This window comes from Kitasatospora sp. NPDC051705, assembly GCF_044453265.1.
In the GTDB taxonomy this organism is placed as follows: domain Bacteria; phylum Actinomycetota; class Actinomycetes; order Streptomycetales; family Streptomycetaceae; genus Kitasatospora.
Genome location: NZ_JBITCO010000002.1, coordinates 410884 through 526226 on the forward strand (window position 1 = coordinate 410884; position 115343 = coordinate 526226).

General features: G+C 73.4%; 93 protein-coding genes, 1 tRNA gene, 1 pseudogene and 3 riboswitches (1 of these 98 running past the window's edge). Of the genes and pseudogenes, 54 read left to right on the plus strand and 41 right to left on the minus strand.

Annotation, left to right across the window (positions count from 1 at the left end):
* Positions 1–56 precede the first annotated feature (56 nt).
* A complete protein-coding gene (gene ribA, locus ACIA8Q_RS04390) occupies positions 57–686 on the minus strand; it encodes a GTP cyclohydrolase II (RefSeq protein WP_396316739.1) in 630 nt (209 codons plus the stop codon).
* A gap of 386 nt (positions 687–1072) precedes the next feature.
* On the opposite strand from ribA, the gene gdhA reads away from it, so the two are divergent.
* The 4 genes from gdhA to ACIA8Q_RS04410 all read left to right on the plus strand — a co-directional run bounded on the left by gdhA (position 1073) and on the right by ACIA8Q_RS04410 (position 5470).
* The gene (gdhA, locus tag ACIA8Q_RS04395) at positions 1073–2461 is read left to right on the plus strand and encodes an NADP-specific glutamate dehydrogenase (protein WP_360210648.1); all 1389 of its coding nucleotides are present in this window, start codon (positions 1073–1075) and stop codon (positions 2459–2461) included.
* Positions 2462–2592: 131 nt separating this feature from the next.
* On the plus strand, positions 2593–3468 hold the full coding sequence (locus tag ACIA8Q_RS04400; protein WP_360210650.1) for an AraC family transcriptional regulator: 876 nt from the start codon (positions 2593–2595) through the stop codon (positions 3466–3468).
* 259 nt (positions 3469–3727) lie between these two features.
* A complete protein-coding gene (locus ACIA8Q_RS04405; RefSeq protein ID WP_360210652.1) occupies positions 3728–4636 on the plus strand; it encodes an NADP-dependent oxidoreductase in 909 nt (302 codons plus the stop codon).
* A 69-nt stretch (positions 4637–4705) separates the two neighbouring features.
* Positions 4706–5470: a VOC family protein gene (locus ACIA8Q_RS04410; RefSeq protein ID WP_360210654.1), complete on the plus strand. Its 765-nt coding sequence runs from the start codon at positions 4706–4708 to the stop codon at positions 5468–5470.
* Positions 5471–5643: 173 nt separating this feature from the next.
* Here ACIA8Q_RS04410 and lnt read toward each other — a convergent pair whose 3' ends face one another.
* Both lnt and cobN read right to left on the minus strand, forming a co-directional pair.
* The gene (lnt, locus tag ACIA8Q_RS04415) at positions 5644–7227 is read right to left on the minus strand and encodes an apolipoprotein N-acyltransferase (RefSeq protein WP_396316740.1); all 1584 of its coding nucleotides are present in this window, start codon (positions 7225–7227) and stop codon (positions 5644–5646) included.
* 247 nt (positions 7228–7474) lie between these two features.
* Positions 7475–11089, minus strand: coding sequence for a cobaltochelatase subunit CobN (cobN, locus tag ACIA8Q_RS04420; protein ID WP_396316741.1), 3615 nt, complete (start codon positions 11087–11089; stop codon positions 7475–7477).
* A 403-nt stretch (positions 11090–11492) separates the two neighbouring features.
* Positions 11493–11578, minus strand: a riboswitch (cobalamin riboswitch).
* Between the two features lie 167 nt (positions 11579–11745).
* On the opposite strand from cobN, the gene ACIA8Q_RS04425 reads away from it, so the two are divergent.
* The 3 genes from ACIA8Q_RS04425 to ACIA8Q_RS04435 are packed head-to-tail and all read left to right on the plus strand — an operon-like array spanning position 11746 to position 15289.
* Positions 11746–13086, plus strand: a complete 1341-nt coding sequence (locus ACIA8Q_RS04425; protein ID WP_396316742.1) for a hypothetical protein — start codon at positions 11746–11748, stop codon at positions 13084–13086.
* Entirely contained in the window at positions 13083–13709 is a 627-nt protein-coding gene (locus ACIA8Q_RS04430) for a precorrin-8X methylmutase (protein ID WP_360210664.1), read from the plus strand. Before ACIA8Q_RS04425 ends, ACIA8Q_RS04430 begins: the two co-directional genes overlap by 4 nt.
* Positions 13706–15289, plus strand: coding sequence for a precorrin-2 C(20)-methyltransferase (locus tag ACIA8Q_RS04435; RefSeq protein ID WP_396316743.1), 1584 nt, complete (start codon positions 13706–13708; stop codon positions 15287–15289). The genes ACIA8Q_RS04430 and ACIA8Q_RS04435 overlap by 4 nt, the downstream gene beginning before the upstream one ends.
* Before the next feature lie 151 nt (positions 15290–15440).
* On the opposite strand, the gene ACIA8Q_RS04440 is transcribed toward ACIA8Q_RS04435, so the two are convergent.
* A complete protein-coding gene (locus ACIA8Q_RS04440; protein ID WP_360210668.1) occupies positions 15441–17180 on the minus strand; it encodes a TIGR03767 family metallophosphoesterase in 1740 nt (579 codons plus the stop codon).
* 408 nt (positions 17181–17588) lie between these two features.
* On the opposite strand from ACIA8Q_RS04440, the gene ACIA8Q_RS04445 reads away from it, so the two are divergent.
* Positions 17589–18839, plus strand: a complete 1251-nt coding sequence (locus tag ACIA8Q_RS04445) for a cobalt-precorrin-5B (C(1))-methyltransferase (protein WP_396316744.1) — start codon at positions 17589–17591, stop codon at positions 18837–18839.
* 137 nt (positions 18840–18976) lie between these two features.
* Positions 18977–20506: a UDP-N-acetylglucosamine 1-carboxyvinyltransferase gene (locus ACIA8Q_RS04450; protein WP_360210670.1), complete on the plus strand. Its 1530-nt coding sequence runs from the start codon at positions 18977–18979 to the stop codon at positions 20504–20506.
* Between the two features lie 188 nt (positions 20507–20694).
* Here the strand turns inward: ACIA8Q_RS04450 and ACIA8Q_RS04455 are convergent, their stop codons facing one another.
* The 4 genes from ACIA8Q_RS04455 to ACIA8Q_RS04470 form a co-directional block, all read right to left on the minus strand.
* Entirely contained in the window at positions 20695–21435 is a 741-nt protein-coding gene (locus tag ACIA8Q_RS04455) for a cobalt-precorrin-6A reductase (protein ID WP_396316745.1), read from the minus strand.
* Entirely contained in the window at positions 21435–22196 is a 762-nt protein-coding gene (cobM, locus tag ACIA8Q_RS04460; RefSeq protein WP_387897357.1) for a precorrin-4 C(11)-methyltransferase, read from the minus strand. The genes ACIA8Q_RS04455 and cobM overlap by 1 nt, the downstream gene beginning before the upstream one ends.
* A complete protein-coding gene (gene cbiE, locus ACIA8Q_RS04465; protein WP_396316746.1) occupies positions 22193–23431 on the minus strand; it encodes a precorrin-6y C5,15-methyltransferase (decarboxylating) subunit CbiE in 1239 nt (412 codons plus the stop codon). The genes cobM and cbiE overlap by 4 nt, the downstream gene beginning before the upstream one ends.
* Before the next feature lie 249 nt (positions 23432–23680).
* Complete coding sequence (locus ACIA8Q_RS04470) at positions 23681–24202, minus strand: gamma-glutamylcyclotransferase family protein (RefSeq protein WP_396316747.1); 522 nt, start codon at positions 24200–24202, stop codon at positions 23681–23683.
* Positions 24203–24334: 132 nt separating this feature from the next.
* Between ACIA8Q_RS04470 and ACIA8Q_RS04475 the strand changes: the two genes are divergently transcribed.
* Complete coding sequence (locus tag ACIA8Q_RS04475) at positions 24335–25384, plus strand: EamA family transporter (RefSeq protein WP_396316748.1); 1050 nt, start codon at positions 24335–24337, stop codon at positions 25382–25384.
* Here ACIA8Q_RS04475 and ACIA8Q_RS04480 read toward each other — a convergent pair.
* Positions 25350–25943, minus strand: coding sequence for a dihydrofolate reductase family protein (locus tag ACIA8Q_RS04480; protein WP_360210682.1), 594 nt, complete (start codon positions 25941–25943; stop codon positions 25350–25352). The two genes, ACIA8Q_RS04475 and ACIA8Q_RS04480, sit on opposite strands and share 35 nt — an antisense overlap.
* 228 nt (positions 25944–26171) lie before the next feature.
* Here ACIA8Q_RS04480 and ACIA8Q_RS04485 point away from each other — a divergent pair, with 228 nt between their 5' ends.
* Positions 26172–26807, plus strand: a complete 636-nt coding sequence (locus tag ACIA8Q_RS04485) for a TetR family transcriptional regulator (protein ID WP_360210684.1) — start codon at positions 26172–26174, stop codon at positions 26805–26807.
* Positions 26808–26937: 130 nt separating this feature from the next.
* Here the strand turns inward: ACIA8Q_RS04485 and ACIA8Q_RS04490 are convergent, their stop codons facing one another.
* From ACIA8Q_RS04490 to ACIA8Q_RS04510, 5 genes are all read right to left on the minus strand, one after another.
* Positions 26938–27501, minus strand: a complete 564-nt coding sequence (locus tag ACIA8Q_RS04490; protein ID WP_360210686.1) for an EF-hand domain-containing protein — start codon at positions 27499–27501, stop codon at positions 26938–26940.
* 159 nt (positions 27502–27660) lie between these two features.
* Entirely contained in the window at positions 27661–29346 is a 1686-nt protein-coding gene (locus tag ACIA8Q_RS04495; protein ID WP_396316749.1) for a dipeptide ABC transporter ATP-binding protein, read from the minus strand.
* Between the two features lie 168 nt (positions 29347–29514).
* Positions 29515–30507, minus strand: coding sequence for an ABC transporter permease (locus tag ACIA8Q_RS04500; protein WP_396316750.1), 993 nt, complete (start codon positions 30505–30507; stop codon positions 29515–29517).
* 239 nt (positions 30508–30746) lie between these two features.
* On the minus strand, positions 30747–32498 hold the full coding sequence (locus ACIA8Q_RS04505; protein WP_396316751.1) for an ABC transporter substrate-binding protein: 1752 nt from the start codon (positions 32496–32498) through the stop codon (positions 30747–30749).
* A gap of 253 nt (positions 32499–32751) precedes the next feature.
* Entirely contained in the window at positions 32752–33717 is a 966-nt protein-coding gene (locus ACIA8Q_RS04510; protein WP_360210694.1) for an ABC transporter permease, read from the minus strand.
* 295 nt (positions 33718–34012) lie between these two features.
* Positions 34013–34109, plus strand: a riboswitch (ZMP/ZTP riboswitch).
* Positions 34110–34129: 20 nt separating this feature from the next.
* Here ACIA8Q_RS04510 and ACIA8Q_RS04515 point away from each other — a divergent pair.
* The gene (locus ACIA8Q_RS04515) at positions 34130–35599 is read left to right on the plus strand and encodes a glycine hydroxymethyltransferase (RefSeq protein WP_396316752.1); all 1470 of its coding nucleotides are present in this window, start codon (positions 34130–34132) and stop codon (positions 35597–35599) included.
* Between the two features lie 146 nt (positions 35600–35745).
* Here ACIA8Q_RS04515 and ACIA8Q_RS04520 read toward each other — a convergent pair whose 3' ends face one another.
* Positions 35746–37191, minus strand: coding sequence for an aldehyde dehydrogenase family protein (locus tag ACIA8Q_RS04520; protein ID WP_360210698.1), 1446 nt, complete (start codon positions 37189–37191; stop codon positions 35746–35748).
* Between the two features lie 610 nt (positions 37192–37801).
* Between ACIA8Q_RS04520 and ACIA8Q_RS04525 the strand changes: the two genes are divergently transcribed.
* A complete protein-coding gene (locus ACIA8Q_RS04525; RefSeq protein ID WP_360210700.1) occupies positions 37802–38791 on the plus strand; it encodes a class I SAM-dependent methyltransferase in 990 nt (329 codons plus the stop codon).
* Between the two features lie 291 nt (positions 38792–39082).
* Here ACIA8Q_RS04525 and ACIA8Q_RS04530 read toward each other — a convergent pair whose 3' ends face one another.
* A complete protein-coding gene (locus tag ACIA8Q_RS04530) occupies positions 39083–40771 on the minus strand; it encodes an APC family permease (RefSeq protein ID WP_360210702.1) in 1689 nt (562 codons plus the stop codon).
* 343 nt (positions 40772–41114) lie between these two features.
* Positions 41115–41199: transfer RNA gene (locus tag ACIA8Q_RS04535), tRNA-Leu, on the minus strand.
* Between the two features lie 394 nt (positions 41200–41593).
* On the opposite strand from ACIA8Q_RS04535, the gene ACIA8Q_RS04540 reads away from it, so the two are divergent.
* Positions 41594–42088 (plus strand): ATP-binding protein, encoded by a 495-nt coding sequence (locus ACIA8Q_RS04540; RefSeq protein ID WP_360210778.1) that lies wholly within the window; start codon positions 41594–41596, stop codon positions 42086–42088.
* Between the two features lie 128 nt (positions 42089–42216).
* On the opposite strand, the gene idi is transcribed toward ACIA8Q_RS04540, so the two are convergent.
* Positions 42217–42885, minus strand: a complete 669-nt coding sequence (gene idi, locus ACIA8Q_RS04545; protein WP_387897388.1) for an isopentenyl-diphosphate Delta-isomerase — start codon at positions 42883–42885, stop codon at positions 42217–42219.
* 529 nt (positions 42886–43414) lie between these two features.
* Between idi and ACIA8Q_RS04550 the strand changes: the two genes are divergently transcribed.
* From ACIA8Q_RS04550 to ACIA8Q_RS04620, 15 genes are all read left to right on the plus strand, one after another.
* On the plus strand, positions 43415–44170 hold the full coding sequence (locus ACIA8Q_RS04550) for a phosphocholine cytidylyltransferase family protein (RefSeq protein ID WP_360210706.1): 756 nt from the start codon (positions 43415–43417) through the stop codon (positions 44168–44170).
* On the plus strand, positions 44158–45219 hold the full coding sequence (locus ACIA8Q_RS04555; protein ID WP_360210708.1) for an iron-containing alcohol dehydrogenase family protein: 1062 nt from the start codon (positions 44158–44160) through the stop codon (positions 45217–45219). The genes ACIA8Q_RS04550 and ACIA8Q_RS04555 overlap by 13 nt, the downstream gene beginning before the upstream one ends.
* A gap of 91 nt (positions 45220–45310) precedes the next feature.
* Positions 45311–46048, plus strand: a complete 738-nt coding sequence (locus ACIA8Q_RS04560; RefSeq protein ID WP_360210780.1) for a CDP-alcohol phosphatidyltransferase family protein — start codon at positions 45311–45313, stop codon at positions 46046–46048.
* Positions 46049–46161: 113 nt separating this feature from the next.
* Positions 46162–47007, plus strand: a complete 846-nt coding sequence (locus tag ACIA8Q_RS04565; protein ID WP_360210782.1) for a glycosyltransferase — start codon at positions 46162–46164, stop codon at positions 47005–47007.
* A 137-nt stretch (positions 47008–47144) separates the two neighbouring features.
* Complete coding sequence (locus tag ACIA8Q_RS04570; RefSeq protein ID WP_360210710.1) at positions 47145–48086, plus strand: ABC transporter permease; 942 nt, start codon at positions 47145–47147, stop codon at positions 48084–48086.
* A complete protein-coding gene (locus tag ACIA8Q_RS04575; RefSeq protein ID WP_360210712.1) occupies positions 48079–48888 on the plus strand; it encodes an ABC transporter ATP-binding protein in 810 nt (269 codons plus the stop codon). The genes ACIA8Q_RS04570 and ACIA8Q_RS04575 overlap by 8 nt, the downstream gene beginning before the upstream one ends.
* 258 nt (positions 48889–49146) lie before the next feature.
* A complete protein-coding gene (hpnC, locus tag ACIA8Q_RS04580; RefSeq protein WP_396316767.1) occupies positions 49147–50127 on the plus strand; it encodes a squalene synthase HpnC in 981 nt (326 codons plus the stop codon).
* A gap of 41 nt (positions 50128–50168) precedes the next feature.
* Positions 50169–51026 (plus strand): presqualene diphosphate synthase HpnD, encoded by an 858-nt coding sequence (hpnD, locus tag ACIA8Q_RS04585; protein WP_360210784.1) that lies wholly within the window; start codon positions 50169–50171, stop codon positions 51024–51026.
* A 127-nt stretch (positions 51027–51153) separates the two neighbouring features.
* Entirely contained in the window at positions 51154–52587 is a 1434-nt protein-coding gene (gene hpnE, locus ACIA8Q_RS04590; protein WP_396316753.1) for a hydroxysqualene dehydroxylase HpnE, read from the plus strand.
* Between the two features lie 197 nt (positions 52588–52784).
* Positions 52785–53873 carry a polyprenyl synthetase family protein gene (locus ACIA8Q_RS04595; RefSeq protein WP_387897395.1) on the plus strand — a complete coding sequence of 363 codons (1089 nt, stop codon included), beginning with the start codon at positions 52785–52787 and terminating at the stop codon, positions 53871–53873.
* Between the two features lie 7 nt (positions 53874–53880).
* Complete coding sequence (gene shc / locus ACIA8Q_RS04600; protein ID WP_360210718.1) at positions 53881–55965, plus strand: squalene--hopene cyclase; 2085 nt, start codon at positions 53881–53883, stop codon at positions 55963–55965.
* Positions 55962–56642, plus strand: a complete 681-nt coding sequence (locus ACIA8Q_RS04605; protein WP_360210720.1) for a 1-hydroxy-2-methyl-2-butenyl 4-diphosphate reductase — start codon at positions 55962–55964, stop codon at positions 56640–56642. Before shc ends, ACIA8Q_RS04605 begins: the two co-directional genes overlap by 4 nt.
* Before the next feature lie 2 nt (positions 56643–56644).
* Positions 56645–57673, plus strand: a complete 1029-nt coding sequence (gene hpnH, locus ACIA8Q_RS04610) for an adenosyl-hopene transferase HpnH (RefSeq protein WP_360210722.1) — start codon at positions 56645–56647, stop codon at positions 57671–57673.
* Between the two features lie 116 nt (positions 57674–57789).
* On the plus strand, positions 57790–59700 hold the full coding sequence (gene dxs, locus ACIA8Q_RS04615) for a 1-deoxy-D-xylulose-5-phosphate synthase (RefSeq protein ID WP_387897399.1): 1911 nt from the start codon (positions 57790–57792) through the stop codon (positions 59698–59700).
* On the plus strand, positions 59690–61090 hold the full coding sequence (locus ACIA8Q_RS04620; protein ID WP_396316754.1) for an aspartate aminotransferase family protein: 1401 nt from the start codon (positions 59690–59692) through the stop codon (positions 61088–61090). Before dxs ends, ACIA8Q_RS04620 begins: the two co-directional genes overlap by 11 nt.
* Before the next feature lie 152 nt (positions 61091–61242).
* Here the strand turns inward: ACIA8Q_RS04620 and ACIA8Q_RS04625 are convergent, their stop codons facing one another.
* Positions 61243–61524, minus strand: coding sequence for a DUF6343 family protein (locus ACIA8Q_RS04625; protein WP_360210728.1), 282 nt, complete (start codon positions 61522–61524; stop codon positions 61243–61245).
* A 75-nt stretch (positions 61525–61599) separates the two neighbouring features.
* Between ACIA8Q_RS04625 and ACIA8Q_RS04630 the strand changes: the two genes are divergently transcribed.
* A complete protein-coding gene (locus tag ACIA8Q_RS04630) occupies positions 61600–61803 on the plus strand; it encodes an I78 family peptidase inhibitor (RefSeq protein ID WP_360210730.1) in 204 nt (67 codons plus the stop codon).
* On the opposite strand, the gene ACIA8Q_RS04635 is transcribed toward ACIA8Q_RS04630, so the two are convergent.
* Entirely contained in the window at positions 61754–62575 is an 822-nt protein-coding gene (locus ACIA8Q_RS04635; protein WP_387897405.1) for a phosphatase PAP2 family protein, read from the minus strand. The genes ACIA8Q_RS04630 and ACIA8Q_RS04635 overlap by 50 nt on opposite strands.
* Before the next feature lie 233 nt (positions 62576–62808).
* Positions 62809–63576 (minus strand): 3-oxoacyl-ACP reductase FabG, encoded by a 768-nt coding sequence (gene fabG / locus ACIA8Q_RS04640; RefSeq protein ID WP_360210732.1) that lies wholly within the window; start codon positions 63574–63576, stop codon positions 62809–62811.
* Between the two features lie 404 nt (positions 63577–63980).
* Here fabG and ACIA8Q_RS04645 point away from each other — a divergent pair, with 404 nt between their 5' ends.
* Positions 63981–64847, plus strand: a complete 867-nt coding sequence (locus ACIA8Q_RS04645; RefSeq protein ID WP_360210734.1) for a MarR family winged helix-turn-helix transcriptional regulator — start codon at positions 63981–63983, stop codon at positions 64845–64847.
* Positions 64848–65224: 377 nt separating this feature from the next.
* On the opposite strand, the gene ACIA8Q_RS04650 is transcribed toward ACIA8Q_RS04645, so the two are convergent.
* Positions 65225–66088 (minus strand): aldo/keto reductase, encoded by an 864-nt coding sequence (locus tag ACIA8Q_RS04650; RefSeq protein WP_360210736.1) that lies wholly within the window; start codon positions 66086–66088, stop codon positions 65225–65227.
* Positions 66089–66573: 485 nt separating this feature from the next.
* Here ACIA8Q_RS04650 and ACIA8Q_RS04655 point away from each other — a divergent pair, with 485 nt between their 5' ends.
* The 11 genes from ACIA8Q_RS04655 to ACIA8Q_RS04705 all read left to right on the plus strand — a co-directional run bounded on the left by ACIA8Q_RS04655 (position 66574) and on the right by ACIA8Q_RS04705 (position 77590).
* Positions 66574–68463, plus strand: a complete 1890-nt coding sequence (locus tag ACIA8Q_RS04655; protein WP_396316755.1) for an ABC transporter transmembrane domain-containing protein — start codon at positions 66574–66576, stop codon at positions 68461–68463.
* Positions 68464–68626: 163 nt separating this feature from the next.
* On the plus strand, positions 68627–70399 hold the full coding sequence (locus ACIA8Q_RS04660) for an ABC transporter ATP-binding protein (RefSeq protein ID WP_360210740.1): 1773 nt from the start codon (positions 68627–68629) through the stop codon (positions 70397–70399).
* Positions 70400–70509: 110 nt separating this feature from the next.
* Positions 70510–70752, plus strand: a complete 243-nt coding sequence (locus ACIA8Q_RS04665) for a LapA family protein (protein ID WP_360210742.1) — start codon at positions 70510–70512, stop codon at positions 70750–70752.
* Between the two features lie 47 nt (positions 70753–70799).
* Positions 70800–71528 carry an amino acid ABC transporter ATP-binding protein gene (locus ACIA8Q_RS04670; protein WP_360210788.1) on the plus strand — a complete coding sequence of 243 codons (729 nt, stop codon included), beginning with the start codon at positions 70800–70802 and terminating at the stop codon, positions 71526–71528.
* A gap of 9 nt (positions 71529–71537) precedes the next feature.
* Positions 71538–72443 (plus strand): glutamate ABC transporter substrate-binding protein, encoded by a 906-nt coding sequence (locus ACIA8Q_RS04675; RefSeq protein WP_360210744.1) that lies wholly within the window; start codon positions 71538–71540, stop codon positions 72441–72443.
* A gap of 12 nt (positions 72444–72455) precedes the next feature.
* Positions 72456–73100 (plus strand): amino acid ABC transporter permease, encoded by a 645-nt coding sequence (locus ACIA8Q_RS04680; protein ID WP_360210746.1) that lies wholly within the window; start codon positions 72456–72458, stop codon positions 73098–73100.
* Positions 73097–73966: an amino acid ABC transporter permease gene (locus ACIA8Q_RS04685; protein ID WP_360210748.1), complete on the plus strand. Its 870-nt coding sequence runs from the start codon at positions 73097–73099 to the stop codon at positions 73964–73966. The genes ACIA8Q_RS04680 and ACIA8Q_RS04685 overlap by 4 nt, the downstream gene beginning before the upstream one ends.
* 115 nt (positions 73967–74081) lie before the next feature.
* Positions 74082–74987: a LysR family transcriptional regulator gene (locus ACIA8Q_RS04690; RefSeq protein ID WP_360210790.1), complete on the plus strand. Its 906-nt coding sequence runs from the start codon at positions 74082–74084 to the stop codon at positions 74985–74987.
* A gap of 87 nt (positions 74988–75074) precedes the next feature.
* Complete coding sequence (locus ACIA8Q_RS04695; protein ID WP_360210750.1) at positions 75075–75656, plus strand: cysteine dioxygenase family protein; 582 nt, start codon at positions 75075–75077, stop codon at positions 75654–75656.
* A 13-nt stretch (positions 75657–75669) separates the two neighbouring features.
* Positions 75670–76788, plus strand: coding sequence for a YeiH family protein (locus ACIA8Q_RS04700; protein WP_387897520.1), 1119 nt, complete (start codon positions 75670–75672; stop codon positions 76786–76788).
* A gap of 85 nt (positions 76789–76873) precedes the next feature.
* Entirely contained in the window at positions 76874–77590 is a 717-nt protein-coding gene (locus tag ACIA8Q_RS04705; RefSeq protein ID WP_360210752.1) for a spermidine synthase, read from the plus strand.
* A gap of 24 nt (positions 77591–77614) precedes the next feature.
* Here ACIA8Q_RS04705 and ACIA8Q_RS04710 read toward each other — a convergent pair whose 3' ends face one another.
* Entirely contained in the window at positions 77615–79885 is a 2271-nt protein-coding gene (locus ACIA8Q_RS04710) for a glycoside hydrolase family 18 chitinase (protein WP_360210754.1), read from the minus strand.
* Positions 79886–80215: 330 nt separating this feature from the next.
* On the opposite strand from ACIA8Q_RS04710, the gene ACIA8Q_RS04715 reads away from it, so the two are divergent.
* Positions 80216–81262, plus strand: coding sequence for a TetR/AcrR family transcriptional regulator C-terminal domain-containing protein (locus ACIA8Q_RS04715; RefSeq protein ID WP_396316756.1), 1047 nt, complete (start codon positions 80216–80218; stop codon positions 81260–81262).
* A 139-nt stretch (positions 81263–81401) separates the two neighbouring features.
* Here ACIA8Q_RS04715 and ACIA8Q_RS04720 read toward each other — a convergent pair whose 3' ends face one another.
* From ACIA8Q_RS04720 to ACIA8Q_RS04730, 3 genes are all read right to left on the minus strand, one after another.
* A complete protein-coding gene (locus tag ACIA8Q_RS04720; RefSeq protein ID WP_396316757.1) occupies positions 81402–83165 on the minus strand; it encodes a hypothetical protein in 1764 nt (587 codons plus the stop codon).
* 129 nt (positions 83166–83294) lie between these two features.
* A complete protein-coding gene (locus ACIA8Q_RS04725; protein WP_387897428.1) occupies positions 83295–84188 on the minus strand; it encodes a TetR/AcrR family transcriptional regulator in 894 nt (297 codons plus the stop codon).
* Between the two features lie 123 nt (positions 84189–84311).
* Positions 84312–84830, minus strand: a complete 519-nt coding sequence (locus ACIA8Q_RS04730) for an NUDIX domain-containing protein (protein WP_360210758.1) — start codon at positions 84828–84830, stop codon at positions 84312–84314.
* Between the two features lie 101 nt (positions 84831–84931).
* Between ACIA8Q_RS04730 and ACIA8Q_RS04735 the strand changes: the two genes are divergently transcribed.
* Positions 84932–86152 (plus strand): serine hydrolase, encoded by a 1221-nt coding sequence (locus ACIA8Q_RS04735; protein ID WP_360210760.1) that lies wholly within the window; start codon positions 84932–84934, stop codon positions 86150–86152.
* Positions 86153–86291: 139 nt separating this feature from the next.
* Here the strand turns inward: ACIA8Q_RS04735 and ACIA8Q_RS04740 are convergent, their stop codons facing one another.
* The 3 genes from ACIA8Q_RS04740 to ACIA8Q_RS04750 all read right to left on the minus strand — a co-directional run bounded on the left by ACIA8Q_RS04740 (position 86292) and on the right by ACIA8Q_RS04750 (position 89796).
* Positions 86292–86615, minus strand: coding sequence for a nuclear transport factor 2 family protein (locus ACIA8Q_RS04740; protein ID WP_360210762.1), 324 nt, complete (start codon positions 86613–86615; stop codon positions 86292–86294).
* A gap of 328 nt (positions 86616–86943) precedes the next feature.
* Positions 86944–88467: an aldehyde dehydrogenase family protein gene (locus ACIA8Q_RS04745; protein ID WP_396316758.1), complete on the minus strand. Its 1524-nt coding sequence runs from the start codon at positions 88465–88467 to the stop codon at positions 86944–86946.
* Between the two features lie 381 nt (positions 88468–88848).
* Positions 88849–89796: a terpene cyclase gene (locus ACIA8Q_RS04750; RefSeq protein ID WP_360210766.1), complete on the minus strand. Its 948-nt coding sequence runs from the start codon at positions 89794–89796 to the stop codon at positions 88849–88851.
* Positions 89797–90128: 332 nt separating this feature from the next.
* Between ACIA8Q_RS04750 and ACIA8Q_RS04755 the strand changes: the two genes are divergently transcribed.
* Positions 90129–93164, plus strand: a complete 3036-nt coding sequence (locus ACIA8Q_RS04755) for an ATP-binding protein (RefSeq protein WP_396316759.1) — start codon at positions 90129–90131, stop codon at positions 93162–93164.
* A gap of 383 nt (positions 93165–93547) precedes the next feature.
* Positions 93548–94612 carry an aldose epimerase family protein gene (locus ACIA8Q_RS04760; protein WP_396316760.1) on the plus strand — a complete coding sequence of 355 codons (1065 nt, stop codon included), beginning with the start codon at positions 93548–93550 and terminating at the stop codon, positions 94610–94612.
* Positions 94613–94679: 67 nt separating this feature from the next.
* Here the strand turns inward: ACIA8Q_RS04760 and ACIA8Q_RS04765 are convergent, their stop codons facing one another.
* The gene (locus ACIA8Q_RS04765) at positions 94680–95198 is read right to left on the minus strand and encodes a GNAT family N-acetyltransferase (RefSeq protein WP_360210772.1); all 519 of its coding nucleotides are present in this window, start codon (positions 95196–95198) and stop codon (positions 94680–94682) included.
* Positions 95199–95508: 310 nt separating this feature from the next.
* Here ACIA8Q_RS04765 and ACIA8Q_RS04770 point away from each other — a divergent pair, with 310 nt between their 5' ends.
* The 5 genes from ACIA8Q_RS04770 (at position 95509) to ACIA8Q_RS04790 (ending at position 101630) form a co-directional block, all read left to right on the plus strand.
* Entirely contained in the window at positions 95509–96786 is a 1278-nt protein-coding gene (locus ACIA8Q_RS04770; RefSeq protein ID WP_360210774.1) for an extracellular solute-binding protein, read from the plus strand.
* 92 nt (positions 96787–96878) lie between these two features.
* Entirely contained in the window at positions 96879–97883 is a 1005-nt protein-coding gene (locus ACIA8Q_RS04775) for a sugar ABC transporter permease (RefSeq protein WP_363365159.1), read from the plus strand.
* A gap of 40 nt (positions 97884–97923) precedes the next feature.
* The gene (locus tag ACIA8Q_RS04780; protein WP_387897444.1) at positions 97924–98829 is read left to right on the plus strand and encodes a sugar ABC transporter permease; all 906 of its coding nucleotides are present in this window, start codon (positions 97924–97926) and stop codon (positions 98827–98829) included.
* A gap of 37 nt (positions 98830–98866) precedes the next feature.
* Positions 98867–100585: a glycoside hydrolase family 13 protein gene (locus ACIA8Q_RS04785; protein WP_360221943.1), complete on the plus strand. Its 1719-nt coding sequence runs from the start codon at positions 98867–98869 to the stop codon at positions 100583–100585.
* A gap of 25 nt (positions 100586–100610) precedes the next feature.
* On the plus strand, positions 100611–101630 hold the full coding sequence (locus tag ACIA8Q_RS04790; RefSeq protein WP_360221940.1) for a LacI family DNA-binding transcriptional regulator: 1020 nt from the start codon (positions 100611–100613) through the stop codon (positions 101628–101630).
* Between the two features lie 124 nt (positions 101631–101754).
* Here ACIA8Q_RS04790 and ACIA8Q_RS04795 read toward each other — a convergent pair whose 3' ends face one another.
* From ACIA8Q_RS04795 to ACIA8Q_RS04805, 3 genes are all read right to left on the minus strand, one after another.
* On the minus strand, positions 101755–101955 hold the full coding sequence (locus ACIA8Q_RS04795) for a hypothetical protein (protein WP_360221937.1): 201 nt from the start codon (positions 101953–101955) through the stop codon (positions 101755–101757).
* A gap of 303 nt (positions 101956–102258) precedes the next feature.
* Positions 102259–103545 carry a transglycosylase family protein gene (locus tag ACIA8Q_RS04800; RefSeq protein ID WP_360221934.1) on the minus strand — a complete coding sequence of 429 codons (1287 nt, stop codon included), beginning with the start codon at positions 103543–103545 and terminating at the stop codon, positions 102259–102261.
* A riboswitch (cyclic di-AMP (ydaO/yuaA leader) is annotated at positions 103532–103733 on the minus strand. Its footprint overlaps the gene before it by 14 nt.
* Positions 103734–104127: 394 nt before the next feature.
* Complete coding sequence (locus tag ACIA8Q_RS04805) at positions 104128–105069, minus strand: hypothetical protein (RefSeq protein ID WP_360221931.1); 942 nt, start codon at positions 105067–105069, stop codon at positions 104128–104130.
* Between the two features lie 570 nt (positions 105070–105639).
* Between ACIA8Q_RS04805 and ACIA8Q_RS04810 the strand changes: the two genes are divergently transcribed.
* A complete protein-coding gene (locus ACIA8Q_RS04810; protein WP_280679710.1) occupies positions 105640–105903 on the plus strand; it encodes a DUF397 domain-containing protein in 264 nt (87 codons plus the stop codon).
* A gap of 343 nt (positions 105904–106246) precedes the next feature.
* Here the strand turns inward: ACIA8Q_RS04810 and ACIA8Q_RS04815 are convergent, their stop codons facing one another.
* On the minus strand, positions 106247–106768 hold the full coding sequence (locus ACIA8Q_RS04815) for an ATP-binding protein (protein WP_360221927.1): 522 nt from the start codon (positions 106766–106768) through the stop codon (positions 106247–106249).
* 417 nt (positions 106769–107185) lie between these two features.
* Here ACIA8Q_RS04815 and ACIA8Q_RS04820 point away from each other — a divergent pair, with 417 nt between their 5' ends.
* Entirely contained in the window at positions 107186–108052 is an 867-nt protein-coding gene (locus ACIA8Q_RS04820) for a helix-turn-helix transcriptional regulator (protein ID WP_360221925.1), read from the plus strand.
* 115 nt (positions 108053–108167) lie between these two features.
* Here the strand turns inward: ACIA8Q_RS04820 and ACIA8Q_RS04825 are convergent, their stop codons facing one another.
* A complete protein-coding gene (locus tag ACIA8Q_RS04825) occupies positions 108168–108773 on the minus strand; it encodes a TetR/AcrR family transcriptional regulator (RefSeq protein WP_360221922.1) in 606 nt (201 codons plus the stop codon).
* 240 nt (positions 108774–109013) lie between these two features.
* Positions 109014–110529 (minus strand): annotated as a pseudogene (locus ACIA8Q_RS04830) (MFS transporter).
* A gap of 87 nt (positions 110530–110616) precedes the next feature.
* Here ACIA8Q_RS04830 and ACIA8Q_RS04835 point away from each other — a divergent pair.
* Positions 110617–111129, plus strand: coding sequence for a MarR family winged helix-turn-helix transcriptional regulator (locus ACIA8Q_RS04835; protein ID WP_396316761.1), 513 nt, complete (start codon positions 110617–110619; stop codon positions 111127–111129).
* A gap of 96 nt (positions 111130–111225) precedes the next feature.
* On the opposite strand, the gene ACIA8Q_RS04840 is transcribed toward ACIA8Q_RS04835, so the two are convergent.
* From ACIA8Q_RS04840 to ACIA8Q_RS04860, 5 genes are all read right to left on the minus strand, one after another.
* A complete protein-coding gene (locus tag ACIA8Q_RS04840) occupies positions 111226–112173 on the minus strand; it encodes a M56 family metallopeptidase (RefSeq protein ID WP_360221913.1) in 948 nt (315 codons plus the stop codon).
* 244 nt (positions 112174–112417) lie between these two features.
* On the minus strand, positions 112418–112981 hold the full coding sequence (locus ACIA8Q_RS04845) for a DUF5134 domain-containing protein (protein WP_396316762.1): 564 nt from the start codon (positions 112979–112981) through the stop codon (positions 112418–112420).
* Between the two features lie 155 nt (positions 112982–113136).
* The gene (locus tag ACIA8Q_RS04850) at positions 113137–113895 is read right to left on the minus strand and encodes an amino acid ABC transporter ATP-binding protein (RefSeq protein ID WP_360221907.1); all 759 of its coding nucleotides are present in this window, start codon (positions 113893–113895) and stop codon (positions 113137–113139) included.
* A gap of 118 nt (positions 113896–114013) precedes the next feature.
* A complete protein-coding gene (locus tag ACIA8Q_RS04855; RefSeq protein WP_387897522.1) occupies positions 114014–114916 on the minus strand; it encodes an amino acid ABC transporter permease in 903 nt (300 codons plus the stop codon).
* On the minus strand, positions 114913–115343 hold the 3' end of the coding sequence (locus ACIA8Q_RS04860) for an ABC transporter substrate-binding protein (RefSeq protein ID WP_360221904.1). 463 nt of this gene lie beyond the right edge of the window; only the last 431 of its 894 coding nucleotides appear in the window; its start codon lies off the right edge, out of view; its stop codon occupies positions 114913–114915. The genes ACIA8Q_RS04855 and ACIA8Q_RS04860 overlap by 4 nt, the downstream gene beginning before the upstream one ends.

Genomic DNA, 115343 nt, shown 5'->3' on the forward strand with positions numbered 1-115343 from the left:
CCCCGCCCCCCCCGGGGGCGCCGCGGGGGGGGGGGGGCCCGGGCGGGGCCGCGGGCTCAGCCGACCAGCAGGGAGAGCTCGATCGAGTGCCCGGTCCGCTCCGCCTTGGCCCGCAGGTAGCGGACGTTGCTGGCGTTCTGGTGCACGCCGGTCGGCACCCGGTGCCGGACGGTGACGCCGAGGTCGGCCAGCTGGGCGGCCTTGTCCGGGTTGTTGCTCAGCAGGTCGACGGTGGCGGCGCCGAGCGCGGTGAGCATCTGGGCCGCCGCGGTGTAGTCACGGCCGTCCTCGGGCAGGCCGAGCGCGGTGTTGGCGTCGTAGGTGTCCAGGCCGGAGTCCTGCAGGGCGTAGGCGTCGAGCTTGTTGTAGAGGCCGATGCCCCGGCCCTCCTGCCGCAGGTACAGCAGGAACCCGCCCGCCTCGGCGATCCGCTCGACGGACTCGCGCAGCTGCGGGCCGCAGTCGCAGCGGTCGGAGCCGAAGACGTCCCCGGTCAGGCACTCCGAGTGCAGGCGCACCAGCGGGGTGCCGCCTTCCGGCACCTCGCCGAACGCGAGCGCCAGGTGCTCGGCGCCGTCGGCGAGGCCGTGGAAGGTGAAGACCTCCGCCTCGGCGCGGTAGCCGTCGGGGAAGGAGAGCGGGATGCGCACGCGCGAGCGCACCGTGGCGGGGCCGGGCTGCGGCATGGGTGGGCCTCCGTCGATGAGGGGTGGACCGGGCGGCTCCGGGTGAGCCGGGTGTCGACCGTACTCGGTCGTTCCAATTTGAACAACTGGGTGCCGTCCGTGCCCACCGGGTGCACGCAGGCGCACAACAGCGCCCGCGCCCCACCTGTTCCCGACCTGTTCGCGACCCGTTCCCGTCGGCGTGAGCCCTTCCCGGACGCGGGGGTTCAGCCGGGCTCCATGCGGACCCGAGGGCGCTGCCGGATCGTACGGTCCTCGAGGTGAGGGGGTTTCAGCATGTGGATGTCCCGGGAGCCGGGTCCTGGACACTGCGAGACTTCCCCCGTTTCCTGGGCACGGGAACGCCTCGCGCACGACCACCGACGACCACGGAAGGTCCTGATCTGATGCCCACCAACCCTCACGCCGCCGCCTCCCCGCACCCCTTCGACGCCGAACAGCGCGTCATCGAGGCGCTCTACGCGGAGGTCGTCCGCCGGAACAGGGGCGAAGCGGAGTTCCACCAGGCCGTCCACGAGGTCCTGGAGACCCTCGGCCCGGTCCTCGCCCAGCGCCCCGAGCTCGTCGACGCCCGGATCATCGAGCGGATCTGCGAACCCGAGCGGCAGCTCATGTTCCGGGTGCCGTGGACGGACGACTCCGGCGCCGTCCACGTCAACCGCGGCTTCCGGGTCGAGTTCAGCAGCGCCCTCGGCCCCTACAAGGGCGGGCTGCGCTTCCACGCCTCCGTGAACCTCGGCATCGTCAAGTTCCTGGGCTTCGAGCAGATCTTCAAGAACGCGCTCACCGGGCTCGCCATCGGCGGCGGCAAGGGCGGCTCCGACTTCGACCCCAAGGGCCGCTCGGACGCCGAGATCATGCGGTTCTGCCAGTCCTTCATGACCGAGCTGCACCGCCACCTGGGCGAGCACACCGACGTCCCGGCGGGGGACATCGGCGTCGGCGGCCGGGAGATCGGCTACCTCTTCGGCCAGTACAAGCGGATCACCAACCGTTACGAGAGCGGCGTCCTCACCGGCAAGGGCCTCGGCTGGGGCGGCGCACAGGTCCGGACCGAGGCGACCGGCTACGGCTGCGTGATGTTCACCGCCGAGATGCTGCGCAGCCGCGGCGAGGGCCTGGACGGGCGGCGGGTCGCCGTCTCCGGCTCCGGCAACGTGGCCGTCTACGCCATCGAGAAGGCCCAGCAGCTCGGCGCGACGGTGCTCACCTGCTCCGATTCCTCCGGCTACGTGGTGGACGAGAAGGGCATCGACCTCGACCTGCTCAAGGAGGTCAAGGAGGTCCGGCGCGGCCGTGTCGCCGACTACGCCCGGCTGCGCGGCGGGCACGTCCGGTTCGTCGAGGGCCCGGGCGTGTGGAGCGTGCCCTGCGACGTCGCGCTGCCCTGCGCCACCCAGAACGAGCTGACCGAGGCGGACGCGCTGGCCCTGGTCCGCAACGGCGTGCAGGCGGTCGCCGAGGGCGCCAACATGCCCACCACGCCGGAGGCGGTGCGGGTGTTCCAGGCGGCCGGAGTGGCCTTCGGCCCCGGCAAGGCGGCCAACGCGGGCGGCGTGGCGACCAGCGCGCTGGAGATGCAGCAGAACGCGTCGCGCGACTCCTGGACCTTCGCCGCCACGGAGGAGCGGCTCGCCGGGATCATGAAGCACATCCACGACTCCTGCTTCACCACCGCCGAGCGCTACGGCCACCCGGGCGACTACGTGGTGGGCGCCAACATCGCCGGCTTCGAGCTGGTCGCGGACGCGATGCTGGCCCAGGGCCTGGTCTGAGCCACCCCGCCGCACTGCTGCCGCTCCGGTCGGGTCCTGCCGTACCCGACCGGAGCGGGCACCGATCGTCGGGTACGGCAGGGTGGGTCCTTCCTACGGTGGAGATCAGCAAGGGAAGGACGGGGGCAGGAGTGCTCGAACACCTCAACCGGGCGATGGACGAGATCGACCGGAACCTGGACCGCGAGATCGACGTGGCCGCCCTGGCGCGGATCGCGATGACGTCGGAGTACCACTTCCGGCGGCTGTTCTCGATGCTCGCCGGGATGCCGCTGTCGGAGTACGTCCGCCGTCGGCGACTCACCGTCGCCGGGGCGGAAGTCCTCGACGGCGAAAGGACGTTGCTCGACATCGCGGTCAGGTACGGCTACACCTCGGGCGAGGCGTTCGCCCGGGCCTTCCGGGCGATGCACGGGGTCGGCCCCGGCGAGGCCCGGCGCAGCGGTGCGGTGCTCACCTCCCAGCCCCGGATGTCCTTCCGACTCGTCGTGGAGGGAAGCAGCAGCATGGAATACCGGATCGTCGAGAAGCCGGACTTCCGGATCGTCGGCAGGAAGGCCCGGGTCACCCTGATCTACCAGGGCGTCAACCCGGGGATCGCCGAGTTCATCAGGGGGCTCGGCAAGGACACCGTCGAGCGGATCGCGGAGCTCACCGGCCGGGATCCGGTCGGCATCGTGTCGGTGAGCGACGACTTCTCCGCCAACCGGGAGGAGGGCTCCGAACTCGACTACTGGCACGCGGTGGTGGCGCGCGAGGACGCCGTCGTCCCGGACGACCTGGACGTCCTGCACGTCCCGGCCGGGATGTGGGCCGTGTTCACCAACAGCGGGCCGTTCCCGCAGGCCCTGCAGGAGATGTGGGGGGACGTGGCCGCGCAGTGGTTCCCGTCCAACCCGTACGAGGCCCGGCCGGGCCCGGAGATCCTGCAGACCCGTTTCGTCCCGGGGTCGCCCGACGCCGAGGCGGAGCTGTGGATCCCCGTGGCCCGGGCCGTACGGAGCTGACGGCCGGCGGGTGCGGGTGCGGGTCGGCCGACAGCCGACGGATAACAGGTAACAGATGACAGCAGACAGCGGACAGATGACAGATTTCGAAATCTGTTATCTGTCCGCTGTCATCTGTTCGCCCTCTCGGCCCCTGCCCCCGGCTCGCACCCGCGGCCCCCGTTCGGCCCACCAGCGCCCGCCCCCGCCCCGCCCGTCCCCGCATGCTGGCCTGGGGCCCCGGGGGAGCAGGAGCCGCGACCGAGGAAGGGGATCAGCGATGGCCAAGGCGTTCGGCTTCGTCGACTACGGCGGGCCGGAGACACAGGAGTTCATGGAGCGCCCGGTCCTGGAGGCCGGCCCCGGACAGCTGGCGATCGCGGTCCGCGCCGCGGGCGTGAACCCGGTGGACTGGAAGATCCGCCGCGGCCTGCTCGGCCGGGAGCGGACCCTTCCGGCCGTCATGGGCCAGGAGGCCTCCGGGGTGGTGCAACAGGTCGGCCCGGGCGTCACCGGGTTCACCCCCGGCGACGAGGTGTTCGGCCTCGCGGCCGCCGGCGCGTTCGCCGAGCAGACGCTGCTGCGCGCCGACGCGAGCGCGCTCAAACCCGGCGGCGTCGGCTTCGACCGGGCCGCCGTACTGTCCGTCTCGGTGGCCACGGCGGACGACGCCGTGCGCGACCTCGGCCTCGGGGCGGGCCGGACTGTGCTCATCCTCGGCATCGCCGGTGGCGTCGGCAGCGCGGCCGCCCAGATCGCCCGCAGTCGCGGCCTGACCGTCATCGGCACGGCGAGCGACGCCAACCGGCAGCACGTGGAGTCCCTCGGTGCGGTCCAGGTGCGCTACGGCGAGGGTGTCGCCGAGCGGATCGCCGCTGCCGCGCCCGACGGCGTCGACGGCGTCCTGGACCTGGTCGGCGGTGTCGCCCTCCGGGAGGCCGCCGGCCCGCTCAAGGGCCGGGTGGAGCTGGTCAGTACGGCCGACCCGGTCACCGTCGCGGAGCTCGGCGGCCGTTACGTCACCCGCTCGACCACCCCGGAGACCCTCGCCGATCTGGCCGCCCTGGTCGCCGCCGGCGAGCTGGACCCGCACGTCACCGGCCGCTATCCGCTGGACCGGGCGGTCGAGGCGGTCTCCGCCGTCGAATCCGGGCACGCCCGGGGCAAGGTCGTTCTTGAAATCGCTTGAAACACAAGATTCGTGACGATTCATCAGATCCCGTCGAAGAACGTTCAGAGAGAGTCGAGAGTAGAGGCCATGAAGCAGAATTCAGTGACCATGGACGGCCCCTGCTGGGTCGAGCTGGGCACCTCGGACCCGGCCGCCGCCAAGGCCTTCTACCGCGAGCTGTTCGGCTGGCGTGCCGAGACCGACCCCCGGCCCGAGGCCGGCGGCTACACCCAGATGTTCCTCGGCGACGCCCCGGCCGCCGGACTCACCCCGCTGTTCACGCCGGACCAGCCCACCGCCTGGACGGTGTCCTTCGCCGTGCCCGACACCGACGTCGTCGTCGCCCTGGTCAAGGACGCGGGCGGCCGGGTCCTGATGGAGCCGGCCGAGGTGTTCGACCTGGGCCGGTTCGCGGTGGCAGCGGACCCGTCCGGGGCGGTCTTCTCGCTCTGGCAGGCCCGCGCCTTCCAGGGCGCCGGGGTGCTCAACGAGCCCGGTGCGCTCGGCTGGGTGGAGCTGCTCACCCGCGATCCGGTGACCTCCGCGGCGTTCTACCCGGAGGTGTTCGGCTGGTCCGTGAGCCGCTCCGACCAGTACACCCAATGGGGCGTGCACGGTGGGGACTTCGGCGGCATGCTGGTGATGGACGACCGCTTCCCGCCGGAGGTGCCGCCGCACTGGCTGCCGTACTTCTCGGTCGCGGACGTCGACAACACCGTCACCCGGGCGAGCGGCCTCGGCGCGGACGTGCTGATGCCCGCCACCGACGTACCGGAGGGCCCGCGGATCGCGGTGCTGCGCGATCCGCAGGGCGCGGCGTTCGGGGTCTACCTGGCCGGCACCGAGGGCTAAGCCGGCCCCGAGGGCCGATTCGGCTCCTAGGGTCGATTCGGCTCCTAGGCCCGGACGGGCGCGCGGGGCGGCCGTACCGCGCACCGCCCCGCGCGCCGGGCGCCCAGGCGGCGCCGGGCTCGCCGGAGGCCCGGCGCCCACCGGGGCGGCCCGGTTCACCGGCGGCTCAGGGCCTACCGGCGCCGCCGGGGAGAGGAGCGCCACACGCCCACCGCGGCCGCCGCCGTGACCAGCAGCGCTGCCGCCGGCACCACGTCGCCGACCCGGTCGTACCAGGTCAGCGTCCCGGGCTCGGTGAGCGGCACCCGGACGGTCAGCGCACCGGTGCCGTCGGTGCCGAGCCGGGCGAGTTCCCGCCCCTGGGCGTCGAAGGCCGCCGACACGCCGGTCAGCGAGGCCTGCACGGCCGGCCGGCCGGTCTCGGCGGCCCGGATCGCCGCGAGGGAGACGTGCTGCTCGGGTGCCCAGGTGTCCTGGAAGGTCGAGGTCGAGGACTGGTAGACGAGCATCCGGGCGCCGTCCCGCGCGGCCGTGCGGGCCATGTCGGGGAAGGCGGACTCGAAGCAGATCAGCGCGCCGACCGGCAGTGGGGCGCCCGTCCGGTCGGTGGCGGGCAGCAGGTGGAAGGCGGTGCCGGGGGCCCGATTCTCGCCGGCCGCGCGACTGACCCCGGCGATCCAGCCGAGCAGCGGCCGCAGCGGGATGTACTCGCCGAACGGCACCAGCCGGATCTTGCGGTAGCGGTCCACCACACCCGCCGGGGAGACCAGCACCGCGTCCTTGGAGATCCGCCCGTCCGCCTTGCGGGCGTCCTCCCCGGCGATGACCGGGGCGCCGGTGGCGGCGGCGAGGCCGCGCAGCCGGTCGAGGGCGGCCGGGTCGCGGTCGAGGTCGGCGGTGGTGCTGCTCTCGCCCCAGACGACGAGGTCCACCGGGTGGCCGCCGAGGGCCGCGGTGTCCCGGGCGCCGGCCTCGAAGCGGGCCTGCGGATCCTCTACGACGCCGGGCTGGATCAGTGCCACGGTGACGGCCCCGGTCCGGGCGGGGGCGTCGCGCAGCGCGAACAGCAGCGGTCCGGCGGCCAGCACCAGGACGGTGGCCAGCGCCGCCAGCGCGCGCGGGCGCCACTGCGCGGCGGTCAGCACGATCAGCACCCCGGTGTTGACGGCCGCCACCGCGGCGCTGACCAGCCAGATCCCGCCGGCCGAGGCCAGTCCGAGGATCGCCGGGTGCTGCCACTGGGTCGCGCCGAGCAGCGCCCACGGCCCGCCGAGGGCGTGCCAGGACCGCGCGTACTCGGTGGCCACCCACACCGCGGGGACGACGACGAGGGCGAGCAGCGCCCGACGGGCGGTCAACGGCGGGTGCAGCAGCCGGTGCACGGCGTAGCCGACGGCGCCCTGCAGCGCCCCGACCAGCACGGCCAGCACCGGCAGTCCCGGCCCGATGGAGGGGATCAGCCAGTACATGGCCGTCAGGATGAACCCGGCCCCGAACCACCAGCCGCGCACCGCCGCCTCCCGTCCGTCGGGGGCCCGTTGCATCAGCAGCAGCCCGGGGACGAGCGCGATCCACGCCAGCCACGCCTGCCCGGGCGCGGGGAACGCCAGGACCGGCACCGCCCCGGCGGCCAGTGCGCCGAACCGGGCGCGGTAGCGGTGTGGTCTGCGAGGCCGCTCCGGGGCGTGCCGGTGGACGCTGTGCCCGGGGTGCGGCGTGCGCGGGGCGGGGCTGGGGGGCGCGGGGCGGCGGGACATGCCCCGTATTGTCCGCTCGGACGGAGCGCGCCACCAGTATTCCTGTCACCCGAACGGGCTAATGGGACACCGGTGGCGCGGACTCCTGCCGTGCGAAGTCCGGTGGCGGGGAAGCCCGGTGGCGCGACGCCGGTCGGAAGTCCGCCAACCGTCCGCCAACCGTCCGCAGGCCGGCCGCCCTGCGGACGGTCGCCGAAGGACGCCGGAGGTCCGCCGCCCGGTGGCCGCCCGCCCCGCCCCGGCCGACTCAGCCCTCGTCGCCCTCCAGGTCCCCCTCCGTCTCCAGGAACGCGGCCTGCAGCTGCTCGATCAGCTCCGGGTCCGGCTGCTCCCACAGCCCGCGGCTCGCCGCCTCCAGCAGCCGCTCGCTGATCCCGTGCAGCGCCCACGGGTTGGCGCCGGCCAGGAACTCCCGGTTGACCGGGTCGAGCACGTACTCCTGGGTGAGCTTCTCGTACATCCAGTCCGCGACCACGCCGGTGGTGGCGTCGTAGCCGAACAGGTAGTCCACGGTCGCGGCCATCTCGAACGCGCCCTTGTACCCGTGGCGGCGCATCGCCTCGATCCAGCGCGGGTTGACCACGCGGGCGCGGAAGACGCGGGCGGCCTCCTCGGTCAGCGTCCGGGTGCGGACCGTCTCCGGGCGGGTCGAGTCGCCGATGTAGGCGGTCGGCGCCTTGCCGGTGAGCGCCCGGACGGTGGCCACCATGCCGCCGTGGTACTGGAAGTAGTCGTCCGAGTCGGCGATGTCGTGCTCGCGGGTGTCGGTGTTCTTGGCGGCGACGGTGATCCGCTTGTAGGCGGTCTCCATCTCCTCGCGGGCGGGCCGGCCGTCCAGGCCGCGCCCGTACGCGTAGCCGCCCCAGACCGTGTACACCTCGGCGAGGTCGGCGTCGGTGCGCCAGTCCCGGCTGTCGATCAGCTGGAGCAGGCCGGCGCCGTAGGTGCCGGGGCGGGAGCCGAACACGCGGACGGTGGCCTTGCGCTCGTCGCCGTGCACGGCCACGTCCGCCTGGACGTGGGCGCGCACGAAGTTCTGCTCCGCGGGCTCCTCCTGGGCGGCGGCCAGGCGCACGGCGTCGTCCAGCAGGGCGACGACGTGCGGGAAGGCGTCGCGGAAGAAGCCGGAGATGCGCAGCGTCACGTCGATGCGCGGGCGGCCCAGCTCCTCCGGGGAGATCGGCTCCAGACCGGTGACCCGGCGCGAGGCGTCGTCCCAGACCGGCCGGACGCCGAGCAGGGCGAAGGCCTCGGCGATGTCGTCGCCGGCGGTGCGCATCGCGCTGGTACCCCAGAGCGAGAGGCCGACGGAGGGCGGGTAGGCGCCGTCGTTGTCGGCGGTGTACCGCTCGACCAGCGAGGCGGCGAGCGCCTGCCCGGTCTCCCAGGCGAGCTTGCTGGGGACGGCCTTGGGGTCGACGGAGTAGAAGTTGCGGCCGGTCGGCAGCACGTTGACCAGGCCGCGCAGCGGGGAGCCGGACGGACCGGCGGGGACGAAGCCGCCCTGCAGCGCGTGCAGCACGGCGTCCAGTTCGTCGGTGGTGGCGGCCAGGCGCGGCACCACCTGGGTGGCGGCGAAGGTCAGCACCTCGCCGACGGCCTCCGGCAGCCCGGCGGCGACCTTCTCCACCGCCTCGACCGCCCAGTCCTGCTCCTCCATCGCCTCGACCAGCGCGCGGGCCTTGGCCTCGGCCGCGTCGGTGGCGCCGAGGGTCAGCGCGGCCTCGTCCAGGCCCAGCGCCTCGCGCAGACCGGGCAGCGCGCTGACACCGCCCCAGATCTGGCGGGCGCGGAGGATGGCGAGCACGATGTTGACCCGGTCGGTGCCGGCCGGCGCCTGGCCGAGGACGTGCAGGCCGTCGCGGATCTGGGCGTCCTTGATCTCGCAGAGCCAGCCGTCGACGTGCAGCAGGAAGTCGTCGAAGCCGTCGTCCTCGGGGCGCTCGTCCAGGCCGAGGTCGTGGTCCAGCTTGGCGGCCTGGATGAGCGTCCAGATCTGGGCGCGGATCGCGGGCAGCTTGGCCGGGTCCATGGCGGCGATGTTGGAGTGCTCGTCGAGCAGCTGCTCCAGCCGGGCGATGTCGCCGTAGGAGTCGGCGCGGGCCATCGGCGGCACCAGGTGGTCGACGAGGGTGGCGTGGGCCCGGCGCTTGGCCTGGGTGCCCTCGCCCGGGTCGTTGACCAGGAACGGGTAGATCAGCGGCAGGTCGCCGAGGACGGCGTCCGGGCCGCACTCGGCGGACAGCGCGGCGGTCTTGCCGGGCAGCCACTCCAGGTTGCCGTGCTTGCCGAGGTGGATGACGGCGTGCGCGCCGAAGCCGCCGTCGGCCTGGGCGGCCTCGATCCAGCGGTAGGCGGCCAGGTAGTGGTGGCTCGGCGGCAGGTCCGGGTCGTGGTAGATGGCGACCGGGTTCTCGCCGAAGCCGCGCGGCGGCTGGATGAGCACCAGCAGGTTCCCGGAGCGGATCGCGGCCAGCACGATGTCGCCGTCCGGGTTCTGCGAGCGGTCGACGTACAGCTCGCCGGGGGCGGGGCCCCAGTGCTCCTCGACCTGCTCGCGCAGCGCCTGCGGCAGCGTGGCGTACCAGCGGCGGTAGTCGGCGGCCGGGATGCGCACCGGGTTGCGGGCCAGCTGGTCCTCGGTGAGCCAGTCCTGGTCGTAGCCGCCGGCCGCGATCAGGGCGTGGATGATCGCGTCGCCCTCGTGCCCCTCCTCGGCGCCGTCGTCCAGGCCGGGCAGCTCGTTCCCGAGGTCCATGCCCTCCTCGCGCAGCCGGTGCAGCAGTCGCACGGCGCTGGCCGGGGTGTCCAGGCCGACGGCGTTGCCGACCCGGGCGTGCTTGGTCGGGTACGCGGACAGCACCAGCGCCAGGCGGCGCTCGGCCGCCGGGACGTGCCGCAGCGCGGCGTGCCGGACGGCGGTGCCGGCCACCCGGGCGGCGCGCTCCGGGTCGGCGGCGTAGACGGTCAGGCCGTCCTCGTCCAGCTCCTTGAAGGAGAAGGGGACGCTGATCAGGCGGCCGTCGAACTCCGGCACCGCGATCTGGGTGGCGGTGTCCAGCGGGGAGAGGCCGTCGTCGCTGGCCTCCCACTGGGCGCGCGACCAGGTCAGGCAGAGCGCCTGCAGGATCGGGCGGTCCAGCGCGGCGAGCGCTCCGGCGTCCCAGGCCTCCTCGTCGCCGCCGGCCTGGGCGTCGGCCGGGCGGGTGCCGCCGGCGGCGAGCACGGTGGTGACGATCGCGTCGGCCTCGCCGAGCGCGGCCAGCAGCTCGGGCTCGGCGCCGCGCAGCGAGGCGCAGTAGTAGGCGCGCGCCCGGGCGCCGCGGTCCTCGATCGCCCGGCAGAGCGTCTCGACGAAGGCGGTGTTGCCGCTCATGTGGTGGGCCCGGTAGTAGAGCACGGCGACGGTCGGGCCGTCGCCGTCGCGGGCCTCGCGCTCCAGCGGGCCCCAGGCGGGCGCGGAGGCGGGCGGGGCGAAGCCGTGGCCGGTGAGCAGCACGGTGTCGGAGAGGAAGGCGCCGAGCTCGGCCAGGTTGCCGGCGCCGCCGTGGGCGAGGTAGGCGTGCGCCTCGGCGGCGATGCCGGCCGGGACGGTGGACAGCTCCATCAGCTGGGCGTCGGGCGCCTGTTCGCCGGTCAGCACGATGACCGGGCGGGGGCCGGCGAGCAGCGAGTCCAGGCCCTCCTGCCAGGCGCGGCGGCCGCCGAGCAGACGGACCACCACGAGGTCGGTGCCCTCCAGCAGGGCGGGCAGCTCCTCGGGGGTGAGCCGGGCCGGGTTGCCGAGCCGGAACGGAACGGGGCCCTCGCTGGCGCGGGCGCTGAGCAGGTCGGTGTCGGAGGTCGACAGCAGCAGGATCATGCGAAGGCCCTCCCGGCCTCGGAGCCGCCCCGAGCCGAAGGGCGCGCCGGCGTTGAAAGTGACGAGTGACAGGCGTGGCTGACGTGACGGGCGCGGCCGTCACGGAGGGTGCGGTGGGCCGGGCCGGCCCGGTGGGCGCGCCCGGGGTGACGGGCGGCGGGTGCCGTGGCGGGTACCGGAGTGCGGGGGCACCGCCCGGCGGGCGGGTCGGCGGCGGGCGTCGACCGCGGGTGCGGGTGCGGGTGCGGGTGCCCGGGGGCCGGCCGCGGGCCGGGTCGACGGAGGCCGCCCGGGGACGCGTGCGGGCGTGGACCGCCTGCCGACGCGTGCGCGGGCATGCGACAGCGCTGGTGCATTTCTGCCTTCCTCGGGGTCCGCGCCCCGGGCCGGTGGAGGACGGCAGGAGTTCCTGGCTCCCGCGGCCGCCCGGTGTCCCGGTGAACCGCGGTCACAGTGGCGGGACCGCACCGGGCTTGCACCGGTTTCCTCCCCTGCGCCGTCGCTGGCGTTCGGACGGCCCGCTGGGACCGCCCGCGAGCATCGTACGGGGTGCGGCTGACCTGGGGGAGGGGCGATCGGCGGCGGCCGTCCGGAGCGGCCGGGGTGTGATGCAACGGACGGAGGCAAGCGATCGGATCATCTGTATGCTCGCGGCCATGCCACCGACACCCGACGCCACCGCGCCGGGCGCCGCGGTGCCCGACCGGGGGCGCGCGGACGCCTGCCCAGGGGCCCTTCGTCTGCACCAGGCCGACGACGGCGCCCTGGCCCGGGTCCGTCTGCCCGGGGGCCTGCTGACGGATCGTCAGGTGCTGGCGCTGGCCGAGGCGGCCGAGGCGCTCGGTGACGGCGAACTGGAGACCACCTCCCGCGGCAACGTCCAACTCCGCGGCCTCGCTTCGCACTGCGGGGCGGAGCTCGCCGACCGGCTGCGCGCGGTCGGACTGCTGCCCTCGGACACCCACGAGCGGGTGCGCAACATCGTCGCCTCGCCGCTTGCCGGGCTCACCGGCCCCGCCGCGGACGGCACCGGCACCGGCACCGGCGTCGGCACCGCCCCGGGCACCGCCCCCGGCGCCGACGTGCAGGCCTGGGTGCGGGAGCTGGACGCGCGGCTGTGCGCGAGCGACTGGGCGGCCGGGCTCTCCGGCAAGTTCCTCTTCGCGCTGGACGACGGGCGGGGCGACGTCGCCGCGCTCGACGCCGATGTGACATTGATCGCAGGCGGGCCCGGCACCGCCGGCGGCGCGGGCCCGGCCTCGGCTGCGCCGGCACTGCTGCGCCTCGGACGCGCCGACCACGGACACCCGGTACCGCGGGGGCAGGAGGTGGCGGCCGTGCTGGACGCGGCCCGCGCCTTCCTGGACGCGCTGCGGGCGAACGGGCGCCGGGCCTGGCACCTGCGCGAGGCGCCCGACCTGCTCCCGGCCGGCACGGTTCCGCTGCCCGCCCTCCCCGGGACTCCGCCCGCCGTGGGCGCGCTGCCCGGCGGGCTGTCCGTGGGGATGCGCTTCGGCCGGGCGGGCGCCGCCCAGTGGCGCGCGCTCGCCGCCGCCTGCGCCGGGGAGGTCCGGCTGACCCCCTGGCGCGGCGCGGTGCTGCCGGGTGCGTCCGCCGACCGGCTGTCCGCCCTGGCCTCGGTCGGGTTCAGGACCGCGCCCGGCTCGGCCTGGGAGCGGGCCACCGCCTGCACCGGGCTGCCGGGCTGCGCCAGGTCGCTCGCCGACGTCCGGGCCGAGGCGGCCCGGGCGCTGGACGCGGCCGACGGTGCCGACGGCGCCGAGGGTGCCGGCGCAGGACTTCCGGTGCTTCCGGTGCACTGGTCGGGGTGTGCACGGCGCTGCGGCCATCCGGCCGGGCGGTGGGTGGACATGCTCGCCACGGGGCAGGGCTACCGGGTGACGGTGAACGGTCCGGCAGCCGCCGGGGCGGCCGTGGACGTGACGAACGAGGAGATGGCCGAGGCGGTCGCCGAGGCCAGGAGGACCACGAAGTGATCGAGTACGAGAAGGACGGCGCGTCCATCTACCGCCAGTCCTTTGCCACCATCCGCGCGGAGGCCGATCTGGCCGCCCTCCCGGCGGACGTCTCCCGGGTCGCGGTGCGGATGATCCACGCCTGCGGCATGGTCGACCTGGTCGAGGACCTGGTGTACTCGCCCGGCGTGGTCGCCTCCGCGCGCGCCGCGCTGAACGCCGGGGCGCCGATCCTGTGCGACGTCAACATGGTCGCCAGCGGCGTCACGCGCAAGCGCCTGCCCGCCGACAACGAGGTGGTCTGCACCCTCACCGACCCCTCGGTGCCCGAACTCGCCCGGAAGACGGGCAACACCCGCAGCGCCGCCGCCATGGAGCTGTGGCTGCCCCGGCTGGAGGGCGCGGTGGTGGCCGTCGGCAACGCGCCGACCTCGCTCTTCCGGCTGCTGGAGATGATCGAGGCGGGCGCCCCCCGCCCGGCCGCGGTGATCGGCGTCCCGGTCGGCTTCATCGGCGCCGCCGAGTCCAAGCAGGCCCTGGCCGAGCACCCGTCCGGGCTGGAGCACCTGGTGGTGCGCGGCCGGCGCGGCGGCAGCGCGATGGCCGCCGCCGCCATCAACGCGATTGCGAGCGAAGAAGAGTGACGGATCGTCAGACCACCGGCAGCGGGCGGCTCTACGGCGTCGGGCTCGGCCCGGGGGACCCGTCGCTGGTCACCGTCCGCGCCGCCGAACTCATCGGCAAGGCCGACGTGGTGGCCTACCACAGCGCTCGGCACGGCCGCTCCATCGCCCGCTCCATCGCCGAGCGGTACCTGACGGGTGGTCAGATCGAGGAGAAGCTGGTCTACCCGATCACGGTCGAGACCACCGACCACCCCGGCGGCTACCGGGGCGCGCTGGACGACTTCTACGAGGAGGCCGCCGCGCGGCTGGCCGCCCACCTCGACGCCGGACGCGACGTCGTCGTCCTCGCCGAGGGCGACCCGCTGTTCTACGGCTCCTACCAGCACATGCACAAGCGCCTCGCGCACCGCTACCCGACCGAGGTGGTGCCCGGGGTCACCTCCGTCAGCGCCGCGGCCGCCCGCCTCGGGCAGCCCCTCACCGAGGCCGAGGAGACGCTCACCGTCATCCCCGGGACCCTGCCCGAGGAGGAGCTGACGGCCCGGATCGCCGCCGCCGACTCCGCAGTGATCATGAAGCTGGGCCGCACCTTCCCCGCCGTCCGCCGTGCGCTGGAGCGGGCCGGGCGACTGGCGGACGCCCAGTACGTCGAGCGCGCCTTCATGGAGGGGGAGCGCATCGCGCCGCTGGCCGAGGTCGAGGGCGAGACCGTCCCGTACTTCTCGGTGGCCGTGCTGCCCAGCAAGGTCGCGCCGCTCGGGACGTCCGCGGCGCCCGAGCCGCTCGAGCCGGAGGCCCGGCGGGCGGACGGCCCGGGCGCGGTGACCGTCATCGGCACCGGGCCGGCCGGACCGCTCTGGCTCACCCCCGAGGCGCGCGGCGCCCTCGCCGAGGCCACCGACCTGGTCGGCTACACCACCTACCTGGACCGGGTGCCCGAGCGCCCGGGGCAGCGGCGGCACGGCTCGGACAACAAGGTGGAGTCCGAGCGCGCCGAGTACGCCCTCGAACTGGCCCGGCGCGGGCACCGGGTCGCGGTGGTCTCCTCGGGCGACCCGGGGGTGTTCGCGATGGCCACCGCCGTGCTCGAGGTCGCCTGCGAGGAGGCCTACCGGGACGTCCCGGTGCGCATCGTCCCCGGTATGACCGCGGCCCACGCGGCGGCCTCCCGGGCGGGCGCCCCGCTCGGGCACGACTACGCGGTCGTCTCGCTGTCGGACCGGCTCAAGCCCTGGGGGGTGGTGGCCGACCGGCTGCGCGCCGCCGCGGCGGCGGACCTGGTGCTCGCGCTCTACAACCCGGGCTCGAAGTCGCGGACCACGCAGGTCGGCCTCGCCCGGGACCTGCTGCTGGAGTACCGCGAGCCGGGGACGCCGGTGGTGATGGCGCGCGACGTCGGCGGCCCGACGGAGCGGGTCCGGATCGTCCGGCTCGGCGAGCTGGACCCGGCCCTGGTCGACATGCGGACCATCCTGCTGATCGGCTCCTCGCAGACCCGGGCGGTCGAGCGGGGCGGCGGTGTGGAGGTCGTCTGGACGCCCCGGCGCTATCCGGAGGTCTCGGAGGGTGCGGACGCCGCGGACGCCGCGGAGGGGTGACGGCGAACGAATGACAGATGACAGCTGACAGATGATGAAATCTGTCAGCTGTCATCTGTTCGCCGTCTTCCGTCACCGGTCACCGGACCGGTCAGACGTCGGCAGTCGGCGGGCGGCCTCGGCTGTTCGGCCGGCCGCCCGCCGACGGTCGTCACCGGGTCGGCTTGGTGATCAGCAGCTCGGTGTTGTGGTCCTCGCCCGAGCCCAGCAGCGAGGTGACCCGCCCGTTCGGGTCGTTGTAGGACAGCTCGCGGTACAGGGCGGCGAGGTTGCCGTCCGAGGTGCTGCCGAAGTCCGTCCCGTACGGTGCGGACGACTCGATCAGCGTCGTGAACAGCGAGAGCGTGCCGTCCCCGTTGTCCGCGATCTCGATGATGCGGCCGTGCTGCGGGTAGTCGATGTGCGAGGCGGTGTTGATCTCCCAGAACGCCCGCTCCGGCACGGCGTGGCCGTGCGGAGTGATCTTGTTCATGTGGGTGTGCCCGTTCACCCACGCGACCACGTTCGGGTAGCGCTGGATCAGCGCCACCAGCTCGTTGCCGTCGTGCCGCCGCTCGAAGATGTTGCGCGGGTCGGGCAGCAGGTTGCCCATGGTGGTGCTGGTGTGGTGGCTGAAGAGCAGGATCACGTCGTCCGTGCTGCCGCCCGCCACCCGGCGGCCGTCGGCGTCGTACCAGTGACCGCTGTGCGCCTTCAACTGCTGCTCCAGCCAGCGCAGTTGCGCAGTGCCGAGGGAGCCGTCGGCGAACCCGGCCTGGTTGGTGGTGTCCAGGCTGATGCCGACCACCTTCTCGGAGATCCGGAAGGTGTAGTAGAGCTTGCCGCTGCCCACCATGTCCGAGGTGAAGCCGTGGCCGTACGGGCCGGCGCCGGTGCGCGCCGGGTCCAGGTGGGCCTTGGCGAACTCCTTGAGCGTGAACGGCCGCCGGCGCTCGTCCGGGGTGATCCGGCGCACGGCGTCGCCGCTCGCGATCAGCTTGGCGAGCAGCAGCGCGGCACCCGCCGGGTCGCGCCGCAGCGAGTCCATCAGCTGGGCGGCGTCGGCGTCGTTGCAGCCCTCCAGCTTGTACTGGCCGGTGTAGACGTCGTTCAGCAGTCCGAGGTCGGGCAGCGTGCCCTCGAGGCTGTCGTCGTGGTTGCCCACCGTCGTGTACCAGGGCGTCCGCAGGCCCGGCGCGTCGAAGGGGCGTCCGGCGGCGTCGAGGAAGCCGGGTATCTGCGGGAACCCCTTCGCCTTGTAGCCGTCGCTGTAGGCGAGTTCGGGGTTCCAGTAGGCCGCGTTGCCGGAGTTCTGCACGCCCTCGTAGCGGTTGGGGTCACCGGTGCTCTGGGCCATCCGGCCGCCGCCCATGACGGTGAGGTACCAGTCGAGTTCGGCGTGCTCGTGGTTGTCGGTGTTGTCGCCGGTGGCCATCACCATGCTGAACGGCATCCCGGTGTAGGGGCCGCCGTCGAGCGCGTTGACCCGCTCGACGAGCGCGGAGACGCCGCGGGCGTTGAGGGTCTCCTGGGGCCGGTACGCGCTGCCGTTCCAGCGGGCCAGGTACTCGAAGCGGAACGGGGACTCGGTGTCCACCAGGTGCAGGTCGCTGAACTGGACGAAGCTGGCCAGGCCGGTCCGGCGGTCGTCGCGCCCGCCGCCCGGCGCCGCCAGGTCGCCGCGCACCATCAGGGGCCAGCCCGGGCCCGCCGTCAGTCTCTTGTACGCGCCGGTGCCGCTCGGCGTGGCCACCTGGTCGAGCGTGGTCCCGGTGACCTTGACGGCCCGCGCGGCGGTGGTCGCCAGTGCGCGCTCCCGCTCAGCCGCCGAGGCGAACTGTGCGCCGCCCAGCGACAAGGCCGTCCAGGCGGCGGCCACCGACGTACCGGTGAGGAACGTACGCCGATTCATCCCTGCCACAAAAACCCCCACATTCTGATGGCCCGGCCGGACTTCCGGCCGTCGGCCCCCGTGTCATGAACCCGCCTCTGGCGGACCGCCAGATTACTCACTGGTAGGGGCGGGGGGCGAGGGCCGTGCGGCGAACTCTTCGGGAACGCGCGGCGGTGCTCCTCCCCGGCGCCCCCGCAACCCGCCCGGACCCGCCCCGGCCCTCCCGTCGCCGGGCGCCCGCGACCCACCGTCCGGCGCCCCGCGACCCGCCTGCCGCCTCCCGGTGCCCGCCCGCCCCGCGGGCCGGGCGGAGGCGCCGCGAACACCGCCCCCGGCCCCGGTCGGGGCGTGACCAGGCGAATGGGGGAAAATCGGCACCGACGGCCGGTGCGGCCGCACGTCGACCCAGCCGGAAGCGAGACGCAGGTGGCCACAACGGGAGCCGGTACCGGGTCCGGACCGGGAAACGGAGCCGGATCGGGGGCCGGATCCGGCGCCGGGGCGGGCGGACGGGCCGGCCAGCTGAAGAGCAGCGGCCTGCGCCACGGCTGGACGACGGGGGCCTGCGCCACCGCCGCGACCAAGGCCGCCTACACCGCGCTGCTCACCGGCGAGTTCCCCGACCCGGTCGTCATCACCCTCCCCAAGGGCCAGCAGCCCGCCTTCGCCCTGGCGGCCGAGTCGCTGCTGACCGAGCCGGCGACGGGCTCCCGGGCGGTCGGCGCGCCGCCCCGGCCCCCGGCGGCGGCTCGCTCGACCGTCGGCGCCATGGCCGGGGTGGTCAAGGACGCCGGGGACGATCCCGACGTCACCCACGGCGCGCTGATCCGTTCGACGGTCCGCCCCGGCGAGCCCGGTGCCGGAGTGGTGTTCCGGGCTGGCCCCGGCGTCGGCACCGTCACCAAGGCCGGTCTGCCGCTGCCCGTCGGCGAGCCCGCGATCAACCCGGTGCCCCGGCAGATGATCCGCGACGCCGTGGCGGAGGTGGCCGCCGAGCACGGCGGCAGCGGGGACGTCGTGGTGGAGATCTCGGTGGACCACGGCGAGGAGATCGCCCGCTCCACCTGGAACCCCCGGCTCGGCATCCTCGGCGGCCTGTCCATCCTCGGCACCACCGGCATCGTCGTCCCCTACTCCTGCTCCGCGTGGATCGACTCGATCCGCCGTGGCGTGGACGTCGCCCGGGCGGCGGGGCGCACCCACGTGGCCGGGTGCACCGGCTCGACCTCCGAGAAGGTCGCGGTCGCCGTGCACGGGCTGCCGGAGGACGCCCTGCTCGACATGGGCGACTTCGCCGGCGCCGTCCTCAAGTACCTCAAGCGCCACCCGGTGCCCAGGCTGACCATCGCGGGGGGCTTCGCCAAGCTGTCCAAGCTGGCGGCGGGCCACCTCGACCTGCACTCGGCGCGCTCCCAGGTCGACAAGGGCTACCTGGCCGACCTGGCCCGGCGCGGTGGGGCGGACGAGGAGCTGGCCGGGGCGGTGGCGGCGGCCAACACGGGCCTGGAGGCGGTGCAGTTGTGCCGGGCGGCGGGCGTGCCGCTCGGCGACCTCGTCGCCGAGGCGGCGCGGGCGACGGCGCTCGGCGTGCTGGTCGGCTCGCCGGTGGCGGTGGACGTCATCTGCATCGACCGGGCCGGCACCATCGTCGGCCGGGCGGAGCCGCTCGGCCCGTGACACTGTCACAGAGATGCGACAACATCACCTGGTGATGTGAAGATCTGACGTCCATGCGAGGAAAGAAATGGACAAAAGGAGCGTCGCGCCCTGCCCTGGCGCTGGTGCCATCTCAACCATGAGATATGGTCTGGCGAGTGACAGGCGACTACCTCACCCGCATCGGCACCCTCATCCGCACCGCGCGTCAGCACCGCGGCTGGTCCCAGGCGCAGCTCGGCGAAGCCCTCGGCACCAGCCAGAGCGCCGTCAACCGCATCGAGCAGGGCAAGCAGAACGTCAGCCTTGAGATGATCGCCCGCATCGGCGAAGCCCTCGACAGCGAGATCGTCTCCCTCGGCTACTCCGGCCCGATGCACCTGCGGGTCGCCGGCGGCACCCGCCTCTCCGGCGCCATCGACGTCCGCAGCAGCAAGAACGCCTGCGTCGCGATCCTGTGCGCCTCGCTGCTGACGACCGGCCGCACCACCCTGCGCAGCGTCGCCCGGATCGAAGAGGTCTACCGCATCCTCGAGGTGCTCACCAGCATCGGCGTCAAGAGCCGCTGGATCAACGAGGGCCGCGACCTCGAGCTCACCCCGCCCGCCGAGCTCGACCTCGCCGCGATGGACGTCGAGGCGGCCCGCCGCACCCGCAGCGTGCTGATGTTCCTCGGCCCGCTGATGCACCGCGCCAGCCGCTTCGCCATCCCCTACGCGGGCGGCTGCGACCTCGGCACCCGCACCGTCGAGCCGCACCTGACCGCGCTGCGCCGCTTCGGCCTGGAGGTCGCCACCACCGGCGGCGCCTACCACGCCTCGGTCGAGCCCGGCGTCCCGCTGGACCGCCCGATCGTGCTGACCGAGCGCGGGGACACCGTCACCGAGAACGCCCTGCTGGCCGCCGCCCGGCACGACGGCGTCAGCGTCATCCGCAACGCCTCGCCCAACTACATGGTCCAGGACCTCTGCTTCTTCCTGGAGAAGCTGGGCGTGCGGATCGAGGGCGTCGGCACCACCACGCTCACCGTCCACGGCGTCCCGGAGATCACCTGCGACGTCGACTACACCCCGGCCGAGGACCCGGTGGAGGCGATGAGCCTGCTCGCCGCCGCCGTCGTCACCTCCTCCGAGCTGACGATCCGCCGGGTGCCGATCGAGTTCCTGGAGATCGAACTCGCGGTGCTGGAGGGCATGGGCCTCGACTACGACCGCACCGCCGAGTACCGGGCCCACAACGGTCACACCCGTCTGGTCGACCTCACCGTGCGCCCGTCCAAGCTGACCGCGCCGATCGACACCATCCACCCGATGCCGTTCCCCGGCATCAACATCGACAACGTGCCGTTCTTCGCCGCCATCGCCGCGGCCGCCCACGGCACCACGATGATCCACGACTGGGTGTACGACAACCGCGCGATCTACCTGACCGAGCTGACCCGCCTCGGCGCGGACGTCAAGCTCCTCGACCCGCACCGGGTCCTGGTCCAGGGCCCCACCCGCTGGCGCGCCGCCGAGATGATGTGCCCGCCGGCCCTGCGCCCGGCCGTGGTCATCCTCCTCGCCATGCTCGCCGCCCAGGGCACCTCCGTCCTGCGCAACGTGTACGTCATCAACCGCGGCTACGAGGACCTCGCCGAGCGCCTCAACTCCATCGGCGCCCAGATCGAGACCTTCCGCGACATCTGACGGATCGTCACATCACCGCTGCCGGTCGGCCTCACCCCTCGAGGCCGGCCAGCAGCATCGCCACGTCCAGCCCGGTGCCCAGGTACTCGACGAACACCGCGTTGTTCAGCGCCCACCCCGACCGCCGCCCCCGAACCGCCCCACGGCGCCCGGCGTCCGCGGTGGGTGCCGGGTGCGGTGGGGCCAGCCTAGGGGAGCTGCTGCAGCCAGTGCGTCGCGGTCGGGACGTCCGGGGCGACGGGGACGCCGGCGGGCAGCGGTGGGCGTTCCACCACGACCACCGGCAGGCCGAGTTCGCGGGCCGCGGTGAGCTTGGGGGCGGTGGCGGCGCCACCGCTGTCCTTGGTGACCAGGACGTCGATCCGGTGCCCGCGCAGCAGCGCCCGTTCGCCGTCGAGGGTGAACGGGCCCCGGTCCAGGAGGACTTCGAGCGCGGTCGGCAGCGGCGGCTCGGGCGGGTCGACCGAGCGGGCCAGGAAGTGCAGGCCGTCGAGGTGGGCGAAGGTGCCGATGCCCTGCCGCCCGGTGGTGAGGAAGACCCGCCGCCCGAGCGCCGGCAGCAGCTCGGCCGCCGCGGCCAGCGACGGGACGCGGTGCCAGCGGTCCCCGTCGACGGTGGCCCAGCCGGGCCGCCGCAGGACCAGCAGCGGTACGCCGGTGGCGGCGGCCGCGAGGGCCGCGTTGCGGGACATCCCGGCGGCGAAGGGGTGGGTGGCGTCGACGACCGCGGCGACCCGCTCGGCGCGCAGCCAGGCGGCCAGGCCGTCCGGACCGCCGAAGCCGCCGATCCTCACCTCCCCGGCGGGCAGCCGGGGTTCGGCGACGCGGCCGGCCAGCGAACTGGTCACCCGCAGGGACGGCAGCTCGGCCAGCGCGGCCGCCAGGGCCCGGCCCTCCGTGGTGCCGCCGAGGACCAGGACGTGTCGCATCAGGCCCCGCAGGGCTCGTGCGGGCGCTCGCGGTCCGCCGAGTAGAGGTGGCTGTCGCGGAACTGCTCGGCGGCCAGGGTCCGTCCGACGATGATCACCGCGGTGCGGACCACACCCGCGGCCTTGACCTGCTCCGCGATGTCGGCGAGGGTGCCGCGCAGCACCAGCTCGTCCGGCCGGCTGGCCATCGCGACGACGGCGGTCGGGCAGTCGGCGCCGTAGTGCGGGAGCAGCTGCTCGACGACGTCGTCCACGTAGCCGGCTGCCAGGTGCAGCACCAGCAGGGCGCCGCTGCGGCCGAGGGTGGCCAGGTCCTCGCCCTCGGGCATCGGGGTGGCCCGCTTGGAGATCCGGGTGAGGATGACGGTCTGGCCGACGGTGGGCACGGTGAGTTCCCGCTTCAGCGCGGCGGCCGCGGCGGCGAACGCCGGCACCCCGGGGACCACCTCGTACGGCACGCCCTCCGCGTCGAGGCGCCGCATCTGTTCGGCGACGGCGGAGAAGACGGACGGGTCGCCGGAGTGGAGGCGGGCCACGTCCTGTCCGGCCCGGTGCGCGCGGACCAGCTCGGCGACGATCTGGTCCAGGTTGAGCTGTGCGGTGTCGATCAGGCGGGCGCCCGGCGGGCACTCGTCGAGCAGCTCGCGCGGGACCAGGCTGCCGGCGTAGAGGCAGACCTCGGCGCGGGCCAGCAGGCGCTGCCCGCGCAGGGTGATCAGGTCGGCGGCGCCCGGGCCGGCTCCGATGAAGTAGACGGTCACGAGGCTTCCTCCTGGGGGGTGTTGGGCTTGACGGCGGACCACTGGGTGACCGGCATGGCCTGCCGCCACCCGGTGAAGCCACCCACCGGGACGGCGTGCGCGACGGCGAGCCGCAGCAGTTCGCCGCCGTGGCGCCGGTACCGGTCGGTGAGCAGCGCCTCGGACTCCAGGGTCACGGTGTTGGCGACCAGTCGGCCGCCCGGGCGCAGCGCCGCCCAGCAACTGTCCAGCAGGCCGGGGGCGGTGAGCCCGCCGCCGATGAACACGGCGTCGGGGGTGGGGAGTCCGGCGAGGGCGGCCGGGGCCGGGCCGGTCACCACGCGCAGTCGGGGGACGCCCAGCGTGCCGGCGTTGCGGCTGATCCGCTCAGCCCGCACCGGGTCGCGCTCGATGCTGATCGCCTGGCAGTCGCGGTGGGCGCGCAGCCACTCGACGGCGATCGAGCCGGAGCCGCCGCCGACGTCCCACAGCAGTTCACCGGGGGTGGGGGCGAGCGTGGCGAGGGTGGCCGCGCGGACGTGCCGCTTGGTGAGCTGGCCGTCGCTCTCGTACACCGCGTCGGGCAGTCCGGGGACGAGCGAGCCGCGGGGTCCGTCGCCGAGCTCGACCGCGATGACGTTCAGCGGATCGCCGGGCGGGTGCGGCCAGCCGTCCGCGGGGCCGTCGAGGCGGCGCTCGGCTGCGCCGCCCAGCTGTTCGAGGACGTGGAGCCGGGCGCTGCCGTGGCCGCGGGCGGTGAGCAGGGCGGCGACGGCGGCCGGGGTCGCGGCGTCGGCGCTGAGCACCAGCAGGCGGCGTCCCGGGTGCAGGGCGAGGGAGAGGGTTTCCAGGGGGCGCCCGACCAGGCTGACCACCTCGGTGGACTCCAGCGGCCAGCCGAGCCGGGCGCAGGCGTAGGAGACGGAGGAGGGGTGCGGCAGGATGCGCAGCCGGTCGGCGCCGACCGTCTCGGCGAGGGTGCGGCCGATGCCGTAGAACATCGGGTCGCCGCTGGCCAGGACGGCCACCCGGCGGTCGGCGTGGTCCGCGAGCAGGCCGGGTACGGCGGGGCGCAGCGGGGTCGGCCAGGGGACGCGCCGGGCGGTGACCTCGCCCGGGGGGAGGAGGTCGAGCTGGCGGGGGCCGCCGACGACCACCTCGGCCGCCGCGAGTGCGGCCCGGGAGGCGGTGGCGAGGCCGGGCCAGCCGTCGGCCCCGATCCCGACGACGGTGATCGGGGGTGGCAGCTCGGGCACCGGGGGCTCCTCGTCGTTCGGCGGGGGCGGACGTCTGGTCGTGTGCGCGCCGACGGGCCGGAAAGCACGCGGCCGGGGCAGCCTACCTGGCGGTATCCGGCCGTCCGACGGCCGGAGGACCGCTGCGGGCCACGGCTGGCGGCCGGCAGTCGTGGCCCGCCGGCAGGTGACAGGCGACCGCCGACAGAGAACAGATGACAGAGGACAGATAACAGACTCTGAAATCTGAAAGTTGTCAGCTGTCACCCGTCAGCCGCCCGCCCCGTCCCCCCGCTCCGTCCAGTCGCCCGAGTCGATCAGCGCCGGCCGTGTCCGCAGCCTGGCCGCGACGGCCGGTCCGGCGAGGTACACCCAGGCCTCCCGCAGCTCACCCGGGCCCGCCCCCACCCTGCCGACTGCGCCCGCCCCGCCGACTTCTCCCACCGCGCTGGCCGTCGCCGCCCCTGCCCCGGCCTCCGTCCGCACCGTGAGCCGTCGCCGCACGTAGAGGCCCGTCCCGTCCGCCCGGCACCCCTCCAGCAGGTCGAGGGCGGTGAGCGCACCGGCGTACGCGCCCGGGCGGATCGTGACCAGCTCACCCACGATGCGGCGGCCGGGCGTCGCGTCCGGCACCGCGTACGGGTAGCCGGGTCCGTCGTGCAGCGCGGCTCCGTCCAGGACCGCCGGCCGGATGTCGGCGCAGCGGCCCGCGAGGTGGGCGGCGTGGTTGCAGCCGCCGCTGCGCAGGGTGCCGTAGACGAAGAACGGCAGGGCCTCGTCGGACGCGGACACGGGTTCGACCTCCTGGCTGCGGGGAGCGCCCACCGTACGTCCTCGCGCCCACTTCGTGATACCCACTGGCGGGCTGGCCGCTGATGCGCTCTCATGGCAAGGTTCGGCCAGTACCGTCCTAGGGGGAGACACATGACAGCACCCACCGAGCCCAGGCCGGCCGAGGCCTCCGGGATCGAGGCTTCCGGGGTCGAGGCCTCCGGGTCCGGGACCTCGCTCTCCAAGAGCCCGGCGGGCGGCGCGGTCGCCCCCGTCGAGGACGCCCGTCCGTTCTCCCGGCCGAGCAGCGGTGCGGTCTGGCTGGCGCTCGCCGTGGTGTACGTCGTGTGGGGTTCGACCTACCTGGCGATCAGGATCACCGTCGAGACGATGCCCTCCTTCCTCTCCGCGTCCGCACGCTTCCTCACCGCGGGTCTCCTGCTGGCGGGCTACCTGCTGGTGCGCCAGGGCCCGGCCGCGCTGCGGGTGAGCCCGCGCGAGTTCGGCTCCGCCGCCCTGGTGGGCGTGCTGCTGCTGACCGGGGGCAACGGGCTGGTGGTGCTGGGGGAGACCTCCGTCCCGTCCGGCCTGGCCGCCCTGCTGGTGGCGGCGGTCCCGCTGTGGATGGTCCTCCTGACGGCGGCCGGCGGCGAGCGCCCCCGGCGCGCCGAGCTCGCCGGGGTGCTGCTCGGCCTGGTCGGCCTGGGGGTGCTCTCCGCCCCCGCGATCGGCGGGGACATCGCGCCCGCCGGCGTGGTCCTGATCGTCTGCGCCACGCTGTGCTGGGCGTCCGGCTCGTTCGCCAGCAAGCGGATCACCATGCCGCGCAACGTGCTCGCGGCGAGCGCCTACCAGATGCTCGCGGGCGGGCTCGCCGACCTGCTGATCGGACTGGTGCGCGGGGAGCACCAGGGGCTGGACCTCGGGGCCGTCTCGGGCCGGTCCTGGCTGTCCCTCGCCTACCTGGTGCTGTTCGGTTCGCTGCTCGCCTTCACCGCGTACGCGTGGCTGTTGCGCTCCGCGCCGCTGACCCTGGTCGCCACCTACGCGTACGTGAACCCGGTGGTGGCGGTGCTGCTGGGCTGGATGATCCTGGCCGAGCCGCTGACCGGGTCGACGCTCGCGGGTGGGGCGATCGTGGTGGCGGGGGTCTGCCTGGTGGTGAGCGTCAGTCGGAGCCCGGGGCGGTCCGGGCGTAGGTGAGGATGACGTTGCCGCGTTCGAAGACGCGGCAGTCGGCGAGCGTGAAGGCGTGCGGGGCGAAGTCCGCGCCGAACAGCGGGACGCCGGATCCGGCCACCACCGGGTACTGCTTGACGATCAGCTCGTCGATCTCGGGTAGCAGCCGGCCGGCCAGTTCGCCGCCGCCGCAGAGCCAGATGCCGAGACCGTCCTCCTGCTTGAGGCGGCGGACGAGGGTCAGCGGGTCCTCCGCGGTGACCTCGACGGCCGGGTCCGGGCTGGTGTCGAGGGTGCGGGAGAAGACGATCTGCCGCAGGTGGGCGTAGGGGTCGGTGAGGCCGATGTCCGCCCCCAGGCCGTAGGTGCTGCGGCCCATGAGCACGGTGTCGAAGCGCTTGTTGGGCGCGTCGGCGATGCCGTTCCCGGCGCGGCCGGGGGTGGGGATGGTCTCCGGGTACTCGGAGAAGAGCGTCGGTGCGAAGTCCTCGGTGACGTGCGCCATGAGGAAGTCGAAGCCGCCGTCCGGGTCGGCGATGAAGCCGTCGATGCTGGCGCCGACGAAGTAGCTGAGCTTGCGCATTCAGGTCCTCGGGGTAGGGGGATCGGCGGGTCGGGTGGCCCGTCCGGGTTAACCACTGCGGATATAGTACTCCGACCGTAGTGGTTGGCAAGGGGTATGGTGCCGCCCCTCCCCGGCGCCCGGGCCTGCTCGCCTGTTTGCCGGCCTCGTCGCCCGCCCGCCGACCAGCCGACCCGCCCGCCCGCACCCGCCCGGCGCCGCGCAGCGCCCGAGGGGCACAATCGCCGCATGGTCCAGAATCCCGCCCGCCGTACCGCCCTCGCCGACGCCGCCATCGAGGTCCTCGCCCGGGAGGGCGCCCGCGGCCTCACCTTCCGTGCGGTCGACGTGCAGGCCGGCGTCCCGAACGGCACGGCCTCCAACTACTTCGCCAACCGCGACCACCTGCTCCACCAGACCGCCCGGCACATCCACCACCGGCTCACCCCCGACCCGGAGGTCGTCGCCGACCTGCTGCGCGCCCCGCGTGACCGCGCTCTGGTGACGGCCCTGATGCACGACCTGATCCGCCGCATCTCCGCCGACCGCGCGGGCTACCTCGCCATGCTCGAACTGCGCCTGGAGGCCACCCGCCGGCCCGAGTTGCGCGCCCAGCTCACCGGCACCGTCCGGGAGGAGCTGGAGGCCAACATCGCCTACCATCTCGACGGCGGGTTCCCCGGGGACCGCGAGACGGTGCTGGTCCTCTACCTGGCGATGACCGGGCTGATCGTCGAACACCTCACCCTTCCGGGGGTGTTGAGCGCCAAGGTGGCGGACTCGGAGACGGCGGACTCGGAGACGACGGACTTGGGAACGGCGGGCGCCGACGCGCTCGCCGCGCTGATCGACACCATCGTCGAGCGCATCGTCCCGGCGGGGTGACCGGGCCGACCGGGGCTGGCCGGGCCGCCGCCGCACGACCGACCCCTGGCGGGACGGGCCGTGCCGGGCGGCCGCCGCCCTCGCGGTTCCGGCGCGTGAGGGGTGCGGCCGCCCGGGCCGGGCCGGTGCCTCAGAAGGCGTGCGGCGGCTTGCCCGTCCACCAGTTGCCCGGGGCGTCCGGGTCGCGGCTGGTCCAGAACTCGATGATCGCGCTGGTGAACTCGGCCGCGGACAGCGTGCCGTCGCCGTCCCGGTCGAGGTGGCGGAAGGCCTCGTCGGAGTCGTCGCGGGAGAGGCCGACGAAGTGGCCGCGCTGGAAGACGAAGAACTCGCCGGCGTCGACGGTCCCGCTGCGGTCGGCGTCAGCGACGGCGAGGAAGGCCTCGGCGAGCGCGCCGATGCTGGCCCGCGCGGCCTCCGGGTCGTCGGCGAGCGAGCCGGTGGAGGCGACGAACTGGGCCCGGGTGATCGCCTCGGTGCCGGTGGGCAGCCTGGCGAGGTGCAGGTCGTGCCAGATCGTCAGATAGGCGCGGACGATGACGGCCTCCGCCTCCGAGCCCTCCTGGTGTCCGAGCGACCGCGCCACCGAGTGGCCCATGAGGACGTGGTCCCGCTCGGTGAGGAGGCCGTCGCCGTCGGCGTCGAGGTGGTCGAATCCGTGGTTGATCTTTGCGATGAGCAGGTCGTCCGACAATGTGCCCCCTTGATTGGCGAGGTCGGTGGCCGGCGATCCCCACCACGCGACGCCAGCACGCTAACCCCTTGAGTCGCGCTCGCGCAGCCGAACGACCGGCGAACGGCCGGACGCCGGCCGCAGGTCGACCGCACGCCCCGTCCTCCCTGGTCGCACCCGCTAGCACCGGTACCCGGGCGGCCCCTGGTGCACCGCGGCCAGCAGCTCCCTGGTGTAGTCCGTGTGCGGGGCGTCGAACAGCCGGTCGCTGTCGGTGGACTCGACCAGCCGGCCGCGGTGCATCACGGCCACCCGGTCGCAGAAGTGCCGCACGACCGCGAGGTCGTGGGAGACGAACAGGAAGGCCACGCCCAGGCGTTCGCGCAGCTCCATGAGCAGGTTGAGCACCTGGGCCTGCACCGAGACGTCGAGTGCCGACACCGGCTCGTCGGCGATGATCAGGCGCGGCCGCGGGGCGAGGGCCCGGGCGATGCCGATCCGCTGGCGCTGGCCGCCGGAGAACTCGTGCGGGTAGCGGTCCAGGTGCGCGGCGGACAGTCCGACCTGCTCCAGCAGTTCGGCCGAGCGCTCCCGCCGCTGCGCCGCGTCGAGCTCGGTGTGCAGGCGCAGCGGGGTGTCCAGGGTCCGGGCGACGGTGCGGCGCGGGTTGAGCGAGGCGTAAGGGTCCTGGAAGACGAGCTGGACCTCCCGGCTGAGCCTGCGCCGCAGCTCCCGGTCCGGGCGGGTGGCGTCCTGGCCGTCGTAGCGGACCCGGCCCCTGGTGGGCCGCTGGAGGCCGGCCAGGACCCGTGCGGTCGTGGACTTGCCGGATCCGGACTCGCCCACCAGTCCGAGCGTCTCACCGGGGGCGATGCGCAGACCGACGCCCTCGACGGCCCGGACGGGCTCGGCGCGCAGCGAGCCGAGGCGGCGCCGGCCGGGGAAGCGGACGGCGAGGTCCGTCACCTCGATCAGCGGGTGCGCGGTTTGTGCGGGGTGCTCGACCGTGCGGGGGGCGAAGCGCCGTGCTTTCGGTGACGGATCGTCAACTGTCGGGAGAGGAGCGCCTGGTACGGAGTCCAGGGTCAGCGCGGCGCCCACCAGGGCGCGGGTGTACGGTTCGCGCGGCGCGGCCAGCAGTGCGGCGGTCGGCGCGGACTCGACCTCGGCGCCGCCGCGCATCACCAGGGTGCGGTCCGTGGTGCCCGCGACGACACCGAGGTCGTGGCTGACCAGCAGCACCGCCGTCCCGTGCTCGCGCTGCAACTCGCCGAGCAGGTCGAGGACCTGCCGCTGGACGCGGGCGTCGAGGGCGGTGGTCGGCTCGTCGGCGATCAGCACCTGCGGATCGTTCATCAGGGCCATGGCGATCATCACGCGCTGGCGCATCCCGCCGGAGAACTGGTGCGGGTAGTCGCGCACCCGGGCGGCCGGGATGCCGACCCGGTCGAGCATCTCGGCGGCCCGGCGGCGGGCCCCGGCACGGCCCGCGCCCGGGTGGTGCAGCCGGTACATCTCGGCGAGTTGGGCGCCCACGCCGTGGAAGGGGCTGAGCGAGGTGAGCGCGTCCTGGAAGACCAGCGCGGCCCGGCCGCCCCGGACGCCGCGCAGCACGGACTCCGGCGCGCCCACCAGTTCCGCTCCGCCCAGCCGGATCGAGCCGGTGACGGCGGTGGTGCGCGGGTCGTGCAGGCCGAGCACGGCCAGTCCGGTGGCGGACTTGCCGGAGCCCGACTCCCCGACCAGGCCGAGGACTTCACCGGGGGCGAGGTCGAAGGACAGCCCCCGAACGGCGGCCACCGGGGCACCGCCGCGCGGATCGGCGAAGGTGACGGTCAGGTCGCGGACGCTCAGCACCGGCTCCACCGCGGGCGGCGTACCGGGCCCGGCGGACCCACGGGACGGGACGGCCCCGGGCGGCCGTACGGCTGCAAGGCGCCGGCCAGCCTCAAGGGAGCGGACGGGCTCAAGGGGCTGAACAGGCCCAAGGGGTTCAAGGGGTTCAAGGGCGGACGTCATCGGAATCGGCTCCAGTCAGCTCAGGCGGATACGCGGGTCGAGCCAGGCGACCACCAGGTCGGCCAGGGCGACGAACAGCACCACGAAGCAGGCGGCCAGCAGCACCGCCCCGACCACGGCGGGCAGGTCCTGACCCGAGACCGCCTCGGCGGCGAACCGCCCGACGCCGTTCAGTCCGAAGACCGTCTCGGTGATCACCGCCCCGCCGAGCAGCACTCCGGCCTCCAGGCCGATCAGCTGCACCAGCGGTCCGGCGGCGCCGCGCGCGGTGTACTTGAGGTGGGCGCGCAGCCGGCCGAGGCCCTTGCCGCGGGCCGTGCGGACGTACTCCTCGTTCATCGTCTCCAGCAGCTGGGAGCGCGAGAGCCGGGCGAGCACCGCGGAGTTGACGAAGCCGAGGACGAGCCAGGGCAGCAGCATGCCGCCCGCCCAGGCGGCCGGGTCCTCGGCCGGCGGGGTGTAGGAGGGCAACGGCAGCAGCCCGGTGGAGTAGACCAGCGCCCACTGTGCGACGTACCCGAGGAAGTAGATCTGCACGCTGGCGCCGACGAGGGTGAACCCTGAGAGCAGCCGGTCCGTGCGGCCGCCGTGGCGCAGCGCGGAGACGAACCCGGTGCCCAGGCCGAGCACCAGCAGGACGGCGAGCGCGCCCGCGGTGAGCGAGAAGGTGACCGGCAGGTGGTCGAGCAGCGCCTCGGTGACGGGCTGGTGCAGCCGGTAGGAGTAGCCGAGGCAGGGCGCGGTGCAGTGGATGACCGAGCCGTCCACGTCGCTGATGTCCCGCCCGGCGACGATCCCGGACAGGTAGTCGCCGTACTGGGTGAGCAGGGGCTGGTCGAGGCCCATGCTCTGGCGGACCGCCGTGACCTGGCCGCTGTCGCAGCGCGGTCCGCAGGCCGCGCGGGCCGGGTCGGCGGGGGCGGCGTAGAAGAGGGCGAAGGCGGCGGCGGAGACCGCGACCAGGACGGCGAGCGCCTGGAGGGCCCGTCGCAGGGCGAAGGAGAGCATGACCGGTCCGGGGTCGTCGGGAACAGCGGGCGTCGGGAACAGCGGGCGTCGGGAACAGCGGCCGTCGGGAACAGCGGCCGTCGGAGAGAGCGGCGGTCGGAAACGGGGCCGTCGGGAACGGCGGCCAGGCAGGCGGCCGGGCAGGAGGGAACGGCGGGGGACCGCCGGGAAGAGGTGCGGCCCGCCGGCCCGTCCCCGCCACCTCTCGCGACGGCAGCGGGGACGGGCCGGCGGTCGGCTCAGGACTTCAGGTACAGCCAGGCCAGGCTGACCGTGCCGTAGATCGGGTGGATGAACGCCCCGCCGACGTTGGAGCCGTGCAGCTGGTTGACCGTCGGGTAGGCGAACGGCAGCACCGGCACGTCCTTCATGACGGTCCGCTCCAGCGCGTACAGCTCCTTGGCCTTGGCGCGAGGCTCGCCGATCTGGTTGATCCGGTCGATCTCCTGGTCGACGGCCGGGTTGCGGTAGCGCGCGGAGTTGAGGTCGCTGCCGGCGCGCCCGTCGAAGGAGAACGGGATCAGCGTGGACGGGGTCGGCCAGTCGACGGAGCTGGTCTCCTCGAACAGGTCGTAGGGGGAGTCGGCGCGGTGCACCTCGTCCAGCAGCGCCTTGGGGTCGATCGGCTTGGGCACGACGGTGATGCCGGCCTTGGCGAAGCCGTCCACCAGCACCTGGGCGACGCGCTGCCCGACGGGCGTGTTGGCGTAGCCGTAGGTGAGCGGCGCGGGCGGCTGCTTGGCCGCGGCGAGGGCGGACTTGGCGGCCTCCGGGTCGCCCTCGGGCTTCACGGGGTCGAGGTCGTACTTCTCCCAGTCGAGGAGGGCGGGCGAGCTCAGGGTGGTGGCGAGCTCGCCGACCCGGGAGCCGCCCTGGACCTGCCGCGCCTGCTGGCGCGGGTAGGCGAGGTGCAGGGCCCTGCGGACGGCGACGTCCGGCACCCGCTCGTTGTTGATCACCAGCTGGGTGACGAAGGCGCCCTGGCGGCCGGAGACGACCAGCTCCCTGGCCTTCGGGTCGGTGTCGGCGGTCTGGTACAGCTCGGGGGAGAGGGCGGTGGAGACGGTGGTGGCGTCGGCGCCGCCGTCCCGGCCGGAGAGGATCTCCTGGTTGATGTTGAGCGCCTCCTTGCCGAAGGTGAAGACGAACTTCTCCGGGTACTGGCTGCGGATCGGGTCGGTCTCGGCCTTCCAGTACGGGTTGCGCTCCAGCACCAGCCGGGTGTTCTGGACGTGCTCGACGATCCGGTACGGGCCGCTGGCGAAGGGCTGGCGGTCGTAGTCGGTCCCCGTGTCCTTGTCCTTGCGGACCGGGGAGGAGGAGGACTGCGCGGCCATGTAGGGCACGTCGGCCTGCGGCTGCGGGAAGTGGAAGACGAGGGTGCGGTCGTCGGGGGTCTCGACGGCGGCGAGGTCGCCGTCCTGCGGCCCGGCGTACTTCTTGCGGGCGTCCTCGTAGCTGGCCTCGCCGGTGAGCCACTGCGGCCAGTAGGGCGGGCCGACCTCGTAGCCCTTGCCGAAGCTGCGCTCGATGCCGTACTTGACCTGCTGGGAGGTGATCGGCTGACCGTCCTCCCAGGCCACGCCCGGCTTGAGCCGGTACGTCCAGGTGCGGCCTCCGTCGGTGGAGATGCCGGTGTCGGTGGCCAGGTCGCCGACCAGCTTGGCCTTTCCGTCGACGACCTGGTACTGCGTCAGCTGCCGGCCCCAGAGCAGCGAGGCGTTGTAGGCGGCGCCCGCGTAGACCTTCTGCGGGTCGAGGTGGCGGAAGTCGGTGGCGTTGTAGACGTTGACGGTGCCGCCGGCCCGGGCGCCGGAGACGGCGGGGGCCGGGCCCGCGCTGTCCTTCTCGCTGCCGAGGGCGGCGGTCAGCGGGGCGGTCTCCTTGGCGGCCGCGCCGGCGGGGGCCGGGCCGGTGCCCGCACCGGCCGAGCAGGCGCTCGCCAGCAGGGCGGTGGCGACGACGGCGAGGGACGGTTTGGTCCAGCGCATGGCGAATCTCTCCTTGCCCCCTGACCGGGGGTGGACGCGGGGTGGACGTCGGACACGGGTGTCCGACGGGGGATGACGGGATGGCGGGAAGGCGGGCTGAGGGGAAGGCGGGCTGAGGGGCTGAGGGAATGACGGCAGGACGGTGGCCTGGTGATGTGTTGACCTGCCCGGCCTGGCAGACCTGCCCGGTCAGGCGGACCCGGCGGACCCGGCGGCCTCGTGGCCTCGCGGCCCCGCCGTGGGCCGTCCGGACTCAGCGCCCGGAGCGCGGGTCCAGCGCGTCGCGGACGGCGTCGCCGAGCAGGTTGAAGGCGAGCACGAAGACCAGCAGCGCCACACCGGGGAAGACCATGTAGGTCGGGTCGGCCTGGAAGACCTCGGAGCCGCGCGAGATCATCCGCCCCCAGTCGGGGACGGGTTCGGTGATGCCGACGCCGAGGAAGGACAGCACCGCCTCGGAGGCGACGAAGGCCGGCACCGCCATGGTGGCGTGCACCAGGAGTTGCGAGCGGACGTTCGGCAGCAGTTCGTGGACGACGACGTGGAAGCGGCTCGCGCCCTGGGCCCGTGCGGACTGCACGAAATCCCTTTCCCGGAGCGAACGGACGGTGGCCCGGAGGGAAAGTGCCAGCGGAATCCAGCCGAACGCGGAGAATACCAGGATCAGGACCAGGAACTGCATCCACTCCGGTTCCGCGGCGCCCGGGTCGACCAGTCGGGACTGAATGACCGGGCTGAGCGCGAGCAGCAGGAGCAGGGTCGGGAAAGCGAGCAGCACATTGGCCAGGAAACCGAACATCCGGTCGGCGGCCCCGCCCAGGTAGCCGATCGCGACCCCGGCCAGGACGCCGAGCGCGGTGGTCACGGCGGCGGAGGCGAAGGCGATCAGGAGCGAGGTGCGGATGCCGTAGAGCAGCTGGGTCAGCACGTCCCGGCCCAGGCCGGGCTCCAGACCGAACCAGAAGTCGCCGGAGATGCCGCCGTTCGGCAGTACCGGCAGGCCGCCGTCGCTGAGCAGGCCGGGAGTGTTCTGGCCGTAGTGCTCGACCGGGTTCCTCCCGTAGAGGGCGGCGATCAGCGGGGCGGCGAGCGCGAGCAGCAGGAACAGCAGGACGACGGCGAGCGCGGCGGCGCCGACCCGGTCCCGGCGGAGGCGGCCGAGCAGCCCCGGCGCGGCGGGTGCGGGGCGGGGCCCCGCGGGTGTTTCGACCACGGCCATGAGAGGCGTACTCCCCGAATTCTCCGCCGCCCTGTGGGTGAGGGTGCGCTGGTGTGCATTTCCTAAGGGGCCTCCGGGGGTTTCCCGTCGGCCTTCGAAAAGACATCAGATCGGATGCCGCGGGCGCTCCGCAAATCACCCGGACGGAAATTCCTGGGCACTGTTACGGGAAATGTGGCGGCTTCATTTCGCCGCAACACGGGCGTTGCACGAGAAAGGACATAGCCCGCCAAAACGGGCGGCCCGTTCCGCATTCTGAGACCTCCGCCACAGTCCGTCCGATGTTGATACGATCCCGGTGGGCTGCGACTGGCGCGTAGGGATGGAATCAACCATCGGGAAGCGGCTCCGTGGAGTGTCACGTCAAGTTGCCGAGCGCCTGGGCCGTCCGCATCCCCTTGAGGAGACAGCCTTGGCCACTCCGCACGCAGCCCGCCCCCACACCACCGCCGACGCCGCGGCCGACACCGCCTTCCGCAGCGCCCTCGACGTCGTCGCCGGCGTCGAGCCCCGGATCGCCGCCGCGATCGGGCAGGAGCTCGAGGACCAGCGCGCCTCGCTCAAGCTGATCGCCAGCGAGAACTACGCCTCCCCGGCCGTCCTGCTCGCCATGGGCAACTGGCTCAGCGACAAGTACGCCGAGGGCACCGCCGGCCGCCGCTTCTACGCGGGCTGCCGCAACGTCGACACCGTCGAGACCATCGCCGCCGAGCACGCGCGCGCCCTGTTCGGCGCCGACCACGCCTACGTCCAGCCGCACTCCGGCATCGACGCCAACCTCACCGCCTTCTGGGCGGTCCTCTCCCAGCGCGTCGAGAGCCCGGCGCTGGAACGGGCGAAGGTCCGCAACGTCAACGACCTCACCGAGCAGGACTGGGCCGAACTGCGCCAGGCGCTCGGCAACCAGCGGATGCTCGGCATGTCCCTGGACACCGGCGGCCACCTCACCCACGGCTTCCGCCCCAACATCTCGGGCAAGATGTTCGACCAGCGCAGCTACGGCACCGACCCGGTGACCGGCCTGATCGACTACGACGCGCTGCGCGAGACCGCCCGCGAGTTCCGCCCGCTGATCCTGGTGGCCGGCTACTCCGCGTACCCGCGGCTGGTCGACTTCCGCCGGATGCGCGAGATCGCGGACGAGGTCGGCGCGACCCTCATGGTCGACATGGCGCACTTCGCCGGCCTGGTCGCGGGCAAGGTGCTGACCGGCGACCACGACCCCGTCCGGCACGCCCACATCGTCACCACCACCACCCACAAGTCGCTGCGCGGCCCGCGCGGTGGCATGGTGCTCTCCACCGCCGAGCTGGCCGAGCACGTCGACCGCGGCTGCCCGCTGGTGCTCGGCGGCCCGCTCTCGCACGTCATGGCCGCCAAGGCCGTCGCCTTCGCCGAGGCCCGCCGCCCGGAGTTCCAGGCCTACGCCCGGGCCGTCGTCGACAACGCCAGGGCGCTCGCCGAGGGCCTGCTGCGCCGCGGCGGCAAGCTGGTCACCGGCGGCACCGACAACCACCTCGTGCTCGCCGACGTGACGGGCTACGGCCTGACCGGCCGCCAGGCCGAGGCGGCGCTGCTGGACTCGGGCGTCGTCACCAACCGCAACTCCGTCCCGCAGGACCCGAACGGTGCCTGGTACACCTCCGGCGTGCGCCTGGGCACCCCGGCGCTGACCACCCGCGGCCTCGGCACCGCCGAGATGGACGAGATCGCCGCGCTGATCGACACCGTCCTGCGTGCCACCACCCCGGCCACCGGCGCCGGCGGCGCCGCCTCCAAGGCCCAGTACCGGCTCGACGACACGGTGCGCGACGGGATCGCCAAGCGCGCCGCGGACCTCCTCGCCCCCTTCCCCCTCTACCCGGGCGTCGACCTGGTCTGACCGGGCCGCGAGCGGGCCCGGGACCAGGCCCGGACCCAGGCCTGATCCCGGGCCCGCCAGTCCGTCCGTGCAGCTGCAGCCGCTCCCGGGCCCGCCCGCGCAACCGCGTGCGGGCCCGGGAGGATCCCCGCGGGGGCCTGTTCGGCCTAGAACTGAAGCGACTTGTACTGCAGGAACTCCTCCAGGCCGTGGCGGCCGAGCTCGCGGCCGAGCCCCGAGCTCTTGTAACCGCCGAACGGGGCGAGCGGGTTGAACCGGCCGCCGTTGAGGTCGACCTGGCCGGTGTCGAGGCGGCGGGCGAACGCGGCGGCGGTAGCGGTGTCCGCTGCCCAGACACCCCCGGCCAGGCCGTACTCGGTACCGTTGGCGAGTTCGACCGCGTGGTCCTCGTCCCGGTAGGGCAGGATCGCCAGGACGGGCCCGAAGACCTCCTCCTGAGCGATCGTCATGTCCGGTGTGACGTCTGCGAGTACGGTCGGCAGGACGTAGAAGCCGGTGGGAAGTCCGGGGACGGGCTCCGCGCCGCCGACGACCAGCCGGGCGCCCTCGGCGAGCGCCCCCTCGACGTGGCGGCGCACCCGGGCGAGCTGGGCGGCGCTGACCAGCGGGCCGATCCGGGTCCGCGGGTCGGCCGGATCGCCCGGGAGGTACTTGGCGGCGGCCTTGGCGGCCGTCGCGACCGCCTCCTCGTAGTGGTCCCGGTGCACCAGCAGACGGGTCCACGCGCTGCACGTCTGGCCGGAGTTGGCGAAGACGTTGGCGATGTTCACGTTGACCGCCCGGGCGAGGTCCGCCCCGGGCAGCACCACGTTGGCGGACTTGCCGCCGAGCTCCAGGGCGACCCTCTTGAGCCCCCGGCCGGCCGTCTCGGCGACCTGCCGGCCGACGGCGGTGGAACCGGTGAACGAGACCACGTCCACTCCGGGGTGGGCGGCGAGCGCCGCGCCGGCCACCGCTCCGGTACCGGTCACCAGGTTGAACACGCCTGCGGGCAGGCCCGCTTCGTGCACCAGGCGGGCGAACAGTCGGGCCACCAGCGGGGTGTCCTCGGCCGGCTTGAGGACGACCGGACAGCCGGCCGCGAGCGCCGGGACGACCTTGGCGACGATCTGGTGCAGCGGGTAGTTCCACGGCGTGATCGCGGCGACCACTCCGGCGGGTTCGGCGAGCACCAGCGAGTTGCCGATCCGCTCCTCGAAGGGGTGCTCGGCGAGCAGTGCCAGGTACGAGGTCGCGACGGTCAGGGGCAGCCCGGCGTGCACGGCGGCGGCGAAGCCGACCGGGGCGCCGAGCTCGGCGACCACCGTCGCGGTGATCTCCTCCTGGGCGGCGGCGATCCCGTCCCGCAGCGCGGTGAGCAGGGCGAGCCGGTCCTCGCGGGTGGTCGCCGCCCAGGCGGGGGCGGCCCGGCGGGCCGCGGTGACCGCGGCGTCGACGTCGGCGGTGCCGCCGGCCGGGACGGTGGCGAGCACCTGCTCGGTCGCCGGGTTCAGCACCGTGATCGTCCCGGCGTCGTCCCCGCAGGGCCGCCAGGCGCCGTCGATGTACTGGTCGCGGTACTCCGCGTACTGCTGCACCGAGTGTCCTCTCATCCGATCAGCCGATTAACTAACAGTGCTAGTAGGTAGGCCAGTCAAGGCGGCCGGAGCGGCCGCGCGCAAGAGTCAATCCGGTCCGGTGGACCAGCCGGTTACCTCGGTGCGAACCCCGTGCTGCACTCCCCGGACGGCTCGCCCCGCGCCCGGGCGCGCCATCGCGGGACCACCCCGGTCACCTGCGGCCAGACCCTCCGCCGCCGGGCCCACCGCCCCTCGCCCGGAACGGAGTTGACGGACGGGCTGCTGCACCGCCGGCCGATCGGACCGGGGCCCGGCGCCCGCGCCGACCGGCCGGGACCGCGCCGCGCGGACGAGGCCGGAGGGGCCGCCGCGGCGCGGTGGCCGAAGCCTCCCGAAGGCTCCGTGCTCACCCTCCGGAAGCGAACCGACCGATCACGAAACTCATCGCGCGAAAAGCTCCTCACGGTGGCGGGCGTCACTGTAGATTGCAGCGAACTCAGCCACGGGGCACTACTGTTGCCAGTGGTTCGTAGTGGTGTGCATGGCCGGGACACGCGTGTCCGGAGGAGCCGCCGGGATGCTGCCACCGGGCTGAGGTCTGGCTCAAATCCGCAGGTCATCCGTACCGCATAAGGAGCATCCCGTGACCGATGCCGCGTTGAAGGACGAGTCTCAGCGGCCTGTCGAGCCGGCTGTTCTGGACGACGTCCCGGGCTGGTTCTGGGACCACGACCGGCACTCGTTCGACTGGTTCATGGCGCGGCAGGAGAAGGCCGGGGTCACCGGCGACCTGCTGGAGATGGGTGCGTACCTGGGCCGCAGTGCGATCGTGATCGGCGAGCACCTCCAGCCCGGTGAGACGTTCACCGTCTGTGACCTCTTCGACTCGGACGCGCCGGACGACGAGAACGCCGCCGAGATGGACATCTCCTACCGCAAGTCGCTGACCCGCTCCGCCTTCGAGTCCAACTACCTCTCCTTCCACGAGCGGCTCCCGGAGATCATCCAGGCCCCGACCTCGGTCCTGGCCGGCGGGCGGATCCCCGCGGGCGCGTTCCGGTTCATCCACATCGACGCCTCGCACCTGTACGAGCACGTCGTCGGCGACCTCCAGGTCGCGCGCGTCGCGCTGCAGGACCAGGGCGTCGTGGTGCTGGACGACTACCGATCGCAGCACACCCCGGGCGTGGCCGCGGCCACCTGGGGAGCGGTCTTCAACCACGGGCTGAAGCCGATCATGCTCACCGAGTGCAAGTTCTACGGCACCTGGGGGGACCCGGAGCCGTTCCAGCGGGACCTGCTCGACCGGGTGGACCTGGCCGCGGGCTGCTACCTGAGCACCGAGACCCTGAACGGGCAGCAGGTGCTCCGGATGACCGGCAGCTCGGAGGGCATCGAGTCCTTCCGTCCGTCGCGGCACCAGCACCGGCTGGCCGCGGAGGCCGCCCGCCGCGAGGCCGAGGAGTCCCGCCGCGCTGTCCAGGAGGCGCAGGAGGAGGCGGCCCGCGACCTCGCCGCCCGCCGCGCCCGTGCCGCCGACCAGCGCCGCCCCGCCAACGTCGCCAAGCGCGCCGCCCGGGACCTGCTGCCCCCGGTCCTCACCTCGGCCATCCGCCGCGCCCGCCGGGGCTGACCGCGTCGGTCAGGACGAGCGGAGCAGCCGGAACGCCCGGAGCGCCGATGGCGACCGATGGTGGACGGCCGACAGCCGGCAGCTGACAGAATTCAACTGACAGATGTCAGCGAACAGAATATGAAATCTGTCATCTGAAATCTGTTCGCTGAAACCTGTCATCTGTTACTCGCCGCCTCCCCGCCTCCCTACCCCCACCCCCCAAGGCCCGCCCCGAGCCCGGGCCCCGCCAACGCCGAAGGGCCGGTCGGACAATCCGACCGGCCCCTCGACTCCTACAGGGATCAGGGATCAGACCTTCGACGGCTCCCGGCCGCTTCCGGCGCCCTCCACGGCGCCGGCGCCGGCCGCGCCCTCCGCGGTGGCCGCGGTCGCGGCCTCGGCGTCCAGCTCCCGCCGGACGGCGGCCAGCGACGGGTTGGCCCAGGCGCTGGCGACGCCCCAGTAGTAGAAGGCGAGGCCGATGGCGGCGACGACCAGGAGGTCCCAGCCCTCGGGCAGGTAGCCCTGGCCGCCGAAGTCGGTGCTGCCGGCCCAGGAGATACCCGCCATCACGAACAGGTAGGCGACCATCCAGGCGCCCGCCTTCAGGTTCGGCCGCAGCTCGGCCCACGGCTTGCGCAGCTCGTACCAGGCCCAGATCGGCAGGCCGGCGGCCATCAGCAGGATGACCTTGCCGGTGAGCGGCCAGCGGGCCCAGTAGAGGACCAGCGAGCCGAAGACCATCGCGACCGGGGCGATGACGGGCATGGCCCGCAGCCGGACCGGCCGGGGCAGGTCGGGGGCGAGGCGGCGCAGTGCCATCACGGCGACCGGGCCGGTGATGTAGGAGATCACGGTGGCCACCGAGACGATCTCGGCCAGCGAGCCCCAGCCGCGGAAGACGGCGAGGAAGAGGAACGCGACCACCAGGTTGAGGACCAGCGCGGGGCGCGGGATGCCGGTGCGCGCGTCGACCTTGCCGAAGACCTTCGGCAGGTGGCCGTTCTCCTGCACGCCGTGGATCATGCGCGAGGTGGTGGCGGCGTAGATCATGCCGGTGCCGCTGGGGGAGATGAACGCGTCCGCGTACAGCAGCAGGGCGAGCCAGTTGAGGCCCCAGGCGATCGAGAGGTCGGCCAGCGGCGAGGTGTAGCCGAGGCCGCTCCAGCCGTTCGAGAGGTCGGCGGCCGGGATGGCGCCGAGGAAGGCGACCTGCAGCGCGACGTAGATCACCAGCGCGATCAGGATCGAGCCGATGACGGCCTTCGGCAGCGACTTGCCGGGGTCGCGGGCCTCGCCGGCGAGGTTGAGCGGCGACTGGAAGCCGTTGAAGGCCCAGACGATGCCGGACACCGCGACGGCGGTGAACACCGCGCTCCAGCCGTTCGGCGCGAACCCGCCGTGGTCGGTGAAGTGGGCGGTGTCGAAGTGGGCGAACAGCAGGGCGCCGGCGGTCAGCGTCGGCACGACGACCTTGAAGACGGTGATCGCGGTGTTGGTCTTGGCGAACAGCGTGATCGCGAACCAGTTCAGGACGAAGTAGCCCACCAGCAGCACGCTGGCCAGCGCCACCCCGCTGAGGGTGAGCTCCTTGCCGTCGTACAGCCCCTTCGCCCAGTCGAAGTGCCAGGAGCTCATGTACTGGACGGAGGCGGTGGCCTCGCCGGGGATGACCGAGACGATGGCGATCCAGTTGGCCCAGGCGGCGAGGTACCCGGCGAGCGAGCCGTGCGAGTACTGGCCGTACCGGACCATGCCACCGGCCTTGGGGAACATCGAGCCCAGCTCGCTGTAGGTCAGGGCGATGGTCAGCGCGACCGCGGCCCCGATCACCCAGGCCAGGATCGACGCCGGGCCCGCCAGCCGGGCGGCGCGCTCGGCGCCGAACAGCCAGCCGGATCCGATGATCGACCCGAGCCCGACGGCGGTCAGGCTGATGGTGCCGAGCGATCGGCGGTAGTTGTGGTGTGATGCCGTCGGCGACTCTGGCTCACTCAACGTATCGGTCCTCTCGCTCGGGGTTCATCGGGTGGTGTCGGCGTATGTGCGGCTTTGCCTCGGTATTCCGGACAAACGGAAAGCAGCCTATGGGCCGAAATCGGGCGAATACCTCAGGGGAAGCTCAAACCGTCCGATCGTTGCCATCTCGTGTCCGGCTTTCGGTTGTGCCGGACACCTCGGAGGCTCTGCGAACCGGCCCGCCCAGCCCCCACCGGCCGACGCGGCCCGAGCGGCCCGCCCAGGCCTCACCGGCCCACGCAGCCCGAACAGCCCTGAAGATCCCCGGGGAAAACAAAAATTCCCTGTGGGTTCCTTTCGGATCCCACAGGGAATTCGGCTGTGTCCGAGGGGGGACTTGAACCCCCACGCCCGATAAAGGGCACTAGCACCTCAAGCTAGCGCGTCTGCCATTCCGCCACCCGGACAGGGTGTGTGCTTCGGGGTTTTTCTCGCCCCCTCGGCGACAGAGAGAACATTACCAGGGTTCTGGAGTGCTTCTCACCTGCGTTTCCCCGGTGCCGGTCGCGCTCCCGGGGCGCCCGGGCCGGTCGGGAGGTCCGACTGGCTGGGACGGGTCGCCAGGGCGCGCGAACCGCGGCCGAAGCGGTGCCGAGCGCGAAGGAAACGGTCGGCCCCGGTGGCGGGCGCGGTCGGATCCGGCCGGAAGCGGTCCGACACGGGCAAGTTGTCGACGGTGCCGTGGTGCCGCCGACGCCTCTCCTAGCCTCTGTGGACCGAGGGCGCCATGAGCGGAACGCCTGATTCCCGGGTCGCGGACATCCCCGGGTAGCGGACGAAGGGCGGCTGGACGTGGAGCAGATGAGCGGGGCGGCGAAGGCAGGTCCGAGACGCGGCGCCCCGGGCCGCGCTCCGGTGGCCCCCGTGGAGGGCGTGTGGCGCTTCCCGGTGCCGGCGGCCGAGTCCTCGGTGCCGCTCACCCGGCACGCGGTGCGCGACCGCCTGCTGGCGCAGGGGATGGCCGGGGTGCGCTACCAGGAGCTGGTGGACGACCTGCTGCTGATCGTCTCGGAGCTGGTGGGCAACGCGGTGACGCACGCCGCCGAGCTGTCCCCGGAGGTGACCACGGAGCTCTCGGTCCGCCGGGGCTGGGTGCGGGTGTCGGTCGAGGACGGCGACCCGTACCGACCGAAGGCCCTGGAGAGCGACACCGGCCGCACCGGGGGCCGGGGTCTGCTGTTGGTGAAGAGCGTGACGCTGCAGGCCGGCGGGGTGTGCGACGTGGAACGGACCGGGGAGGGCGGCAAGGTCATCTGGGCCTCGCTGCCCATCCCCCCGGAGCTCGACGAGGACTGAGGCGGCGGCCCGCCCCCGGACCCGCCCCGCAACCGACCGGACCCGCGCCACAACGGACCGGGGCCCCGCCCCACAGCGGACCGGGGCCCCGACGAGCGGGTCCCGGCCGGCCACCAGTCCCCGACCGGCTACCAGTCCCGACCGGCGATCTCCCGGATCCCCGGCAGCGCCCCCTCGAGGACGGTGTCGAACCAGACCGAGAAGGGCCGCTCGGCCCGCAGCTCCCGCAGCTCCTGCGCGGTCACGAAGGCGAAGTCCTCGACCTCGTCCGGGTTGGGCGTGACCGGAGCGGTGACGAGCCCCACGAACAGGTGGTTCCACTCCCGCTCGATCAGCCCGGAGGCCTCGTCCGGGAGGTCGTAGCGGACGGTCCCGGCCTCGCAGAGCAGCGCCGGTGCGACGCCGAGCTCCTCCGCGGTGCGGCGGGCGGCGGCGACGAACGGCGGTTCGTCGGGGTAGGGGTGGCCGCAGCAGGTGTTCGACCAGACACCGGGGGAGTGGTACTTGCCGAGTGCCCGCCGCTGGAGCAGCAGCCGCCCCTGGCGGTCGAAGAGGAAGACGGAGAAGGCGCGGTGCAGCCGGCCCGGCTGCTGGTGCGCCCAGTGCTTCTCGGCGGTGCCGATGGTGTTGCCCTCGTCGTCCACGAGCTCCAGCAGGATCTCGGTGCCGGTGGCGTCGCCGGTCCCGGCCGAGATCCCCCGGGCGACCGCCACGTCGGTCTCGACGTCCAGACCGGTGTCGATCTCGGAGTCGAAGTGGGTCGGGTTGGTCGGGTCGGTCGGCAGACTCTGGGGCATGAGGCCTCTTTCGGGAGCGGGAGCAACGGGGGCATCGGGTGCGTCCGGTACACCGGTTGCATCGGACGCAGCGGGGGCACCGGCGCCGGCGTCGGGCTCCAGTCTGCCGTATGGGTGGCGGTCGGTAGGGGTCCCACGCACAACCGGGCGGATCATGACCGCAGGGAGGCCGAATCCGGGCGGAGACGGGCACGGGCCGGCCCCGGAAGGGGCCCTGGAATAGCAGGACTGTTCGGTAGGCGTTCGAATTGCGTTCGATCGACGCTCCGCCATCCTCCCGTCACCTCCCGGCCCCCCGGCCGCGTTCGGGCTGGTCGCCCCGGTCGCCTACCATCACTTACGACACGGTGCCCGCATCTGCGACGGCACCGGCGCGCCGACTCGCGGCCCGGCCGGACGGGGGAGACCCGGACGGGGACGGGCCCGGGAGCCGGACGGGACCGGCGCGCCGGGCCCGGCCGGAGGGCCCCGGACGCAAGCCGGTGCCCCGGCACGCCCGCGCACCGCACGACGGATCAGGAGACCCCGCATGATCGGCCTCGTTCTGGCAGCCGGCGCCGGCCGGCGGCTGCGCCCGTACACCGACACCCTCCCCAAGGCGCTGGTGCCGGTCGACGGGGAGCGGACCGTGCTGGACCTCACCCTCGCGAACTTCGCCGAGGTCGGGCTGCGCGACGCGGCGATCGTCGTCGGCTACCGCAAGGAGGCGGTGTACGACCGCAAGGACGCCCTGGAGTCCCGTTACGGCGTCAAGCTCCACCTGGTCGAGAACGACAAGGCCGAGGAGTGGAACAACGCCTACTCGCTCTGGTGCGCCCGCGAGCTCTTCACCGAGGGCCTGCTGCTGGCCAACGGCGACACCGTGCACCCGGCCTCGGTCCAGCGCACGATGCTGGAGGGCAACGCCCGCCTCGTCGAGGCGGGCCGGGAGCCCGGCATCCTGCTCGCCCTCGACACGGTGAAGAAGCTCGCCGACGAGGAGATGAAGGTGGTCGTCGACCCGGCCGCCGGGATGCGCCGCATCACCAAGCTGATGGACCCGGCCGAGGCCACCGGCGAGTACATCGGCGTGACCGTGATCAACCCGGCCGCCGCCGCCGACCTCACCGACGCGCTGCGCGCCACCTACGAGCGCGACCCGCAGCTGTACTACGAGGACGGCTACCAGGAGATGGTCGACCGGGGCCTGCGGATCGACGTGCAGCCGATCGGCGAGGTGTCCTGGGTCGAGGTCGACAACCACGAGGACCTGGCGAAGGCGCGGGAGATCGCGTGCCAGTACTGACCCGGCTGGTCCCGTCGCCGCTGTTCGTCGAGGTCCGCCCGGGCGCGCTGGACGCGCTCGGCGGCATCCTCGCCGACCAGCGGCTGTCGGCCTCGGGCCGGATCGCCGTGGCGATCAGCAACGGCTCGGGCGCGGCGATGCGCCGCCGCCTGGAGCCGGCCCTGCCCGGCGCCGACTGGTACAACGTGGACGACGGCAGCCTGGACAGCGCGGTGCGGCTGGCCGAGGCGATGCGCGGCGGGCACTACGACGCGATGGTCGGGCTCGGCGGCGGCAAGATCATCGACGCCGCCAAGTACGCGGCCGCCCGGGTCGGGCTGCCGCTGGTCGCGGTCGCCACCAACCTGGCCCACGACGGCATCTGCTCGCCGGTGTCCACGCTCGACAACGACGCCGGGCGCGGCTCCTACGGGGTGCCCAGCCCGATCGGCATCGTCGTCGACCTGGACGTGATCCGGCAGGCGCCGCCGCGCTTCGTGGCGGCCGGGATCGGCGACGTGGTCTCCAACATCTCGGCCTGCGCGGACTGGGAGCTGTCCCACGCGGTCACCGGCGAGCCGGTGGACGGACTGGCGGTGGCGATGGCCCGTTCGGCGGGCGAGAACCTGCTGCGGCACCCAGGAAACATTCAGGATCAGGACCTGCTGACAGCCCTCGCGGAAGCCCTGGTACTGTCCGGCATCGCGATGAACATCGCTGGCAGCACCCGGCCCTCCTCGGGCGCCTGCCACGAGATCTCGCATGCCCTGGACGTGCTGTACCCCAAGCGTTCCGCCCAGCACGGCGAACAGGTCGGCCTCGGCGCCGCGTTCGCCAGCTTCCTGCGGGGCGAGCGCGAGCTGACCGGTCTGATCGTGGAGCGCCTGGCGCGGCACGGACTGCCGGTGACCGCGGCTCAGATCGGCTTCACCGAGGCGGAGTTCACCGATGCGGTGCACTACGCTCCGAACACCCGCCCGGGGCGCTTCACCATCCTTGAGCACCTCGACCTCTCCCCTTCCGCAATCAGGGACGCGTACGCCGACTATGTCCAAGCCCTCAACAGCTGACCCCTCCACCGCGGGCGCCGAGCGGCCCCCGGTGGACCTGAGCCGCCGGCCCTCGATCGAGGAGCTGCGCGCGGTGATCCACCCGGAGGGCATGCTCCAGCGCCGCAGCGCCGAGCACTGGGCCGGGCGCCTGTACATGCGGAAGATCTCGCTGCGGATCACCCGCGTGCTGTCCACGGTGACGGCGATCACGCCCAACGGCCTGACCTACCTGATGATGTTCACCGGCATCCTGGCCGGTGCCGCGCTGGTGGTCCCGGGCATCGTGGGCGCCGTCCTGGGCGCCCTGCTGATCCAGGTCTACCTGCTGCTGGACTGCGTGGACGGCGAGGTGGCCCGCTGGCGCCGGCAGACCTCGCTCACCGGCGTCTACCTGGACCGGGTCGGCCACTACATGTCCGAGGCGGCCCTGCTGACCGGTCTGGGCCTGCGCGCCACCGACCTGCTGCACCGCGAGGGCGGCGGCTCGCACTGGGAGTGGGCGTTCCTCGGCACGCTGGCCGCGCTCGGCGCGATCCTGATCAAGTCCGAGACGGACCTGGTGGACGTGGCCCGGGCCCGCAGCGGTCTGACGGCGGTCGAGGACAGCGCCTCGGTGCCGCGCTCGTCCTCGGTGGCCAGGGCCCGCCGGGCGGCCTCCTTCCTGAAGTTCCACCGCCTGGTCGGCGCGGTCGAGGCCTCGCTGTTCATCCTCGCGGCCGGGGTCGCCGACGCCGTCCACGGGGGGCTGTTCTTCACCCGGGTCGCGGTGGTCGTGCTGGCCGCGATCGCCATGCTGCAGACCGTGCTGCACCTGCTGAGCATCGTCCTGTCCAGCAGGCTGCGATGAGCGGGCCCGGCGAGTCCGTCCTGGAGGGGGCGCATGAGCGAGCAGAACGAGGTGACCGGGTGAACGCCGGGACGGGTGCCCAGGGGTTCCGCCTCGGCGCCGTGATCATCACCATGGGCAACCGCCCCGCGGAGCTGGCCGCCCTGATCGAGTCGGTCCGCGCCCAGGAGGGCCCGGCCGTCGAGCTGGCGGTGGTGGGCCAGGGCGCCAAGCTGCCGCCGCTGCCCGAGGGCGTGCGCAGCGTGGAGCTGCCGGAGAACCTGGGCATCCCGGGCGGGCGCAACGTCGGCATCGAGCTGTTCGGCCGGGACGGGAAGGACGTCGACGCCGTCCTCTTCCTGGACGACGACGGGCACCTGCCGCGCACCGACTCCGCCCGGCTGCTGCGGGAGGCCTTCACGGCCGATCCGGGGCTGGGCATCGTGTCCTTCCGGATCGCCGACCCCGACACCGGCGTCACCCAGCGCCGTCACGTCCCCCGGCTGCGCGCGCGCGACCCGCTGCGCTCCTCCCCGGTGACGACCTTCCTGGGCGGCGCGAGCGCCGTGCGCTGCACGGTGTTCGAGCAGGCCGGGCAGCTGCCCGCGGAGTTCTTCTACGCCCACGAGGAGACCGACCTCGCGTGGCGTGCGGCGGACGCGGGCTGGGGCATCGACTACCGGGCCGACGTGGTGCTGCACCACCCCGCGACGTCGCCCGCCCGGCACGCCGCCTACTTCCACAACATCGCCCGGAACAGGGTCTGGCTCGCGAGGCGGAACCTTCCGGGCCTGTTGGTGCCTCTCTATCTGGGAACCTGGTTCCTGCTCACCCTGGCCCGCCGCCCCTCCTCGGAGGCGCTGAAGGCCTGGTGGGGCGGGTTCCGGGCAGGCTGGCGCGAACCCTGCGGTCCGCGGCGGCCGATGCGATGGCGTACCGTTTGGCGACTGACCAGGCTGGGCCGGCCACCGGTCATCTGATCGAATGATCGATCGCTGCGGTCGGTGGTCACACACCGGCCGGACTTCCCCCGTGATCCCAGTGGATCCCCATCGGCGCAAGGCCGGCGGACCCCCGTCGACCGGCCGCCCCGACCGATCCCGCGTGAAGGACGAATGTGTCGACAGTGAGTGAACCCGTCAGCCTCTCAGCCCCCAGGGGGGCGGACGCGGGCCTGACCCCCAAGCAGCTTGCGGACAAGTACGGCCTGTCGGTCAGCGGCAGACGGCCCGGCCTGATCGCCTACACCAAGCAGCTCTGGGCCCGGCGCCACTTCATCTGGGCCTTCGCCACCGCCCGCCTGGTGGCGCAGTACACCGACGCCAAGCTGGGCCAGCTGTGGCAGGTCGTGACCCCGCTGCTGAACTGCGCGGTCTTCTACCTGGTGTTCGGTGTCATCCTGGCGAGCAAGGACAACTTCCCGCCGGACACCTACATCGCCTGGCTCTGCATCGGCGTCTTCGTCTTCCAGTTCACCCAGAACGCCGTGCAGTCCGGCACCCGGGCGATCTCGGACAACCTCGGGCTGATCCGGGCGCTGCACTTCCCGCGCGCCTCGCTGCCGATCGCCTTCACGGTGATCCAGCTCCAGCAGCTGCTGATCTCGATGGTGGTGCTGGTCGCCACCGTGCTGATCAGCGGCATCGAGCCGGGCCGGACCTGGCTGCTGATCGTCCCGGCGCTGCTGCTGCAGATGATGTTCAACACCGGCATCGCCCTGGTGATGGCCCGGATCGGCGCCAAGACCAGTGACATCTCCCAGCTCATCCCGTTCGTGATGCGGGCCTGGATGTTCCTGTCCGGCGTGATGTTCAGCATCCAGGACAAGATCAGCACCTGGCCGCACTCCATCCAGGTGCTGATGCAGGTGAACCCGGCGTCGGTCTACATGGACCTGCTCCGGCACGCCTTCGCGCCGATCATCTACAACAAGCACCAGCCCCAGCACCAGGACCTCCCGCCGCACCAGTGGGCCTACGGCATCGGCTGGGCGGTCGTGATGTTCGTGATCGGATACGTCTTCTTCTGGAAGGCCGAGGAGGAGTACGGCCGTGGCTGACATCGACCTGAGCAAGACGGCGACCGTCCGCGACACCGACGTCGCCCGCGAGCCCACCGTCGTCGTCGACGACGTGCACATCGTCTACCGGGTGCACGGCGCCGGTTCCGGCAAGGGCAGCGCCACCTCGGCGCTCAGCCGCATCGTCAGCCGCAAGCGCGGCTCGGGCGTGCGCGAGGTGCACGCGGTGCGCGGCATCAGCTTCACCGCCTACAAGGGCGAGGCGGTCGGCCTGATCGGGTCCAACGGGTCCGGCAAGTCGACGATGCTCGCGGCCATCGCCGGCCTGCTGCCGACCGAGAAGGGCGGCATCTACACCAACGGCCAGCCCTCGCTGCTGGGCGTGAACGCGGCGCTGATGAACGAGCTCACGGGTGAGCGCAACGTCATCCTCGGCTGCCTGGCGATGGGCATGCCGCCGGCCGAGGTCCGGCGTCGCTACCAGGACATCGTCGACTTCTCGGGCATCAACGAGAAGGGCGACTTCATCTCGCTGCCGATGCGCACGTACTCCTCCGGCATGGGCGCCCGGCTGCGGTTCTCCATCGCCGCCGCGAAGACCCACGACGTGCTGCTGATCGACGAGGCGCTGGCCACCGGCGACCAGGCGTTCCAGCAGCGCAGCAAGAAGCGGATCGAGGAGCTGCGCCAGTCGGCCGGTACGGTCTTCCTGGTCAGCCACGACAACAGCTCGATCCGCGAGGTCTGCGAGCGGACGATCTGGATCGAGCACGGCGAGCTGGTGATGGACGGCCCGACCGAGGAGGTCGTGGGCCGCTACGAGCGCGGCGAGCGCCCGTAGCACCGAACGGTCCGGGGGGCCGGTTCCGGGGGTTCCCGGGGCCGGCCCCCCGCGTCGTGCCCGCCGCCGGTAACCCGGGTGGCCCGCCGCCGGCGGGGTGAGCGCCCCGTGCGCCGGGCGGGGCGCCCTTCTCCGGCGCGGCCCGTGGTGTCAGGCTGTAGGCGCGGGGGCGGTGTGCCGGACGTGACGCCCCTGCTCGGACGCGTGTCCGAGTCGGGCCGGTGGTGCCGAGCGGTGTAGAACGGGGGAGTGACAGCAGTGTCGGCTTCGGCCCAGCCCAGAGATACGTCGGTGAACCGGTCCGCGGGCCGGACCCTGGACAAGGCGGCCGCGGAGAACTTCCCGGTCGCGCCGTTCTTCCTGCCCGCGGCGTGGCGGGGCGACCTGATGGCCGTCTACGGCTTCGCCCGGCTGGTCGACGACGCCGGCGACGGCGACCTGGCCGGTCCGGCGGCCACCGCGGCCCTGCTCGGGGTCGACGGCGGGCCCGGCACCACCCCTTCGGCCCAGTCCGGCCCGCCGACCGCGCAGGAGACCGCCTTCCGCCTCGCCCTGCTGGACGGGCTGGAGCGCGACCTCGACCGGGTGTTCGAGACGGCCCTCCACCCGGGGACGGCCGACGGGCCCCGCCACCCGCTGATGCGCGGCCTCGTCCCGCTGGTCGACCGGCACGGGCTCACCCCGGAGCCGTTCCGCCGTCTGATCGAGGCCAACCGGGTGGACCAGACCACCACCCGCTACGCGAGCTACGACGACCTGATCGGCTACTGCACGCTGTCCGCCGACCCGGTCGGCCGCCTGGTGCTGGCCATCGCCGGCGTCTCCACCCCCGAGCGGATCGAGCTCTCCGACGCGGTCTGCAGCGCCCTCCAGGTGGTCGAGCACCTGCAGGACGTCGCCGAGGACCTCGCCCGCGGCCGGATCTACCTCCCGACCGAGGACCTCGACCGCTTCGGCGTCACCGAGGCCGACCTCGCCGCCCCCACCGCCTCCGGCCCGGTGCGCGAGCTGATCGCCTTCGAGGTGCACCGGGCCCGCACCCTGCTCGACCGCGGCGCGCCGTTGGTGGGTACGGTTCGGGGGAGGCTTCGACTGCTCCTGGCGGGATTCACCGCCGGCGGTTACGCGGCCCTGGCGGCCGTCGAGGACGCCGGGTACGACGTGCTCGCGCGACAGGCGAAGCCGGACAAGCGCCGCCTCGCAGCGAAGGCGGCGGCCATCTTCGCGAAGGGAAGGTGAACGCCCGCGTGGCGGCATCACCACTGGCGTCGGCCCAGGTCATGGCGGCGTACCGGTACTGCGAGGCAGTCACCGGACTGCAGGCGCGCAACTTCAGCTACGGCATCCGGCTGCTGCCGGAGTCCAAGCGGCTGGCCATGTCGGCCCTGTACGCCCTGGCCCGCCGGGTGGACGACATCGGCGACGGGGAGCTGCCGGCCGACCGCAAGGCGGAGGCGCTGCTGCGCACCCGGGAACTGGTGGACGAGGTCCGCGCCGGGGTGGTGGCCGACGACGACACCGACCCGATCAAGGTCGCCCTGGCCGACGCGGCCCGGCGCTTCCCGATCCCGCTGGGCGGCTTCGACGAGCTGATCGACGGCGTCGAGATGGACCTCAAGGGCGCCGAGTACCAGACGTACGAGGAGCTGAAGGTCTACTGCCGCTGCGTGGCCGGCGCGATCGGCCGGCTCTCCCTCGGCGTCTACGGCTGCGAGGACCCCGAGCGCGGGGCGCAGTACGCGGACACCCTGGGCCTGGCCCTGCAGCTCACCAACATCCTGCGCGACCTGCGCGAGGACGCCCTGAACGGCCGCACCTACCTGCCGAGCGAGGACCTCGCCCGGTACGGCTGCGAGGACGGCTTCGCGCTGCCCAGGCCGGCCGCGGGCGCCGACTTCGCCGGCCTGGTGGCCTTCGAGGCCGCCCGCGCCCAGGCCGCCTTCGAGGAGGGCCTGCGGCTGCTGCCCCTGCTCGACCGCCGCAGCCGGGCCTGCACCGCCGCGATGGCCGGGATCTACCACCGGCTGCTCGGCCGGATCGCCGCCGACCCCGAGTCGGTGCTGCGCGGCCGGGTCTCGCTGCCGGGCTGGGAGAAGGCGTACGTGGCGCTTTCCGGGCTCGCCGGGGGGCGTTCTTGATTCTCGTCCCAGTTCTGTCACGCTGTGTCAGCGGGGAATCACATGCGGGCCGAGCCGTGTCGACCGCGACCTGGCCGGCCGCGGTGACCGCCGCGGTGCGGTCCAGCGACGTCGAGGGGGAGGGCCGATGACCGGGCGAGCCGATGCCGCGCGCCCGGCCGCCGTCGTGGTCGGCGGCGGCCTGGCCGGGATCACCGCCGCGCTGCGGCTGGCCGAGGCCGGTCACCGGGTCACCCTCGCGGAGGGCCGCCCCCGGCTCGGCGGCCTCGCCTTCTCCTTCCAGCGCGGGGAGCTGGCCGTCGACAACGGCCAGCACGTGTACCTGCGCTGCTGCACCGCCTACCGCGGCCTGCTGGACCGGCTCGGCGCGACCCGGTTGGTCCACCTGCAGGAGCGGCTGGACGTCCCGGTGCTCTCCGTCTCCGGGTCCGAATCGGCCCCGGTGCGCACCCTCGGCCGGCTGCGCCGCTCCGGCCTGCCCGTGCCGCTGCACCTGGCCGGCAGCCTCGCCCGATACCCGCACCTCGGGCCGGCCGACCGCGCCCGGGTCGTCCGCGGCGCGCTCGCCCTGCAGGGCCTGGACCTCGCCGACCCCGCGCTGGACCGGATCTCCTTCGGCGAGTGGCTGCGCGGGAACGGGCAGAACACCGCCACCCTCGCCGCGCTCTGGGACCTCGTCGGGGTGGCCACCCTGAACGCCCGCGCCGACCAGGTTTCGCTGGCGCTGGCGGCGATGGTGTTCAAGACCGGCCTGCTCTCCAACCCCGGCGCCTCCGACATCGGCATGGCCGCCGTCCCGCTCGGCGTGATCCACCACGACCGGGCGCTCGCCGAACTGGAACGCGCCGGCGTGAAGGTGCTGCTGCGCACCCGTGTCGCCGGGCTCAAGCCGGCCGCGCCCCAGCACGCCGTCCTCCTGGAGGACGGCGAGCCGCTGGCCGCCGAGACGGTGGTGCTGGCCGGCGCCCAGGACACCGCGGCGGCCCTGCTGCCGCCGAACGCGATCCCCGGCCAGGACCGGCTGGACGGGTTCGGCACCGCGCCGATCCTCAACGTGCACGTGGTCTACGACCGCAAGGTGCTGCGCCGGCCGTTCTTCGCCGCGCTCGGCTCCCCGGTGCAGTGGGTCTTCGACCGCACCACCCACTCCGGCCTGGCCGGCACGGAGCTGGGGCGCAGCCACCCCGGAGCCCAGTACCTGGCGCTCTCGCAGTCCGCCGTCCAGGACGAGATCGACCTGCCGGTGGCCGAACTGCGCCGCCGCTACCTGCCGGAACTGGGCCGGCTGCTCCCGGCCGCCGCGGGCGCCGGGGTGCTGGACTTCTTCGTCACCCGCGAGCGCACCGCCACCTTCGACCCGGCACCCGGGAGCGCGGCGCTGCGCCCGTCGGCGGCGACGGGCGTCCCCGGCGTGCTGCTGGCCGGTGCGTGGACCGCCACCGGGTGGCCCGCGACCATGGAGGGCGCCGTGCGCAGCGGCCACGCCGCCGCCGACGCCGCCCTCGCCGCGGCCGGCGGCCGGATCCCGGCCGACCGGGGCGACGGGAGGTGGCCCCGGTGACGGCGGGCCCCGCCGCCGGAGAGCCCGCCAGAGCCGTTCGCTCCACCGTCGGCGGTACCGGCCGCCCCGGCCGTGGCGACAACGGCGACACTGGGACCAGCCCCACCGACACCGGCCCCACCGACACCACCCGCACCGACAGCGCACAGACCCGGCCGCCCCGTGCGGTCCGGCACCACGAGGGAGAGGGAACGCACGTGGAGTCACGCACCGGCATCGCCGTCGGAGGCACGGCGCACGCCGAACCGGTCTCGGTGCCGGAGCTGCTCGCCCGCAGCCGTACGCTCTGCACCCCGCCGCTGCGGGCCGCCGTCGCCCGTTTGGCCGCACCGATGGACACCGTCGCGGCCTACCACTTCGGCTGGATCGACCGCGACGGCACCGCCGTCAAGGGGGACGGCGGCAAGGCCGTGCGCCCGGCCCTGGCCCTGCTGTCCGCCCAGGCCACCGGAGCCCCGGCCGAGGCCGGCGTGCCGGGGGGCGTGGCCGTTGAACTGGTGCACAACTTCTCGCTGCTCCATGATGATCTGATGGACGGTGACGAGACCCGGCGGCACCGGGCCACCGCGTGGACGGTCTTCGGCCCGTCCCAGGCGATCCTGGTCGGCGACGCCCTGGCGACGCTCGGCACGGAGGTGCTGCTCGACGCCGCGGTGACCGGTGGCGCGAGCCCCGCCGACGCCGCGCGCGCCGTCCGGCTGCTCACCACGGCGACCCGCCGGCTGATCGACGGCCAGGCCATGGACGTCGCCTTCGAACAGCGCGACAGCGTGACCGTCGCCGAGTGCCTGGAGATGGAGGGCGGCAAGACCGCGGCCCTGCTGGCCGCCGCCTCGGCGATCGGCGCCGTCCTCGCCGGCGCCGACGACAAGGTCGCCGACGCCCTCCAGCGCTACGGCCACCACCTGGGCCTGGCCTTCCAGGCGGTGGACGACCTGCTCGGCATCTGGGGCGCCACCGAGGTCACCGGCAAGCCGCACTGGGGGGACCTGCGCCAGCGCAAGAAGTCCCTGCCGGTCGCCGCCGCGCTGGCCGAGGGCGGGGCCGCCTCGCGCCGGCTCGCCGGGCAACTGGCCGATCCGAAGGGCCGCGGCGAGGAGAGCGAGCCCGAGCTCGCCGCCCGGGCTGCCCTGATCGAGGAGGCCGGCGGCCGGGCCTGGACCCAGGAGGAGGCCCGCCGCCAGCACACGACTGCCCTCGCCGCCCTGGACGAGGTGCCCATGTCCGACGAGGTGCGCGAGCACTTCGTCGCACTCGCCGAATTCGTGGTGGTACGAGAGAGGTGACGTTACGTTGACAGCAACCGCGGACGGCCGGCTCGACCCTGAGTACGATCCCGAGCCGGTCGCGGTGGGCGACCGCCCCCCGGCGCTGTCGGGCGCCGGGCGGTGGCGGCCCGAGGACGGCGAGCAATCCGGGCCGGCCGACGGGGCGGGCCCCGTACCGGCCGACGCGCGGGAGGCCCTGGCCCGCGCCACCACCCACCTGCTCTCGCTGCAGAGCTCCGAGGGCTGGTGGAAGGGGGACCTGGAGACCAACGTCACCATGGACGCCGAGGACTTACTGCTCCGGCAGTTCCTCGGGATCCGGACCGAGGACCAGACCAAGGCCACCGCCGAGTGGATCCGTTCCCAGCAGCGGGAGGACGGCACCTGGGCCACCTTCCACGGCGGGCCGCCCGAACTGTCCACCACCGTCGAGGCGTACGTCGCCCTCAAACTGGCCGGCGACGACCCGGGCGCCCCGCACATGCAGGCCGCCGCGCGGTACGTGCGCTCCGCCGGCGGCATCGCGGCCGCCCGGGTCTTCACCCGGATCTGGCTCGCGCTCTTCGGCTGGTGGCCGTGGGAACGGCTGCCCGAGATGCCGCCCGAGATCATCTTCCTGCCCAGGTGGCTGCCGCTGAACATCTACGCCTTCGGCTGCTGGGCCCGCCAGACCATCGTCCCGCTCACCATCGTCTCGGCCCACCGCCCCGTCCGACCGGCGCCCTTCCCGCTGACCGAGCTGCACACCGACCCGGACGACCCCTACCCCCACCGGCCGCTCGCCCCCGCCACCAGCTGGGACGGCCTCTTCGAACGCCTCGACAAGGTCCTGCACGCCTACCACCGGCGGGCCGTGCGCCCGCTGCGCCGGCTCGCCGTCTCCCAGGCCTGCCGCTGGATCATCGAACGGCAGGAGGCCGACGGCTGCTGGGGCGGGATCCAGCCGCCCGCCGTCTACTCGCTGATCGCCCTGCACCTCGAGGGCTATGAGCTGGAACACCCGGTGATGCAGGCCGGACTCTCCTCCTTCGACCGCTTCACCGTGCACACCGAGGACGGCCGGCGCTGGCTGGAGGCCTGCCAGTCCCCGGTCTGGGACACCTGCCTGGCCACCATCGCCCTGGTCGACGCCGGACTGCCGGCCGACCACCCGGCGCTGGTCTCGGCCGTCGACTGGATGCTCCAGGAGGAGATCCGCAAGAACGGCGACTGGTCCGTCCAGCGGCCCTCGCTGGCCCCCGGCGGCTGGGCCTTCGAGTTCGAGAACGACACCTACCCCGACATCGACGACACCGCCGAGGTGGTCCTCGCGCTGCGCCGGGTCGCCCACCCCGACCCGGCCAAGGTCGAGGCCGCGGCGGAGCGCGGCGTGCTGTGGAACCTCGGGATGCAGTCCAAGAACGGCGCCTGGGGCGCCTTCGACGTCGACAACACCAGCACGCTGCCCAACAAGCTGCCGTTCTGCGACTTCGGCGAGGTGGTCGACCCGCCCTCGGCCGACGTCACCGCCCACGTGGTGGAGATGCTCGCCGAGACCGGCCGGGCCCGCGACCCCCGCACCCGGCGCGGCGTCGAGTGGCTGCTGCGCAACCAGGAGGCGGACGGCTCCTGGTTCGGCCGCTGGGGCACCAACTACATCTACGGCACCGGCTCGGTGCTGCCCGCGCTGGCCTCGGCCGGCGTCCCGGACGAGCACCCCGCCGTCCGCCGGGCCGTCCGCTGGCTGGAGGACCGGCAGAACACCGACGGCGGCTGGGGCGAGGACATGCGCTCCTACGAGGACCCGGCCCGCTGGGCCGGGCGCGGCGACTCCACCGCCTCGCAGACCGCGTGGGCGCTGATGGCGCTGCTCGCGGCCGGCGAGGGGCCGGACGGCCGGGCCAACCCGGCGGTGGAGCGCGGCGTGGACTGGCTCGTGCGCACCCAGCTGCCCGAGGGCACCTGGGACGAACCGCAGTTCACCGGCACCGGCTTCCCCTGGGACTTCTCCATCAACTACCACCTCTACCGGCTGGTCTTCCCGGTCACCGCACTCGGCCGCTACCTGCACGGCAACCCGGTGATCGGCCGGGGCGACGGCGGGGCCCCGGCGATCGGGGCGACGCGGTGACCACCGCACCCCTGCTGGTCCTCTGCGCGCTGGGCCCCGAGGTCTGGGCCCTGCGTGGCGGGGACTGGCGCGGAGCGGCGGGCGGGCCACCGGTGCTGGTGCGCACCGGCATGGGCCGGCGCCGCGCCGCGCTCGCCGTGCGCGGGCTGCTCGACTCCGCCCCGGGCGGGTACGGCGCGCTCGTGGTGGCCGGCTTCGGCGCCGCGGTCGGCCCCGGCGTGCTGCCGGGGGACGTCGTGGTCGCCGACGGCGTGCGCGACGCGGAGGGGCACCTGTACCCGGTCGACTCCGGTCCGGAGCTCGCCCGGGCCCTCAAGGAGCAGGGCCTGGCCGTGCACACCGGGGTGCACCACACCGCCGACCACGTGGTCCGCGGCCTGGAACGCCGGGCCCTGCACCTGCAGGGCGCGCTCGCCGTCGACATGGAGGCGGCCGCGGTGCTCGCCGCGCTGCGTGAGCGGCGGCCGGCCCTGCCCGCCGCCGTCCTGCGGGTCGTGGTGGACACCCCCGAGCGCGAGCTGCTGCGGCCCGGCACCCTCCCGGCCGGGGCGCGCGCCTGGCGGACCCTGCGGGCGACCGTCCCCGCCCTCGTCGACTGGTACCGGCAGGAGGCCCGGCCGGCCCCCGCCGAACCGAACCACCCCACATCCTCGACGCTCCCCCAGGAGGCGAGCTAGCCATGGCCATGCCGTTGCGCCAGACCGTGCGGGTCGGCACCTACCTCATGCAGCAGAGGCTGCTCAAACGGCGGGAGAAGTTCCCGCTGATCGTCGAGCTGGAGCCGCTGTTCGCCTGCAACCTCGCCTGCGAGGGCTGCGGCAAGATCCAGCACCCGGCGGGCGTCCTGAAGCAGCGGATGCCGGTCGCCCAGGCCGTCGGCGCGGTCCTCGAGTCGGGCGCGCCGATGGTCTCGATCGCCGGCGGCGAGCCGCTGATGCACCCGCAGATCGACGAGATCGTCCGACAGCTGGTGGAGCGCCGCAAGTACGTCTTCCTCTGCACCAACGCGCTGCTGCTGCGCAAGAAGATCGACAAGTTCCGGCCCTCGCCGTACTTCACCTGGGCCGTGCACATCGACGGCCTGCGCGAGCGGCACGACGAGTCGGTCGCCAAGGAGGGCACCTTCGACGAGGCGGTGGCGGCCATCAAGGAGGCCAAGCGGCGCGGCTTCCGGGTCACCACCAACAGCACCTTCTTCAACACCGACACCCCGCAGACCATCATCGAGGTGCTGGACTTCCTCAACGACGAGCTCAAGGTCGACGAGATGATGATCTCCCCGGCCTACGCCTACGAGAAGGCCCCCGACCAGGAGCACTTCCTCGGCGTCGACCAGACCAGGGACCTCTTCCGCAAGGCCTTCGCCGGCGGCAACCGGCGCCGCTGGCGGCTCAACCACAGCCCGCTCTTCCTCGACTTCCTGGAGGGCAAGGCCGACTTCGAGTGCACTCCCTGGGGCATCCCCAACTACTCGTTGTTCGGCTGGCAGCGGCCCTGCTACCTGATGGCCGACGGCTACGTGCCCACCTACCGCGAACTCGTCGAGAAGACCGACTGGACCAAGTACGGCCGCGGCAAGGACCCGCGCTGCGCCAACTGCATGGCGCACTGCGGCTACGAGCCGACCGCCGTCCTCGCCACCATGGGCTCGCTCAAGGAGTCGCTGCGCGCCATCACCGAGACCGTCGGCGCCGACCGAGGCCGCTGAACGGGCGGTCCGCGCACCCCGCGGACCGCCACCCGGCCCGGGCCCGCCGCCCGGGCCGGCCCCGCCCCCGCCGGGCGGCGGCACCACCGCACCACTCCGAGTCGTGAGGTGTACCCATGTCACTGCTCTCCAGCGTCACGTCCCCGGCCGAGCTGCGGAAGCTTCCGGCGGCCGAACTCCCGCTGCTCGCCGACGAGATCCGCGCCTTCCTGATCGACGCCGTCACCCGCACCGGCGGACACCTCGGACCCAACCTCGGCGTGGTGGAGCTGACCATCGCCCTGCACCGGGTCTTCGACTCCCCCTACGACCGGATCGTCTTCGACACCGGCCACCAGAGCTACGTCCACAAGCTGCTCACCGGCCGCCAGGACTTCTCCCGGCTGCGGATGAAGGGCGGCCTGTCCGGTTACCCCTCGCGCCGCGAGTCCGAACACGACCTGGTCGAGAACTCGCACGCCTCCACCGCCCTGTCCTACGCCGACGGCCTCGCCAAGGCCGCCCGACTGCTCGGCCAGCACGACCGGCACACCGTCGCGGTGATCGGCGACGGCGCGCTCACCGGCGGGCTCGCCTGGGAGGCGCTCAACAACATCGCCGAGGCCAGGGACCGGCCGCTGGTCATCGTCGTCAACGACAACGAACGCTCCTACGCCCGCACCATCGGCGGCCTCGCCAACCACCTGGCCACCCTGCGCACCACCCAGGGCTACGAGCGCTTCCTCGCCCTCGGCAAGGGGGCGCTGCAGCGCACCCCGCTGGTCGGGCAGCCGATCTTCGACGCCCTGCACGGCGCCAAGAAGGGCTTCAAGGACGCCTTCGCCCCGCAGGGCATGTTCGAGGACCTCGGGCTGAAGTACCTCGGCCCGATCGACGGCCACGACGTCGGCGCCGTCGAACAGGCGCTGCGCCAGGCGCGCGGCTTCGGCGGGCCCGTCATCGTGCACTGCCTGACCGTCAAGGGGCGCGGCTACCGGCCCGCCGAACAGGACGAGGCCGACCGCTTCCACGCCGTCAACCCGATCGACCCCTACACCTGCCTGCCGATCAACCCCAGCAGCGGCGTCTCCTGGACCTCGGTCTTCGGCGACGAGCTGGTCGCGCTCGGCGCCGAGCGGCCGGACCTCGTCGCGATCACCGCCGCGATGCTCCAGCCGGTCGGCCTCGCCCGCTTCGCCAAGGCCCACCCGGAGCGTACCTTCGACGTCGGCATCGCCGAGCAGCACGCCGTCACCAGCGCCGCCGGCCTGGCCACCGGCGGCCTGCACCCGGTGGTCGCGGTCTACGCGACCTTCCTCAACCGGGCCTTCGACCAGGTCCTGATGGACGTCGCCCTGCACCGGCTCGGCGTGACCTTCGTCCTGGACCGGGCCGGGGTCACCGGCAGCGACGGCGCCTCCCACAACGGCATGTGGGACATGTCCGTCCTGCAGGTCGTCCCCGGACTGCGGCTCGCCGCCCCGCGCGACGCCGACCAGCTGCGCGCCCAGCTGCGCGAGGCCGTCGACGTGGCCGACGCCCCCACGGTCATCCGCTTCCCCAAGGGGAACATCGGCCCCGGCGTCCCCGCGGTCGAGCGGATCGGCGGCGTCGACGTCCTGCTGCGCACCGGGCCGGCACCGGAGATCCTGCTCGTCGCCGTCGGCACCACGGCCGCCGCCTGCCTGGACGCCGCCCGGCTGCTGCTCGCCGAGGGGTTCACCGCGACCGTGGTCGACCCGCGCTGGGTCAAGCCGGTCGACCCGGCACTGGCGCGGCTCGCCGCCGCCCATCGGCTGGTCGTCACCGTCGAGGACAACGGACGCACCGGCGGCGTCGGGGCCGCCACCGCCCAGGCGCTGCGCGACGCCGACGTGGACGTGCCGGTGCGGGTGCTCGGCCTGCCGCAGGAGTTCCTCGGCCACGCCGCCCGCGGGGAGATCCTGGAGGAGGCCGGCCTGACCGGCACCGGGGTCGCCGCCCAGACCGCCGTCTTCGCGAAGACCCTGCTGCCGAACCGAGGAGCGAACCAGCGCCATGCCGGCTGAACCCGACCGCCCCGCCTTCGACCTCGCCGCCCTGATCGCCGAACGCGGCGCCGAGCGCTACGAGCTGCACGGCCGCTACCTCAACCCGCAGCTGCCGCGGATGCTGCACACCATCGGCTTCGACAAGTACTACGAGCGCGCCGAGGGCCCGTACTTCTACGACGCCGAGGGCAACGAGTACCTCGACATGCTGGCCGGCTTCGGCATCTTCGCGCTCGGCCGCCACCACCCGGTGGTGCGCTCGGCGGTGCAGCAGGTGATGGACCTCGACCTGCCCGACCTGGTCCGGTTCGACTGCTCGCCGCTGCCCGGACTGCTCGCCGAGCGGCTCCTCTCGCACGCGCCCGGACTGGACCGGGTGTTCTTCGGGAACAGCGGCACCGAGGCGGTGGAGACCGCGCTCAAGTTCGCCCGGTACGCCACCGGCCGGCGCCGGATCCTCTACGCCGACCACGCCTTCCACGGTCTGACCGCCGGTTCGCTCTCGGTCAACGGCGAGAGCGGGTTCCGCAAGGGCTTCGACCCGCTGCTGCCGGACACCGCCATCCCGCTCGGCGACCTCGGCGCACTGGCCAAGGAGCTGAAGCGCGGGGACGTCGCGGCGCTGATCGTCGAACCGATCCAGGGCAAGGGCGTCCAGGCTCAGCCGCCCGGCTGGCTGGGCGCCGCGCAGGCCCTGCTGCACGAGCACAAGGCGCTGCTGATCTGCGACGAGGTGCAGACCGGCATCGGCCGCACCGGCGCGTTCTTCGCCTACCAGCACGAGGAGGGCGTGCTGCCCGACCTGGTCTGCGCGGCCAAGGCGCTGTCCGGCGGGTACGTGCCGGTGGGCGCGACGCTCGGCAAGGGCTGGATCTTCGAGAAGGTGTACTCCTCGATGGACCGGGTGCTGGTGCACTCGGCCAGCTTCGGCGCCAACGCCCAGGCGATGGCGGCCGGACTGGCGACCCTGGAGGTGATGCGCGAGGAGAAGGTGGTGGAGAACGCCCGCCAGGTCGGCGACCGCTTCCGGGAGCGGCTGGCCGAGCTGGTCGACCGGTACGAGCTGCTCGCCGAGGTCCGCGGCCGCGGGCTGATGATCGGCATCGAGTTCGGCCGGCCCAGGTCGCTCAAGCTGCGCACCGGATGGACCGCCCTGCAGGCCGCGCGCAAGGGGTTGTTCGCCCAGATGGTGGTCGTCCCGCTGCTCCAGCGCCACCGGATCCTCACCCAGGTGTCCGGCGACCACCTGGAGGTGATCAAGCTGATCCCGCCGCTGATCATCACCGACCGGGACGTGGACCGGTTCGTGGCCGCGTTCACCGACGTCATGGACGACGCGCACCGGGGGACCGGTCTGATGTGGGACTTCGGGCGGACCCTGGTCAAGCAGGCGGTCGGCAACCGCTGAGCAGGACGCCTGGACCGGCGGGCGAGGTGCGCGGAACGGGACACCGGGATCGGCGGGCGAGGTGCGCGGAACGGGACACCGGGATCGGCGGGCGAGGTGCGCGGAGTGGGAAGTCGGGCGGGCCGACTTCCCACTCCGTGGGAGACACCGCGTCAGAGCTCGGTCCGGCGTCGCCGGATGACCACCACGAGATCGACGGCGGCGAACAGGGTGAGCAGCCCGCAGGCGATGGCGAAGCCGGTGAGCGTCCCCCGGCTGGGGGCGCCGTAGGCGGGGGAGGCCGCCGCCCAGACCGCGAAGCCCACCGTGGCCAGCGCGAACAGCGGAGTGAAGGTGAGCGAGAGCAGGTAGCGGAGCTTGAGGTCGCTGCGGGCGGTGGACGGTTCGGTGCCGCTGCGCCAGCGCCGCCGGGGCGTGGTGATGGTGGTGCGCATGCCCTTTCACCTCCGGACCGCGTGGGTGCGGGCTACGATTCCAGCGTACGTCCGAGGGGGGAACGGGGAGGCGTGATGACGGGGTCGGACACGGCGGGCACGGACGCCGAGGGCTACGCGGGCCTGCGGATCGAGCGGGCCAGGGAACTGGCCCGGCGGCATGGCTGGGCGTCGGTCCGGGTGCTCGAACCCGGGGCGATGACGACCATGGACCACCGCGAGGGGCGGCTCAACCTCGCGGTGCGCGACGGTCTGGTCGAGCGCAGCTGGGAAGGCTGACCGCCGGGTGGGGCCGGCCGCCCCGGCGCCGGGCGAGCCGTCGTTCGGCGGCGGTCACCAGGGGTTCCGCCAGGGGCAGCGAGAGCAGCACCAGTAGTCCGGCGGCCCAGCCGGCCAGGACGTCGGTGACCCAGTGGGTGCCGAGGTAGACCGTGGTCAGGCCGATCGAGCAGGCGGTGGCCGCGGCGAGCACGGCGCCGGTGCGCCGCCAGCGGACCGCGAGGTAGGCGAGCACGCCCCAGGTGACGACGGCGTTCGCGGTGTGACCGGACGGGAAGATGGTGCCGCCGGAGAACAGCTCGGGCGAGCCGACGTACTGGGCGTAGTGCGGGCCCAGCCGGCCGGTGACGATCTTGACCGCGCCGACCGTGACGTTCAGCAGGAGCAGGGCGACGGCCATCACCAGCAGCGGGCGCAGCCGCCCCAGCCGGTGGGCGCGCCAGGCGAGCCAGGCGAAGGCGGCGACGGCGGAGGGGCCGCGCTGGCCGGCGACCACCCAGGTGTCGAGCAGCGGTTCCAGGCTGGGCCAGTGCGCGTAGGGGCGGAACAGGCGCACGTCCCAGTCGAGGTCGACCAGGGCGGTGTTGAGCAGGACACCGGCCAGGACCAGCAGGTAGGCGCCGCAGGTGGCGGCCAGGAGGGCGGCCTGCCGGCGGCCCATCGGCGGCCAGCCGGGCTCGTCGCGGTCCGTCCGGCGGCGCAGGTCCGGGTGGGCGGTGAGCTGCTCCGGCCCCTGGTCCGGACGGGGCGCGGGGGTACTCGGGGCTTGCACGGGGGTGACCTTACCCAGCCGGCCGAGCCCATTCCGGGGGTTATTGTCATTTACCCGAGAAATCGACAATCGGAGGTCCGTGATCGCACCCGGGGAGTGATTTCAATGATTCTCATATCGAATGTCCGTGTGGTGTTCGAATGATTCAGCAAAAGCCCCGGTAAAGAAAAGCGGAGCGGGAGGCCGGCCGGTCCGGCTTCCCACTCCGTGGTAACCCTGTGTAGGTTCAGTGCTCAGTCGAGGGGGCCGCCGGCGACGTAGACGACCTGGCCGGAGACGAAGCCGGCGCCCTCGCTCGCCAGGAACGAGATGGTGTGGGCCACGTCCTCAGGCAGACCGACCCGCTGGACCGGGATCTGCGAGGCCGCGGCCCGCTTGAAGTCCTCGAAGTCCATGCCGACCCGGGCCGCGGTGGCCGCGGTCATGTCAGTGGCGATGAAGCCGGGGGCGACGGCGTTGGCGGTGATGCCGAACTTCCCGAGCTCGATGGCCAAAGTCTTGGTGAAGCCCTGAAGCCCCGCCTTGGCGGCCGAGTAGTTCGCCTGGCCGCGGTTGCCCTGTGCGGAAGAGGAGGACAGGTTGACGATCCGGCCGAAGCCGGCGTCCACCATGTGCTTCTGCACCGCGCGGGTCATCAGGAAGGCGCCGCGGAGGTGGACGTTCATGACCGTGTCCCAGTCGGACTCGGACATCTTGAAGAGCAGGTTGTCGCGGAGTACGCCCGCGTTGTTGACCAGGACGACCGGGGCGCCGAGCTCGGCGACCACGCGGTCGACGGCGGCCTGCACCTGCGCGGCGTCCGAGACGTCGGCGCCGACGGCCAGGGCCCGGCCGCCGGCCGCGGTGATCCGGTCGACGGTGTCCTTGCCGGCGGCCTCGTCCAGGTCGAGGACGGCCACGGCGTAGCCGTCGGCGGCCAGGCGCTCGGCGGTGGCGGCGCCCAGGCCGCGCGCGGCGCCGGTGACGACGGCGACCCGGGTGGCGGTGCTCTGCTCGGTCATGCTCGCTCTCGTCTCTCTCGGGAAGGCCTCCGCGGGGAGCGCCCCGGGAGGGTGGCCACACCCTACCGGTGAGTAGGGAGGGCGGCCAGGGCCGGAGAGCCGCAGGTGACGGTCGGTAAGGACCGACCGGTCGGCTTTCTACTGAGAACGGGTTACCGAGAGGGCGTGGCGGGCGCGTAAATATGCCAATGTTGCCGAACCTGCGTCTACTATCCGCCCCTGCCTGCCAGCAAGGGCCCGCCGTTTGTATAGTGTCCGCCAGCAGCCACCGGCTGCACGGCTGGAGCGCCCTCCCTCATAGCTGGACGCCCACTCGCCGTTACTGCCCCACCCGGGTGTCCCACACACACCGGGTGTGACATCGGGACGGATACATGGTGCTGGGGGAGATCCCGACGACCCGCGTGTCCGCGCGACTGCAGCAGTCGCCCGGGCACCTGATTCGCGTTGCACAGCAGGTTCACACCCGGCTGTGGTCGGAGCATGTCGGAGCCGATCTCACGGCTCCGCAGTTCGCGGTCCTGCTGGTCCTGGCCCTCGAGCCGGGCGCCGACCAGCGCACGGTCGGCGAGCGGGCCTCGTTGGACAAGGCCACGATGGCCGAGATGGTCGCGCGGCTGGTCCGCCGCGGCCTGGTGCTGAGGAGGCGAGACCCGGCCGACGGCCGGCGCAAGCTGCTGGCCCTCTCGCAGGGCGGCGCCCAGGCGGTGCGCGAGGCCACCGGTGGTGTGGTCCGCGTGCAGCGCACCCTGTTCGAGCCGCTGACGGCGGAGGAGCAGGTCGAGATCGTGCGGGTGATGGCCAAGATAGCCAGGCTGGAGCCCGCCGCGGTCGCCGTCTTCTCGGACGCGCGGCCGATACTGGACGCCCAGCGGGCGATCGGCTACCTGATCAGGGTGAGCCAGCAGGTGCACACCAAGCTCTGGTCGGAGCACGTCGGAGCGGAGCTGACGGCGCCGCAGTACGCGGTGCTGGACGCGCTGGAGCTGGAGCCGGGCGCCGACCAGCGCACGGTCGGCGAGCTGGCCTCGCTCGACAAGGCCACGATGGCCGAGATGGTGAGCCGACTGGTGCGCCGCGGCCTGGTGCAGCGTCGGCGCGACCCCTCGGACGGCCGCCGCAACCTGCTGTCGCTCTCGCCGGCCGGTCAGGACCTGCTGCACCGTTCGGCGGCCGGCGTCGGCGAGGTGCAGCGACTGCTGCTGGCCCCGCTGGACGAGGGCGAGCACGCGCCGGCCCTGGCGCTCATCGCCAAGGCGGCCAGGCTCTAGCCGTCCTTCTTCGAGCTCCAGCCAAAACGATTCGCCAACGTACTGAGCGGCTCACGTACCGCGGAACGCGGTCGCCGAAGAGCGCGGTCGCCGGAGAACGGTGACCGGGCAGGACGGTGACCGGGGAACGCGGTGACCGCGGAGCACGGGGAAACGAGGACCCGGATCGCCGGGTGCCGAGTGACCCGCGACCGCACGGCCGATCGCAGGACCACCTGCACGACCGATCGCACGACGGACCGCACGACCGGCCTGCCGAGGGGACCCAGGCGGCCGGATCCGGCGGACCGTGACACGACGAGGACCGCCCGCCCCTGCCGGGGAGGGCGGTCTTTCGACGTGGCGGGCCCGTCGTAGTGGTCGGACGGCGGGTGCCGTCAGTTCCAGTCGAACTCCTGCGGGTCCGGACCGATCCGCTTGCCGGTGGCGACGGCGGCGATCGCGGCGAGGTCGGCGGCGTCCAGCTCGAAGCCGGCCACGTCCAGGTTCTCCCGGATCCGGGAGGGGGTGACCGACTTCGGGATCGCGATCACGCCGCTCTGCAGGTGCCAGCGGAGCACCACCTGGGCGACCGTGCGGCCGTGCTTCCCGGCGATCTCCACCAGCGCCGGCTCGGCGAGCAGCTCCTTGCCCTGGCCCAGCGGGCTCCAGGCCTCGGTGGCGATGCCGTGCTTCGCGTGGAACTCCCGCAGCTCGGTCTGCGGGAAGTACGGGTGCAGCTCGACCTGGTTGAGCACCGGCACGACCGGGCTCTCGTCCAGCAGGCGGGTGAGCTGCTCGGTGCCGAAGTTGGAGACGCCGACCGACCGGACCCGGCCGTCCGCCTTCAGCTGCTCGAGGGCCTTCCATACGTTGGCGTAGCTGCCGTGCATCGGCCGCGGCCAGTGGATCAGGTAGAGGTCGAGGTAGTCGAGGCCGAGCTTGGCCAGCGAGGCGTCGAACTCGCGCAGGACGGCGTCGCGGCCCTGCTCGCCGGACCAGTCCCGGGTGCCCGAGTTCCAGAGCTTGGTGGTGATGTAGAGGTCCTCGCGGGCGACGCCGCCGGCCAGCGCCTCGGCGATCGCCTTGCCGGTGCCGTCCTCGTTCTCGTAGATGGCGGCGGTGTCGATGGAGCGGTAGCCCGCCTCGATCGCACTGCGGACGGCGGCGGTGGCCTCGCCGTCCGGGACCTGCCACACGCCGAAGCCGAGCTGCGGGATCTGGGCGCCGTCGTTCAGGGTGACGCTGGGGATGTTGCTCACGGGAAGGGGTGCCCTCCTGGTCGTCCGTGTGTTTCCAGAAGGGGGCAACTGGCGTTCGGACGGGATTGTTCCCGCCAATCGGGCGAATCCTGCGCCGGCCCGCGGCCGCCGGGGCCCGGAACCGCGGGCCGACGGGCGGAAAACCTGTTGCGCGGATCACATCGCGGTTGGCACGCTCGCTGACATGGCCTCCTGAGATCCGGGCCCTTCGTGCCCCCACCCCCGTCCGTCCGCTCCGCCGGTTCGACCGGTCGGTACGCGTGACCCGTGCTCCCCGCCCGCGGCGCCCGCTCCGGGCGCGGTGACGTCGCCGTCCCCGGCGCCTCCCGGCGGGCCGGTCCGGCTCCCGGTGCTGTGCGTCCCGCGCCCGGTCCGTCGGCCGCGCCCGTCCGCCCGTATCCGTCCGCACCCGCCCTCGCAGGGCGCATCGCCCTGCCCGCGTGCCCTCCCCGCACCTCGCTCGCACCCTCCCGCATCGGAGCGTCATGCTGCTCACCCCCCTGCCGCTGGCCGACCCCGGCAGTCCCGACCTCTCCTCACCCCTGGCCTTCCTGCGCTGGCTCCAGCGCGGCCAGCGGCGCGGGCAGGTGCTCTCCACCTGCTGGGCGCTGCTGGAGATGGGCGGCCAGGCCGCGCTGCCGGTGCCGCTCGGGTGGGGCGTGCAGGCCGCCGTCGACGCCGACGCCGCCGGGATCTGGCGGGCCGGCGCGCTCGCCGTGCTGCTCTCCGTCGTCTCCGTGCTCGGCACCGTGCTGCTGCACCGCCAGGCGGTCTGGAACTGGATCCACGCCGCCTGCCAGGTGCGGCAGCTGGTGGCCCGGCAGGCCTCGCACCTCGGGGCCGGGCTGTCCCGCCGGATCGCCACCGGCGAGGTCGTCGCGGTCGGCAGCGGGGACGTCGAGCGGATCGGCTGGTACGTCGAGCTCGTCGCCCGGGTGCGGGCCGCGGTGATCGTCTGGCTGGCCGTCAGCACGGCCGTGCTGGTCGCCGAACCGGTGCTCGGCCTCGGGGTGCTGCTCGGGGTCCCGGTGCTCGCGGCCGCCGTCTGGCCGCTGATCGGCCCCTTCGAGCGGCGGTACGAGCAGCAGCGCACGCTGGGCGGCAAGGCCACCGAGCTGGCCGCCGACACGGTGGCGGGGCTGCGGGTGCTGCGCGGCATCGGCGGCGAGGAACTGTTCCTCGAACGGTACCGGGCGGCCTCCCAGAAGGTCCGGGCCGCGGCCGTCCGCTCGGCCCGGCTGTGGTCGTTGATGCAGGCGCAGCAGGTGCTGCTCCCCGGCCTGTTCGTGGTCGGGGTCACCTGGTACGGCGCCCGGCAGGCGGCCGCCGGCGAACTCGCCGTCGGCACCCTGATCGCGGTGTACGGGGCCACCGCCTTCCTGGCCGCGCCGCTGCGCATCCTGGGCGAGGCCGCGCACGCCTGGAGCGTCGCCCGGGTCTCCGCCGGGAGGGCCGTCCGGGTGCTCTCGCTCAGCCGCACCACCGGCACGGCCGAGGCGGCGTTGGACCGGCCCGGGGACTGCGACCTGTTCGACCCGGAGACCGGTCTGAGCGCGCGGGCCGGTGAGCTGACCGCCGTCGTCTGCGGGGACCCGGACTTCGCCGGGGCGCTCGCAGAACGGCTCGGCGGGCACGTCCCGGTGGCCGAGGGCGAGCCGCAGCCGCCCTCCGTCCGGCTCGGCGGGACGGACCTGGACGCGGTGCCGCTGGCCGAGGCCAGGGCCGCGGTGCTGGTCCACGACAAGGAGCCGGTGCTGCTCTCCGGCACACTGGCCGGGCTGTTCGACATCCCGTCGTCCGGCCGGGTCCCGGTGGCCGAGGCGCTCGCGGCCACCCGCTCGGACGACGTGCTGGACGCCCTGGTGGACGGCTCGCCGGACTGCGCGGGGGACCCGCTGCGGGCCCGGATCACCGAGCGCGGGCGCTCGCTGTCGGGAGGCCAGCGCCAGCGGCTGGCGCTGGCCCGCGCCCTGCTGGCCGACCCGCCGGTCCTCGTCCTGGACGAGCCCACCAGCGCGGTGGACGCCCACACCGAGTCCAGGATCGCCAGCGGACTGCGGGAGACCCGGGCGGGCCGCACCACCGTGGTGTTCGCGACCAGCCCGCTGCTGCTCGACCAGGCGGACCGGGTGGTGCTGGTCCGGGACGGCCGGGCCGTCGCGGCCGGGCGGCACCGCGAACTGATGCGCACCGAGCCGGCCTACCGCGCCGTGGTCACCCGCGACGAGGAACCGGTGCGGGCCCCGGCCGGGGCCGCCGGGGCGGGGCGGGCCGCGGAGACCGTGCGGGCGGCGGAGGGCACCCGGGGCGGGGAGGGCGGCCGGCCCGCGACGGGCGGCCGGGTCGCGACGGCGGAGCTGGAGGAGCCGGTATGAGCCGCCCGGGCGCCGGGCCGTCCGGCTCTTCGGGGCGGCCCGCCCGTGCCCGCCGTCCTGCCTGCCCTGCCCGTTCCGCCCGTCCCGCCGGCGGGGACCGTGGTCACCGGGCCGACCGTGTCGAGCCGTCCGTTCGATCGGACCAACCGTTGAGGAGCACGTCATGAAGCCCCCCGTCCAGCAGGAGCAGGGGCCGGCCACCACGCTGCCGGTCGGCTCCCCGGCCGCCGTCCGCGAGTACCTGCGGCTGCTCGCCCGGCGCCACCGCCGCGGCTTCTCCGCGGTGGTCGGCCTGCACTCGGTGGCCACCCTGGCCGGGCTGGTCGGGCCGTGGGTGCTCGGCGCCCTGGTCGAGTCGCTGGCCACCGACACCGCCGGGGCCGCCGTCGCCACCGCGGTCGCCTGGTACCTGCTGGCGCTGGTGGTGCAGTCCGCCTTCACCGGCTGGTCCCGGCTGCGCGGCGCGGTCCTCGGCGAGCGGGTGCTGGCCGACCTGCGCGAGGACTTCCTGGTCCGTTCCGTCGCGCTGCCCACCGGCGTGCTGGAGCGGGCCGGCACGGGTGACCTGGTCTCCCGCGGCACCACCGACGTCGACCGGCTGGACAAGTCGGTGCGCGAGGCCGTGCCCGAGCTCGCCGTCGCCGTCGTCTCGCTGCTCCTGGTGCTCGGGGCCCTGCTGGTCACCTCCCCGCTGCTGGCCCTCACCTCCCTGGTCGGGCTGCCGCTGCTGCTGGCCAGCTCCCGCTGGTACTTCCGGCGCGCACCGCAGTCCTACCGCAACGAGTCGGCCGGGTACGCCGCGGTGAACACCGTGCTGGCCGAGACGGTGGACGCCGGGCGGACGGTGGAGGCGCTGCGCCTGGGGGAGCAGCGGATCGCCCTGACGGACCGCAAGCTGCGCGAGTGGCTGGCCTGGGAGCGCTACACGCTGTGGCTGCGGACGCTCTGGTTCCCGACCATCGACGCGGTGTACGCCTCGGCGGTGCTGGCGACCCTGGTGCTCGGCGGCCTGTTCACCCTCCAGGGCTGGATCACCGTCGGCCAGTTGACCACCGGGGTGCTCTACGCGCAGATGCTGACCGGCCCGGTCGACCTGATCCTGCGCTGGTACGACGAGCTGCAGATCGGGCAGGCCTCGCTGGCCCGGCTGGTCGGCGTCCGCGAAGTGCAGCCGCACGAGGGCGACGAGTCGGCCCGTCCGGACGGGCGCCGGGTGGAGGCCCGGGACGTCCGCTTCGGTTACCGCGAGGGCGCCGACGTCCTGCACGGCATCAGCCTGGACGTGGCCCCCGGCAGCCGGGTCGCGCTGGTCGGGCCGTCCGGCGCCGGCAAGTCCACCCTCGGGCGGCTGCTGGCCGGGATCTACGCCCCCGGGCGCGGCAGTGTGACGCTGGGCGGGGCCGCGCTGTCGCGGATGCCCGCCGAGCGGGTCCGGGCGGAGGTCGCCCTGGTGAACCAGGAGCACCACGTCTTCGTCGGCACCCTGCGGGACAACCTGCAGTTGGCCGCGCCGCGGGCGAGGGACACCGAGCTGCGGGCCGCGCTGGACGCGGTGGACGCCGGCGCCTGGGTGGACGCGCTGCCCGAGGGCCTGGACACCGAGGTCGGCTCCGGAGGCACCGCGCTGACCCCGCCGCAGGCGCAGCAGCTGGCCCTGGCCCGGCTGGTGCTGGCCGATCCGCACACCCTGGTGCTGGACGAGGCCACCTCGCTGCTGGACCCGCGGGCCGCCCGGCACCTGGAGCGCTCGCTCGCCCGGGTGCTGGAGGGCCGCACGGTGATCGCCATCGCGCACCGGCTGCACACCGCGCACGACGCGGACGTGATCGCGGTGGTCGAGGGCGGCCGGATCAGCGAGTACGGCAGCCATCCGGAGCTGGTGGCGGCCGGCGGCCCGTACGCGGCGCTGTGGCGCTCCTGGCGGGACGAACGGTAGCGGCGGCGCGGTAAACCCGTACGGGGCGGGATTGCCCCGTACGGGTTACTCGCCGACCCGCAAGGGCGCGTAACCGGGCAAATCGGCACCGGCGCCCGCAGACTGCTCCGGTGACCAAGATTTCGGACGGATCGTCCTCCAAGCGCAGCGAGATCGGTGGGGTCCCCACCCGCTACATCGGGATCGGCGTCATCGTCGTCCTCGCGGTGTGGTTCCTGTTCGCCAACCTCGACCGGGTGCAGATCCAGTTCTGGGTCTTCACCGTCACCGCACCGCTGTGGATCGCGCTCCTGGCCACCCTGGTCGCCGGTGCGGCGCTGGGCTGGCTGCTGAAGGGGCGTCGCGACCGGTGATCACCGGACCCGGTCCGGACCCGGCGGGACCCGCGGGCTTCGCACCGCTGATCGAGGTGCGCGGCGTCAACAAGCACTTCGGGGACCTGCACGTGCTGCAGGACATCGAGCTGACCGTCGGCCGCGGCGAGGTCGTGGTGGTCATCGGGCCGTCCGGCTCCGGCAAGTCCACGCTCTGCCGGGCGATCAACCGCCTGGAGCCGATCGAGGCGGGCACCATCCTGATCGACGGCGAGCCGCTGCCCGAGGAGGGCAAGGGCCTCGCCCGGCTGCGGGCCGAGGTCGGCATGGTGTTCCAGTCCTTCAACCTGTTCGCGCACAAGACGGTGCTGCAGAACGTCTCGCTCGCCCAGGTCAAGGTGCGCGGGCGGTCCAGGACGGAGGCGGACACGAGGTCCCGCGCGCTGTTGGAGCGGGTCGGACTGGAGGCGCAGGCCGCCAAGTACCCGGCCCAGCTGTCCGGCGGCCAGCAGCAGCGGGTGGCGATCGCCCGGGCCCTGGCGATGGACCCGAAGGCGCTGCTCTTCGACGAGCCGACCTCCGCGCTCGACCCCGAGATGATCAACGAGGTGCTGGACGTCATGCGCCAGCTCGCCCACGAGGGCATGACGATGGTCGTGGTCACCCACGAGATGGGCTTCGCCCGGGCCTCCGCCAACCGGGTGGTCTTCATGGCCGACGGGCGGATCGTCGAGGACCGCACCCCGGAGGACTTCTTCGGCGCTCCGGAGAGCGAGCGCGCCCGGGACTTCCTGTCCAAGATCCTCAAGCACTGAGGCGGCGCCGTGACGAGGAAGACCAGGCTCGCCGCCGCCCTCCTGACCGCCCTCCTGACCGCCGCCGCGGCCGGCTGCGGCAAGCCCGGGACCCCGCCGCCCAAGGGCCCGCAGGCCAGTGCGCTGCCCGGCTACCCCGTGCAGGACGCCGCCGCCGTCACCGGTTCGCCGACGCTGGACGCCGCCCGCGCCCGCGGCCACCTGGTGGTCGGCGCCAAGGAGGACCAGCCGTACCTGGGCTCGAAGAACCCGGCCACCGGCGAGTACTCCGGCTTCGACATCGAGATCGCCAAGATGGTCGGCGCCGACCTCGGCTTCGCGCCGGACCGGATCCAGTTCCGGACCATCGCCTCCGCCAACCGCGAGACCGCGCTGCAGAACGGGCAGGTCGACTACTACGTCGGCACCTACACCATCAACGACAACCGGAAGAAGCTGGTCGGCTTCGCCGGGCCCTACTACCTGGCCGGGCAGTCGCTGCTGGTGCGCCGGAACGACGACAGGATCCACGGCCCGGAGGACCTGAACGGCCGGAAGGTCTGCTCGGCGGCCGGCTCGACGCCGTACCAGCGGATCCAGTCGCAGTACCCGCAGGCGCGGCTGATCGGCTACGACACCTACTCGGCCTGCGTGGACAACCTGATCACCGGCCAGGTCGACGCCGTCACCACCGACGACACGATCCTGATGGGCTACGCCGCCAAGGTGCCGGACGAGCTCAAGGTCGTCGGCCAGCCGTTCTCCCGGGAGCCGTACGGGATCGGCACGCCGAAGGGCGACACCGCGCTGCGGTACGCGCTCGACGACGCGCTGGCCCGCCACGAGCAGAACGGCGACTGGCGGAAGGCCTACGACGCCACCCTGGGCCTGTCCGGGGTGCCGGCGCCGACCCCGCCGCCGATCGACCGGTACTGAGAGGGCCGCGCCGTGAAAACGCTGATCGACAACTGGTCGACCTACTGGGAGGGCTTCCTCGGCACGCTGCAGCTCTTCCTCGTGAGCGCCGCGGTGTCGCTGGTGCTGGGCGTGCTGATCGCGGGCTTCCGGGTCTCGCCGGTCAGGCCGCTGCGGGTGTTCGGGGCGGTGTGGGTGACGCTGCTGCGCAACACGCCGCTCACCCTGCTCTTCTTCATCGTGGTGCTGGGTCTGCCGCGCTTCGACATCACGCTGCCGTTCTTCACCTTCGCGGTGGCCGCGCTCGGCTGCTACACCTCGGCCTTCGTCTGCGAGGCGATGCGCGCGGGCATCAACACGGTGCCGACCGGGCAGGGGGAGGCGGCGCGCAGCCTGGGGATGGGCTTCGGGCAGACCATGGGCCTGGTGGTGCTCCCGCAGGCGTACCGGTCGGTGGTCGCCCCGATCGGCAGTGTGATGATCGCGCTCGCGAAGAACACGGCGATCGCCGGTTCGTTCAGCGTCACCGAGCTGCTCGGCACCTACCGGACCATCAACGAGCTCGGCTACGGCATCGTCTGGACCTTCGTCTGGATCGCCGTCGGCTACCTGATCATCACGCTGGCCGTCAGCCTCGTCTTCAACCTGCTGGAACGACGGGTGGCGGTGTCGCGATGACGGTCGAATCCTCCGCGCTGTACGACGTTCCCGGCCCCAGGGCGCTCGCCCGGCACCGGCTGTACGGGGGGATCGCGCTGCTGCTGATCGCGGCGCTGATCGGCTGGATCGTCTACATGCTCTTCCACACGCAGCAGTTCACGTACGAGAAGTGGACGGCCTTCCAGTACCGGGGTGTCCAGGAGCTGCTGCTGCGCGGCCTCGGCAACACCCTCAAGGCCTTCGGCTGGACGGTGCTCCTGGCACTGCCCTTCGGCGCGCTGTTCGCCGCCGGCCGGCTGTCCGACCACCGGCCGGTGCGCTGGGTCTGCACGCTGGTGGTGGAGTTCTTCCGGGCCATGCCGCTGCTGGTGATGATCTTCTTCGTCTTCGTGGCGCTCAAGGCCCCGCCGCTGTGGGCGCTGGTGACCGGGCTGGTGCTGTACAACGGCTCGGTGCTGGCCGAGGTGCTCCGGGCCGGGGTGCTCGCCGTGCCAAGGGGGCAGCGGGAGGCGGCCTTCGCGCTCGGCATGCGCAAGACCCAGGTGATGGCCTACGTGCTGGTGCCCCAGGCCAACCGGGCGATGCTGCCGGCCATCATCAGCCAGCTGGTGGTCGCGCTCAAGGACACCTCGCTGGGCTTCCTGATCACCTACGAGGAGTTCCTGCACGCCGGCAAGCTGATCGCCACCAACCTCGACTACGACCTGCCGTTCATCCCGGTGGTGATGGTGATCGCACCGGTCTACATCGGCATGTGCCTGCTGCTCTCCTGGTTCGCCCGCTGGGTCGAGCGCCGCAGCCGGCGCAGCCCGAGCGCCCGGGGCGGCGCACCGGTGGCCAAGGCCGAGGTGGCGATGGGTCTGCCGCCCTCCGTGCAGCAGTGAGGGCCCTGGTTCTCCGCGGAACCATAGGTGCGGGTGGGGATCGGCCGGGCGTCTCCAATTTCCTCTTATGATTGCGGAGGCTGGACGACGACCCGACGGAGGGCCCATGGAGCCGGTGTTCGACTCACGGCACATCAGGACGTTCCACGAGGTCGTCAGAGCGGGCTCCTACTCGGCCGCCGCGCGCGAGCTCGGCTACACCCAGCCCGCCATCACCCAGCAGATGAAGGCGCTCGAACGCACCGTCGGCGTCCCGCTGTTCACCCGGGCCGGGCGCGGCCTGCGGCTCACCGAGGCCGGTGAGGCGCTGTCCCGGCACTCCGAACTGATCCTCGGCAGCCTCTCCGCCGCCCAGCAGCAGCTCGCCGCCCTCGCCCGGCTGCGCGCCGGCCGGGTGCGGGTCTGCGCCTTCCCCAGCGCGAACGCCACCCTGATACCGGAGGCGATGGCCCGGCTGCTCGCCGAGCACCCCGGAGTCCGGGTCGAACTGCTGGAGGCCGAGCCGCCGGAGTCCGTCCAGCGCCTGCTGCGCGGGGAGTGCGACATCGCCCTGGCCTTCCGCTACCCGGGCGCCGCGACCGAGGTGCCGGACGGGGTCGACGAGATCCCGCTGATGGAGGACCTGCTCACCGTGCTGCTGCCGGTCGGGCACCCGCTCGGCCGCCGGCACGCCGTCCGGCTCTCCGACCTCGACGGCGAGCGCTGGATCGCCGGGTGCCCGCGCTGCCGGGCCAACCTGCTGCACGTCTGCGCGGAGGAGGGCTTCGCACCGGACATCGTCTTCTCGACGGACGACAACCTGGCGGTGCAGAGCCTGGTCGCCGCGGGCGTCGGCATCGCGCTGATGCCGGCGCTGGTGCTCTCCTTCATGTGCCACCGCAAGGTCACCGGGCGGGCCGTCGAGCCGCACCTGCGGCGGCAGGTGAGCGCGTACGTGCTGCGCGAGCACCGGCGGATCCCGGCCACCGGGCTGGTGCTCGACCACCTGCGGCAGGCGGCGGCGAGCCGGGTGGGGTGCTGAGGGCGACCGATTCCATAAGCTATAGTTGGGGGAGAGCTTAAGAACCCTCGTTGGACGTGATAGGTGGGTTCGGTCGAACCTGCTGCCATGACACCCTCAGCCACGGTCGGCAGCGACCACCTCACCGAGCGGATGACCGCCCTGATCGGCGAGATCCGTGCCGTCGTCGACCGCGGCCTGCCTCCGGAGCTCACCGCCTACCTGGTCGGTGAACGCCTCGCCCCGCACCTGCACGCCGACCCCCACGGGCCCGACGCGCTGCTGACCCCGGAGCAGACCGAGGGCGACCCCGAGCGCTACCGCCAGCACGTCCTGCACGCCGAGGAGGACGGCAGCTTCTCCGTCGTCGCCCTGGTCTGGCTGCCCGGCCAGCAGACCCCGATCCACGACCACGTCTCCTGGTGCGTGGCCGGCGTCCACCGCGGCCAGGAGAGCGAGACCCGCTACCGGCTGGTCTCCGACGGCCGCACCGCCCGGCTCGTCGAGACCGAGCACGTCGCCGGCCCGGCCGGCACCGTCGCCGCCTTCGCCCCGCCCGGCGACATCCACCTGGTCCGCAACGCCTGTAGCACCACCGCCATCTCCATCCACGTGTACGGCGCGGACGTCTCGCGGCTCGGCACCAGCATCCGGCGCGTCTACCGGCTGCCCGCCGACGAGCAGCAGTGAGGCCGGCGTGGCGCTGACCATCAGGGAGCGGGCCACCCGCACCCGCTCGCTCCCCCCGCTCGGCGGCGACGCCCCCGGGCTGCTGCTCGCCGCCGCCGGAGTGGCCGCCGCGCTGGCCGTCCACGCGGCCGTGCCCGCGGTGCCCAAGCTCACCGCCGCCGTCGTGCTCGGCATGGCCGCCGCACACCTGCCCGGGCTGCGCCCGGTGGTGCGCGGGGTGGCCCGGCCCGGACTGTCCACGGCCGGGAAGCGGCTGATGCGGCTCGGCATCGTGCTGCTCGGACTCAAGCTCAGCCTCGACGACGTGCTCGGCCTCGGCTGGGCCACCGTCGCGATGGTGCTCGCGGTGGTCGCGGCCACCTTCGCCGGCACGATGTGGCTGGGCCGCCGCCTCGGACTGCCCGGCGACCAGCCGTTGCTCGTCGCCACCGGGTACTCGATCTGCGGGGCCTCGGCGATCGGCGCGGTCAGCCAGGCGGCCGGCAGCGAGGAGGAGGACGTCGCCGCCTCGGTGGCCCTGGTCACCCTGTGCGGGACGCTGGCGATCGCCGTGCTGCCGCTGCTCCAGCAGCCGCTCGGGCTCGGGGAGCTGGAGTTCGGGCGGTGGGTCGGCGCGAGCGTCCACGACGTCGGGCAGGTCGTCGCGACCGCCCAGACCGGCGGGGCGGGCGCCCTGCGGGAGGCCGTCCTGGTCAAGCTGATGCGCGTGGTGCTGCTGGCGCCGCTCGTGGCCGGGGTGGCCGTCGCGGTGCGGCGCCGGTCCCGCTGGGGCTCGCCGGCGGCCGGGCGGGACGGGCAGGACGAACCGTCCGGGCGGGACGAGGCGGGCATCGGTGGACATACCGGTAACAAAACGGCCATGGGTGCGAAGCGCCCGCCGATCGTCCCGCTGTTCGTGGCCGGCTTCCTCGCGATGATCGTCCTGCGGACCACCGGGGTACTGCCGGAGCACGCCCTCACCCTGGCCGGGGACGCCCAGGAGCTGCTGCTGGCCGCCGCGTTGTTCGGTCTCGGCAGCGCCGTGCACCTGCCGACGATGGCCCGCACCGGCGGCCGGATCGCCCTGCTCGGGCTCGGCTCCTGGGTGGTCGTCGCCGGCGTCTCGTACGCGGGGGTGCTGATCACGACCTGACGGGTGGGGCGGCGGACTCGGCTATTGTCGGGCGGGTACTCGTCCGCCGGGACGCTCCTGCACCCGAGTCCGCTGAGGAAGACGTATGTCCACCGCACTGCCCGAACGGGACGCTCGCGAGGCCGTCAGCACCGTCGACCGGCGGGAGGGCCCGTTCGGAGAGGTGGTGCTGCGCCGCCGCGGACGGCACTTCGAGATCATCGCCAACGGGTGCTTCCTGATGGACACCGCCGACGGCCGCTCCGAGCGGCTGCTGATCCAGGCGGCGCTGGACGAACTGGACCGCACCGCCGACGGCGCCACCGCCGGGCGGCCGTCCGTCCTGATCGGCGGCCTCGGGGTCGGCTTCTCGCTGGCCCACGCGGCGGCCGAACCGCGCTGGGGGCGGATCGCCGTCGTCGAGCGCGAGAACGCCGTCATCGACTGGCACCGGAGCGGGCCCCTCGGCGCCTTCTCCGCCGGCGCGCTGCAGGACGAGCGGGTCCGGGTGCTCCACGCCGACCTGCTGGAGTACCTGGCCGCGGCCGACGGCGAGCGCTACGACGCGCTCTGCCTGGACATCGACAACGGCCCGGACTGGACCGTCACCGACTCCAACGCCGGACTGTACGGCGCGGACGGCCTCGCGGTGCTCTGGCACCGGCTGCAGCCGGGCGGGGTCCTGGCGGTGTGGAGCGCGCAGCCCTCCGCGGCGTTCGAGGAGGCGCTGCGCGCGGCCGGCTTCTCCGGCGTCGCGACCCTGGAGATCCCGGTCAGCCGGGGCGTGCCGGACGTCGTCCACCTGGCGCGGCGCGCGGGCTGACCGCGCGCCGCGCCGCGGCGGGCGCTATTTGAGGCCGTTGTCCACCGCGGCCATCAGCTCCCCGCCGGCGGTGTCGCCGTCGAAGGACCACACCATGGCGCCGGCCAGCCCCTGCGCCTTGATCCAGGCGGTCTTGCGGGCGATCTCGGTCGGGTCGTCGTAGGTGTAGAGCACGGTGCCGTTGTAGATGTAGGCGAAGCCGGCCACCGGATCCCGGTAGAGGGTGTAACCGCCGCTCGTGGCCATGTCCTTGAGCTTGTGGTAGTCCTCGAAGCCGTTCTCGTAGCTGCCCGGTGCGGGGCCGGTCGCGCTCTGGAACAGGCCGTTGGTGCTGCCGCGCGGCACGCCCGTCCAGCCGCGGCCGTAGAACGGGATGCCCAGTGTCAGCTTGCTCTTCGGGGCGCCCCCGTTGACGTAGGCGTTGATGGCGATCTCGGAGCTGAAGCGGCGGTCCGGGGTGCTCGGGTCGCCGGCCGCGACCTTCAGCGCGGACTGCTGATTGGTCGTCATCTCCCAGGCGCCGTGGTAGTCGTAGCCCTGGATGGTGGCGAAGTCGAACGCGCCGAACAGGCCCGGGACGTCGATGCCGGCGGAGATCTTCGCCGGGTCGGCGGGGAGGAAGGCGCTCAGCGTGTAGTGCTTGCCGGTGGTCGCGCCCAGCGCGTCCAGCTGGCGGCGGAACTCCTGGGCCAGCAGCGTGTAGTCGGCCTTGTCCTCGGGCCGGAAGATGTTGCCGGTGTGCCCGTCGGAGTTCGGCCACTCCCAGTCGAGGTCGATGCCGTCGAAGATGCCGGCCGCGCTGCCCGGACCGCCGCGGCCGTCGATCACCGGCAGGTTGCCCTTGAGGTACATGTCGATGCAGGAGCTGACCAGCGCCTTGCGGGAGGCGTCGGAACTCGCCGCGTCCGAGAACCACTTGCTGTAGGACCAGCCGCCCAGCGAGATCTGGATCTTCAGGTTCGGGTACTTCGCCTTGAGCTGCTTGAGCTGGTTGAAGTTGCCGGCCAGCTTCTGGTCCCAGGTGTCGGTCGTCCCGGCCACCGAGTTGCCCGCGTCCCAGCCCTTGCCGAAGTCGGCCCAGGCGTCACCGGCGCCGTCGCCCGCGTTCGGGTCGGAGTCGTTGCCGGCCGCCTTGTTGGTGATGAAGCACTGCTTGGTGGTCGGGTGGATGTTGGCGAAGGCGTAGTTCAGCGTGGTGAGCCGGCCCGCCGAGCCGGAGGTGTCCAACTGCTTCACGCTGTAGCCGCGGGCGTAGATGCTCCACTGGCTGAAGTAGCCGATCTTCAGCGCGCCGCCCGGGGTGCCGCCGCCCGGCTTGGTCGCGGCGGTGACCGGGCCGGAGGCGGGTGAGACGTTGCCGGCCGCGTCGCGGGCCTTCACCGTGAAGGTGTACGAGGTGTTCGGCGCCAGGTTGCCCACCGTCGCGCTGGTGCCGGTGACGGTCACGGCGAGGGCGGTGCCGGCGTAGACGTCGTACGCCACCACGCCCACGTTGTCGGTGCTCGCCGCCCAGCTCAGCGAGATGCTGCTGGAGTCGGAGCCGGTGACGGTCGGGGTGCCGGGGGTGGTCGGCGGCTGGTTGTCCGGTGTGGTCGGCTGGGTCGTGACGCTGACCGGGCCGGCGGCCGCCGAACGGTTGCCGGCGGCGTCGAAGGCCTGCACGGTGAACTGGTAAGCGGTGTTGGCGGTCAGGCCGTTGACGGTGACGGCGGTGGTGGACCCGTCGGTGGTGGCCACCCTGGCGCCGTTCTGGAAGACGTCGTAGCCGGTGACGCCCACGTCGTCGGTGCTGGCCGCCCAGGCCAGCCCGACCGAGGTCTGCGTCACGGAGGTCGAGCGGAGGCCGCCCGGAGTGCTCGGCGGGGTCTGGTCGTTTCCGCCGCCGTCGCACGGCTTGCCGTTCAACTTGCAGTTCAGCAGGGGCTGGTAGCTGCCCGAGTAGGCGATGTTGAAGCCCAGGCCGTAGGTGCCGCCGGGCTGGATCGGGCTCGCCCAGCCGGGGTTCTTCACCGTCACGTGCGAGGCCGCGGTGGTGTACGTCGCGTTCCAGAGCGAGGCCACGGTGTTGTTCGCGGGCAGGTCGAACTCCAGCGTCCAGCCGTTCAGCGGGGCGCTGGTGCCGTTGGTGATCGTGTACGAGCCCTCGTAGCCGCTGCCCCAGTCGCTGCCCTTGGTGAGGGTGGCGGTGGCCGAGCCGGCGGCGCTCGCGGACGCCTGGGGGAGGGCGACGGCGAGCATCGGGACGAGCAGGGTTCCGGCCGCGAGCAGCGGCAGTCTGATCCGACGTCTGCGCATGGAGTGGCTCCTGTCCCGGGGCGGCCGGAGGGGCCCGGATGCCCCGATACCTGTGGGGAGGTGGCAGGTGCGTGCGGGAGCCCGGCCTGGGGGCGGCCGGGACGGAGCCTCGGGCCGTCGGGGTGCGCGGAGGGTCCTGTGCTCCCGAGGGTAGGGAGCCGGTCGCCAACTCGCAATAGGTCTGTACCAGTTGGGTGGGGTGGGTGGGTGCTAGCCTCGGACGGGCTGGTGCACTAGTGCGGTGTGCGGTGTGCGGTGTGCGGCGTCAGGTGTCGGATGTGCGGTGCGGCGTGGAGCCGGGCCGGGTGGTAGGGCGGAGGAGTGGTGGGCGTGGTGGAGGGCGGGACGCCGTCGGAGCGGATCGCGGCGGAACTGCGGCGGCGGATCGCCTGCGGGGAGCTGGCGCCCGGGGCGCGGGTGCCCTCGACCCGGCGGATCACCCGGGAGTGGGGCGTGGCGATGGCCACCGCGACCAGGGTGCTCACCCGGTTGCGGGAGGAGGGCCTGGTCCGGGCCGTTCCCGGGGTGGGGACGGTGGTGGTCGGGCCGGGTGGTGCTTCGTCCACGTCGCGGGCGGCAGGGCGGCAGTCCGAGGGGGCCGAGGGGGCCGAGGGGGTCGAGGGGGAGGCCGGGCGGGGCGCCGCCGGCAGCGGTGCGGGCGTCGGGGTGCGGCGGGCCCGGGGTGGTGGCGAGCGGGACCTCACCCGGGCGCGGATCGTCGCGGCGGCCGTCCGGGTGGCCGACGCGGAGGGCCTCGCGGCGCTGTCGATGCGCCGGGTCGCGACGGAACTCGGCGCCGCGACGATGTCGCTCTACCGTCATGTGCCCCGCAAGGACGACCTGTTGCGGCTGATGATGGACGAGGCCTTCCGCGAGCAGCCGCTGCCGGACCGGCTGCCCGGAGGCTGGCGGGAGGGGTTGGAGGAGGTCGCGCGGCTGCAGTGGAGCATCTACCGGCGCCACCCCTGGCTGGCCTCGACGATGTCGTTCACCCGGCCGGTGCTGGCGCCCGACGCGGCCGTGCACACCGAGCGGTCGCTGGCCGCCCTGGCGGGGCTCGGACTGAGTGTCGAGGAGGCGGCCCAGGCTTCCGTCGCGCTGGCGGCCTTCGTCTGTGGGCTCGCCGTCCACTTCGAGCGGGAGGCGCAGGCCGAGCAGGACAGCGGGATGTCGGCGGACGAGTGGATGGACCGGCTGGAGGGGGAGGACCACGATCAGCTGTTGGCGGACCCGGAGCGCTTCCCGATGTTCGACGAGCTCACCCGGGGGCCGGAGGTCGACCTGGGGCTGGATGCGCTCTTCGAGTTCGGGATGGCGCGGATGCTCGACGGGATCGGCGTGGTGATCGAGCGCCGGGCCGGGGCGGCGAACGGCTGAGGGGCGGCAGGTGGCCGTCGACAGCCGGCTGCGAACAGATGACAGCCGACAGATGACAGCGAACAGATAACAGATTTCGAAATCTGTTATCTGTTCGCTGTCATCTGTTATCTGTTCGCCGCTCCCCGGATGCTCGGGCTCAGCCGAAGGGGCTGGTCTCCGGGGTGCTCGCCGAGGGGTCGGCTGCCGGGGTGTCGTTCAGCAGGGAGGCGACGGCTTCGGGGGAGAAGGGGTCGAAGTCCGGCGGCGGGATCATCACCGGGGTCCCCTTGCGGGGCGCCTCCGCCGCCGGGGCCGCAGGGGCCGCCGGGGCGGGCACGGTCGGTGGCGCGGAGGGCGGCGGCGGGACGGCCGGGCCCTGCGGCGCGAGCGTCGTCCCGAACGGGTCCGAGCGTTCCGCCGTCACGGTGCCGAACGGGTCGGTGGCCGGGGCGGCCGCGACCGGGGCGGGGGTGTCGTTCAGCAGGGAGGCGACGGCTTCGGGTGAGAAGGGGTCGAAGTCCGGCGGCGGGATCATGACCGGCGTGCCCTTCCGCGGAGCCCGCTCCTGCGGTTCGGCGTCGGCCACCGGTGCGTCCGCGACCGGCGCGAAGGGGTCGAAGTCCGCGGGCGGGACCAGCACCGGCGTGCCGCGCCCGCCCACCGGCGCCTGCTCGGGTTCCGTCACGACGGGGTCGGCGGCGGCAGCCGCAACCGCAGCGGCGGCGTCGGGGGCGGCCGCGGGGGTGCCGGCGGAGGTCCGGGCCGGTTCCCCGTCCCAGCCGAACTGCACGCTCTTCAGCAGCTCCGCGAACGCCTCCGTGTACAGCTCCCAGTCCTCCGGCTGCGCGGTGGACAGCTGGACGCACAGCACGGTGCCGCCGTCCGGCAGCGGGACGAAGGCCTCCACCGCCGAGGTGACCACCCAGCGCCGCTGCCCGTCGCCGGCCAGCGGCCCGGGCACCGGCGCGGTCCGCCCCTCGACCAGGACGGCGGCCGGTCCGGCCGGCAGCAGGACGGTCCACACCTCGGCGTGCCGACGGACGGTGGCCAGTTCGGTGGCGAGCGCGGTGATCGGCTGAGGGTGCCGGGCGAGCGAGACGACGAGGGCGGCCTCGGAGGCGCGGTCTTCGACCTCCAGGGCGCAGACGCCCGCGTAGACGGCGCCCGCGTCGTGGACGAGGTCGGCGAGGGTGGCCGCGATGACCGCGAAGTCGCGGCGCGGCTGCGCGCCGCCACCGCTGAACAGCTCCTCGGCGACCTCGGCCAGGTGCGCCGTCAGCTCCTCGGCCGCCGCGACGGTGGCCGGGTCGTCGCCGGCCGCCGCACCCGTCGGCGCGGGCACCGTACGGGCCGAGATCCCGGCGGGGCCGCCCGGGGAGGTCAGGGGGTGAAAGCCGGGCGGGACCACCAGGCGCACCTCGGCGCCGGCGCCGGTGGCCAGTTCGACCGGTTGGCGGGTCTGCTGCCCGGCCGCGAGCGCGGCCAGGGCCGGGGCGAACGGCGGCCGCAGCTTGGGGTCGGCGAACTCGCCGGTGACGGGCAGTTGGAAGAGCGCGGCCGAGGTGGTGCCGCGGTCGGCGATCGCTCCGCGCACGGCGCCGCCGCCGTAGCGGTGGTGCAGCGCGGTGGTCACCCGCTCGGCGACCCGGGCGCCCGTGCCGGGGCGGCCGGTGCCCGCGGTGATCACCGTGCCGAGCCCGTCCAGGGCCGCGTGCACCGGGCCGTTGGGGGCCAGCGGGAGCCCGAACAGTGCCTCGGCGGCGGGGTGTTCGGCCGGGCGCAGGGCGCTCAGGGAGCCCGCCGGGTGGCGGGTGGTGTGCTCGTCGAAGAGGGCGTCGGTGAGTGTGCCGAGGGTCGCGCAGACCTGCTCCGCCGCCGCGAAGGGGTTGGCCTCCGCGCTGAACTGGACGTCCTGGGTCAACTGGTGAGCCCCCCGCTCTGCTCCGTCTGCGGTCGCTGGTTAGGGTCGGTCCTGGCCCGCCCGCAGTGGCGTGCCGCCGGATCCCCGCCCATTCCTATCAGAGCCCGCTGTCGGTGCCGAACCCGCGGATCACCCGACGGGGCCCGCGGCGGATCCCTCCGTGGCCTGCGGTGACGTTTCGCCCGCCGGGGCGGCGGCGAGGGCGGTGACCGCCTCGGTCATCCCGGGGACGGTGAACAGCGCGGCGAGCTCGCGCACCAGGCGCCCGGTCGGGCCGTCGGGCCGCTCGGTGGCCAGGAACCCGGCGAGTTCGGCGGCGAGCGCCGGCTCCCGCGCGGCGGTGAGGACGAGGGCGGCGACGAACTCCTGGACCAGGTGAAGCTGCAGCTCCTCCAGCGGCACCGAGCGGTCGGCCAGCCACTCGAGCGAGGTGATCTCGGCATTGGCGATCCAGGCCCGGACGGTCAGCCGCAGCCCTGGGCTGGGGGCGGCGATGGCGAGGTGGGAGAGGATCTGGTCGTGGGCCGCCCGCCGGACCTCGTCGATCACCGCCGAGGTGTCCGGGCTGGCCGCGACCGAGCCGCCGCGCAGCAGTGCGGCGAAGCCCGGGCCGTGGCTCTGCACGAAGTCCAGGTAGCGGCCCATCACCCGGTGCAGCCGCTCGGACAGCGGCCCGTCGGAGGGCTCCTCGAAGCGCGCCGAGAGCTCCCGCCCGGCCCGCCGCAGCGACTCCTCGTACAGGGCCTGCTTGCCGGGGAAGTAGTGGTAGACCAGCGGCCGGGAGGCGCCCGCGGCGGCGGCGATGTCGTCGATGGACACGTCCTCCGGCGGGCGCCGGCTGAACAGTTCCAGGGCGACGGCGATCAGCTGCTCGCGCCGCTCGTCCACGCTCAGCCGCCGGCGGGGCCGCTCGCCCGCCGCGGTCCGGTCCGGGTTCCGGTCCGCGGTCCGGCCGGGGGAGCGGTCCGGGGCGGGGGTCCGTTCGGCGCGGGCGGTCGTGGGAGACGGCGTGCGGGAGGCCATGCGGCCACCCTATCCGTCGGGCCGGTCGGGGCCCATGGCGCCGGGGGCGGGGGTGGGCCGGCACGGTGGCGGGCGCCTCCCGGGCGTGGCGACCGCGACCGTGCCCGCCTCCCCCCTCGGGCCCTAGCCGCGGAGCTCCAGGTAGCGGCGGTAGGCCTCGCGGCCGTCGGGGACGAAGTCGTCGCGGGTGAGGCGGTCGGCGAGTTCGGCGGGGGTGAGCCAGCCGTACCAGGCGACCTCGGACTCCTGCGGCGAGACCGGGCCGTCCCACTCGGCCTCGTAGGTGTCGCACCACCAGGAGAGGTCGTCCTCCCGGAACAGGAACCTGAACAGCGGGCGCGGCTCGATCCCGTGCACGCCGAGCTCCTCCTCGGCCTCGCGGACGGCGGCGTCGGCGTACGTCTCGCCGGAGCCGACCACGCCGCCCACGAACATGTCGTAGGCGCCCGGGGCGAACAGCTTGGTGTCGGTGCGGCGGTGGACGAAGATCCGCCCGGCCCGGTCGCGGACCAGGACGAAGACGGACCGGTGGGTGAGCCCCAGCCGGTACACCTCCCCGCGCACCGCGGTCCCGATCACCCGGTCGTGCTCGTCGACGACGTCCAGCAGTTCTTCGGCAGGGTCTTCGGCAGGGTTGGTCATGACGGACAGGTTAGGGTTTCGGGGCCCGTCTCGAACGCTCCTGCGGCAGGTCGAACGCGGGTGGCAGGCGGAGCAACCGGACAGTCTGAGGATGGCGCGCGGTGGAGATCTGGGGCGAGACGGCCGAGGGGTTCGAGCCCGTACGGGAGGCCTTCGCGCGGAACTTCCACGCGTACGGCGAACTGGGGGCGGCCTTCGCGTTGTACGTGCGCGGCCGCAAGGTGGTCGACCTGTGGGGCGGTGACGCCCGGCCGGAGGTCGGCGGGCGGCCCGCTCCCGCGGTGCCCTGGACGGCGGACACCGCGCAGGTGCTGCGCTCGGTCACCAAGGGCCTGACCGCGACCACCGCGCTGCTGCTGGCCGAGCGCGGCCTGCTCGACCTGGACGCTCCGGTGTCCTCGTACTGGCCCGAGTTCGCGGCGGCCGGCAAGGGCGGGGTGCCGGTGCGCTGGCTGCTGTCGCACCAGGCGGGGGTGCCGGCGCTGGACGTGCCGCTGCGGCTGGAGGACGTGCTCACCTGGGAGCGGGCGGCCGCCGCCGTCGCCGCTCAGGCACCGGCCTGGGAGCCCGGCACCGCGCACGGCTACCACCCGTACACCTTCGGCTGGCTGGTCGGGGAGGTGGTGCGGCAGGTGAGCGGGCGGACGGTCGGCCGGTACTTCGCCGACGAGGTGGCCCGGCCGCTCGGGCTGGACCTGTGGATCGGGCTGCCGGCCGGGGCCGCGCCCCGGGTCGGCCGGCTGGTCGACCTGCCCGCCCCGGAGGAGGCCAGGACGGGGCCGAGCGGGCTGCGGCTGCGGCCCAAGCAGTCGGTCCGGGACGCCTACCAGGACCCGGCCTCGCTGACCGCGCGGTCCTTCGCCTCGGTGCTCCCCGGGGTGGACCTCAACGACCCGGCGGTGCAGGCCGCCGAGATCCCGGGGGCCGGCGGCATCGGCACGGCCCGTTCGCTGGCCCGCTTCTACGCGGCGCTGATCGGCGCCGCGGACCGCCCGGACGGCTCCGGCGCGCTGCTGCCGCCGCTGCTCGGCCCCGAGGTGCTGACCCGTGCCGTCGGGCCGGCGGTGAGCGGGCCGGACCGGGTGCTGATCGTCAACTCCACCTTCGGCCTGGGGTTCTGGCGGCACGGCCCGACGGCGCCGATGGCCTCCCCGGCGAGCTTCGGCCACCCGGGCCGGGGCGGTTCGCTGGGCTTCGCCGATCCGGAGCTCGGGCTGGGCTTCGGCTACGTGACCAACGGCATGCAGCCCGGTGTCACGGGGGACATCCGCTCGCGCAACCTGATCCGCGCGGTGCGGGGCTGCCTGGGGCTGCCGGTCTGACACCCGGACCGGACGGGCTCCGGGCCGCGGGCCGCTCAGGGCCGGGGCCCGGGCCGGCGGGGCGGGTGGCCAGGGGCCGGTGGGGCAGCGGCAGGGCCGGGGCCCGGGCCGTGCCCGGGCCGGCGGGTGGGCGGACGGCTCAGGCCTGGCCGGTCTCGAAGCGGCTGATCCGGCCGTCGGCGACGGTGAAGCGCCAGGCGGTGCGCATCTCGCCCCAGGTCTCGTTGGTGAAGGCGGCGACCAGCGCGTGCCCGCCGTCCGACTCGGACTGGACGTCCATCCGGCCGCGGACGGTGAAGATCTCCTTGTCGATCCACTGGTCGAGATCACGGTCCGAGCCGTCGTCGGACATGGTCGCGTCCGGGGTGAGCGTGGCCAGGAAGGCGGCCCGGTCCCCGGCGTTGACCGCGGTGACGAAGGCGCGCACGATCGGGTCGGAGAGCTTGGCGGGGGCGATGGTCATGGGGGGCTCCTGGGCTCCTGGAAGTCGGGTGCGGGACTCCTGTCTAAGGCGTTCGCCGGGCGCGTCCGGGCATGTCGGCGGCGCGTCACGAAAATCGAGGATTCATGTGCTTAGATCCCGAAAAGGGTGATTTGCCGGGCGGTGCGCTTCCTGACCGGGGGAGTCCGGGCCGCGGGTCGCCCGATCGAGGGGGTTGCACGGCGTCGGCGTCCGGACGGGCGCCCGGCGCGGGCCACGGGGAGTGGCGCGACGGAGCGGGAGGCCGGGAGCGGCCTCCCGCTCCGCCGATCCCGGGGGAGCAGGAGGAGCGGGGAGCGCGCGCTGCGCCCTAGAAGAGGCCGACCGCGTCGGGGGAGTAGCTGACCAGCAGGTTCTTGGTCTGCTGGTAGTGCTCCAGCAGCGCCTTGTGGTTCTCCCGGCCGATGCCGGAGTTCTTGTAGCCGCCGAAGGCCGCGTGTGCGGGGTAGGCGTGGTAGCAGTTCGTCCACACGCGGCCCGCCTGGATGGCGCGCCCGGCGCGGTGGGCGGTGTTGAGGTTTCGGGTCCAGACGCCGGCGCCGAGCCCGTACTGGGTGTCGTTGGCGAGGCCGATCGCCTCGGCGAAGTCCTCGAAGCGGGTGACCGAGACGACCGGCCCGAAGATCTCCTCCTGGAAGACCCGCATGCTGTTGACGCCCTCGAAGACCGTCGGGGTCACGTAGTACCCGCCGGCCAGGGCCCCGCCGAGGTCGGCCCGCTCGCCGCCGGCCAGCACCTTCGCGCCCTCGGCCTGGCCGATCTCGAAGTAGGAGAGGATCTTCTTCAGCTGCTCGGCGCTGGCCTGCGCGCCGACCTGGGTCCCGGTGTCCAGCGGGTCGCCCTGGCGCATCGCGCGCACCCGCTCCAGGCCGTCGGCGAGCAGCCGGTCGTAGACCGAGGACTGGATCAGCGCGCGGCTGGGGCAGGTGCACACCTCGCCCTGGTTGAGGGCGAACATCGCGAAGCCCTCGACGGCCTTGTCGTAGAAGGCGTCGGAGGCGTCGGCGACGTCCCCGAAGAACAGGTTGGGGCTCTTGCCGCCGAGCTCCAGCGAGACCGGTATCAGGTTGTCGCTGGCGTAGCGCGCGATCAGCCGGCCGGTGGTGGTCTCCCCGGTGAAGGCGATCTTGCGGACGCGGCTGCTGGAGGCCAGCGGGGCGCCGGCCTCCTCGCCGAACCCGGTGACGATGTTGAGCACGCCGGGCGGCAGCAGGTCGGCGGTGAGCTCGGCCCACAGCAGCACCGACGCCGGGGTCTGCTCGGCGGGCTTGAGCACCACGGCGTTGCCGGCCGCGAGCGCGGGCGCGAGCTTCCAGACCGCCATCAGGATCGGGAAGTTCCACGGGATGATCTGGCCGACCACGCCGAGCGGCTCGTGGAAGTGGTACGCGACGGTGTCCTCGTCGAGCTGGGAGAGGCCGCCCTCCTGGGCGCGCAGCGCGCCGGCGAAGTAGCGCAGGTGGTCGACCGCGAGGGGGAGGTCGGCGGCCAGCGTCTCGCGCACCGGCTTGCCGTTCTCCCAGCTCTCCGCGACGGCCAGTTGCTCCAGGTTGGCCTCCATCCGGTCGGCGATCCGCAGCAGGGCCAGGGCCCGTTCGGCGGGCGGGGTGCGGCCCCAGGCGGGGGCGGCGGCGTGGGCGGCGTCCAGCGCGGCCTCGACGTCCTCGGCGGTGCCGCGGGCGACCTCGGTGAAGACCTCGCCGGTGACGGGGGTCGGGTCGCCGAAGTACTCGCCGCGCACCGGCGGCGTCCATCCGCCGCCGATCCAGTGCTCGTACCGGGAGCGGTAGGCGACGATGCTTCCGGGGCTGCCGGGGGGCTGGTAGACCGTCATGCTCGGGTGTCTCCTCGCGACGTCGGGCGCCGCCCGGAGCGCGCGGCGCGGGCGGCTCGCCGGAACGCCCCGGCTGGGGGCGTTCCGGCGGGAGGGGTCGGACACGCACTTCGGGGCGGCGCCCGCCGGGGCGTCCGCCGCCGAGCACGATAGCCGCCGGACGCGGGTGCGGCTACGGTCCGTGCGGGAGCCCCGTACGGAGGGTGTGCGTTCCGGCCGTTGTGGGCCCCGGTCGTTGCGGTCGCAGACCGTGCAGTGCCACGCGGTGCGGTGCCGCGCGGTGCGGAGCCACGCGGCGGGCCGTGCGCGGTGCGGCGCCGACGCGCGCGGAGCGGGGTGTGCGGCCCGCCGCCCCCGGGTCGGCGGGATCGCTCGGTGCGGTCAGACCTCGTGGTAGCGCCCGGTGCGGGACTCCCAGCTCAGGTAGCCGGCGAGCCAGGTGAGCAGCCCGTCGGCGTACCGCTGCGCTATCCGCTGCTCGACCCGGGACAGGCCCAGTTCGCGGTAGACGTCGGGCAGCCGGCCGTGCAGCTCGTGGCAGCGTCCGACCATCAGCTGGGCCTCCTCCAGCACGACCGCGCAGGCCTCCTCGGCCGAGCAGCGGCGCTCGCGCTGGACGATCATCACCAGGTTGTTGACGTCGCCGCGCGGGGCCTCCAGCGGGAGGGACCGGACGTCGTTGCTGAGCGAGGGGATGTCGGCCGCCAGTTGCCGGATCTGGCGCAGCACCGGGTGGTGCAGGACGGCGGCGGGCACCTCGAACTGGCCGAGGCGCTCGACCATGTCGAAGATGGTCTCCATCGCCGCGGTGCCCCGTCTGAGCACGAGGTAGCCGTCGCGGTCGGGCGGTCGGGTGGAGATCCGTCCGGCGGCCTCGGCCGGATGACTGGCCAGGTACCACTCCCAGTTGTAGGCCGCCCGCGCCTGCCAGCGGGCGGGCATGCCGCGGACGCTGCGGTCCCAGAGGTCGGCGAAGGCGGTCTCGACGGGCGAGCCCTGGTCGGGGCGGGCGCCGTGGAGGACGGCGATCAGCCGTTCGCAGATGGGGGCGACCTCGGTGGGGCGGCGGCCGAGCGGGCCGTCGAACTGGTCGTCGAAGAGGAAGTAGAACCCCATCAGGTCGGCGGCGAGGGCGAGTTCCTCCGGGCCGGAGTCGGGGTAGCCGAGGGCGGCGAGGTCGACCACGTCCCAGTGCGCGTAGCCGGGGTGGTCGACGTCGGGGAGCAGCGGGTGGCGGGTCAGCCAGGCGCGGTGCAGCGCGGTGGCCTTCGGGCCGTGCGGGCTGCGGCGGTGCGGGAACGGAATCTGAAGTGAGGTGTCGTCAGACATCGGACTCCCGGTGCAGCGGAGGGTGGGGGCGCTTGTGGTTCGGGCGTTGATCGGGTGGGGATGTGGGGGGAGTTGACGCGGCGAGGCTCCGGGGACGAAGGTGGATTCGCAAGATCATCTGCGCCTCGCGGGCCGTAGGGTATCTGATGTAATGATCCGACGTTAGGGGTATAGGGCAATTGCCCTTGGCAAGCCGTCCGAACCCTCACCGTCCGCCCCAGCCTGCGCGAATGCCCCACGGTGAGCGCCACGCAGCGCTAACCTCGGCTCCACGAGCAGTGAGCGAACGGTGACGCGAGCTGTGACGCGAACGGCGAGGCGGAGGCGCGACGGTGACCGATCAGTACAACGAGTCTCGGGCGGGAGCCGGTTCAGTCCGGGACGGCGAGAACGCCGCACCGCGGACCAGGCTCCGCGACCGCGACGCCGAACTGCGCTCCGTCGAGGCGGCCGTCGACAAACTCTGCCGCGACTTCGCGGCCGGCGGCACCGAGATCGGCGAACTGCTCGCCTTCTCCGGCCGGCCCGGCATCGGCAAGACCAGCCTGCTGCACGAGGTGCGCCGCATCGCCAAGCTCCGCGAGGGCGCCACCGTGCTGTTCGCCCGCGGCGGCGAACGCCAGTTCAAAGAGCCCTACCACGTGCTGCGCCAGCTCCTCCAACCCGCCCTCACCAGCCTGGAGGCCGACGAGTTCCGCCAGGTCATGGGCACCTGGGAGGAGGTCGTCGGACCGGCCATGGGCCTCAAGCAGCCCAAGGCGGGCGCGCGCCGCCTCGACCCGCAGGGCGTCCGCGACGGCCTCGACTACGTCCTCACCCAGCTCGCCCCGCGCCGGGCCCCGCTGGTGATGATCGTCGACGACCTGCACTGGGCCGACGCCGAGTCGCTGTCCTGGCTCACCCAGTTCGCCGTCCGCTCCCGGGAACTGCCCGTCCTGCTGGTCTTCGCCTTCCGCGAGGACGAGAACGACTGGCCGGCCGGGATCCTGGACCACCGCAAGGACGTCCTCGGCCGCGCCACCCGCAAGCACGAGCTCAACCGGCTCTCCCTGGTCTCCGTCACCGACATGATCCGCGCCGAACTCGGGGACAAGGCCGAGGACGCCTTCTGCTACGAGTTCTGGAACGTCGTCAACGGCAACCCCTTCGAGGCCGTCGCCCTGCTCGACCAGGTGCGCGACCAGGACCTCGAACCCGTCGAGGAGAACTCCCAGCAGCTGCGCGAACTCGCCGTCGACGCCACCGGGATGACCCTCAAGAGCTGGCTCGACCGGCTCGGCGCCTCCACCCTGCGCTTCGCCTGGGCCTGCGCGATGCTCGGCACCGACATCCGGGTCGACCTCGCCACCCGGATCTCCACCCAGAGCGCCGAGGGCGCCCGCGACTCCATCAAACAGCTGCGCAAGCAGCGCGTGCTCACCCAGACCCCCAACGGCAACCTCGAGTTCGTCCACCCGCTGATCGGCAGCTCGATCTACAACACCATGCCGGAGGCCACCCGCACCGGCATGCACGGCGTCGCCGCCGCCGAGATCGAGAACGCCGGACTCGGCCTGCTCGCCGCCTCCCGCCACCTCGTCGAGACCTTCTCCGGCGAGGGCGACGACCGGACGGTGCGCAAACTGCGCCGCGCCGCCACCGAACACCTGCTCATCGGCGCCCCCGAGGCCGCCCAGCGCTGCCTCCACCGCGCGCTCAACGAGCCGCCCGCCGACGACCTCAAGGCCGAGGTGCTCTACGAACTCGGCTGCTCCGCGCTGCTCACCGACCCGGTCGCCACCGTCAACCAGCTCAAGCTCGCCCTCGACCCCGACGAGGTGCCGCTGCGCCCCGCCCTGCGGGTCGACGCCACCTTCCGGCTCTCCGAGGTGCTCGCGCACAGTGGCGAACTGCGGCAGGCCGCGCTGGTCTGCCAGGAGGAAGCCGAACACACCGTCGACCCGGACGGCAGGCGCCGCCTCCAGGCCGCCTCGTTCATGTGGCACGCCTTCCGCAAGTCCGAGGAGGACGGCCCCGGCCGCTCGGCCCGGCTCGGCGAGATGTGCGAAGGACTCGCCGGCCGCGAAGCCGCCGGCCGCGACGCCGCCGACCGCGCCGTCCTCGCGATGCGCGCCTGGGACCTCACCCTGCGCGGCAAGCCCTCCGTCGACGCCCTGGCGCACGCCGACGCCGTCCTCGACGCCGGCCGGCTGCCCAAGGGCCTCGGCTGGACCGACAGCACCTGGGGCTTCGAACTGCCCTCCATGCTCGGCCTCACCTACACCTACAACGACCGCATCGCCCAGGCCGAGCGGCTGTTCGCCGACGCCATCATCCAGTTCGAGGTGGCCGGGTGGAGCGGCGCCCACCGCGGGTTCGCCTATTTCCTGATGGGGCTGGCCCGCTTCCGGCGCGGCCTGCTCGCCGAGGCCGAGGACTTCCTGCGCCGCGCGCTGCGGCTCTCCGAGCGCATCGGCCCCAAGCTGCCGCTCGCCTGGGACGCCGTCGGCGTCCTGGCGGACACCCTGCTCGCCCGCGGCCGGGTCGAGGAGGCCTGGGAGCTCGCCAGCTCCTTCGGCTTCCAGCCGCCGTACCACGCCACCGCGATGGTGCTGCCCGACGCGGCCTCGCTGTACGGCAAGCTGCTGATCGCCATGAAGCGCCACGCCGGTGCGGCCGCCGCGCTCACCGAGGCCGGCGCCCAGCTGGAGGCCCGCGGCTGGCACAACACGGTCTGGGCGCCCTGGGCCGGCCACCTCGCCATCGCGATCGCGGCCGACGAGCCCGACCGGGCCCGCGAGTACGCCCAGAAGGCCGTTCACGACGCCCGCACCTTCGGCACCGCCTCCGCGATCGGCACCGCACTGCGGCTGCACGCCCAGATCGAGGACGGCCAGCAGGCGGTCGAGCTGCTGGAGGAGGCCGTGATGCACCTCGGGCAGTCGCCGGCCGGGTACGAGCACGCCGTCGCGCTGGTCGACCTCGGTGCCGCGCTGCGCCGGGTCGGGCGGCTGGAGGACGCCCAGGAGTACCTGTACCAGGGCATCGAGCTGGCGCAGCACTGCTCGGCGGAGGGGCTCGTCGAGCAGGCCCGGCGGGAGCTGGCCAACTACGGCCTGCGGCCCAACCGGCTGGGGCTCGCCGACTTCCGGGAGACCCTCAGCAAGCCCGAGTGGGACGTCGCCACCCGGGCCGTGCAGGGCCTGCCGCCGCAGCGGATCGCCGAGGAGCTCGGCGTCCACCTCAGCCTGGTGAACCGGCGGCTGGCCGCGGTCTACCGCAAGGCCGGCAGCGGGCCGGACGGCCTCGCCTCCGCCCTCGGGCTGCCGGTGCAGCCGCGGCAGACCGCCCGGCCGGAGGGGGAGCCCGAGGACGGGGCCGGGGCGTAGGCCGAGTCGGGGCGACGGACGTGGCGGGGCCCCGTCGGGTGCGCGGGGCCGGTGCCCGTGGCGGGTGCCCCTGGCGGGCGTCGCGGCAGGCCTTCACACGGGGCCTTCACGCGGGGCCTTCACACCGGGCCTCGCGCCGGGCCTTGCGGAACCGCCGAACGGTGGCGTTCGGTGACGGCGGTCGGCTACCGAACGTGACGTACGACGGACGTCCCGCGGCGGCGGGCGGGGGCGTCCGGGCGGCGCGCGGGGGCGCAGGAGCGCCCCCGCGGGGGCGGCCGTCGCTAGGCTGACGCACACGGGGGCGCCGCGCCGCTGCGGCCCCGGACGGACCCGGAACCGGGCGACCGCGCCGCGCCGCGGTCGCCAGTGAGGAGCAGGCCATGGCGAGCGAGGCCACCAGCGTGCGGCACCACCCCCTGGAGCCCTCGGGCGCGGGTGCCGCGATCGAACGCTGGACGCTCTCCGCCGGCCCGTACGAGGCGAGCGTGCTCACCCTCGGTGCCACCCTGCACACCCTCACCGCGCCCGACCGGGCCGGCCGGCCCGCCCAACTGCTCCTCGCCGCCGACCAGCTGGCCCAGCTGCTCGGACCGGCCCGGCACTACGGCGCCGTGGTCGGCCGGTACGCCAACCGGATCGACGGATCCAGGGTCACCATCGACGGCGAGGAGCACCCGCTCGCCCCGACCGGCGGCGGCGTCACCATCCACGGCGGCCCGGACGGCTTCGCGCACCGCATGTGGGAGGCCGAGGAGATCGAGGGCGGCGTCCGACTGCGGCTGCACAGCCCGGACGGCGACCAGGGCTTCCCCGGCGCGCTCGACGTCACCGTCTCCTACACCCTGGACGCGGCCGGGGAACTGGTGATCGCGTACCACGCCGTCACCACCAAGCCGACCGTGGTCAACCTGACCAACCACGCGTACGTCAACCTCGCGGGGGAGGGCAGCGGCGACGTCCTCGGCCACCTGCTCACCCTGGACGCCGACGAGTACACCCCCGCCGACGAGCGGCAGATCCCGTACGGGCGCACCGAACCCGTGGCGGGCACCCCGTTCGACTTCACCGTGGCCACGCCGATCGGCAAGTCGGTCCACGACGACCACCCGCAGCTGGTCGGTCCCGGCGGCTACGACCACAACTGGGTGCTGCGCCCCCGCCCCGCGGACGGTCCCCCGGTCCGGGCGGCGCTGCTGGAGGAGCCGGTCGGCGGCCGCACCCTGGAGGTGCTGACCACCGAGCCGGGCGTCCAGGTCTACACGGCCAACAAGTTCCAGGGCGCGGTCACCGGGGCGAGCGGCGTCCCGTACGGGCCGTTCGCCGGGATCGCGCTGGAGACCCAGCACTTCCCGGACTCCCCGCACCACCCGGCCTTCCCGAGCACCGTGCTGCGGCCGGGGGAGGAGTTCCGCTCGACCACCGTGCTGCGCTTCGGGACCAACTAGCACCCCGCGCACCGCGGGCCCCGTGCGCCCGGCGTGCGGGGTGCGCGCCGGGCACGTGCTGCCAGGGCTAGGCGTGCGGACGCCCGTCGAGCTCGCGGCGCATGCAGAGCCGGGGCCAGCGGTCCAGGCCGTGCTCGGCCTCCCTGCGGCGGATCTCCCGCAGGCCCGGGGTGAGCTCCTGGTCGGCGAGCGGGTGGAAGCCCAGGCGCGCGTAGTAGGGGGCGTTCCAGGGGACGTCGGCGAAGGTGGTGAGGGTGAGCGCCGGGGCGTCGGTGCCCGCGGCGAGGTGCTCGATCAGCGCCCGGCCGATGCCGCGGCGGGCCCGGTCGGGGTGGACGGACACCTGCTCGATGTGCAGGGCGCCGTCCACCGGCTCGGCCAGCAGGTAGCCGACGACGGGGCCGTCGGGCGCTGCCAGGGCCACCAGGGCGGTGCCCGCGTCGAGGAAGTGCGCCAGTTCGTCCGGGGTCGGGGGTTCGTCCTCGGCGATCTCCGGCATGCCGATGGCGGCGAACGGGGCTCCGGCGGCCCGTTCCAGTGCGCACAGCAGGGGGAGTTCGTCCTTCGAGGCGGCTCTGATCTGCATGCACCCAGTCTGCTGCAAGCATTTTTCAGCCACGCAGGGTGGTGTCCTCGGCCATGCCGTACCGGGCGCTTTGCTGCCAAGTCGGACATCCGGCCGCGCCGTCCACTACCGTGCGGCTACGTCCAGGACACGCGGGCGTAACGATCGCTATTTCTTGCAGAAACTTGCTGCAAGGACTTTCCGTCGCTATTGCGCCGCTGTTAACTTCCTTCCCGAGCCCGACGGCAGCAACGGTGCGGTCGGCACGAGGCAGCCATTATGCGCCTGTCTCCGAACATCTCGGGCACCCCCACCCTCCCAAGGAGTTCTCATGCGGCGTGGCATCGCGGCCTCTGCCCTCGTTGTGGCCCTCGCGGTCTCGATGGCTGCCTGTGGCAGCAGCGGCTCCAGCTCGGACGGCAAGGCCGACGGGCCGGTCACCCTCACGTACTGGGACACCTCGAACGCCACCAACGAGGCGCCGAACTACCAGGAGCTCGTCAAGAAGTTCGAGGCCGCCAACCCGAACGTCAAGGTCGACTTCGTCAACGTCCCGTTCGACCAGGCGCAGAACAAGCTGCAGACCGCCATGGGGGCCAAGGGCGCTCCGGACGTGTTCCGCTCCGAGGTCGGCTGGACCGCCGCCTTCGCCAAGGCCGGCTACCTGGAGCCGCTGGACGGCACCCCGGCCGCCGCCGACACCTCCGCCTTCCAGCCCAGCCTGATCCAGCAGGCCAAGTACGACGGCAAGCTCTACGGCGTGCCGCTGGTCACCGACACCCTGGGCCTGCTCTACAACAAGGACCTGTTCGCCAAGGCCGGCATCACCGACGCCCCCAAGACCTGGGACGAGCTGAAGACCGACGCCGCCGCGCTCAAGGACAAGGCGGGCGTCGACGGCTTCTGGCTGAAGGCCGCGGACGGCTACTACGCCATGCCGTTCCTGTTCGGCGAGGGCACCGACACCGTCGACGCCGCCGGCAAGAAGATCACCGTCGCCTCGCCGGAGGCCGTCAAGGCCGTCGAGACGTACAAGACGATGTTCACCGCGCCGGGCATGGCCAAGGCCGACGTCACCACCGACGCCTACGCGCACATGATGGACGCCTTCAACAGCGGCAAGGTCGCGGCGATCATCCAGGGCCCGTGGGAGATCACCAACATCTACAAGGGCGCCGCGTTCGCCGACAAGAAGAACCTCGGCATCGCGCCCGTCCCGGCCGGCTCCGCGGGCAAGGGCGGCGCCCCCACCGGCGGCCACAACATCTCCGTCTACGCCGGTGCCGACCAGGCCCACAAGGCCGCCGCCGAGAAGTTCGCCGCCTTCATGACCTCGGCGGAGAGCCAGGCCTTCATCGCGCAGAAGAACTCCACCCTGCCGACCCGCTCCGACGCCTTCACGGCCGACGTCAAGGCCGACCCGGGCATCGCCGGCTTCCAGGCCGTCCTCCCCAGCGCCAAGCCGCGCCCCGAGCTGCCCGAGTACAGCTCGCTGTTCGCCTCGCTCGGCACCAACCTGGGCAAGGCCGTCCAGGGCACCGGCACCCAGGACGCCCTGAGCACCATCGCGACCGACTACGCCAAGCTCCTGCCGGGCTTCGCCAAGTAGTCCCCCCCCGGCCGTCGGGCCCGCCGCGTGCACGGCGGGCCCGACGGCCGGACCCGCTCTCCCCGAGACCTCACCCCGAGAAGGTGCAATCGATGTCAGTCGCCGTGCAGGGCGCCACCGGCAAGGGCAGCCGGGAGCGCGAGCAGCGTCCGGGCCTGCTGGAACGCCTCAAGCGCTCCTACGCCAAGCACTGGTACGCCTACGCGATGATCGCCCCCGTGGTGCTGGTGCTCGGCGTGCTGGTGATCTACCCGCTGGTCGAGGGCGTCTGGCTCACGCTCACCGACGCCAACAGCCTCAACTCCGCCCGCACGATCGGCGTCAACCACATCCCGGCGTCCTACAAGTTCGTCGGCCTCGACAACTACGCCGACATCCTCTGGGGCCCCGGCTCCTACGACCGCTTCTGGTCGCACTTCGTCTGGACCATCACCTGGACGGCGCTCTGCGTCGTCCTGCACTACACCATCGGCCTGGGCCTCGCCCTGCTGCTGAACCAGAAGCTGCGCGGACGCGCCGTCTACCGGATGCTGCTCATCCTGCCCTGGGCCGTCCCCACCTTCGTCACCGTCTTCTCCTGGCGCCTGATGCTCGCCGACGGCGGCGCCGTCAACGGCCTGCTCTCCGCCCTGCACCTGCCCCAACCCGGCTGGCTGGACGACCCGTTGGCGCAGAAGGCGGCCGCGATCCTGGTCAACACCTGGGTCGGCGTGCCGTTCATGATGATCTCCCTCCTCGGCGGCCTGCAGTCGATCCCGGCCGAGCTGTACGAGGCGGCCGAGATGGACGGCGCCACCGCCTGGCAGCGCTTCCGGCACGTCACCCTGCCCGGGCTGCGCACCGTCTCCTCGACCGTCGTCCTGCTCGGCGTGATCTGGACGTTCAACCAGTTCGCCGTCATCTTCCTGCTGTTCGGCACCAGCGGCGGCTCCGACGCCCAGCTGCTGGTCACCTGGGCCTACCGGCTCGGCTTCGGCCAGCAGCCCCGGGACTACGCGCAGTCCGCCGCGTACGGCGTGATCCTGCTGTCCATCCTCATCGTCTTCACCGCCTTCTACCGGCGCTGGCTCGCCCGCAACGAGCAGGCCAACGGCTGAGGCCCCGGACCCAGTTGACCCACGAAGGCAGGTAACCCCGATGAGCACCACCACCGAACGCCCCGCCGCGGCGCCGGCGGCGACCCCCGCCGCCCGGCCCGCCAAGGTCCGCCGCCGCGGCCGGAGCAGCCCGCTGGCCACCGCGCTGTCCCACGGCGCCCTGATCCTGGCGAGCCTGGTCGCCCTCTTCCCGGTCCTGTGGATCCTCTACATCTCCCTCGGACCGGACAAGACCGACTACCTGCACCCCGGCGGGATCCTCGACAAGCTGACCCTGTCGAACTACCACCACGTGCTGTTCGACACCGACTTCTTCACCTGGTTCGGCAACGCCTTCCTGGTCTCCGGCGTCACCACGGTGTTCGGCGTCATGGTCGCCGCCACCACCGGCTACGCCGTCTCCCGGATGAAGTTCCCCGGCCACAAGCCGCTGATGTGGTCGCTGCTGGTCACCCAGATGTTCCCGATCGCGGTGCTGATCGTGCCGATGTACACGATCCTCTCCGAGCTCGGCCTGCTGGACAGCTACACCGGCCTGATCCTGGTGTACTCGACGACCACCGTGCCGTACTGCGCCTGGCTGCTGAAGGGCTACTTCGACACCATCCCGGTGGAGATCGACGAGGCCGGCCGGGTCGACGGCCTCACCCCGATCGGCACCTTCTGGCGGCTCGTCCTGCCGCTCGCCCGCCCGGGCCTGGCGGTGGCCGCGTTCTACTCCTTCCTGACCGCGTGGGCCGAGGTCGCCTTCGCCTCCACCTTCATGCTCAGCTCCGACAAGTACACGCTGGCCGTGGGCCTGCAGACCTTCGTCAGCGAGCACGACGCGCAGTGGAACTTCATGGCGGCGACCGCCGTGCTGATCGCCATCCCGTCCTCGGTCTTCTTCTACCTGGTGCAGCGCCACCTGGTCACCGGCCTGACCGCCGGTGCCTCCAAGTCGTAACGCTCCTCGCTCCTCTAGTCCCCAAGGGATACCGTCCATGACCCAGAACCTGGCCGACACCTCCCGGCCTGCCGCCGACGCCACCGCCCACGAGGCGGCCACCCCGGCTCCTGCGACTGGCGGCGCCTCCAGAGACTGGTGGCGGGACGCGGTCATCTACCAGGTGTACCCGCGCAGCTTCGCCGACTCCAACGGCGACGGCATGGGCGACCTGCCCGGCGTCCGCAGCCGCCTGCCGTACCTGCGCGACCTCGGCGTGGACGCGGTCTGGCTCTCGCCGTTCTACGCCTCGCCGCAGGCGGACGCCGGCTACGACGTCGCCGACTACCGCGCCGTGGACCCGATGTTCGGCACCCTGCTGGACGCCGACGCCCTCATCCGGGACGCCCACGAGCTGGGACTGCGGATCATCGTCGACCTCGTCCCCAACCACTCCTCGGACCAGCACGAGTGGTTCCAGCGCGCCCTGCGCGAGGGTCCTGCGTCCCCGCTGCGCGAGCGCTACCACTTCCTTCCCGGCAAGGGCGAGAACGGCGAACTGCCGCCCAACGACTGGGAGTCCATCTTCGGCGGCCCGGCCTGGACCCGGACCGAGAACCCCGACGGCACCCCGGGCGACTGGTACCTGCATCTGTTCGCGCCCGAGCAGCCCGACTTCAACTGGGAGAACCGGGCCGTCGGCGACGAGTTCCGCTCGATCCTGCGGTTCTGGCTCGACATGGGCGTGGACGGCTTCCGCATCGACGTCGCCCACGGCCTGGTCAAGGCCCCCGGCCTGCCCGACCTCGGCGGCTCCGACCAGCTCAAGCTGCTGGGCAACGACGTCATGCCCTTCTTCGACCAGGACGGCGTTCACGAGATCTACCGCAGCTGGCGCAAGATCCTCGACGAGTACCCGGGCCAGCGGATCGGCGTCGCCGAGGCCTGGACGCCGACCGTCCAGCGCACCGCCAACTACGTGCGCCCCGACGAGCTCCACCAGGCCTTCAACTTCCAGTACCTGGGCACCGACTGGGACGCCGCCGCGCTGCGCGAGGTGATCGACGTCTCGCTCGACTCGATGCGCCCGGTCGACGCCCCCACCACCTGGGTGCTCTCCAACCACGACGTCACCCGGCACGCCACCCGCTTCGCCAACGAGCCGGGCCTCGGCACCCAGATCCGCACCGCCGGCGACCGCGCGCTCGGCCTGCGCCGCGCCCGCGCCGCCACCCTGCTGATGCTCGCGCTCCCCGGCTCGGCGTACGTCTACCAGGGCGAGGAGCTCGGCCTGCCCGACGTCACCGACCTGCCGGACGAGGTGCGCCAGGACCCGTCCTTCTTCCGCCAGGCCGGGCAGGACGGCTACCGCGACGGCTGCCGCGTCCCGATCCCGTGGTCCGGCACCGAGGCCCCGTACGGCTTCGGCCCGGTCGCCGGCGGGCCCTCCTGGCTGCCGCAGCCGGCGCAGTGGGCCGAGCTCAGCGTCGAGGCGCAGACCGGCGACCCGACGTCCACCCTGGAGCTTTACCGCAGCGCGCTCGCCGTCCGCCGCTCCCAGGCCGACCTGGGCGCCGGGACGGAGGTCGAGTGGCTGGAGGGCCCCGAGGGCACCCTGGCGTTCCGCCGCGGCGCCTTCGTCTGCACGGTGAACACCACCGGCGAGCCGGTCCGGATACCCGTGCCCGGGCGGCTCCTGCTCTCCTCGGCGGACCCGGTGGTGGACGGCGGCGAGACGGTGCTCGCACCGGACAGCACCGGCTGGTGGGCGGTCTGACGTGGTTGCAATAGGCTCTGGGACCGTGACTACGGCGCGACTCTCAGACATCGCGGCGCAGGCGGGGGTCAGCGAAGCCACCGTCTCCCGCGTACTCAACGGCAAGGCGAACGTCTCGGCCGCCACCCGGCAGACCGTGCTGGCCGCGCTCGACGTGCTCGGTTACGAGCGGCCGACCCGGCTGCGCCAGCGCAGTGCGGGCCTGATCGGGCTGATCACGCCGGAGTTGAGCAACCCGATCTTCCCCGCGCTGGCCCAGGTGATCGAGCAGGTGCTCAGCCGGCACGGGTACACCCCGGTGCTGTGCACCCAGACGCCGGGCGGATCCACCGAGGACGAACTGGTGGAGATGCTGGTCGACCGGGGCGTGGCGGGCATCGTCTTCGTCTCCGGGCTGCACGCCGACTCCACCGCCGACCACGACCGGTACGCCCGGCTGGCCGGCCGCGGGGTGCCCTTCGTCCTGATCAACGGCTACAGCGAGCGGATCGCCGCCCCGTTCATCTCGCCGGACGACCGCGCCGCGATGTGGATGGCCGTCCAGCACCTGGCCGAACTCGGCCACGAGCGGATCGGGTTGGCCGTGGGGCAGCGCCGGTACGTGCCGGTGCTGCGCAAGATCGAGGGCTTCACGGCGGCGATGCGCGAGGTGCTCGGGCGCAGCGCGGAGGAGGCCGAGGACCTCGTCCACCACACCCTGTTCAGCGTCGAGGGCGGGCACGCGGCCGCCGGGGCGCTGCTCGACAAGGGCTGCACGGCGATCGTGTGCGGCAGCGACATGATGGCCCTCGGGGCGATCCGGGCGGTGCGCCAGCGCGGGCTGTCGGTGCCGCAGGACGTGTCGGTGGTCGGCTTCGACGACTCGCCGCTGATCGCCTTCACCGAGCCGCCGTTGACGACGATCCGCCAGCCGGTCGAGGCGATGGCCACGGCGGCGGTGGACGCGCTGCTGGAGGAGGTCGGCGGCAACGCGGCCCAGCGGGGGGAGTTCATGTTCCAGCCGGAGCTGGTCATGCGGGGCTCGACGGGGGCCTGCGCGCGCTGAGCGACGGGCCGTGGACGGCCGACGGGCCCCGGGGAGCGACCGCTCCCCGGGGCCCGTTTCGCATGGGTGCCGTGTGCCGTGTGCCGTGTGCGGGGGTGGCGCGGACGGCGGCGGGTGGGGCGGGTCAGCCCTGCTGGTCGGTGGGGCGGCTGCGGGTGAGCCGCCGGTCGCCGGCGGGGTCGCCGGTCCGGGTCCCGGTGCGGCGGCCGCGGGCCAGGTAGTCCCGCAGGACCAGTTCGACGGCGTCCTGCGGGTTCTTGGTGCCGGAGAGCAGCATCGCGTCGATCGCGAGGTTGGCGTCGAGTGTGACGGTGACCTGGGCCATGGTGGCTCCTCCTCGGGTGCAGAGCAGCAGCATGCCCGGTGTGGCCGGCTTTGACCATGACCTTCGGCCGGCGGAGGGCGGGTACGCCGGAACCCCCGGGGGAGAGCGATCGGGCTCTCCCCCGGGGGTTCCGTGTGGCGGGCGACGGGGGCGGGTGACAGATGACGGGTTTCAGATGATGAAATCTGTCGGCTGAAATCTGAAATCTGAAATCTGTCAGCTGTTCGCCGTCAGCTGTTCGCCGTCAGCTGTTCGCCGTCAGCCGTCGGCTGTGCCGTGCCGCCCGTGGCCCGCCGGTGTGCCTCAGACCCGGCCGGCGAAGTCCGGGGCCCAGTTGGCGACGGTCTGCTCGCGCACGCCCGAGCTCGGGTTGGCGGCCTCGACGTACTTGCCGCCGCCGACGTAGATCGCGACGTGGTAGACGCCGGAGTCCTGGCCGTTGTTGGACCAGAACAGCAGGTCGCCCGGCTGCAGGTTGTCCAGCGAGACGTGGGTGCTGGCGGCGGCCTGGTCCGCGGCCACGCGCGGGATGGAGACGCCCGCGGCGCGCAGCGCGGCCTGGGTCAGGCCGGAGCAGTCCCAGCCGCCGTTGCCGGTGCCGCCGTAGACGTAGGCCTGGCCGACCTTCGACTCGGCGAAGGAGACCGCGGCGGCCATGCTGCCGGTGGCGGCCTGGGCCGGGGCCTGGGCGGCCGGGGCCTGGGTCTGCGCGGCCGGCTTGGCGTTCACGGCACCGCCGTCGGTGGTCTGGCCGGACTTCTTCGAACGGTCGAACCAGCTGAAGTCGGAGCCGGACTTGGTCGCGGTGGCCGCCTGCCGGCCGTGGCCGGCGTCCTTGAAGGACAGGTGCTGGCCCGGGTAGATGGTGTTCGGGCCGTCGGTCAGGGTGCCGCGGTTGAGCTCGTAGAGCCGCTGCCAGCCGCCGTCGATGTTGTGCTTGTCGGCGATGGAGGACAGCCAGTCGCCGGCCACGACGGTGTAGTCGTCGCTCTCGGCCTGGGCGCCGCCCTGGGTCTGCTCCTGGTGCTTCTGGGTCCAGGTGCTCTTGGCGGAGTCGCCGGAGGTCTGCTCCTGGGCCGGCGCGGCCGGCTTGGTGGCCGGGGCGGGGGTCTGCGCGGGCTTGGCGGCCGGGGCGGGCTTGGCGGCCGTAGCACCGGCGGTGGAGCCCGCGGAGGTGTCGACGGCGGCCGGGGCGCCGCCCTTGGTCAGGCCGGCCTGGACCGAGCAGACCGGCCAGGCGCCGGGGCCCTGCGAGGCGAGGACCTTCTCGGCGACGGCGATCTGCTGGTCCTTGGTGGCCAGGTTGGCCTGCGGGGCGTACGCGGTGCCGCCGAAGGCGGCCCAGGTGCTGGAGGTGAACTGCAGGCCGCCGTAGAAGCCGTTGCCGGTGTTGATGCTCCAGTTGCCGCTGCTCTCGCACTGGGCGACCTTGTCCCAGGTCGCGACGGAGGCGGCGGAGGCGGTGCCGGTGGTGAGGCAGGGGATCGTGAGGCCGACGCCCGCGACGCCGATGGCGGCGATGACGCGGCGGGTGCGGCTGGACAGACGGGTGCCGTTGGTGGGCAGCATGAAGACGTGGTCCTCTCCCACGCCTGCGAGGTGAGCTGTCGGATTCGGGCTGGAGTTGCCCGGCCGCGCTGTGGACGCGGCTTCACCCCTAGCCCTGAACCGTTCCTGGGAACAGTCCGGGGCGACTTACCTGTGGGTCCCCCGCTCCTGCCGTGGTGCGTTTTCGCGCTGCCAGGGCATCCGACGGCAGGACTCGGCGTTGCGGATGAACTGGGTCCGTGTGGTCACGAACGGGGAGCACGTTAAGCAGACTTAAGTTCAAACCGCAAACACTGTGATGCGCATCACGGTTTGGCGAGAATGATCGTTTCCGCTGTCCGTCATGATCCGAAATGATCGTTTTCCCGCAACGGCGCCACGGGTGCGCACAACTGGCCGTTCCTCAGGAAACGGCTGACGACGCGTCGGGGTGCGATCGGGCGCGTCCGCGATGCGGGAGGCGCGGCCGATTCCCGGCCGCCGGCCCGCGCCCCGGGCAGAACCGATCAAACATCAACAGAACGGACATCACGCCTATTCACGCCTTAACTCCCGTACGGGGCAAGCCGGAAGGGCCCGGAACGAAGCCGTTCCGGGCCCTTCGGTGCGCGTGGTGTCCCGCTACTACTCCTCGGGCCCCCCGGCGGCGGCGTGGGCGCCGTGGGTGCCCTCAGCGGCCTCCGCGGCGGCCTCCGCCTCGGCCTGGGCCAGCTCCTCCGGGGAGGGCGCCGGCAGCGCGGCCAGGTAGGTCGAGGCGATCAGCTGGCCGACCGTCGGGTAGGCGCCCAGCGGAGCGGCGGACGGGCAGCCCGTCTCCTCGGCGGCCGTCGCGAGCAGCTCGGAGTCGGCCTCCGGGCCGATCACCAGCGGGGCCAGCGCGGGGCGCAGGGAGCCGGTCTCCTTGAGGTGGTTGACGGCCGCGGCCACCGAGCCGGGCACGTCGAGCGCGGCGGGGATGACCGGGACGGCCAGCCGGGCCGCCAGCAGTACGCCGGTGATGCCGGCCGCCGCGGCGGCCTCCTCGCCGCCGACGGTGGTCAGGACCACGCCGTCCGCGGCGGTCGCGATGGCGAACAGCCTGGCCCGGTCGGCGCGGGCCAGCCCGGCCTCGGACAGGCGCACGTGGACGGCCTCGGCGAGCAGCGGGTGCGGGCCGAGCACGTCGGTGACGGACGCGCCGTACTCCGCTGCGAGGGCGTGGAGTTCGGTCAGGAAGCCGTGCGGGCCGGGGACCAGCGGGACCACGACGGGCACCGGCAGGCCGGCCTCGGCGGCCATGGCCAGGAGCTCGGCGACGGTGCGGTCCTCGCTGTCGTCGGCCTCGGTGTTCCCACCGGGGAGGTAGCCGACCGCGGTGCGGACGCCGGCCTGCTCGCTGCGGACGATCGACAGCAGTTCCTCGACGACCGAGCGGGACTCGGGCCCTGCGGTCGCGGGCACGGCCAGCACCAGGGCCGGGGCGCCGGTCGGAATCTCGGGGCGCTCGGGACGGCGGTGGCGCCCCCGCGCACGGGAGCCTGGAGTGCGGACGGGCAGTGGCGCGCCCGGGATGGCTGCGGTGCTCATGCCGGAGATCGTAGGACATCGGCCGGTCGGGCCTGCAGTCGGCTGCCGTTCGGGTTCCGCGCGGCCGCGGTGCGCGCGCGGTGCGCGACGTGTGCCGATCCGGGCGGATCCACAGCAATGCGGACATATCTCACCCAACCCCCGGAAGGGCTCCGGTGGTTGCCGTGACGTCCCGGACGGGGCTGCGCGTTGCACGTGCGGTGCGTGAGATGTCTCACAGCGCGGAGGTGCTGTCCGATGCGTCTGACGGAGGGTCACAGGAGTGCGACTCCCGGCATTCGAAGATCAACATTCAGCGGGGGTCCGCTCACGGCCGGTTATCGGGACTTCGTCGATTCAGTCGGCTATGTCCGTTTACGTACCGTCAGGAAAAGGGTCCGTGAAGAGTTCGGGGCCGCCGGTGAAAAGCATCGTGCACCTGCAACGTCCCGTGCTGATGCACGTGCACTGCAGCTATCATCGCGTCAAGTGAGGCGTTGTTCCGGGCCGGTACGGGGCCGGTCCGTTCGTTCGGCGGGTGCCGGGGGCGCCGCGCTGGACGACCACTCCGGAGCTCTTCGGGAGATTTCTATGCACGACTCGCAGGACACGCACGGCTCGTACGACACCTACAACGGGATGGCGGCCGCCGACCTCAAGGGGGTGGTCTGGCAGAAGAGCCTGCACAGCAACTCCCAGGGGAACTGCGTCGAGTTCGCGGCCCTGCCGGGGGGCGATGTGGCGATGCGCAACTCGCGTTTCCCGGAAGGTCCGGCGCTCATCTACACCCGTGCCGAGATCGCCGCCCTGCTGCTGGGGGCCAAGGACGGGGAGTTCGACCACCTGGCGGTCTGACCGGCCGCCGCATCGCCATCGGGGGGCCGTCGTGGGTGCTGACACCACGACGGCCTTTGTCTTTTCCGGTGCGCTTTCCGGTAATGGCGCGGGGGTGCCCGCCCGGATTCCGCCGCGAGCGGTGTTCCACCGGAATTCCGTCGTGCCGCCGGCGCCGGAACACGCGGCCCGAACTGCACGGGAATGTGTCGCACGGCCTCTTCGGCGGATCGCCGCGGCCGATCGGCCCGCGGGGCGTGCCGGGGCCGGTAAGGAGGTCGCGCCCGGTTCGTCGCACCGGTCCGCGCGGCCCGGGGTGCCGTCCTCCCGGTGCCGTCGGCGGCCGGCCGCGCGCCGCCCGGCCCTAGGCCGAGCGCCGGTGCCGTCCACCGAGTTCGGAGCCGACGAGCGGCTCCGCCTCGAACAGGGCCCAGACGACCTTGCCGCTGCCCAGCGGGTGCCAGCCCCAGGACTGGCTGAACGACTCCACCAGGTGGAGTCCGCGGCCGGACTCGGCGACGAAGTCCGCCTCGCGGGCGACCGGGCCGATGCTGCTCGGGTCGCTCACCGCACAGACCACCTGGGGGGAGCGGTGGACGAGGCTTATTCGGATCGGCAGCCGGCCGTCCGCGGTGGGCTGTGTGGGAAAGTCGTACTCGCCCGGGGCGCCGCCCGTCGGGTCGGGCCGTGCGCCGACCGCATGCCGCAGCGCGTTGGTCACCAGTTCCGAGGCCACCAGTGCGACGTCGTCGAACAGCTCCATCAGGCCCCAGCGCTGAAGCGAGGTTCTGGCGAAGTCGCGTGCGGTTCTGACGGCTTCGAAGCGAGGAGCGAGCGTACAGGTGACCACATGGGGGTCAACCGCCAAAGCCGTACCGGTGCTCATGAAGAGCTCCTCCCATAAGGGGGCGGACACGGCTGGACCCGCCGGGGTCATGCCGGTCACCTCCGACTCGCTCGGCCGCTCGGCCGCCCCCTCGACCAGGCGCGCGCGCACTCGAACGCCCGGTGGCGCGGGGACGCTGCCGAGTCGGTGCACGGAGTCGCGCGTGGGGTCGACGCGGAGCCCGCGGGATTGCCAGGGATGTGCAGGTGCACGTGCACCATGGTGGTGTGCGCTCACTGCAGATGCAAGAGTCGATTCACGTGCAGTCGCACTATTGGCATATGCAAGCGCCGTCTGCACGTGCATCCTGGTACGTGGAGTGCGGAACTGATAGGAACATCCGTCAGTATCGGCACCGTGAGCGCTCAACTGATGGCAGACTGTGCGCTGTTTGCCCTAGGTGGAGGTTTCGACCGCATGACCACAGTTCAGCCGGGCGGCGGCTCGATGGTCCGCCGGATCCTCCTCGGCTCCCAGTTGCGCCGACTGCGCGAGACGCGCGGCATCACGCGCGAGGATGCCGGCTACGCGATCCGCGCCTCCGAGTCCAAGATCAGTCGGATGGAACTCGGCCGCGTCAGCTTCAAGGAGCGCGACGTCGCCGACCTGCTCAGCCTGTACGGGGTGGACGACGGCATCGAGCGGGAGGCCCTGCTCGGCCTGGTCCGCGAGGCGAACAAGTCCGGTTGGTGGCACAGCTTCAACGACGTGCTGCCGGGATGGTTCCAGACCTACGTCGGCCTGGAGGAGGCCGCCCAGCTGATCCGCACCTACGAGGTGCAGTTCATCCCCGGACTGCTGCAGTCCGAGGAGTACGCACGGGCGGTTTTCGGCCAGAGTCGGCCGGTCATCAGCGAGGAGGAGGTCGAGCGGCGGGTCAGCCTCCGCCTGCGCCGCCAGAAGCTGCTGACCGAGGGCGCCAATCCGCGCCTGTGGGCGGTGATCGACGAGGCCGCCCTGCGCCGTCCGGTCGGCGGGCCCAAGGTGATGCGCGGTCAGGTGCAGTACCTGATCGACGTCGCCGAGCAGGCCAACGTCGTCATCCAGGTCATGCCCTTCCGCTTCGGTGCGCACGCGGGCGAGTCCGGGGCGTTCACGATCCTGCGCTTCCCGGAGCAGGACCTCGCGGACGTGGTCTACCTGGAGCAGCTCACCAGTGCGCTGTACCTGGACAAGCGGGACGACGTCGACGCCTACATCCAGGTCATGGAGCGGCTCTGCGTGGACAGCCTCACGCCCGAGCGCACCATAGACCTGCTGGCCTCGATCCTGAAGGAGCGCTGAGCCGCCGCCCGGCGGGGCCGCCCGACGGCCCCTCCGTGACTGGTGCTCCGCGCTCCGCCCCCGCCCCGGTTCCAGCTCCCGTCCGGCCCCGTGCCGTCGAGCCGCCCTCCCGCCGTCAACCGCGGGCCGGCGGCCGTTCGCGTTCCGGCGGCGCCGCCTGCGGGGGGCGGCCCAGCTCCCAGGGCAGTTCGTAGCGGCGGAACAGGTCGGCCCGGATCGGCGCGAGCGGGAGCTCGGCGCCCGGCAGCAGCACGCCTATGCAGCCGCCCATCAGCGCGCTGCGCAGGACGGCGTGTTCGGCGGTCGGATCGGGGGCGCCCCAGTCCGCGAGCAGGCCCTGAAGGATCGCGCCGAGCTGCTGCTGCTCCGGATCCTGGACGAAGGCCCCGGTGTCCGGGTCCAGGATCAGCGCGAGGTGCGAGCGCATGACCCGCGGGTGCTCCATCGCTAGGGCCAGGACGGCGTCTATCGCGCGGGCGAGCCGGGCCTCCGGCGAGGCGCCCGGAGCCAGTTCGGCCAGGGCGCCGGAAAGGGCCTGGTGCATCATCCGGTGGGTGGCGGACTGCATCAGCAGCCGTTTGCCGTCGAAGTAGTACGAGAGTAGCCCGCGGGCGAGTCCGGCCCGCTCGGCGATGTCGGTCAGCGTGGTGCCCGCGTATCCGCGCTGGTCGACGAGTTCGACGGTGGCCCGCATGATGCGCCGCCGGGAGCGCTGCCGCATCTCCTCATTGACCGAATCCCCCCGAGGTGCCATCGTGTCTGCTCCGAACGTTCGTTGGCTGCGAGCCAATATACTTGCGGAGCCGAGGGTCGCACCGTGTGGTCGCGTGCTGGTCGGGCGCCGCTCGGCGCCGGTCCCGCGACCGGTACGAAGACGGCCGGCTCCACCAAGACGGGGGTTTGGTGGAGCCGGCGACATCGCCGATGGCCGCCGGGGGGCGGCCAGGGTGGCGACCGAGGCTCAGCCGGTGGTCAGCACTTCCTCCCGGGTCTCCTTCGAACCGGCTGACGAGTCATCATAGTCGGCCGAGGTCAGGGGGGTTGAATTCCTGCGCCGGTCCGTCAGGGCGCCCGCCGCGGCGATCAGCAGTCCGAGCAAGCGCGACCGCGGTGACGAACGCCAGGGCCGGCCGGTAGCCGTCCAGCTGGGCCTGCGGGCTGTCGCCGCCGGCGCTGCCGGCCGTGATCATCGCGGTCGCCCCGGCCAGGACCACGGCGGTGCCGACCTGGATCGCCGTGTTGACCAGTCCTGAGGCCAGGCCCTGCTCCTCGTCGTCCACCCCGTCGGTGGCGGCGATGTTCACCGAGGGGAAGGCCAGCGCGAAGCCGACGCCGAGCAGCAGCATCGAGGGCAGCACCAGGCCGAGGTACGAGCTGTGCTCGTCCAGCCGCAGGAACAGCGCGAACGCCCCGACCAGGGCGACCAGGCCGATCGGCAGCAGCCGGCCGGTGCCGAAGCGGTCCACGATCGGGCCCATGAACGGTGCCGAGAGCGCGATGAAGGCGCCGGCCGGCAGCAGTCCGAGCGCCATCTGCAGTGCCGACCAGCCGAGCAGGTGCTGCAGGTAGAGGGTGACGACGAACTGGAACCCGCCGTACGCACCGGTCATCGCGAAGGCGATCACGTTGGCCCGGGCGACCGAGCCGTTGCGGAAGATGCCGAGCCGGACGAGCGGGTGGGCGGTACGGCTCTCGATCAGCAGGAAGGCGGCGGCCAGCGCGAGGACCACGACCAGGGAGCCCAGCGTGCGGGCGCTCAGCCAGCCGGCGCCCTGCGCCTCGGTGACGGTGAAGACCAGTAGCAGGACGGTCGCGGTGCCGGTGATCGCGCCGAGCACGTCGTAGCCGCCCTTGGCCTTCTCCTCGACGGGGCGGGGGAGCAGGCGGACCGCGAAGAGCAGGGCGAGCAGTGCGACCGGCACGGGCATCAGGAAGGTCCAGCGCCAGCCGACGGAGGTGAGCAGGCCGCTGAGCACGAGGCCGAGTGAGAAGCCGCTGGCGCCGCAGGTGGTGTAGATGGACAGGGCCCGGTTGCGGGCGGGGCCCTCGGCGAAGGTCGTGGTGATGATCGACAGGCCGGCGGGGGCGGTGAATGCGGCGCTGACGCCCTTGAGGAAGCGGGCCGCGATCAGCAGGCCGCCGTCGTCGACCAGGCCGCCGACGAGGGAGGCGGCGGCGAAGACGCCCAGCGCGACGAGGAAGACCCGGCGACGGCCGAGCAGGTCGGCGGCGCGGCCGCCGAGCAGCAGCAGGCCTCCGTAGCCGAGCACGTAACCGGAGACCACCCACTGCAGGGCGGAGGTGGAGAGGTGCAGCTCGGAGCCGATGGAGGGGAGGGCGACGCCCACCATGGAGACGTCCAGGGCGTCCAGGAACATGGCGGCGCAGAGCACGATGAGGGTGCCCCAGAGGCGGGGGGTCCAGTTCAGCCCGCTGGTTGACGGGGCGTCGGGTGGCGTGGCGGTCGCGGTGGTCATGGGGAGGACAGTACATGCGTGTGCATTCAATGCAAATGAATAAGATGTGAACACATATGTTGCCGATGCATGTGCTACCGTGGCGGCGTGGCTGAACTCGACTCCCCGGCGGAGGCCGGTCTCGTCGCGCAGTGGCGCGACCTGCTGGCCCGGCACGCCGCCACGGCCTGCATGCTCGACCGCGAGCTGGGCGAGAAGTGCGGGCTGGGCATGAGCGAGTTCGAGGTGCTGGAACGCCTGGCCGAAGCGTGCTCGGGAGAGGGCCGGCCCACCGTGCGGGTCCAGGAGCTGGGCCACACCGTCCACCTCAGCCAGAGCGCGCTCTCCCGGCTGATCGCCCGACTGGAGAAGGCCGGACTGGTCACCCGGGCGATGTGCGAGAGCGACCGGCGCGGCATCATGCTCACCCTGACCGAGGCCGGCAAGGAGCGGTACCTGCAGGCCAGGCCGCTGCACCGCGAGGTGCTCGAACTGACCCTGGGCGGGCCGATCGGACCGTCCGGGTCGAGTGCGTCGTCCGGGCCGAGTGCGTCGTCCGGGCCGAGTGGGTCGACCGCTTCGGGCGGGACGGTCGAGGGGTGGCCCGGACCGGCTGCCTGACGTTCCGTCAACCGTGCTGCCGGTACTGCCTTTTCGATCGACCGGGGCGACGCTTCCGCGCGCCCGGCGGGCCCGGCGGGCCGGTGGTGGCCGCCCTCAAAACTGCGAGACCAGCCCCGGAGCGACCGCCAGCAGCACGGCGGCGGCGGGCGCGGCGAGGGCCACCAGGGTGAGCCGGAGCCGGTGCGGGACGGACAGCCGCGGCCGGCCGGCGAGCAGCCGGTCGACCCGGCGGGGGGACTGCGCCAGCCCCGGCGGGCAGGAGCCGAACACCCCGCGGTCCAGGTTGATCTCGGCCAGCGCGAGGGCGGTGGTGTGCCGACCGTGCCGCCGTGCCGCCCGGTCGTCGGCCGCCAGCTCGACCAGCTCCGCCACCTGGTCCCGGAAGGCGCTGAACACGCCGACGCCCGGGAAGCCCGAGGCCAGCGCCTGCGACGCCTGCTGCAGCCAGTGGTGCCGGGCCCGGACGTGCCCGCGCTCGTGGCTCAGGACGGCGGCCAGCTCCCGATCGGTCAACTGTTGGAGCGCGCCGGTGGTCACCACCAGGCGGGAGTCGGGGCCCGGCAGCGACCAGGCCTCCGGGCGGACGCTCTCCAGGACCACCAGCCGCTCCCGGCGGCTCCGGGCGGCAGCGATGGCCTCGGGCAACTCCGGAGCCCGGCTGGTCAGTTGGGCGTGCCGACGATCGCGCACCGCCTTGGCCGTCCGGACCTCCCGGGTGAGCGCGAAAGCCGTCTGCAACCCGCCCGCCGCCAGCACCGCGGCGCACAGCCGGCCCCAGCCCTCGGCGTCCTGCAGACCGTACGCGGCCTCGACGCCGTGCGGGGCCCCCGCGAAGACCAGGGCGCGCAGCTCGGGCAGGGCGGCGGACGCGGCCAGCAGCAGGCTCAGGACGCAGCACAGCAGCACGGCGACGACGAGGCACTGCCACACCAGCAGCGCCAGTACCGGTTCTCGCTCCACCCAGCGGGCCCGGGCCAGCAGCCGGGGCGCGACGGTCGAGAGCAGCAGTCCGAGCAGCAGCAGACCGATCAGGGCAGGCATCGCATGGGCTCCCCGAGTACGCACGGAACGCGACGAGGCGCTCCCTGCCAACCTATGCGCTGGCGACGTCCGGAGGAACGGCTTTCGACCGGCCAGTGACCAACGCCACGCGAGGGGCGGGGCCTTGGCTCCGAGCGGCACCCCTCCGGCGGGCGCAGGCACAGGAGCGGGCTCGGGCGTTGGTTCGGGCACGGATACGGACACGGGCACGGCCGCGGTTCCGCGTCTGCGGGGAGGGATCGGCTCACATCGTCAGCAGCATGGCGAACATGCCGATCCCCATGGTGAGGCGGCAGGCCCGCGGCAGTCCGGCGGCGCCCACCACCAGGGTTCCGGCGGAGGTGTGCAGGAGCCGGGCGCCGGCCCAGAGCGAGTACCCGCCGAAGTAGAGCAGCAGAGCGCCGGTCACCAGCGGCGTTCCGGCGCCGGTTCCGTGGTGGTGACCGGTACCGGCGGCCATCGCGAGGGCCATGTAGGTCATGGCGAGGGCGCCCACCGCGTGGTGCAGCCGGTGCGCCCGGCGGGCCGGGGCGTGTGCGGCGGCGAGCAGGAAGACCGCGGCCGGGAGCCCGAACAGCGAGGCCCAGACGGCGGCCGGGACGGCTCCACCGGTGACGGCCATCGCCGCCATGCCCAGCCCCATCAGGGCCTCGGCGGCGTCCGACTCGCGGGCGATCAGTCGGCGGGTGCCGGCGCGGGGCGGGGCGCCCGCGGTGCAGGGGGAGCGGCGGAGCCGGGTGAGGCAGTAGGCCCCGGCGGCCGCGGTGAGCAGGGCCAGCAGCCAGCTGATCAGGACGGGTCCGTGCAACGGCGGCCTCCCCCGCGATCGGTGACGGGTGGCCCCGTCCCGTCCACGATCACCGTTGCCGCCGGGGCGCGGCCAGGGCGCGCACCGGGGCGCACGGTGGTGTCGGCCGGGGTGCGTCCTCGGGCGCGCACCCCGCCGTACCCGCTCCGGCAGGATCAGCCCTGCAGCCGGCCCGAGGCGACGACCCGGCTGAGGAACTGCCGCGTCCGTTCCTCCCTCGGGTCGCCGAGGACCTGCTCCGGCGGTCCCTGTTCGAGGACCACGCCGTCGTCCAGGAAGCAGACCTGGTCGGCCACCTCGCGGGCGAACCCCATCTCGTGGGTCGAGAGGACCATCGTCATCCCCTGTTCCTTGAGGTCGCGCACCACCGAGAGCACCTCGCCGACCAGGACCGGGTCGAGGGCCGCGGTGATCTCGTCGAGCAGCAGCAGCCGCGGCCCGGTGGCGAGCGCCCGCACGATGGCGACGCGCTGCTGCTGGCCGCCCGAGAGCCGGTCCGGGTACTCCCGGGCCTTCGCCGCCAGGCCGAGCCGCTCCAGCAGTTCCAGCGCCTTCGCCTCCGCCTGGGCCCGCGCGAGCCGGTGCACCCGGCGCGGGGCCAGCGTGATGTTCTCCAGCACGGTCAGGTGCGGGAACAGGTTGTAGGACTGGAAGACCACCCCGATCCGCCGCCGGACGGCGTCCTCGTCGGTCCGGGGGTCGGTGATCTCCTCGCCGTCCAGGAAGATCGCCCCGTCGTCGGTCCCCTCCAGCAGGTTGACGCACCGCATCAGGGTGGACTTGCCCGAGCCGGACGCGCCGATCAGCGCCGTCACCGAGTGCTCGGGCACGGTGAGGTCCACGTCGCGCAGCACGACCTGGCCGCCGTAGGTCTTGCGCACCGACTCCAGCCGGAGCACGTCGGCCGTGCTCATCCGCTCACCTCACCCGTTCGGCCGCACCGCTCGGCCGGCCACCCCGTCTCGTACCCGCCGGTCCGGCGCCCTCCGTGCCGGCCCCGCCCGCGGTGCTGCCCGCGCCCGCCGCGCGCGTTCACACCGCACCGCCCTGGAACCGCCGGCGGTTCGTCCTGGCCGTCAGCCAGTCCGCGAACCGGGTCAGCGGAATGGTCAGCACGATGAACACCAGACCCGCCACGAGGTAGGGCGTGAAGTTGAACGACCGGGCCGCGATGATCTTCGCCGCGTACACGGCGTCGATCGCCCCGCCGATCGAGACGAGTCCGGTGTCCTTCTGCAGGCTCACCAGGTTGTTCAGCAGCGGCGGCACCACCCGTCGGACGGCCTGCGGCAGCACCACGTACCGCATGGCCTGCGCGTTGGTGAGCCCCAGCGAACGGGCCGCGGCGCGCTGGCTCGGGTGCACCGACTCGATCCCGGAGCGGAACACCTCCGACACGTACGCCGAGTACGTCAGCACCAGGGCCGCCCCGCCGAGCAGCAACGGGTCGGTGGTCACGCCGGTGAGCCGGAGCGCCGGCACCCCGGTGATCATCACCAGCAGGCAGATGATCATCGGCAGTCCGAGGAAGAAGTCCACGTACGCGGTGGCCAGCAGCCGGACCGGCAGGAACACCGGCCCGCGCAGCGTCCGCAGCACCGCCAGCAGCAGCCCGAACACCAGGATGAGGGCCCCGCAGCCGAGCATCAGCTCCAGGTTCAGCCGCAGGCCCTTCAGCACCTCGGGCAGCGCCTGGCGGGCGTAGTCGGCGCTGAGGAACGTCCGGCGGGTCACCTCCCAACCGGGCGAGTTGACCACCAGCAGGTAGAGCACGAGCGCCGTCGCCAGGGTGGACGCGGTGGCGATCAGCGCCGACCGCCGGGCCCGGCCGCGCCGGTACGCCTCGTGCGCCAGTCGCCGTTCGGACGGGCGGTAGTCGTCGCCCCCGTCCTTCGCCGGTGCCACCGCCCCGGTGGCCGTCGCCTCGCCGCTCACTTGAGCACCGGTGCCGAGACGGCGTCCGAGAGCCACTGCTTCTCCAGCTTGGCCAGGGTGCCGTCGGAGCGCAGCGCGTCGACCGCCCGGGAGACGCAGCCGGTCAGCTGCGAGCCCTTGTCCAGGACCAGGCCGAACTGCTCGCCCTGCGAGGCGCCCTCGAACTGCCCGACCACCTGTGCCTCCGGCACCTCGGCGCCGGTGATGTAGAAGGCGGTGGGCAGGTCCACCACGAGTGCCTCGACCTGGCCGTTCTTGAGCGCGGCCTTGGCGAGGTCGTTGGAGTCGAACACGGCCGGCTGGACGCTCGGCTTGATGGTGCCGGTGATGGTGTCGAGGCTGGTGGTGCCGACCTGTGCGCCCAGCTTGGCGCCCTTGAGGTCGGCGATGCTCTTCGCCCCCGCGGCCTTGGAGTTCTTCAGGGCGA

What these genes read in the sequence shown, in the direction of transcription:
- ribA (WP_396316739.1), bottom strand. Translation starts at nt 686, where the DNA reads ATGCCGCAGCCCGGCCCCGCCACGGTGCGCTCGCGCGTGCGCATCCCG.
- gdhA (WP_360210648.1), top strand. Translation starts at nt 1,073, where the DNA reads ATGCCCACCAACCCTCACGCCGCCGCCTCCCCGCACCCCTTCGACGCC.
- ACIA8Q_RS04405 (WP_360210652.1), top strand. Translation starts at nt 3,728, where the DNA reads ATGGCCAAGGCGTTCGGCTTCGTCGACTACGGCGGGCCGGAGACACAG.
- ACIA8Q_RS04410 (WP_360210654.1), top strand. Translation starts at nt 4,706, where the DNA reads ATGAAGCAGAATTCAGTGACCATGGACGGCCCCTGCTGGGTCGAGCTG.
- lnt (WP_396316740.1), bottom strand. Translation starts at nt 7,227, where the DNA reads ATGTCCCGCCGCCCCGCGCCCCCCAGCCCCGCCCCGCGCACGCCGCAC.
- cobN (WP_396316741.1), bottom strand. Translation starts at nt 11,089, where the DNA reads ATGATCCTGCTGCTGTCGACCTCCGACACCGACCTGCTCAGCGCCCGC.
- ACIA8Q_RS04425 (WP_396316742.1), top strand. Translation starts at nt 11,746, where the DNA reads ATGCCACCGACACCCGACGCCACCGCGCCGGGCGCCGCGGTGCCCGAC.
- ACIA8Q_RS04440 (WP_360210668.1), bottom strand. Translation starts at nt 17,180, where the DNA reads ATGAATCGGCGTACGTTCCTCACCGGTACGTCGGTGGCCGCCGCCTGG.
- ACIA8Q_RS04455 (WP_396316745.1), bottom strand. Translation starts at nt 21,435, where the DNA reads ATGCGACACGTCCTGGTCCTCGGCGGCACCACGGAGGGCCGGGCCCTG.
- ACIA8Q_RS04475 (WP_396316748.1), top strand. Translation starts at nt 24,335, where the DNA reads ATGACAGCACCCACCGAGCCCAGGCCGGCCGAGGCCTCCGGGATCGAG.
- ACIA8Q_RS04480 (WP_360210682.1), bottom strand. Translation starts at nt 25,943, where the DNA reads ATGCGCAAGCTCAGCTACTTCGTCGGCGCCAGCATCGACGGCTTCATC.
- ACIA8Q_RS04485 (WP_360210684.1), top strand. Translation starts at nt 26,172, where the DNA reads ATGGTCCAGAATCCCGCCCGCCGTACCGCCCTCGCCGACGCCGCCATC.
- ACIA8Q_RS04500 (WP_396316750.1), bottom strand. Translation starts at nt 30,507, where the DNA reads ATGCTCTCCTTCGCCCTGCGACGGGCCCTCCAGGCGCTCGCCGTCCTG.
- ACIA8Q_RS04505 (WP_396316751.1), bottom strand. Translation starts at nt 32,498, where the DNA reads ATGCGCTGGACCAAACCGTCCCTCGCCGTCGTCGCCACCGCCCTGCTG.
- ACIA8Q_RS04510 (WP_360210694.1), bottom strand. Translation starts at nt 33,717, where the DNA reads ATGGCCGTGGTCGAAACACCCGCGGGGCCCCGCCCCGCACCCGCCGCG.
- ACIA8Q_RS04520 (WP_360210698.1), bottom strand. Translation starts at nt 37,191, where the DNA reads ATGAGAGGACACTCGGTGCAGCAGTACGCGGAGTACCGCGACCAGTAC.
- ACIA8Q_RS04540 (WP_360210778.1), top strand. Translation starts at nt 41,594, where the DNA reads ATGAGCGGGGCGGCGAAGGCAGGTCCGAGACGCGGCGCCCCGGGCCGC.
- idi (WP_387897388.1), bottom strand. Translation starts at nt 42,885, where the DNA reads ATGCCCCAGAGTCTGCCGACCGACCCGACCAACCCGACCCACTTCGAC.
- ACIA8Q_RS04550 (WP_360210706.1), top strand. Translation starts at nt 43,415, where the DNA reads ATGATCGGCCTCGTTCTGGCAGCCGGCGCCGGCCGGCGGCTGCGCCCG.
- ACIA8Q_RS04560 (WP_360210780.1), top strand. Translation starts at nt 45,311, where the DNA reads ATGCTCCAGCGCCGCAGCGCCGAGCACTGGGCCGGGCGCCTGTACATG.
- ACIA8Q_RS04565 (WP_360210782.1), top strand. Translation starts at nt 46,162, where the DNA reads ATGGGCAACCGCCCCGCGGAGCTGGCCGCCCTGATCGAGTCGGTCCGC.
- hpnD (WP_360210784.1), top strand. Translation starts at nt 50,169, where the DNA reads ATGGCGGCGTACCGGTACTGCGAGGCAGTCACCGGACTGCAGGCGCGC.
- hpnE (WP_396316753.1), top strand. Translation starts at nt 51,154, where the DNA reads ATGACCGGGCGAGCCGATGCCGCGCGCCCGGCCGCCGTCGTGGTCGGC.
- hpnH (WP_360210722.1), top strand. Translation starts at nt 56,645, where the DNA reads ATGGCCATGCCGTTGCGCCAGACCGTGCGGGTCGGCACCTACCTCATG.
- dxs (WP_387897399.1), top strand. Translation starts at nt 57,790, where the DNA reads ATGTCACTGCTCTCCAGCGTCACGTCCCCGGCCGAGCTGCGGAAGCTT.
- ACIA8Q_RS04620 (WP_396316754.1), top strand. Translation starts at nt 59,690, where the DNA reads ATGCCGGCTGAACCCGACCGCCCCGCCTTCGACCTCGCCGCCCTGATC.
- ACIA8Q_RS04625 (WP_360210728.1), bottom strand. Translation starts at nt 61,524, where the DNA reads ATGCGCACCACCATCACCACGCCCCGGCGGCGCTGGCGCAGCGGCACC.
- ACIA8Q_RS04630 (WP_360210730.1), top strand. Translation starts at nt 61,600, where the DNA reads ATGACGGGGTCGGACACGGCGGGCACGGACGCCGAGGGCTACGCGGGC.
- fabG (WP_360210732.1), bottom strand. Translation starts at nt 63,576, where the DNA reads ATGACCGAGCAGAGCACCGCCACCCGGGTCGCCGTCGTCACCGGCGCC.
- ACIA8Q_RS04655 (WP_396316755.1), top strand. Translation starts at nt 66,574, where the DNA reads ATGCTGCTCACCCCCCTGCCGCTGGCCGACCCCGGCAGTCCCGACCTC.
- ACIA8Q_RS04660 (WP_360210740.1), top strand. Translation starts at nt 68,627, where the DNA reads ATGAAGCCCCCCGTCCAGCAGGAGCAGGGGCCGGCCACCACGCTGCCG.
- ACIA8Q_RS04685 (WP_360210748.1), top strand. Translation starts at nt 73,097, where the DNA reads ATGACGGTCGAATCCTCCGCGCTGTACGACGTTCCCGGCCCCAGGGCG.
- ACIA8Q_RS04695 (WP_360210750.1), top strand. Translation starts at nt 75,075, where the DNA reads ATGACACCCTCAGCCACGGTCGGCAGCGACCACCTCACCGAGCGGATG.
- ACIA8Q_RS04705 (WP_360210752.1), top strand. Translation starts at nt 76,874, where the DNA reads ATGTCCACCGCACTGCCCGAACGGGACGCTCGCGAGGCCGTCAGCACC.
- ACIA8Q_RS04710 (WP_360210754.1), bottom strand. Translation starts at nt 79,885, where the DNA reads ATGCGCAGACGTCGGATCAGACTGCCGCTGCTCGCGGCCGGAACCCTG.
- ACIA8Q_RS04725 (WP_387897428.1), bottom strand. Translation starts at nt 84,188, where the DNA reads ATGGCCTCCCGCACGCCGTCTCCCACGACCGCCCGCGCCGAACGGACC.
- ACIA8Q_RS04730 (WP_360210758.1), bottom strand. Translation starts at nt 84,830, where the DNA reads ATGACCAACCCTGCCGAAGACCCTGCCGAAGAACTGCTGGACGTCGTC.
- ACIA8Q_RS04740 (WP_360210762.1), bottom strand. Translation starts at nt 86,615, where the DNA reads ATGACCATCGCCCCCGCCAAGCTCTCCGACCCGATCGTGCGCGCCTTC.
- ACIA8Q_RS04745 (WP_396316758.1), bottom strand. Translation starts at nt 88,467, where the DNA reads ATGACGGTCTACCAGCCCCCCGGCAGCCCCGGAAGCATCGTCGCCTAC.
- ACIA8Q_RS04750 (WP_360210766.1), bottom strand. Translation starts at nt 89,796, where the DNA reads ATGTCTGACGACACCTCACTTCAGATTCCGTTCCCGCACCGCCGCAGC.
- ACIA8Q_RS04760 (WP_396316760.1), top strand. Translation starts at nt 93,548, where the DNA reads ATGGCGAGCGAGGCCACCAGCGTGCGGCACCACCCCCTGGAGCCCTCG.
- ACIA8Q_RS04765 (WP_360210772.1), bottom strand. Translation starts at nt 95,198, where the DNA reads ATGCAGATCAGAGCCGCCTCGAAGGACGAACTCCCCCTGCTGTGCGCA.
- ACIA8Q_RS04770 (WP_360210774.1), top strand. Translation starts at nt 95,509, where the DNA reads ATGCGGCGTGGCATCGCGGCCTCTGCCCTCGTTGTGGCCCTCGCGGTC.
- ACIA8Q_RS04775 (WP_363365159.1), top strand. Translation starts at nt 96,879, where the DNA reads ATGTCAGTCGCCGTGCAGGGCGCCACCGGCAAGGGCAGCCGGGAGCGC.
- ACIA8Q_RS04780 (WP_387897444.1), top strand. Translation starts at nt 97,924, where the DNA reads ATGAGCACCACCACCGAACGCCCCGCCGCGGCGCCGGCGGCGACCCCC.
- ACIA8Q_RS04785 (WP_360221943.1), top strand. Translation starts at nt 98,867, where the DNA reads ATGACCCAGAACCTGGCCGACACCTCCCGGCCTGCCGCCGACGCCACC.
- ACIA8Q_RS04795 (WP_360221937.1), bottom strand. Translation starts at nt 101,955, where the DNA reads ATGGCCCAGGTCACCGTCACACTCGACGCCAACCTCGCGATCGACGCG.
- ACIA8Q_RS04805 (WP_360221931.1), bottom strand. Translation starts at nt 105,069, where the DNA reads ATGAGCACCGCAGCCATCCCGGGCGCGCCACTGCCCGTCCGCACTCCA.
- ACIA8Q_RS04810 (WP_280679710.1), top strand. Translation starts at nt 105,640, where the DNA reads ATGCACGACTCGCAGGACACGCACGGCTCGTACGACACCTACAACGGG.
- ACIA8Q_RS04815 (WP_360221927.1), bottom strand. Translation starts at nt 106,768, where the DNA reads ATGAGCACCGGTACGGCTTTGGCGGTTGACCCCCATGTGGTCACCTGT.
- ACIA8Q_RS04820 (WP_360221925.1), top strand. Translation starts at nt 107,186, where the DNA reads ATGACCACAGTTCAGCCGGGCGGCGGCTCGATGGTCCGCCGGATCCTC.
- ACIA8Q_RS04825 (WP_360221922.1), bottom strand. Translation starts at nt 108,773, where the DNA reads ATGCGGCAGCGCTCCCGGCGGCGCATCATGCGGGCCACCGTCGAACTC.
- ACIA8Q_RS04840 (WP_360221913.1), bottom strand. Translation starts at nt 112,173, where the DNA reads ATGCCTGCCCTGATCGGTCTGCTGCTGCTCGGACTGCTGCTCTCGACC.
- ACIA8Q_RS04850 (WP_360221907.1), bottom strand. Translation starts at nt 113,895, where the DNA reads ATGAGCACGGCCGACGTGCTCCGGCTGGAGTCGGTGCGCAAGACCTAC.